Below are 114527 nucleotides of genomic sequence, written 5' to 3'. Positions count from 1 at the left end.
TAAAAGAAATTATTCAGCCGGTTCCGGTAACAGCCGTTCCGCATTCCCACCCCTATGTAACAGGCATCATTGAACTTCGCGGAGAGGTTCTGCCGGTCATTCATACCGCAAAAGCTCTCGGTCTTGCTGAACGGGCGCTAACCTCTGCCGACAAATTTATCGTAACGGAATTTAATAAGCAGAAGCTGATTTTCCACGTTCACGGGGTAACCCAGATCCACCGTGTTTCGTGGGAGCTGATCGAGAAGCCTTCATCCATGTATCAAGGGTTTGAATCTCATGTAACAGGTGTAATCCAGTTAAATGGCCATATGCTGATGATGCTCGATTTTGAAAAAATCGTTATGGATATCGATCCTTCTTCCGGTCTTACAATGGACAGAGTAAGAAGGCTCGGGAAACGGGAGCGCTCATCCAAAAGAATTGCTGTTGCTGAAGATTCACCACTCCTTCGTAAGCTTTTAAAAGAAACCCTTGAGGAGGCAGGGTTTGCAGAGGCCGAATTTTTTGAGAACGGCAAAGAAGCCCTTCAGTTTCTTGAAAACGAGGCCGAAAAGGGTCCCATCCGTGAAGCGTTCCAGCTGCTTATAACAGACATCGAGATGCCTCAGATGGACGGGCATCACCTGACAAAGCGAATAAAGGAGGACAGCCGTCTGCAAGAGCTTCCTGTCATTATCTTCTCTTCCCTCATTACGAACGATCTGCTGCATAAGGGAGAGAAGGTAGGAGCTGCTGGCCAGGTAAGCAAACCTGAAATCGGAGAATTGGTTGCATTGATTGACCGGTTTATTCTATAGTTAGAAAAAAAGCAGAAAGGATGCGGCGAATTGATTGCAGAAGCGAAACGGTTTGCTGAATCCGCCCACCGCGGACAGGTGCGGAAGCTCTCGGGAACCCCTTATTTTCAGCATGCAGAGAACACAGCAACCATCCTTTTGAAAGCGGGAGCATCCGAGGAGCTGATCGCAGCAGGTTATCTTCATGATACGGTTGAAGATACGGATACAAGCCTTGAGGATCTGGAAGAGAGATTTGGAGCCGGGGTAGCGAAGCTCGTAGCCTTCAACACAGAAGATAAATCCGGTTCCTGGGAGGAGCGGAAGCAGGCGACAATCTCCCATGCAGGAGCAGCCTCACTCGAAGAAAAAATGCTGCTGGCCGCTGACAAGCTGGACAACCTTCAGAGCATCGAGCAGGAATATGCAAAGCATGGCGAGGCTCTATGGACGCATTTCAAAAGAGGGAAAGAGGAGCAGTCCTGGTACTATGGAGAAGTCGTAAAAGAGCTGTTTAAAAACCTTGAGCCCTCAGAGGTCCCGACTTACTTTTTTACGCTGGAGCGCCTGTATCACAGAGTATTCAGCTGATTTTGAGAAATTCCGCCATTAAATAAGGAAAACCCCGGGGATCAGGCATTCCCGGGGTTTTCTGTTAATAATTTTCTCCTAGCTTCTTAAAGACCGGCTTCACATATGTACGGGAGTGTGCCACCGGCCTCTTTGACGGCTGCTCTTCTTTGATCCCGGTGTAAGCTTGCAGAAGTTCTTTTGCTTTACTTAATGATAGGTGGGATTTTGGATTGCGGTAGGACTGATTCAATGAACCAAGGTGAGGAAGCTGATGAAAATCCTCTTTTGCTGGAGGCATGTGAAAGTAATAGGAGCCTGCACAAACTAATACATCAGACTGCTGTTTACTGTATTTGGGGTTTTGGGAAAAGTGAAGGCCTTTTTTTTCTGCTTTGCCCTCGGTGATCAGCTTGAGAAGGGCTTTTTTCTTTAAATAATAGAGATATTTCGGGTTTGGTGCTGTTTTAGCATGTTTATTTACAGTGTATACCGCTTTTGCCAGATTCTCTGTATTCATGTGCAGCGGCTGCTCTTTCTGTCTGTCCATTTTACCTATTCTCCTTCATCCGCCAATCATGAATTGGCTGGTTTAATACAATTATACGGAACCGAAACAAAATTGCAATATGGTCTCAAGTCATGAACCTACTTCCTCACCCAGATAGCCCTGTGACTCCATGTGCTGCAGAAACACCTCGGCATAGACCGGATCCCACTGCGTTCCTTTTCCTTCACGGATAATAGAAAGTGCTTTGCCCACCGGCATTCCTTTCCGGTATGGACGGTCTGAAGTCATAGCATCGTATGCATCTGCAACGGCAAGTATTCTTCCGAATTTGGGGATTTCATGCCCTTTCAGCCCTTCAGGGTATCCAAATCCGTCATATCTTTCATGATGGTACTTTACCCCGGGAATAAGCGGTGCCATAGCTGATGCTGGTTCTACATTGCCCAGTATGTTTGCGCCGATGACAGGATGACGCTTGATTTCTTCAAATTCTTCAGCTGTCAGTTTCCCGTCTTTCAGTAAAATACTGTCTCTGATTCCAATTTTGCCGATATCGTGCAGGAGAGCCGTTTTCTTCAGCAAATCAAGTTCTTCTTTATTCATACCCGATCGCTCGCCAATAATAAACGCATATTCTGCCACTCGTACAGAATGCCCTGCTGTATAAAGGTCTTTTGCATCAAGTGTCATGGCAAGCGTCCTGAATAAACTTTCTGTTAGAAGACTGTTGATGCGGTCCTTCGCCTTCAATCCCTCAAGCATTTGGTTATAGCCTGCAATCAGGCGGGAAAATTCGTCTGAATACACTTCGTTCCTGTACTCATATTTTCCTTTCTTTACGAGTCTCATCCCTTTTTCAAGACTGGCGATCGGCTCCCCTATATCTTTGAGAAGCAAAAAACAGACATAGGATGAGAAAGCTACGGATATTAGAACAACCATGGCCGCCCAGCTCCAGTACTCTTTAGTCAGCTGGATGGAAGCTTCGTTCAAGTGGACCTGGGTAGCGAGACTGAAGAGCAGCAGCGGGAAGATGCCGATATAGATGACCGTAAACAGCACCTTGCTTCTTATGGAAGTATAAACTTTTGATTCCTGAGCAAGATCCGTGTAATAGCGCATCAGCGCTCTTTTTCTCAAATCCTGTAAAAGAGGTTTGATCGACTTTGTCACCATGAAATACTCAATAACACTGTGCATGCCGGCAATCAGAATAGAGCCGACAACAGCGAGGATAATGTAATAGCCGGGAAAGCTGAAAACTCCAAGGCTGTAAAGGTATGCTGCAAGCGAGAAGCCGGGCAGGGAGAAGCCAAGAAGGTGCGGAAAATTAATGCGGATAATTGTATTCATCGGAAATTTATGCACTTCATGAAAAGCAGATTTGAGCAGGTTCAAGTCCGCATCCGGATGCAGCCCTCTTTTTACTCTCTTAAGCTGGTGCTTAAGAAAAAGAATATCGGCTGAAACCATGCAGACGAATGATCCCAGCATGATCGCAAGAAGGATCAGTCCTTCTCCCGGCGTCACAGACAGGGTAGAAAAGATAAAAACGGATCCCACTCCGAATACGGCAATCAGGGAGCCTGCAATATAGTTTTTAATAATTGTTTTTATAAAAGAAGAATAGATCTCCATCGATACACAACCTTTGGAAGCAGTAGCATTTATTTCTAATTATACTAAATTCGACAAGATTTAGCATTAGGATTTCAATCCATGGGTCATTTATTCTATTATATTTGTCCCTGTGAATGCAGATTGCTGCTCGTGGAGGGGCTTTGAACCGGCATTGCACACACAGAAGGTCCTGCTGGCATCAGCCGTATGTTCACTATTCATGCAAAAAAAGAGAACGCCATTTAAGGCGTTCTCCTGAATATTTTTTTGTGAAGGGCCCGTTTAGACAGTCTTCATTCCTTTTTTTACTTGCTTTTCAGTAAGGTTGTTTCTCTTTTCTTCCATTAAAGCCTGCTGGCTGAGCTTAGGCAGTGTTAGCGCATAAAAGACGAACACCAGGAAGATCACGACCGCCATCGCATAATAAATGTAGTCAATGGTCTCGATGAACTTGGGGAAGATCAGAGCGATCAAACCGAGGGTTATAGACTGAGCAGTCATCATCAGCGGATCAATCCACCCGCTGACTCTTCCCATCAGCTTTGGATTTACAATTTTGGGCATCCAGCCTCCGATAGCGATGTTAATCGGTCCGAGACAGATGCCGATGAAAAAGACAGTTGTCAGATAGACCCACATGTGGTCGGTAAACCCGAGGAGAACGATCAGAGCGGACGCCGCTAAAATCGGAACGATCATCATTAAATGCGGTTTGATTTTCTTCTCCATAAAAGTGGCTGCCGCACTTCCGGCAAGAAGCCCGATCCCCAGGGAGACCGCGAAGAAAGAAGCGTACCATTCGTAATTTTCAGGTGAAAGCTTGTACTTCATTGTAAACATAGGAAGGATTGCAAACCCCCCATTAACAAAACCGAATACGAAAAATCCGAATATGATGACGGCAAGGAGCTTGTTTTGAATGATGTAAACGATGCCGTCTCTGAAATCGCGGTAAGAGGTCTTAAAATTGATATCCTTCCATTCGAGCTTGCCGTTAGGGAGCCGTGCGCCTTTTGGAATTTTACAGGAACGGATCAGGAATGCTGAAACTACAAAACTAATGAAGTCGATCACGACTGCTCCATGGATTCCTATGGTTTTATAAGCTATGGCGCCGAGTCCGACTCCAAATACCATAAAGAGACTGAAAAGGATTTGATTCAGTCCTGCTGCTTTAGCATACTGATCTTTTTTCAATATTCCCTGTACAAGACTGTTCTCAGCAGGGAAGAAGAACTTAGTCACTGCGCTTCTCAAAAACAGGATGAAAAAGATCAGCGGAATTGAATCGAGAAAGAGCGCTCCAAAAAGAACGACGCTTAATCCTGCCCGGATCCAGTCACAGTTTTCAGCTACTTTTTTTCTGTCAAATCGGTCTGCCACAACCCCTACGAGAAAAAAGACGAACAGGGTCGGCAGGGAATACATAAGCTCTGCAAGCGTCGCATAATAGGGCTGGCTGCTAAAGTGTTCAAGCATATAAAAAGCAAAAGCCATGTTCCCGATCGTAGTTCCCATTTGCGAAGAAAGGGCTGCAAAAAAGAGCTTTACGAAATTAGGATTTTTAAAAATCTCCATTATAACGCTCCTATTCACCTTTTAATCCGGTTGATTCATTAGTTATTATAAGTGAATCCTTTCGCTTTTAACATGGAATGTTTGTAAATTTTTTACTAACATTAGTCTTTACATTTCCTTCATTATGGAGTAATAGAGACGGCTGTTCCGTTTTGGATGATGGCGGATAGCTCGAGAACATCTTTGTTGAACATTCTGACACATCCTTTTGAAACCGCCTGGCCGATCGATGAAGGATTATTGGTTCCGTGGATTCCGTAACCTGTCTTAGAGAGAGACAGCCACATCTTCCCATAGGGTCCGCCTGGATTCGGCTGCCTGTTCACGATTACAAAATTCCCTGTTGGTGTGGCGTAAAGAATACGTCCGACTGCAATCGGGTATTGTTTGATAAGAACACCATTCCGGTAGAGACCAAGTTTCCTTTTGCTTCTTGAAACTGCCACTCTGTAGGGCAGGGAAGAAGGTTCAGGAAGGCCTGGAATCGTAATCGTCTTTCCGGGAGGAAGCGCCGCGGTTACACTTAGGCCGTTCGCCTGCGCCAATAATTCCGGAGCTATTCTGAAATCCTTTGCAATAGAACGGAGCGTCTCACCTGGTTTAACCTGGTACGTCATTCTATCCCTCCTCAACTCTAACATCAAATTATGCACATGCAAATAATTGTTTCCTTTTATCAGGAAGGAGAAAGCAGTCCGTTATGGTATAATAAGGTTCAAAAACCATACATAGTTAAGGGTGTATAGAATATGGATAAGGATAAATATGCAATTGTCGATATAGGTTCCAATACAATCAGGCTGGTCATCTATGAACGGGATGCAAGCGGCAGGATGAAGGAAGTTGAGAATGTAAAGGCTGCTGCCAGGCTCCGTAATTATTTAAATGAAGAAAACGTGCTTGAAGAACAGGGTATTGCTCTTATGATTCAAACGCTGAAGAGTTTTCAGGAAGTAGCAAGGCATCATAAGCTAAAGACTGTCAGTGCAGTGGCAACAGCAGCAGTCAGACAGGCAGTAAACAAAAATGAAATCCTGCTGCGCGCCGAAAGGGAAACGGATTTCCGCATCAGGCTTCTGTCAGAGTATGAAGAAGCATATTACGGATATCTCGCTGTCATTAATTCCACTTCTATTACGGATGGAATTACCATCGATATCGGAGGGGGAAGCACGGAGATTACCATGTTCAGAGACAGGGAATTGAAGGAATATCACAGCTTTCCGTTTGGAGCTCTCTCATTAAAAAAAGGATTTGTAAAAGGCGATCTTCCGGAAGAACATGAGCGTGCTGCTCTTTCAGCCCATATTGAAAGTGAGCTTGGATCGCTTGCCTGGCTGAAGGATGCGCAGCTGCCCGTTATCGGAATAGGCGGCAGTGCACGGAACCTTATCCAAGTAAATCAGGCTTTAAAGGAATATCCGTTTGCCGGAGTCCATCAATATGAAATGACACTCGGAGAGATTAGCAGCCTTCTGGGATATCTGGAGGGGCAGACATTTGAAGATCTGCAGAGAACAGACGGGCTTTCCAAAGACCGCGCCGATCTGATCATTCCGGCAGCACTCGTATTTGAAGCCCTGTGCAGTGAAGTGAAAACAAATGCTTTTGTTATGAGCAGAAAAGGTCTGAGGGACGGAATCTTTTATGAAGATCTGATCAGGGAATATGGAATCAGTGCTTATCCAAACGTAGTAGAAGAAAGCTTCTATGAAATGGCTTCGGATTTCCGGATCGATATGAATCACGCGATTTCTGTTACGAACCTTGCACTTGAGTTCGTCCGTCTGCTGGAAAAAAATCAGCTCGTTTCTTATACCGGCAAAGAACTCATTGATTTAAAAAGAGGAGCTTTCGTTTTTAATGTCGGGCAGTATATCGATCATGAGTCGAGCAGCCGGCATACGTTTTACCTGCTGGCAAACCGGACGATTGATGGCATGAACCATAAGGACCGGCTGAAGACGGCACTTGTTGCTTCTTATGTAGGGAAATCCGCTTTAAAGCAATACCTTGAACCTGTCCAGGAATGGTTTACAAAAGACGAGCAGCGGATGATCAGAACGACCGGGGCTGTTTTAAAATTTGTATACAGCCTTAATTCCACAAAGCGCGACATCGTCAAATCGCTGAACATGGAGGTCAAAGGCGGTACTCTTGTGATTTATGCTGATTGCCGTGCCGACTGGGGGCCTGAAGCGTATCAGACCGAAAAGAACAAAAAGCATGTGGAAAAATTATTCAGAATGCCGGTTGAAGTCATCTTCCACCATTCGGACTGAAGCAAGCTCCAGAAGAACATTGCGATTCTTTAACATTGCAATTCTTTACAATACATTTACTTCTTTTTCATAAAATTTTGCTAGGATAACAACTAGAAAGGTGGCGATCTTACATATGACAACCGTAAAAAGTCCTGCTGATTTAAGCAGTCCTGCTTATTATAATAATCGCGAGCTTAGCTGGCTCGCTTTCAATGAACGAGTTCTTGAAGAAGCTATCGATATAAGAAACCCGCTTCTTGAGCGTCTCAAATTCCTGGCCATCTTCAGCTCCAATCTGGATGAATTTTTCATGGTAAGGGTAGCCGGGCTTAAAGATCAGGTTAAGGCAGGCTTCAATAAACCCGAGAATAAAGCGGGGATGACACCAAAAAGACAGCTGTCTGAAATAGCAGAATACAATCACCGGCTTGTAGATTTGCAGAGCCGCACATTCACGAAGCATTTGCTTCCTGAGCTGATGGAGGAATCCATTAAATTTTTAAAATTGGAGGACCTGGATGCCATTCAGCTGAAGCATCTGGAAACCTATTTTGAAGAACAGGTATTTCCTGTTCTGACTCCTATGGCGGTTGATGCCTACCGGCCTTTTCCGATGCTGCTGAACAAAAGCCTCAATCTGGCTATCGTTCTGAAAGATCCGGATGCGCCGCCTGAGCTTAGACAGAAGACAGCAATCGTTCAGGTTCCCTCCGTGCTCGACCGGTTTATCAGGCTTGAGGGCAGCAGGGATCATTATGTCCTTCTCGAAGATATTATCGGCTATTTCATTTATAAGCTTTTTAAAGGGTATGCAGTTGAATCCGTTACCCAGTTCCGCATTACCAGAAATGCTGATATGACGATTCATGAAGAGGGGGCACGCGACCTTCTGAAGGAAATTGAAAAGGAACTGAAGAAGCGTAAATGGGGGGCGGCCGTCCGGCTTGAGATCATTAAAGACGGCTACGACCAGCAAGTGTTAAACTACCTTCTGCAGGAACTGGAAATTCACGAAAAGGATGTCTATGAAATCGAAGGTCCACTGGACCTGACGTTTTTATTCAGCTTTACGAAAGAGCTTTCGGTAAAGTATGATCATCTCGAATTCCAGACGCTGATTCCGCAGCCTCCCAAAGACTTGGCATCTGATGAGTACCTCTTTGATCAGGCCTCTGAAAGAGATTTATTCCTTCATCACCCGTATGAATCCTTTCAGCCGGTTGTGGACTTTGTGGCAGATGCAGCAGATGATCCTGATGTTCTTGCGATTAAACAGACGCTCTACCGGGTAAGCGGCGGTTCGCCTATTATCGAAGGATTGAAGAGGGCGGCTGAGAACGGGAAACAGGTTACCGTCCTGGTCGAATTGAAAGCAAGGTTTGATGAAGAGAATAATGTGCAATGGGCAAAAGAACTTGAAAAGGCCGGCTGCCACGTAATATACGGAATGACCTACCTTAAGACCCACAGCAAAATCACCCTTGTCGTCCGCAAGAAAAACAACCGGATCGAACGCTTCGTTCATCTTGGCACGGGCAACTACAACGAGAAAACGGCCAATATCTATACAGATATGGGAATCATTACGTCGAAACGCAAGTTTGGAATTGACGCTACCAATTTTTTCAATTATTTAAGCGGATACACAGAGAAACCGGAATTTCACCATCTGTCCGTGGCGCCGTTTGACATCCGCAACGACTTTATTAAGCTGATGGATCAGGAAATCGGGTTCCAGAAAAAGTTCGGAAACGGCCGGATTCTTGCAAAAATGAACTCATTAACAGATAAAGATATTATTATGAAGCTCTATGAAGCAAGCAATGCCGGTGTAAAAGTCGATTTGATCGTCCGCGGAATCTGCTGTCTTCGCCCGGGGATCAAAGGTGTCAGCGAGAACATTCGTGTCCGCAGTATCGTGGGGCGTTTTCTGGAGCACAGCCGCATTTATTACTTCCATCACAATGGTGAAGAAAAAATATACCTCTCCTCTGCAGATATGATGACGAGAAACATGGAGAAGAGGGTTGAAATCGCGTTCCCGATTTTTGACGGGTGCATTAAAAAGCGTCTGAACCGGATTCTGGCAGTTCAGCTTGAGGACAATATGAAAGCTAGGGAACAAAATGAAGATGGAATCTATAATTATGTTCAGAGAGATAAACAAGAACCTGAAGTAGACAGCCAGCTCGTATTGTTTGGCATGGCGTACAATGTACTGGAAGATGAAGAATAGGACAGACAGATAAACAGGAAAACCCGGATAGCAGCTGCGTTCCGGGTTTTTTTCGATTATCGCTTACTTCCCCTTCATTAAAGTAATCACGGTAATTTCCGGCACGGATAGAAACCGGAAGGGAAGCCTGGTTGTGCCAAGCCCCCTGTTCACGTAGAGATTTTTCTCACCAGAAGTATACATTCCCTCTGTATACACATCCGCATATGGAGGCGTGATCAGTGGTCCGTAAAAAGGAAGCTGTATTTGTCCCCCGTGGCTGTGGCCTGAGAGCTGCAGATCAAAATCATACTTTTTTGCCTCAAGCCAGGCATCCGGTTCATGTGCAAGAAGAATGGTAAATTCGGAACGGCTTCCCATTGCAGCTGTTTTTTTGTAATCAGGCCTGCCTAATATTAGATCGTCCAGACCGGCTACGTGAATAAAGGAGCCATCCACGAGGCTGACTCTGGCAGACTCATTTTTTAAGAGACGAAAACCGGATTGAGCCATAATCTCCTGATAAAGCCCTGTTCCATACCCGCCGTGATCATGATTGCCGTATACCGCATATTTTCCGAGAGCAGCTTTAATCCCGCTCAGGTGCAGGATGACCTGTCTGCCTTCTTTATAATGCAAAGGATCATCGATTAAATCACCAGTAAAGAAAACAAGGTCGGGAGAATGCCCGTTGATGGCTGTTATTATTTTTTTCAGCTGGTTTAAAGAGTAGTGTTTGCTCAAATGAGTATCACTGAACTGTACGATTTTCAACCCGTCAAACGCAGGCTGGATCTTTTTGGAGACTATGTTTAAAGGCTGGATATCAAGAAGACGGGGCTCAAGGAATCTCGCATATCCATATCCTCCCGCCGATAGGGTAAACCCGGCTGCGGCAAAAGAAAGGAAGCCTTTAAGAAAAGAGCGGCGCGGAATTTTTTTATTCATAGGAACCTACCATTCTTTTAAAGGAATGCCTCATTATAACATGTCCTTCTTGTGGAAAAGGCTCGAATGGATGCACCTTGAAAAATAGTTCGAAAACAAGAATGAACTATGCTAAAATATGAATGACTATTCATTCATTAAAGGGGGAGAAACAATGGGAGAAAAAGTGATGATCATCACTGGTGGTTCAAGCGGGATGGGAAAAGCAATGGCCAGCAGGTTTGCCAGGGATGGACATGCTGTCATTATCACAGGAAGAAACGCTGAAAAACTGGAAGAAACGAAAAGAGAAATTGAAAAGCGCGACGGACAGGTTATGACGTTCGCTATGGATGTCAGAGAACCGGAGAAGGCTGCAGAGCTGGTTCAGGAGGCTGACCGGAGATTCGGAAGGATCGATGGTCTCGTCAATAACGCTGCAGGGAACTTTATCTGCCCTGCCGAGAAGCTGACGGTTAACGGATGGAATTCTGTGATCAATATCGTCCTGAATGGAACCTTTTACATGAGCTCCAATGTAGGGAACTATTGGATCGATAAAAAAATAAACGGCAGCATCATCAACATGCTGGCTACTTATGCATGGGGAGCAGGTGCCGGGGTCATCCATTCTGCAGCGGCAAAAGCAGGCGTGCATGCGATGACCAGGACGCTTGCAGTGGAATGGGGCAGCAGGTACGGAATCCGGGTGAATGCCATTGCTCCAGGACCGATTGAACGGACAGGCGGAGCGGATAAATTATTCCAGTCCGAGGAGGCGGCTGCCAGAACTTTAAACAGTGTTCCTTTGAAACGCTTAGGCACCCCTGAGGAGATTGCAGGAGTCGCGGCATTCCTGATGTCGGATGAAGCTGCATACATAAATGGAGAGTGCATCACGATGGATGGAGGACAGTGGCTTAACCCGCATCCGTTTTAAGAAGAGCTGAGGCTGCAGTCCCGCAGAGAAACCCGGTTTTCCCGGGTTTCTTTTCTTTTTCTCTTTCTGGTTCTTCATGTAGGTTATGGTATAATCATGCATAATCGCAAAGAGTTGGGAGAGACGGGGAAATGGATGCACTGGACATACTTACAAACAAAGAAGCTGTGGTACCATATTTTCAACCCATTTTTAATGCCGACGAACAGGTCATTGCCGGATATGAAGTTCTGGGAAGATTCCATGATCACGGAGAAGTGATCAGCCTCGGTCCTTTTTTTGAAGACAGCAGTGTACCTGACGAATATAAAATTGAAATAGATGAGCGGATTACAGAAAGTGCCTTGGAATATGCCCTTAATGAACAGCAGCAGCCTATGCTGTTCATCAACCGGGACGCTGATTTATTGATGCTTGATCAGGGGGAAGGTTTACTCAGCCTGCTGCTTGACTATAAGGAAAGAGGCCTCGATCTGAAAAGAATAGCGGTAGAAATAACAGAACACCGCTTTACAGGCGATTTTGAGCGTCTGCAGCATATGATTTTGTATTACAGAACGTATGGGATTAAAATTGCAGCCGCAGGTATCGGCAGAGAAAGCAGCAACCTGGGAAGGATCGGAAGGATGTCGCCGGACATTCTGAAAATCAGCCTTCAGCCTTTAAAAATGAGTGCGGATACAGCCGCTTATAATGATGTGCTGTATTCGATTTCCCTGCTGGCGAGAAAGATCGGAGCTGCCATCCTTTTTGAGGACATAGAGGCGAATTTCCAGCTTCAATATGCCTGGAGAAACAGCGGGCGGTATTATCAAGGGTTTTATCTTGCAAAATCGGCCCCGGGCTTCATTGAAAAAAACCTTCAGAAAGAGAAGCTTTCAAGTGAATTTCATCAATTCATCGTGCATGAGAAAAGAAAGCTGGAGACATTTTATGAGCTTTCTGAGCAGTTTTACAAGCGGATTCATCACCTTGCAGAAAAGTGGATTAAGCTGTGCGGGACGCAGGATGAGCTGGTTGAACGTCTGGCTAAAGAGCTGACTGACTGCAGCTTCCGGATTTATATATGTGACGCTGACGGATTTCAGACAACCGGGAACGTATACAGGGAAAAGGACTCCTGGGTTATTCAGGAGCAATACAAACACAAAAACTGGAGCTGGCGTCCGTATTTTCTGGAAAACCTGATGAAAATGAGGATTGGCAGACGGGGCTTTTTCAGTGATTTATACAGTGATATCGAAACGGGAGAAACGATTCGGACTTATTCCTATCCTTTGTCCGATGGTCATTATCTTTTTATCGACTTGTCCTATCAGTATTTATATGAACAGAATGGGATGCTGTGAATAAATAGAGGGGAATTGCTGACAATAAGGAAAAAAATCAGGAGGTTTATATGATTGCCTTAGCCGCTGCCGCTCTCCTTATCCTGATCGCCGGGCTGGTTCTCACCTTGCGTACAGGGAGATTCAGCATGACCCTTAAGAAAGAACAAGATGAACCGCCCGCAAAAAGCGTTCAGGCACATCCTTATCTTTTGAATCCGGTCTTTCTTGTTTATACAGGAGCAGGGCTGCTTCTGGCTGTTCTGATCCTTTATTTCGCCTTCTCATACGGGTATTGAAAAACAGAGCTGCTGCAGTCTCTGTTTTTTTTACGTTTGGATTTTTTAAGCGGTGGAATAACAAGTGTTAAGAAGAAACATGCCGGATAAATCAATCTTTCCGGACGGGAAGAAATGGAGGATTTAAACATGAAAATACGGTCAGTAGTCGCAGCGTCAACCATCTTCTTTTTTTCATTTGGAGCGCCCGCCGTTGGAGAGACAGCCGCACCCACTATAAAGCCGGCGCAGGCAGCCGAGACGGTAAATAAGGCCGAAACAGTAGATAATACCGAGAAAGTAAATAAAACGGAAACAACGCTTGAACTTCTGCAGGATGCGTATCAGAAGCAGATATCCCTGGGCAATGAAGAACGTTCCAAACAGGAGATGAAAGAAGTTCTTGAACCTTATTTCACTGAGAAGATGGCAGACGTTTATCTAAAGCATAACGCGGTAAAAGGTGAGAAGGAATATATTGTTTATGGAACAGATTTCCCTATTTTGTCTATTCCGTTTTTCGCTTATGACTCGTCCACAAAAATAAAAGACCTCGGAAACAAAAAGATTGTCTATCAGTATTTTGAGAAGACTGATGAGGGTCCGGTGACTTATGAAGGACATTATGAATCGGTGACACTTGTGAAGGAAGATGGTCACTGGAAAGTTGCCTCTATATCCGAGAGCCTCACAGAACCAAAATAGATTGACACAGATAATGATAATCATTATCATTGGGTAATAGGTATAGAAAATGATTCCGTCTCCCCCAATAGTACGGAATTTCTTCCCCGGCTTTTAAGCCGGGGATTTTTTTGCTCCACACAGAACATGAGTACCGGGTTTTGTCCGGCTGGAAGGGACCTTCATGGTCCTTGTCAATGCTTAGCATGAGAGCGTAAAAAGCATATAAACAGGCCTCCCTTTCATAAGTAAATAACAGTGTGTAAAAAGGGAGGAATGGATATGTTTACCCGTATCGACAGATTACCGATTGATCTTCCCCGGCCAAAACATCCCGATGCGAATGCTGCAGCGGCAGTCCAGGAGCTGCTGGGCGGCAAATTTGGCGAGATGTCTACGCTGAATAACTATATGTACCAATCGTTTAATTTCAGAAACAAAAAAAAGCTGAAGCCCTTCTATGATCTGGTGGCAAGTATTACGGCCGAAGAACTGGGGCATGTAGAGCTCGTGTCCAATACCATCAACCTGATGATCATCGGCACCACTCATCCAGGTCCTCCTGACTCAACACCGATGAGAGAGGCGGTCGATAAGCGGAATACGCTCCACTTTATCTCCACTGCCCAGACGTCGTTCCCATTTGATTCCATGGGCAGAGCGTGGACCGGGGACAATGTATTTAACAGCGGAAACCTCGTCCTCGATCTTCTTCATAACTTCTTTTTGGAATGCGGTGCCAGAACACATAAAATGAGAGTGTACGAAATGACGGACAATCCCGCAGCGAGGGAAATGATCGGTTATTTGCTTGTAAGGGGAGGGGTTCACATACTCGCCTACGCAAAGGCTCTGGAAGTGGCAACCGGAGTCGACGTAATGAAGATGCTTCCGATCCCGGATATTGATAATGCCAGGTTTTCAAGCACAAGGAAGTATGAAGATCTCGGAGTAAACAGAAAGCTGTACACATTCAGTGATACGTACTACAGAGACATCGATAAAATCTGGAAAGGTACAGGGCCGAAGGGGGAGCCGCTTGAAGTGGTCATCGGCCATCCGCAGGGAGCTCCTGTTCCGGATCTGGAGGAGATACCGGAAGAGTTTGCTCCGGGTATTTCAGAAGAGGATTTTAAGGAAATCGCGAAAAGACTGCAGCGAAATGCAGGAATTTAAAAAGAAGCCGTGAGGCTTCTTTTTTATGCAGCATCATAGGACTAATTTTTCAAGCTCCTGAAGGTTGAATCCTTTCACAACCTTTTCGCCGACAGTAACGGTAGGTGTGGAATAAGACTGCAGACTCTGGGTCAGGTATGTTCTTGCCTCCTGATCTTCTGATACATCGATGACTTCGTAAGGAAGCTTATGATGGTCAAGAAACTGCCTCGTAATTTTACATGGAGGGCAATCCGGCTGCGTATAAAGCGTTATCTTTTTGGTCATATTCATATCACTGCTTTCTGGAATGTTAGAGATAATAATAAAGGACGAGCCCATGGCACTGAAAGACTAACCCATTCCCATGATATCATATACGGGGTGGACCGGTGAATTTCCGGCCCATCCAGCAGCATGTGCCCGATTTGTTAAGGTGAGCTTTGCATCAAGTTGTTCATGGAAATCGGACTGTTTGCTGAAAGCTGGCAAATCTTTGCGGAGCTCTTTTCAAGCCTGACCCGGTGCCTATGGGAACGTTAAAGCGGGATTGCAGGCAGCCGGAATTTCCGGCACAGCCTTCGTGACGGAGAGGGCGGAAGGCAGTCAAAACGGGCTCAATTCCATGCCGGAATATACAATCCCCTTGCCATCTCCGGTAAAAATTCCTTTACTTATCGGTTTAAATATGCTGAAATGATGTTTGGCATGTTCCGGAGAATCAACAGCCTCCAGAGTGCAAATTGCCAGTTTGTCTCGATCTTTTTTTATTGGAATTCCCTCTTCAAATGTTGGAACAGCAGGATCTGACTTTGCTGAACACCTTTATTACAGCAGGCCCCGCCAAAGTCGTAAAATTGTAAGCAAGCGAACATATTATCCTGAATCCAAATGTGGTAAACTTTCTAATAGAAATAGCTTGATTCACAATGGATAAAAATAACAAAGTACGAAGAAAATAAGCGATAAGGACCCAATGTCCTTTGGAAGGAGAAAAAAAGCATGTCCCAATTAACAGGTATTATCAGCCGTCTTCAAAGTCTACAGGAAACCGCAGCAGGCAACGAGCCTTCCCAGCGTTTCTTTGAGGTAGAAGGAGAAAAAAAGTGCAGTGTAAAATATTTCGAAAAAAATGAAATGTTTGAGCTGGAAGTGTTTGAAAAGGGTGCAAAACCGCAAACGTATCAATTTGACAACATTGATATCATCGCTATCGAAATCTTTGATCTGCTTCAGGCATAAGAGGCCCTTTACATAGATTTAACATGGATGGGGAAAAGGAATAACATATCGGTTTTAGAATGCGTATAAGGTTAAGTAAGAACCTTAAAAGGAGATGCATGATGAACGATACGTGTGCCTTTTACAATGTTACGGAAGACAACATGACCCTGCAGGATGTTATATCCCGGCTTAAGAAGTTCATTCAGATGGACCCGCGTTCCGAGTATGTGCTCTCAATCGGGACGGATTCCCATGTCCACCATCTGCATACCAAGTTTATCACAGCAGTTCACCTTCACCGAAAAGGCAAGGGGGCCTGGGGATGCCTGAAGAATTTCATACTGCCCAGGCCAATCATGAGCATCCACGAAAAAATTTCGACGGAAACCGCGCTCAGCCAGGAGCTGGCCTACTCCTTCATCACCCTTTATATGGGAGAATTGTCTGATATTCTCATCCCTTTTTCCGAAGAGGGAGCCGATTTATCTTTCGAAATTCACCTTGATATTGGGAGAAAAGGCGCTACAAAAGACCTCATTCAGGAAATGATCGGAAGAATCACGGCAATGGGAGTGGAAGCCATTATTAAACCAGATTCTTACACTGCCTTCAGTTATGCCAATAGGTATACAAAATAAGGAAACCTGTGTCGAAAATTGCGTTTGACGCAGAAAATCCCTTTTATTATGCTTGTAAGGAAATGAGGCAGCAGGGGGGGCAAAAGTGTGAGTTTAGTTAATAAAAGGCTATCAGCGGAAGAACAGGAGCTGTTGGTGAATTTGCTGATAAACCAGGAATACGCCATTGAACTTTTGAGCAGTGAACTGAATGATATCGAAAGCGGTGAAAAAGCGGTGGATATGGAGACTTACAAGCAGCTCGCCATTCTATACGACCGCATTCGATTTGAATGAAGGGATTACATAGAAAACGGTACTCCATCCAGGAGACCGTTTTTTTGGCGTCCCAAGCCATTTTTCCAGTTTAGCAGAACAGGCAGCCGGGTAGAAGAAATAGGCTGAAAGTATGAACAAGAGAGAGGGAAGTACAGCAATGATTACTCTTCGTGCTGGTGAATTGATGGATGCGTGTGTAATGGATTTAATGATTCCGGGAGATAAAGTGGCCCATGTGCAGCTTGGAAACAGCCTGGAACATGCTTTGCTCGTTTTGACCCGTACCGGCTATACGGCCATTCCGGTTCTGGATTCCGCTTACAGGCTGCATGGCCTTATCGGAACGAACATGATTATAGACGCCATTATGGGCCTGGAACGGATCGAGGCTGAGAGACTGGGTGATATCAAAGTGTCAGAAGTGATGAACCCTGAGATCCCAAGGCTGAAGGATCATGATCCTGCATCAAAAGGACTGGAGCTTGTTGTGGATCATCCCTTCGTTTGCGTGGAGAGCTCAGAAGGGTATTTTGAGGGGATTTTCACAAGAAGGGAAATCTTAAAACAGCTCGACCGCCATGTGAAAAAGCTGAATAGAGGCTGATTGTTCCGGACCCTTGCCGCCCTCCTCATGAGGTGACAAGGGTCCGTTGCTTTAGCTTTTTTTATACTCCAGAAATTCAATCTTATTTCCGAAAGGATCCGGGAAGCTGTACCTCTCCCTGCCCGGAATCGGCTTTTCCTCTTTAATCTTTACTCCTGCCTCCACAAGCAGCTTGCGTGCTTCATCGAGGTTGGTGATTTCGAAAGCGGGATGGCGTCTGCTTTCCGTTTCTTTTATGTCTTCGAGTCCGATGTGAACTTCAATTTCTCCTGCCGAACACCAAAACCCTCCGCTTCCTCTTAAACTTTCCGGTTTGCTGATTTCTTTAAAACCGAGGGTGTGCAGATAAAATTCACGGGCTTCGGATTCTGAGTGGGCCGGCACACAAATTTGCACATGATCAATTTTGCTGTATTGGATTTTGTTCATTGTCTCCTCCTGATACGGTTATAAGAACCGGAATAGAATCTGTACAATCAATAACAGGGTCGCTCCTCTTACAATCCATTTAGCAGCTGAAAAGGAAATATACCGTGCTGTCCGCACCGAGAGCTGGGCTCCGATCGCCGAGCCGATGGCCAGCGGAATCGCAACATCAAAATCCACCATTCCTGCAATCAAATACATCGTAAAGGCCCCTAAACAGCTGATAAAGGTTTGAAAACGGGTAAAAGCGATTGCCTGGAGGTAAGACAGACCGAGCTGGAAATAGAGGTACATGCTCAGCGTTGCCTGGCCTGGACCGAATATGCCGTCATATGCACCGATTCCATAAATAAGCGGAAAGGATTTTGGGGACAATCTGTGCCGCTCTTCTGTTTGTTTCTGTTCAGGGTTCTTCAGTAAACTTAACATAAATGCAAATCCAAGAAAAATCAGGGCCGCAGCCGTCATCCATTTTTCAGGGATCATTCCTGCCAGGGACGCTCCGGTCAGTCCTCCGGCAAGCGCGAACGGAACCACTTTCAGCATTTCTGAGAGCTTAACCTCCTTGCTGCGGAGCAAAAAGAAGAAGCTTGAAAAAGAGCTGATGGTGTTCGAAAATTTGGTGGCAGCGATAATCGTATGAATGGGAAGCCCGTATAAGATCATCGCAGGCATGCCAATCAGTCCGCCGCCCCCGGCAAGCGTTCCGAAAAAGGAAGTAACAGCACCGATCAAGATGAGTGGCCATTCCATTGCCATCCTCCTTTCTCTTTTATTTTATTCTTAAACCAGACATAATGAAATATTGAATAATTTAACATATAATATAAGGAAAACTTATTGAGGCGTGATGATGTGCAAATAACTGAACTTCGTATTCTGCTTGTCCTGGCAGAAGAAATGAATATGAGAAAAGCATCCGAGCGGCTTTTCGTCTCTCAGCCGGCCTTGTCACAGCGGCTGCAGTCCATTGAAAAGACATGGGGAGCTAAAATCTTTATCCGGTCGCAAAAAGGACTGACTCTCACACCTGCCGGTGAGAAAATCATCGACTACGCAAAAGAGATGGTGGTAAAGGAAGAAAAGGTAAGGGAAAATCTTTCCGCGCTGGAGGGAGAGGTGAGCGGGACACTCCGTCTGGCTGTTGCGTCCATCATTGGACAGCATTGGCTGCCAAAAGTCTTGAAGCGCTACGTGCAGCGCTATCCGCAGGCTAAAATCTCGCTCATCACAGGATGGAGCAGCGAAATTTTAAAAAGTCTTTATGAAGATAATGTCCATATTGGAATTGTAAGAGGAAGTCTGGAATGGAAGGGAGTCAAAAAGCACCTGCTGAAGGATGAGCTGTATCTCGTTGACACAGAAATTAAGAGTGCAGAGGAACTGATGGCAACTGAACGGCCTTTCATCCAGTTCAGAAGCGACTCCACCTATTATCAGGAAATACAGGATTGGTGGCACCGGAAGTTCCAGACATCCCCTAAACGAACCATCGTGGTGGACCAGATCGAGACATGCAAACAGATGGCATACAACGGTATAGGGTACGCTATTTTGCCATCAGTAGCCTTGGATGATGAAAGCAAACCAATCTATAAAATTCCGCTCTCCGACCCGGAGGGAAACCCGATTGCGAGGGATACGTGGATGCTCGGTTATGAAGCAGCCTTCCAGCTCAAGCAGGTTCAGGCTTTTTTAGAGGTAGTGGAAGAGTGGTCGAATGAGGAGGAGTCAGAAGACCGTTATGGATAATCTGCTTGTCAATCCTATGTTCCATTTGATAGAGTAAAAATTGATATCATTAATGACGGAGGGCGATACATATGAAAATGATGGATGCCAATGAGATTATTTCATTTATTCAAAATAGCACAAAGTCCACACCTGTTAAAGTTTATATTAAAGGGGACCTTGAAGGAATCGATTTCGGTTCTTCTGCAAAAACCTTTATTAACGGCGGCAGCGGCACGGTCTTTGGAGAGTGGACGGAGATCAGCGAGGCGATTGAAGCAAATCAAAGCAAGATTGAAGATTATGTAGTAGAGAATGACCGCCGTAATTCTGCGATCCCTCTTCTTGACATGAAAGGCATTAAAGCACGCATTGAACCGGGTGCAATCATCCGTGACCAAGTTGAAATTGGAGATAATGCCGTCATTATGATGGGAGCTTCCATCAATATCGGCGCTGTGATCGGCGAAGGAACCATGATCGATATGAATGTGGTAATGGGCGGAAGAGCTACTGTCGGAAAAAACTGCCATATTGGAGCAGGATCCGTTCTCGCAGGAGTTATTGAACCTCCAAGTGCCAAGCCGGTTGTGATCGAGGACGACGTTCTTGTCGGTGCCAATGCTGTAATTCTTGAGGGTGTTACAGTCGGAAAAGGCGCTGTTGTTGCAGCTGGAGCCATTGTTGTAGAAGACGTAGCTCCTTATACGGTTGTAGCAGGAACTCCGGCAAAGAAAATCAAAGATATCGATGAGAAAACAAAATCAAAAATTGAGATCAAGCAAGAGCTCCGCCAGCTGTAAGTGCGGAGCGGCAATGCGCGGATGGCTGCCATCCGCGCATTGCTGTATCAGGAGGGGGGAAAAAATGCTCTCATTCGATTCGTTAACCATGATCCGCAGGGAACTTCATCAAATCCCTGAAGCAGGCTTTAAAGAGTTTAAGACCCAGCAGTACATCCTCCGTTTTTTTGCACAGCTGCCTGCCGGCAGGTTTGAGCTGAAATCATGGCGTACGGGTGTCCTAGTTAAAATAAAAGGAACAGCCCCGTCCAAAACGCTAGCGTACCGCGCCGATATGGACGGTTTGCCGATCACAGAAGAAACAGGTTATCCTTTTCAGTCTGTTCATGAAGGGATGATGCATGCATGCGGTCATGACTTCCACATGACCATCGCCCTCGGCATCGCCGAACATTTTATCCGGGAGCCGATGAAAGATGATCTGCTCATCATCTTTCAGCCGGCCGAGGAAGGCCCGGGCGGTGCCAGGCCCATGCTTGAAAGCAAAGAGTTTCAGGAGTGGAAGCCGGACCTTATTACAGCGCTGCATATTGCTCCGGAGCTTCCTTCCGGCACGATTGGAACAAAGCCCGGGCTTCTGTTCGCCAACACGTCCGAGCTGTTTATTGATGTAACAGGCAAAGGCGGTCATGCCGCGTATCCGCATACTGCAAATGATATGGTTGTAGCAGCAAGCCAGCTTGTCGGGCAGCTTCAGACCATCATTTCACGGAATGTAGATCCTCTGGACAGTGCTGTTATCACAATAGGGAAAATCACCGGAGGAAACGTGCAGAATATTATTGCTGAAAAGGCGAGGCTCGAAGGTACCATCCGGACGCTGTCTCCTGAAGCGATGGAAAAGGTAAAGGCCCGGATTGAGGCTCTCGTTAAAGGACTTGAAACGGCATTCGATTGCAGTGCAGCAATCGACTACGGATCCATGTACCATCAAGTATTCAATGAAAAAGCCTTAACTGATGAATTTATGGCTTTTGCCGAAAGCCTGCCTTTCGCAGTGGTTGAAAGAAGCAGAGAGGCAATGACTGGAGAAGATTTCGGCTACTTCCTCGAAGAAATTCCCGGCTTTATGTTCTGGCTCGGTACGGGATCGCCATACGGATTGCATCACAGCAAGCTTCAGCCAGATGAATCAGCACTGGAGACCGCTTTGCGGACGATGATTCAATATTTTGCGTTTAAATCCTAATACTGGGAATAAACACCTCCTGCCTGGGCACCTTATCAGACAGGAGGTGTTTTTATGCCAAGAATAGGTGTAGAACATTCATTAACAAATGTAGAAGAAGCCTTAAAATCAATGGGGTATGAAGTGGTGCAGATCCGCAGTGAAGAGGATGCGAAAAATTGTGACTGCTGCATTCTGACCGGCCAGGACTCGAATGTAATGGGTATCAGCACCCCTGTAACGGAAGGCTCTGTAATTGAAGCAAGCGGGCTTTCAGCTGAGGAAATCTGCCAGCAGGTGCAGCACCGGTTCAACCAGTAAAACAAATAAAAAACAGGGAGACGCAGTATGCGTGTCCCTGTTTTTTGATCATTTATCTTTTCCCTCTGCCGGATCCTTCTTTTCCATATAGACCTGATGCGGGAAAGGAATTTCGATTCCATGAGCGTCAAACGCTTCTTTAATCGCTTTCCGAAGGTCCCGCTCGACCCCCCATTGCTCCCCGTTTTCCGTTTTGGCGATGATCCGGAGGACAACATCCGAGGCGCCGAGGGTCTGGACACCCAGCACATTTGGACCTTCTACGATTACTGGCTTTTCGGCTGCCATTTTATCGCATACATCCTGCATCACTTTGATGGCAAAGTCAATATCATCATCATAGGAGATTCCGATATCGACCAATGCTCTCATATTTCCTCTGGTGTGGTTGCTTAAATTCGTAATCTCCCTGTTGGGAACGTAGTGCAGCGTACCATCAAACCCCCGGATTTGCGTTGTACGGAGGCCGACCTGTTCGACTATGCCTGAGAAACCGGCAGTCGTGATAAAATCACCTACATCAAGCTGCCGTTCAAGGAGAAGGAAAAACCCTGTCACCACATCACTGACAAGCCCCTGAGCGCCAAAGCCGATGGCGAGTCCGACTACTCCGGCTCCGGCAAGCAGTGCCGTTGCATCATATTCAAATACCTGAAACACCATCACAACAAATATAAAGATTAGTATGTACCCGAAAACATTCAGGGAAAGGCTTTGAAGCGTCAGCGCTCTTCCAGGGGAGACCTGTTTTCTCGCCTGTACTTTGTCAAAGGAACGCTCAATGATTTTGCTGCCGACGGCCCGTACAATTAAAAACGCAATTAAAATGACAAGCAGCTTTAAAACGATGATGCCGGCCCCTGTCAGCAGACCTGCCCAATTAATGTTCTGAATAATATCCAATATGCATCTTCCTTTCCATATGACAAGCTAATATGCTAATCATTTTGATACCCCGCATGGGCCATGTTAAACTTATTGTGTACAGGTTACCGGAAATTCATTGACAAGTTTACCACAGCAGACTTTTTATTTGAAATAAAAGACCTAAAAAAAGGGTATACCAAATATCAGGATGCGGGCAATTAGTTAAATTAAATTGATTATCATTTAATATTGACTAAAAAAAGCTATCTGATATAATAAACATTGTGAAAAAATGAGCATCACTGAGAATAGCTCGATTGCTTTCTCAATTGCTATATTATAATTTGGAGGGATACATAATGGCAGAACGCATGGTAGGCAAACAAGCTCCCCGTTTTGAAATGGAAGCTGTCATGGCAAATAAAGAATTCAGCAAAGTAAGTCTTGAAGAAAATATGAAAAACGACAAATGGACAGTGCTTTTCTTCTATCCAATGGACTTCACTTTTGTATGTCCGACAGAAATCACAGCGATGTCCGACCGCTATGATGAATTCGAGGATCTGGATGCAGAAGTAATCGGCGTATCAACTGATACGATTCATACTCATCTTGCATGGATTAATACAGACCGCAAAGACAACGGCCTCGGAGACCTTCGCTACCCGCTGGCAGCAGACACAAACCACGTGGTATCACGCGACTACGGCGTATTGATCGAAGAAGAAGGAGTTGCTCTTCGTGGATTGTTCATCATTAATCCGGAAGGCGAGCTTCAATATCAAACGGTGTTCCATAATAACATCGGCCGTGATGTTGATGAGTCCCTTCGCGTACTTCAGGCATTGCAGACAGGCGGACTTTGCCCTGCAAACTGGAAGCCGGGACAATCTACTCTTTAATTTCTGAATAACAAGAGGTCTAACTGCCGGTTAGGCCTTTTTATTACTAACCAGCAAAACCGCTGAGGCTGATGATTCATAAGGAGGATACACATGAAACTTCGTGAACAAATGCCGGAGCTAAACGGCGCAGTTGAATGGCTGAACGGCCAGGTAACAAAAGAAGACCTTACAGGCGAAAAACCTACATTGATTCACTTCTGGTCCGTGAGCTGCCACCTGTGCAAAGAAGCAATGCCTCAGGTGAACCAGTTCCGTGACGAGTATAAGGACCGTTTAAACGTAGTGGCAGTCCATATGCCGCGCTCAGAAGACGATCTGGATATGGAAGCCATCAAAAAGACGGCAGAAGAGCACAGCATCAGCCAGCCTATTTTCGTAGACAGTGAGCATAAGCTGACGGATGCCTTTGAAAATCAATATGTGCCAGCTTATTACGTGTTTGACAAGGACGGGAATCTCCGTCACTTCCAGGCCGGTGGAAGCGGAATGAAAATGCTTGAAAAGCGTGTAAACCGTGTCCTTTCCGAAACGGAAGCGGCAGAATAAGCACAGCAGAAAAGAGACCGCTGATTTTTAGCGGTCTCTTTTTGGTACCCAGGAATCATGTATGAACGGTTTAACTGGATGGATTTTCTTTCGGCTTTTGCGCTCTTGATGTACTTGCAGCTGCCAGAGCACCTGCCAGAGGAACAAGACATAGGAATTCCCTGCCTGGGGATTCCCTCCTTATCCACCAGAAAGAATAAATAACGAGAACGATAAAGTCTGCCGTCATAACACTGACAAGCTTTGATTCATAAAATGCACTAACGTAAGCTTCCAGACTGCCAAACAGCAGTCCATACAAGTACAATGCAGCTGTCAGTGCAATAAGCGGATAAGCAATGAATCTGGCAGAAAGCAAACGGCCAGCTTTTTTTATAAAGGGTCTGTTTCTTTTTCCCTTTCCTTTAAAGAAGAGATAGGGGATAAGAGAGAACGCACCCGCTCCGAAGGACAGTAAAGCAAACGGCCACGCCGGAACTGCCGAATCATCCTGCCGGAGATAAAGCCCCGTCCACAGGATAGGGAAAATCCCCAAAAAGGAGAAAACCATCGTTACAAGCGGATCCTGACTATCCATCTTTCCGGAAAGATACGCATTGAGGACCGGATCTTCTAATCCTCCTTTACCCGGGGCGAAGAAAATGGTATAAATCAATAGTAGAAGCAGCAGCCATTTCAATAGAAATCCTCCTTTTACGAAAAAAATGCGAAGTATGGTTGTACTTTTTATTTAATTATAGTATCATGAAAGAAGTAAAGTTAAAGTGTTCCATTTCCTTTTGAAGTTCACATACAATAGGGATGTATCTCACGTGACACTTTAGGGATGCTGCTTATTGTATGTGAATTTTTTATTTACAGAGGTAAAGGAAATGCGCATAAATATTATTTTTTGGAGGTACCAACATGGAAACAGGTACAGTAAAATGGTTTAACTCAGAAAAAGGCTTCGGATTCATCCAGCTTGAAGACGGAAACGATGTATTCGTTCACTTCAGCGCGATCCAAGGCGAAGGCTTCAAAACTCTTGAAGAAGGCCAAAAAGTTGAATTCAACGTTGTTGAAGGCCAACGCGGACCTCAAGCAGAAAACGTTGTAAAACTTTAATTTTCTGACTTAGCTATTTAAAGCCATGATCCTTTCAGGATCATGGCTTTTTTGTGCTTTAAAAATATGGAAGGTGTCTTGCGGGAGAATCGGTGTGTAAAATGGGGAGTCCGGCACGAGACCCTGCCTTTCCGGCACGATAAGGAGTCAGAACGGCACGTAAATAGAGATGGGCACGTAATAGTGAGAGTCCGGCACGAGAACCTGTCCTTTTGGCACGTAAAGGAGTCAGAACGGCACGTAAATAGAGATAGGCACGTAACGCGAATAGATTGGCACGTAATAGTGAGAGTCCGGCACGAGAACCTGATCTTTCGGCACGTAAAGTGGTCAGAACGGCACGTAAATAGAGATGGGCACGTAATGCGGATAGATCGGCACGTAATAGTGAGAGTCCGGCACGAGAACCTGTCCTTTTGGCACGTATAAGGATCAGAACGGCACGTAATTAGAGTTAGGCACGTAACCCGGTTAGAACGGCGCGTAATAGTGAGAGTCCGGCACGAGAACCTGTCCTTCTGGCACGTATAAGGATCAGAACGACACCTAATTAGAGTTAGGCACGTAACCCGGTTAGATCGGCGCGTAATAGTGGGAGTCCGGCACGAGAACCTGTCCTTCTGGCACGTATAAGGGTCATAACGGCACGTAAATAGAGATGGGCACGTAACGCGGATATATAGGCACGTAACGCGGATAGATCGGCGCGTAATAGTGAAAGTTCGGCACGAGAACCTGTCCTTTTGGCACGAGACCGTTCTCTTCCGGCACGAAACAGGGACTGAGCGGCATGTCAAAAGAGATGGGCACGTAACGCGGCTAAAGATTTCGCGTGTAAAAACCGTGGCACAAGTCCAGATCATCGCTTTCCTGCAGCTCCCGGCGTTCCTTTGTCCTTTCACGGAATTCATGACATAATGTGATGGATAGGCTTACATACAGAATGGTAATTGAGACGGAGGGGATTGAAACGAATGGAAACGGCATATGAACGTTTGCTTTTATCGGCTCAAAAGGAAGCTTCAGATAAAGGGGAGACGATTAAGGATACCCCTTACCGGCTCGGATTTCATATTTCTGCACCTGCGAACTGGATTAACGATCCGAACGGATTGATTCAGTTTAAAGGGGAATATCATGTGTTCTACCAGTTCCATCCCTTTTCCGAAAAGTGGGGGCCGATGTATTGGGGCCATGTAAAAAGCAAGGATCTCGTCCATTGGGAGCAGCTTCCGATTGCGCTGGCTCCATTTGAAGACTATGACCGGGATGGCTGTTTTTCCGGGAGTGCTGTGGAACACGATGGGAAGATGGGGCTCATTTATACCGGCAATGTGTGGCTGGATGATCAGCAGCAGGAACTCAAGCAGGTTCAGTGCCTCGCCTGGAGCACTGATGGGGTTAACTTTACAAAGGATTGCAGTAATCCGGTGCTCAGCCGTATTCCAGAGGAAGGTTCAAGCCATTTTCGGGACCCGAAAGTCTGGAAGCATGAGTCATCCTGGTACATGGTTCTTGGCACGAAAAAGAATGAGCTGGGGAAGGTGCTTCTTTATCAGTCTGATGATCTGCAGAACTGGAAGTACGAAGGTGTGCTTGCTGAGAACAAAGAAGAGAACCTTGGATTTATGTGGGAATGCCCTGATTTTTTTGAGCTGGGGGGCAGGCATGTATTGCTGATTTCACCTGAAGGGATGGAACAGGAAGGAACCGAGTATGTCAACCTGAAGCAAACGGGATACTTCACAGGTGAATTCAGCTATGAAACGATGCAATATAAACATGGCCAATTCTTTGAACTGGACAAGGGGCATGATTTCTATGCGGCTCAAACTTTTTTAGACGATACAGGGCGGAGGATCCTAATTGCGTGGATGGATATGTGGGAGCAGGAGATGCCCTCGCAGGAAGACGGCTGGGCAGGAGCATTGACCATCCCGAGGGTTCTCTCTCTCGATAAAGAGGGTAGACTGCTTATGCATCCTGTGGCGGAGCTGGACTCGCTCCGGAAAGAAAAGACTGTATCGGTAAAGGAATATGCGATCGAGAATGAACTGGTAATCGGCTCTGCAGACATGGCCGAGATTGCTGCAGAATTCAGAGTAGATGATCCTGGTGTCCGGGCTTTCGGTGTGAAAGTAAGGTGTGGTGATGGGGAAGAAACCGTTCTGACCATCGTGCCTGATGAATGTAAGCTTGTTTTGGACCGTGAAAATTCAGGGAAGGGACCCGGAGGAGGTTTGCGTGAGGCAAAGCTGTCCCAGGTGAAATCGGTAAGCTTGAGAATTTTCCTGGACCGTTCTTCAATTGAAGTATTCGCTGATGGCGGGGCATGCGTGTTGACTTCCCGGATTTTTCCTTCTTCAGACAGCCTTGGGATTAAGCTGTTTGCTGAGGGGGGCACTGTGAATGTTCAGTCCGCAGAAGTATGGACGCTCGGGGATGCTTACATCAAACGGTAAAAACCGTTTTGCTGCGGCATCTCCGCATGAAAATGAGTGTCAACCGAATATAAAACGAAAATGCACAGCGGTGAGCTGTGCATTTTTTTGCGCTCCTTTTGCGGACTCGCGGTAAATGTGTGAATGAATACCTGATCCATTCGATGTGTTTTCAAAAATATCCAAAAAGAGGCTGGAAAATTTATTCGGTTACCGATATATTATCTTTTGCATTGCTACCCGCTTCAAAGACTGAACTGAGGATGAGATTATGAAACTATTTAAAAGGTTACTTCCTTTTTGCGGCCCTTGTAAGCGGTATTTATATAATCTCGTACTGCCGGCCCTTTTGATGGCCATCGCGGCTCTCGGTCTGGCGAGGCTGATCCAGCAAGCAAGCTTCAGCAGTTCCGCTGCAATATGGCTTGGAACAGCTTCAGCCGCTGCTGCTCTTATCTATTTGTATCATTATCTTATTACGAAACAAACGCAACACACCCGCGCCTTTGCTTCTGAAATGTCAGCCGGATTGAACAAGGAGATATCGGATAAGCTCAGACATCTGTCTGTTCACTGGTATAGCGAACAATCTCGTCAGCAACTAATGAACATATTCAGGAAAGAAACAGTACGGATCCATTGGTTTCTGGAAGATGGGCTCACTGTTTTTATCCGCATTGTAATTTTCGCGATGGCTGGCTTCATTTTTCTTTTTGCCTTTTCTATGCTGGCAGGTTTTGTCTCTCTTTTCTTATACGCACTTAGTGCTTTTGCAGCGGTTACGGCCGCGGCTGCATCCGGAGTGGAGGAGTCGCTGTTTCCGATATGGATGAAGAAACCCTTTAAACAGCGACGGAAACGGTACGCCGGTAAAATGTCCGGCTTGCCGTGGGTTTTGTTTAGTTCAGCTGCTCTGGGGGGCTGTTTGCTGCTTTATTGGACCGGCGAGCTGAATGCCGGCGGCACAGCAGCTTCTATTTTCCTCTTGGTTATTATGTTCCATCCTTTACGGCAGCTGGGACAGGCTGTCCAAACGTTTCTGACCGCGGCAGAGTCGTCAGAGACCATTTTCCGGTTACTGTGTTTCAAGCAGGAAGAAGAGGGGCTTAGAGGCATGGGGGAGCTTATTTTTAAAAATGTTGCTCTTTCATACCCGGCCGAAGAACAGGAAAAATTCGTATCATTCGCTGCCCGTCCAGGGGGTACAGTTGCTGTATTTACGGATAGAGATCAGGATAAAACGGCTATTGCCCATTTAATCAGCGGCTTTTTAAAACCGGAGAGCGGTGAAATAGCAATTGATGGAGAGACAGCGAACGGGCGGTTTTCACCGCAATCAGCTGCAGTAGTATTCGAGGAATCACCTATGATCTGCGGAACGATTAAGGCGAATATCGCTTTTGGGAAGCTGGAGCAGCCGATGAGCACAATCATCCAGGCGGCAAAAACCGCACAAATCCATGATGTGATCATGAACCTGCCGGAGCAGTATAATACAGTGATACATGAAGAACATCCCTTATCCAGAAGTGAGATTCAGCGGATAGCGATCGCGAGGGCGCTTTGTACTGCACCGGGCATCCTAATCCTTGAGAATGCTTTTAGTGAAATTGACAGCCAAACTGCGAAAAAGATTTTTCTAGGTATCGGCGAAATGAGGGCAATCAAAACGGTTATTCTTTTAGTAAACAAAATGGACTTTCTTCATTTCGCTGAAAGAATATACGTACTTGAAGCGGGAGGAAATCTGCTGGCAGTTGAAGAACTGAGAGGAAAAGGGTACACCTTCAGTCTCGTGTGATGCAAAAAAGCATGAATGCGGCATTCATGCTTTTTTGCCGTTTAGAGAGACTAAAAGGGGAGGCTTGCAAGCGGATTCGGTTTCTGAACCCGCTTTCTGGGATAAAAAGCTGGTTTACTTTGCCGCTTTAAATTGTTATAAAGGAAGATGTATTAAAAATTAGGAAATGAGGATCAAGATATGAAACAATCAGAGCAATGGTCTTCAAAGCTTGGGTTTATTCTGGCTTCTGCAGGATCAGCCATAGGCATCGGGGCCATATGGAAGCTTCCCTATGTTGCCGGGACGAGCGGCGGCGGAGCATTTTTTCTTCTGTTTATTTTATTTACAGCAGTGATCGGACTTCCGCTCCTGCTTGGAGAATTTGTTATTGGAAGATCAACTCAAAAAGAAGCGATCAGGGCTTACCAATCACTGGTGCCGGGGACGGCCTGGTCGTATATAGGGTATCTGGGGGTGGCTGCAAGCTTTATCCTGCTATCCTTTTACAGTGTTGTGGGAGGATGGATCCTTCAGTATCTCTACTATGGGATAACCGGTATGCTGTCGGGGTCTGGAGACTTTGGGGCTCTGTTTGAGAACTCTATCGCCAATCCGCTAGGGGCCGCTGGCTCGCAGTTCCTGTTTATGCTTCTCACGATTGTTGTTGTAGCAAAAGGAGTATCAAGCGGAATTGAAAAAGCAAACAAAATCATGATGCCGGCTCTTTTTATTCTCTTTATCCTGATCATCATCAGATCGCTGACACTGGAAAATGCGATGGAAGGTGTGGCGTTTTTCCTTCAGCCGGATTTCTCAAAGCTGAATTCAGAATCTGTTCTGGCCGCAATGGGGCAGGCTTTCTTCTCCCTAAGTGTAGGTGTTTCGGTGATGCTGACGTATGCTTCTTACCTGGATAAAACACAGAATCTTGGGAAGTCGGCCGTGTCTATTGTGATCATGAACATTACCATCTCTCTTTTGGCAGGATTGGCTATTTTTCCTGCTGTGTTCTCAGAGGGAATGAAGCCTGAAGCAGGACCAGGGCTGCTGTTTGTTATCCTGCCGGCTATCTTCGGCCAGATTCCATTCGGCGGAGTGTTCATGCTTCTGTTTTTAGCACTCTTTTTGTTTGCCACTCTCACTTCGGCTTTCTCAATGCTCGAGATTCTTGTGGCATCCATTGCTAAAGGAAAGGTTGAAAAGCGGAAGAAACTCTCTTGGATCGGCGGCTTGCTTATTTTTGCAGCAGGGGTTCCGGCTGCCTTAAGCTTTGGAGTGCTGAGCGATGTCCAGATCTTCGGCAAAAATATTTTTGATGCATCTGATTTTCTTGTCAGCAACATTCTCCTGCCGCTCGGGGCACTGCTTATCGCATTGTTCATTCCATGGAAAATGAACCGCTCGATGTTGAAGGAGGAGCTTGAAAAAGGAGCAGGAAACATATCGGCCTGGTTTGCCCTTTGGGTATTCTCACTGAAATACATCGTGCCTGCAGCGATCATTCTCGTGTTCCTTGATGCATTGAATGTTATTTAGGATATGTCTTAAAATTGATTGCTTTGCGCAGCGGGAGAGTCCTGCTGATTTTAAGCCTTTTCTGTCGGAATACGGATGTTTAAGAATGTTTTACCAATAAAAAAAGCAGGCCGGCGGTTATTGCCGCTGGCCTGCTTTTTTAAATTAAGAGTTTTTCTTCAGGAGCTCTACAGCCTGCTTTGGCACATAAAACTTGCCATTGCTGTCCACGATGACGCTGTTTAATTCATATGTTTTTCCTTTGATCACCATTTCGTCCTTGTCAGCTTTCAGGACGGCTTCGGTGCGGCCTCTTTTTACAATCAGCTTCGTTTCATTGGCATTGCTTCTGTCCATTTTAACCGTTGCTCCGATTTGTTTAAACGCTTTGGAAGCATCCATAAACAGCTCGTCTGTCAGCTTGTCCAGGCTGAATCCCATGCCCTTTGCCATAGCTTCAGCGACTTCTGTATTATCGATCATGCCGTACGGCTTTTTAGGTCCATAAGAGTAAAGGAATACATCTTCCCCTGTGTGCCCGCCGGTAGTAAAGCCGAGGTTAGCGCGGTTTGCAAGAAGCTTAGGTAAAAGTACACCGGCTTCTGCTTTTGTCTTCGCAGCGGCCATTTTTGCTTTCTCGTCGCTGCTTGGATCCGTAATTCCGTAAAGAGCGGCTGCTTCTTCCATATTGGACAGATCATCTTTAAGTACCCCAGTTACCCCTTCAAGCGTCATTTTTGCTTTTTTAAGAGGGTCTATGTAGGCGGAAACTGGTGTCGTGTCATAATTTTTATTCGTGTTCTGATTACCGATTGTCAGTCCGCTGTTCCCATGGTCTGTCAAAGCGATGACCATTGTGTTGCCGTCTTTTTTAGCGTAATTAAGCGCTTTTTGAACAGCATTGTCAAATGCGAGAACATCACTGATCATCCCGATTGGATCATTCGCATGTGCAGCCCAGTCCGGCTTGCTGCCTTCTACAAACAGGAAGAAACCGTCTTTATCTTTAGAAAGAGTCTGAAGGGATTTGCTTGTCATCTCTTCAAGGGTTGGCTGGTCTGGATTTGTGGTCTGGCGGTCCATATCATAAGCAAGTGCTTTGTTTGAAAAAGATCCCCAGATTTTTTCAGATCTGGACTTCATCAAATCTGCTTTCGTTTCTACAAAGTCATAATTTTCTTTTTCCAATTCGGAGATGAGGTTCTCCCCATCTTTTCTTGTGCCGCCATTTGATTCAGGAAGCAGGGCGCTCTTTCCTCCGCCGAGTACAACCTCCATATCCTGATACACTTGCTGTTCTGCGATTACACTAAAATTATTGCGGTTTCCGTGGTGGGAAGAGAAGGCAGCCGGCGTGGCGTGCTGAATTTCGGAGGTGGCTACGATTCCGGTAGCCCTCCCGCTGAGTTCTGCTCCTTCAAGCACGTTGGCGACAGGACGGAATGCATCCTTTTCTTTCACTTTTTGGGCACCGGGAGAGTTTACTAGAGAAGGCAGAACCCCTACATAGCCTGAATTGGATTTGTTGCCGGTTGCCAGAGCAGTTCCGGCAGGAGCGGAATCGGTGATCGCTGATTCGGAAGAGAAGGTCCGTACTCCGCCTGTAGCAATTTCATCCATTGCCAGTGGTTTTCCTTTATACCAGCGGGCAAGAGTCGTGGCAGATGAGCTCGCGCCGTCCATGACCAGCATGATGACATTCATTGGCTTCTCAGGTTTTTTTGCACGGACCTCCTGCTTAGTGAATCCATCCGCAGCAGCGAAAGCACTGAGTGCAAGTGAGCTGGCTAACGTGAGTCCTAACACTTTCTTTGTGCCTTTTTTCATCATTTCTCCTCCAAAAATTCAATTTTTCTACAAATTCATTCTATTATACTAGTGAGTAGCGAATATTAATAAAAAGTAAAAAAACTGTAAATGAAAGAAAATGGTTAATAATACCTATGTAAATTAGAAACGTTAAGCCGATAAAAGATTTTATTTTTAGCCTAAACAAAAAATGCCCGGAATGCGTTTCGCATTCCGGACATCTTAAGATTTAATGAAGCGGCATTTCATCCAGACTGGCCTCTGGAAGAAGCACTTCATTTTTATCAGGGTACACCCGCTCAATGTGCTGTTCTCCCCATGCACACAATGAATCAAGAATCTCTTTCAGGGACCAGCCGTACTCGGTGAGGGAGTACTCGACTTTGGGAGGAACCTGATTGTAAACTTTTCTCATAATGACCCCATCTTCCTCAAGTTCACGGAGCTGCTGGGTCAGCATTTTTTGAGTGATACCCGGCATGAGCCGTTTGAGCTCGCCTGTTCTTCTCGTAGACTTGATAAGGTGGCAGAGGATCACAACCTTCCACTTGCCTCCGATCACCTCAAGGGCCGCTTCTACAGGAATATTGTATTTTTTAATAGCCATACACCGCCTAAATAATCTCTTTTCGTATTATACGCTTAGTATAAGATTTTCATCCGGAAAAGACTATACCGTACTTTTTGGTGCCTATGCAAGAAATAGGGCTTTTAGGCATTTTTTCTACCATTCCAATCACAGAAAAAAACCCGGACAGCTTTTTCAGCGTTCCGGGTTCTGCATAGAGACTTAATCATTTGAAAACATGGAAGTCCGGTGATGGTAGCGGATCCCGAATATGAGTCCGATAGCCATCATGCTTCCCATAAGAGAGCTTCCCCCATAGCTGATGAACGGGAGCGGGATTCCTGTGATCGGTACGATTCCCACTGTCATTCCAGCATTCTGAAGAACGTGGAACACGAACATGCTGATTACACCAGCACAAATGTAGCTGTTGAATGGTTCGGTCGTTTCCATCGCTACCTTGATCAAATGATAAATCAAAAGAAAAAACAAACTGATGACAATGCTTGTGCCGATGAATCCAAACTGTTCACCAATCACAGAAAAGATGAAATCTGTATGGCTTTCCGGGATACGCACATCGCTGTTTCCAAGCCCTTTTCCAAAAATCTGGCCTGAGCCGATGGCTTTCATTGAATTTAACAGATGGAAGCCTTCTTTTGAACTGTATTGTTCCGGGCTGATCCAGGAATAGATTCTCCCGAATTGATATTCCCTGATCCCCGTCAGCTTTCGAATAAGCTCCTGCTGCTGAAGAACGAGGTACAAAAGAGTGATTCCGACCAGAGCGATGGAAGAATAAACAATGGTGATAATCTTCCATGAAATGCCTGACACTAAAATCATACCGGCTGTAATCGCGATAAGGACTAAAGAGGTTCCTAAATCCTGCCGCATGATCAATAAAAGAGGCAAAGCGAGACAGGCACCGATTTTAATAAGGAGTAAAAAGTCGCTCCCGGTGGTTTTTATCTGAGTATTTTGATGATGCTTTATAATGAGGCTGCTTATGGCGAGAATAAGAAAAGTTTTCATGAATTCTGACGGCTGAAGATTAAAAACTTTCAAGTCAAACCAGCTCTTGGCCCCATTTTTTACCGGTGCAATCGATTCCGGAGCTACCATTAGGAGCAGCAGCAGGAATATACCAAAACCGTATAAATACCAGGTTAATCTCTGCAACTGCTCTGAATCAAAGAACATAACGACCGCAACGATTACAATCCCGATTATATAGTTGATCAACTGCTTGAACACGAAAGAGGCGGGGTCTGTAGCATATTGGCTACTAGTCAGTCCTGCTCCATATATTGCGATCATACTCGTGCAAAACAGCAAAAACAGCAAAAAGGCCAGCTGGTAATCAAATTGCTGATTCAGCGAATTTTTATCTCTCTCCATATACTCACCAACTTACAATAGTTTCCGCTGGAAGCTAGCTCCCGCGCATTAAAACACTAATTATCATCCTACCATAATCCTTTTCATTTTTGTGAGGAAAATAATCTTCTGCTATATTAGACGGACTGAAAGGCAAGAATGTTACCGAGAGGGATGTAACAAAGGTTATACCTAAGCAGGGGAAAAATCGAAATGTTCCCTGCCGCGTTGAATCCAATAACAGCAATCATCTCTGAACACAGCAGTAAGCGGTACAGGTGTGCCATGGCCGTTTAGGATGAGCGCTTCATCTCTTACAAATCATTGACATGCTTTTTTCACGGGTCTACACTTGAGTTAATTTAGGGATAATGTGATAAAATAGATAAGCGCAAGCTTGCCGCAGCAAGCATTAGATTGAGGAGGAACACCTGTGCCTGACAAGTCAGCCAAAAAGAAAAATCACCCTGTGCTGGAATGGATCATAGCCATTGCAGTAGCCGTACTTTTAGCTTTTTCCATCCGCATGTTTATTTTCGAACCGTACGTAGTGGACGGGGATTCGATGGATCCGACGCTGCAGAACTCCGAAAAGCTTTTTGTCAACAAAATCATTCATTACATAGGAAAGTTTGACCGCGGAGATATCGTCATCATAAACGGGGAAGACAATAAAGAGCATTATGTGAAACGGATCATCGGCCTCCCCGGTGACACAGTTGAAGTAACGAATGATGTGCTGTATGTGAATGGAAAAGAAACGAAAGAGCCGTACCTCGATGAAAGAAAAAGAGAAGCGGAAGAGTCAGGATTTCAGCTGACCAATGACTTTGAAGAGGTAAAAGTTCCTGCAGGAAAATATTTTGTGATGGGGGACAACCGTCAGGTCAGCATGGACAGCCGGACCGGGCTCGGGTTGATCGAAACAGACCGGGTGATCGGGAAATCAGAATTTGTCATGCTTCCTTTAAATAAAATAAGAGCAACAAATTAAGCAAAAGCGGTTCTCAAAAATGAGAGCCTCTTTTTTTGCGTCTAACCAATTTGTAACTTTATGGAATGGAACTGCGTCTGTAAAAAAAAAAGAATAGGTGGGGATTGCATGAGACGATGGGGGATTGCCTTTATTGCTTGTCTGCTGCTGCTTACAGGCTGTTTGAACAAGGACGATGCAAAAGATTCTTCAGGAGAGGAAGAACAAAGCCCGGCAGGAGAAGAATTAGCCAGTCTTTCCAAGGCCGATCAGGAAATGAAGGAGCCGGCAGATCCGGCGGTCCCGGCAGCTTCATCACGCAAAATCATTTACAGAGCAGACTTGGACGTACGGGTCAGGGATTTTGAAGCAGCTCTGTCTCAAATTGAGCAGGAGACAAAACGTGCAGGTGGCTACATGGTCAACATCATCTCGTCAGATGCAGCAGAAAAAGGGGAAAGAGAAGGGACGATAACTGTCCGGGTCCCGCAGGCAAAGTTCAGTGCGTTTCTAAACACAATGGAAAAAGGCACATTTGAACTGCAAAGCAGGGAGGTAGCAGGGCAGGATGTAACAGAGGAGTATGTAGACCTGGAATCGAGATTGAAGGCAAAAGAAGCTGTTGAAACGCGCCTGCTTTCTTTTATGAAGGATTCACAAAAAACGTCTGACCTCCTTGCAATCTCAAAGGATCTTGCCGGAGTGCAGGAGGAAATTGAACAGTTAAAAGGGAGGCGGAATTACCTTCAAAATCAAACAGATTTCGCTGCAATCACCATAACGCTGTCTGAATCGGGAGTGATGGTACCGCATGCGGATGGCGGCACCTGGGAGAAAACCCAGCAGCAATTCATCACAAGTTTAAACAGCCTGCTTGCCGCGGGTTCAAGTATATTCATCTTTATTGCCGGCAATCTTCCGCTTTGGCTTGTCCTGGGCGCGATCGCCTGGGGAGTCTATGCTTTTTGGAAAAAAAGAAGAGCTGCAGCGGCTGAAGAGTAGGGTTTTCCTTCTGTCTATAACCCTCCAATTCATGATATAATGGAGAAGATGCTATTAATTGGAGGATTCAGTCTATGATTACAGTAAACAATGTCGGCTTGCGCTACGGCGACCGCAAGCTATTTGAAGATGTTAACATAAAGTTCACGCCGGGAAACTGTTATGGTTTGATTGGAGCGAACGGTGCAGGGAAATCCACTTTCCTGAAAATTCTTTCCGGTGAAATTGAAGCGCAGAACGGTGATGTGCACATGGGACCGGGGGAACGCCTCGCTGTCCTTAAGCAGAACCATTTCGAGTATGAAGAGCATGAAGTACTGAAGGTTGTCATTATGGGTCATGAGCGCCTGTATAAGGTTATGCAGGAAAAGGACGCGATCTATATGAAAGCGGACTTTACAGACGAAGACGGAATGAAGGCTGCAGAGCTTGAAGGGGAATTTGCTGAACTGAACGGCTGGGAAGCTGAGAGTGAAGCGGCTATCTTGCTGAAAGGACTTGGCATCTCCGAGGACCTTCATACGAAAACGATGGCTGAACTGACGGGCGGAGATAAGGTGAAGGTCCTCCTGGCCCAGGCGCTTTTCGGAAAACCGGATGTCCTTCTTCTGGATGAGCCGACAAACCACCTTGACCTGAAGGCGATCAACTGGCTGGAAGAATTCCTGATCAACTTTGAAAATACCGTCATTGTCGTGTCCCATGACCGTCACTTCCTCAATAAAGTATGTACGCATATTGCGGATCTTGACTTCGGGAAAATCCAGGTTTATGTAGGGAACTATGATTTCTGGTATGAATCAAGCCAGCTTGCACAGAGAATGGCTTCTGATGCCAATAAGAAAAAAGAAGAAAAAATCAAAGAGCTTCAGGCGTTCATTGCCCGTTTCAGCGCAAATGCTTCTAAATCGAAGCAGGCTACTTCCCGTAAGAAGCTTCTTGATAAAATTTCTCTAGACGATATTCGTCCTTCTTCAAGAAAATACCCATACGTTCATTTCACGCCTGAGCGCGAGATCGGAAACGACCTATTGCGCGTTGAAGGAATCACAAAATCGATCGACGGTGTAAAAGTGCTGGATAACGTCAGCTTCATCATGAACAAAGATGATAAGATTGCCTTCACCGGCGGTGATGAAGTAGCGAAAACGACACTTTTCAAAATTCTAATGGGCGAAATGGAAGCGGACAGCGGCACGTTCAAATGGGGTGTAACGACTTCCCAATCGTATTTCCCTAAGGATAACAATGAGTATTTTGATAACAAAGAGCTCAATCTCGTTGACTGGCTCAGACAGTATTCCCCGAATGACCAGAGCGAAAGCTTCCTGCGCGGATTCCTTGGAAGAATGCTGTTCTCCGGTGAAGAAGTGCTGAAAAAGTCAACCGTGCTTTCCGGAGGGGAAAAAGTGCGCTGCATGCTTTCCAAGATGATGCTAAGCGGATCGAACGTTCTCATCATGGATGAACCGACGAACCACTTGGACCTTGAATCCATCACCGCACTGAACAATGGAATGATCAACTTTAAGGGTTCAATGCTGTTTGCGTCCCACGATCATCAGTTCGTTCAGACGATTGCCAACCGGATCATCGAGCTGACGCCTAATGGAATGGTCGATAAACAAATGTCTTATGATGAGTTTCTTGAAAATAAAGAAGTACAGAAGCAGCTGCAGGAAATGTACGCTTCCTGATTATAGAAAAAGGAGAAAGGGACTACTGCCCTTTCTCCTTTTTGTGTTTTTCAAAAAGATCTCTGCCGGTTTTGCCAAAATAGGAGACAAGAATAGACAGGACTGTATAAACCGATACCCAAATAACGAACGAATCATTAAAAACGGTAATAGTCAGGATGAGAAGAGCAGCAAGACAGATGACCGGCATCACCCAGACTTTTCTCACCAGCCAGGAACCTGCAAGTGAAAGCAGCATTACGGCAAACGGGATGATAAAAAGAACAATTGCGTATTCCATGAACCTACTCCTTTCCGCTTATCTGATTATAGTAGAGAACTCAGAAAGCTGAAAGTTTTTTTTCGAGCTTAAGGGGGAAGGTAACAGGTGGAAAGGGTGAAGAACATGAATGAAAAAATGAAAGCAGCAGGACTGTACAAACATTTGCCGATTGATCAAAAAGAAAGCCTGATCGACCAGGAAACGGACATCCCGGCTCCGGGAGAACGTGATCTTCTTGTGAAAATGAAAGCAGTCTCTGTAAACCCCGTAGACACGAAGCTCAGAAGCAAGGGAGAAGAAGAAGAGAACTTGAAGATTCTGGGCTGGGATGCCGCGGGCATTGTTGAAAAAACAGGAGCTGCCGTTACCGGTTTTAAACCCGGGGATGAAGTATACTATTCCGGGTCTGTTTCGAGGCAGGGAACGAATAGTGAATATCATCTTGTAGATGAACGGATTGCAGCAGAAAAGCCGAAGAATCTTTCTTTTGAAGAGGCAGCTGCGATGCCGTTAACGTCTCTGACTGCATGGGAAGGTCTGTTTGAACGGCTTGGAATCAGCGAATGCCCTGAAGACAACGACGGAAAAGCAATCCTGCTAATCGGAGCAGCCGGAGGTGTCGGGTCAATCGCTTTGCAGCTTGCAAAACGGGCCGGATTGAAAGTGGTCGGCACAGCCTCCCGCGAGGAAACGGAACAATGGGCAAGGAAGAACGGGGCAGACGACATCATCACCCACTATGAACCGTTCAAAAAGCAGCTCGAAGAAATCGGAGTAAAAAACCTGGATTATATCTTTTGCCTGAACAGTACCGATCAGCATTGGGAAGCAATGATCGAAGCCATCGCACCTCAGGGAAAAATCTGCTCCATCGTGGAAACAAAGGAGCCGCAGGACATCAGTCTCCTTCAGCAGAAAAGCGTCACATTCGTGATGGAGTTTATGTTCACGAAAGCCCTGTTCGGGACGGAAGATATGGAGAGCCAGGGAGAGATCCTCAGGAAAATGGCACATCTCTTTGAAAAAGGGGAACTCCATTCCACCTTGACTGAGACCATTCGGCCATTTAACGCAGAATCTCTTAAAAAAGCACATCAAAAGCTTGAATCAGGAAAAACCATCGGTAAAATTGTCGTCTCCGGTTTTGGGGAGTAAAGGGAAGCGCGCTGTGGAAACAGCGCGCTTATTTTTTTCTGGGTGCTGGAGTCTGAAGACAGAAGACCGCTCTTGGCTGGAGACGAATAACCGTGTTCCGGCTGTAAAACGAGAAACAAATTTCCGGATGGAGACCGAAGAACCAAGTTCCGGTCTCAGGAGCCGTTATATTCGCAGAAACCGCTCTTTTTTCTTTGGATCGGTCCTGATAGCCGCTATTTGAGGAAAAACCGGTGGAAAACCTGCTTATGGACGTAAATAGCGTCCTTTGAGACCGAAAAAGCGGAAAAAGGTGCGTTATGCACAAAATAGCGTCTCTGGAGACCGAAGAACGTGGTTCCGGTCTCAGGAGCCGTTATATTCGCAGAAACCGCTCTTTTTTCTTTGGTTCGGTCCTGAGAGCCTCTATTTTAGGAAAAATCGGTGGAAACTCTGCTTATGGACGTAAATAGCGTCCTTTGAGACCGAAAAAGCGGAAAAAGGTGCGTTATGCACAAAATAGCGTCTCTGGAGACCGAAGAACCAAGTTCCGGTCTCAGGAGCCGTTATATTCGCAGAAACCGCTCTTTTTTCTTTGGTTCGATCCTGAGAGCCGCTATTTCAGGAAAAACCGGTGAAAAACAAGCGTGCGGGAGAAAATAGCGTCCTCTGAGACCGAAAACCGAAAAACAGGCCGTTTTGCACAAAATAGCGTCCCTGGGGACCGAAAAGCCGGGTTCCGGTCTCAGGAGCCGTTATAAATCCCCAGAAACCGCTCCTATCAACACCCGCCTGTCCTCAAGAGCCGCCAAATCCAATCATCCGCCCATAAAAAAAGCCGGCATCAACAAGTGCCGGCTTCCTGCTTATTCTTTCATCCATTGATCGGTCAGTTCGCGGTTATCTTCCACCCATTTCTTGGCACCGCGTTCCGGGTAGTAGCCATCTTCTGAATCGGCGGCTTCATTGACATATTTAATCAAATCAGACATTTGATCGTCTGTCAGTTCCCATTTGTCCATCCATTCAATCACCTCAGGGTGCTCTTTGGCGAATCCTTTACGGGTCATGTACTGGATGTTGTCCGGTTTTCCGTAGGAGCCTTTTGTATCCTCGAGATATTTGAGGTCAAGGTCGGAGAAGATCCAGTGGGGGCTCCAGAGGGTTACAGCGATCGGTTCTTTGTTCTCGTAGGCTTTTTTCAGTTCTACTAGCATAGCTGCCTCTGACGATTCGACAATCGTATAATCCAGCTTGTAGTCCTGTTTCATTTTGTCTGTCAGCTGCATCAGACTTGAACCGGGGTCAATACCAAAGATTTTGCCGGCAAACTGATCTTTTTGTGCAGAGAGGTCATCGATCGTATTCACATCTTTAACGTAAGACGGTACGGCAAGTCCGAGCTTTGTGCCTTTATACCACTTGTCGTGAAGGTCGACATCGTTTTTATACTTATCGTAAAAAGGCTTGTCTGTGATCGGCAGCCATACATTGCCCTGGATATCGATGTCTCCTCTGGCTACTCCGGTCCAGTTAGCAGCTTTGTCGAGCTCCATCATTTCTACATCGTATCCTTTTTCCTCAAGCAGCACTTTCCAGAGGTAGGCAGTGGATATGTTATCAATCCAGTTAATCATGCCGATTTTAATTTTCTTGTCCGTGTTTCCCAGCGGATTGCTGCAGGAAGTCAGTACAAGTGCAGTCAGTAATGTTAGGATGACAGCTGATTTCATTTTATTCAATATGTATGATCTCCCTTCTTTCTTATAGTAGCCGTAATTTTATTCCCTGCTTTTAACTTGATAAAACTTATTTTTATTAAAAATTTATGTGAATATGTTTACAAAGCAGGAGCAGGGGTATAGAAAAGATAGCTCCTCCTCCTACATAGACCCTTCATTACTTTTTCCCGAAAGTATGAATCTTAGCAGGACTTCTCACAAACAATAGCACTAGAAAGAGGTGGACTTATGGAGAATGTTAAAATTAAAGCTGAAAATGTCAGCAAAATCTTCGGTAAAAACCCCCAAAGAGGCATTGAACTCCTTAAAAAAGGAAAAACAAAATCAGAAATACTGAAGGAAGCCGGATTAACAGTAGGGGTAAAAGAGGCGTCCTTTGAAGTACATAGCGGAGAAATCTTCGTCATCATGGGACTGTCGGGAAGCGGGAAATCGACGCTTGTGCGGATGTTCAACAGGCTGATCGATCCAACAGCCGGCTCTCTTATGATCGATGGAAAAGATTTGGTGAAGATGAAGAGTGAGGAGCTTCGGGAAGTCAGAAGGAAAAAGATGAGCATGGTGTTCCAGAAATTCGCACTGTTTCCGCACCGCAACGTGCTGGAAAACGCTGCTTACGGGTTAGAAGTGCAGGGGATTTCCAAGCAGGAGAGAGAAGGGAAAGCGCAGCATGCTCTGGAGCTTGTAGGGTTGAAGGGCTATGAAAAGAGTTATCCTGGCGAGCTGAGCGGAGGAATGCAGCAGCGTGTCGGATTGGCAAGGGCACTGGCAAATGATCCGGATATTTTATTGATGGATGAGGCATTCAGTGCACTTGATCCGCTTATCCGGAAAGATATGCAGGACGAATTGATCGAGCTGCAGGAGAAAATGAAAAAAACGATCATCTTTATTACCCATGATCTGGATGAGGCATTGCGGATCGGGGATAGAATCGCATTGATGAAAGACGGAGAAATCGTTCAGATCGGCACCCCTGAGGACATTATGACGAACCCGGCCAATGATTATGTTGAGCGGTTTGTCGAGGATGTCAATCTGGCAAAAGTGCTGACAGCAGAATCAGTCTTGTCGCGTGCTGAAACCATTCAGATCGACCGCGGTCCGCGAGTAGCGCTGAAGCTGATGAGGGATGCGGGCATGTCGAGCATCTATGCGACGGACAAGCGGAAATCCTACATGGGTCTTGTTACAGCGGATGATGTATCGATGGCTGTAAGAACGGATCAGCCTATTTCGTCCATACTGAGAACGGATGTACCTACTGTAAAACTTGATACACTGATCGAAGAAATGTATGAGAAGATGGCGGATACCCGCTACCCTCTGCCGGTTCTGGATGAAGAGAACCGTTTACGCGGAGTGGTCAAAAGAGAGAGTGTCATTCAGGCGCTGGCTGGGAAAGAGGTGAAAACCGTTGAATATTCCTAAGCTGCCGATCGGAAAATATGTAGATCTGTTTGTTGAATTTTTGAACGACAGGCTGCTCGGATTTTTCAACTGGATCGGAAATGTCATCGAGACGTTCAATGATGTTCTCGTCAGTCTGATGTTGTTTATTCCTTCGTTATTATTTGCAGTAATTGTTGCTGGAATTGCTTATTGGACGAGCAGAAAATGGGGACTTACCATCTTCACGCTCATCGGCCTGCTGCTGATTATCAACCTCGGTTACTGGGAGCAGACGATCGATACACTTGCACTTGTTCTGACTGCCGTTATTATTTCCATTATTCTTGGAATACCGCTTGGAATCTGGTCTTCCCAGAGTGACCGGGCTTCCGGGATTATCTCACCGGTACTTGATTTTATGCAGACGATGCCAGCCTTCGTCTATCTGATTCCATCGATTCTGTTTTTCGGGATCGGAGTAGTGCCGGGAATCATTGCTTCTGTTATTTTTGCCATGCCTCCAACGATCAGGCTGACCAATCTTGGAATCCGCCAGGTGCCGGAGGATCTTGTTGAAGCATCCAATGCGTTTGGTTCCACTACCTCTCAAAAGCTGTTTAAGGTTCAGCTTCCGCTCGCAATGGGAACGATTATGGCGGGAATCAATCAAAGTATCATGCTCGCTCTTTCCATGGTCGTCATCGCTTCTCTTGTAGGGGCTCCCGGACTTGGTGTTGAAGTATACCGGGCTGTTCAGCGGATCGAAGTGGGTCTTGGTTTTGAATCCGGGCTGGCTATCGTAATTCTCGCAATCATTCTCGATCGCATCACCCAAAATTTAAAACCCGGCAAAAAGGGATAACCTGAAGTTAAAAATAGAAGAAACCGGCCTGCATATAGATGCGGCCGGTTTTTTTGTTATTGAGTGATCGCGTCCATCTGCGAGCGGATCCAGTCATGATCCAGATTTTCTCCGATAAACACGAGAATCGGCTTCCTCTTAACAGGCTCTTTCATATAAAGAGGCATTCCATAGGAATACTGCACAGAGAAAAATCCTTCTGACTGTGAGAAAACAAGGTATCCTTTAATCCGGTAGATGGTTTCAGGCATATCCTTTAAAAACTGTTCAAATCCCTCCAGGCTGACGATGCCGTCAAAATGGTGTACATATGTCTTCAGATGCAGCTGGCTGTTTACGTCTGCTTTTTGGATGGCGCCTTTTGGCGAAGCGGTCAGTTTGCGCAGATCCTCAAGCTTTACCTGGGAATGCTCAGTCATCAGCAATGTACCGCTTTGCTGGATGGCTTGAATTTGCTGAATTGCCGCTGCTTTTTCGCTTTCGGACATGAGGTCGGTTTTATTCAGAAGAATAAGATCAGCGTGCTTGATCTGTTCGATCAGCAGCCTTCTGACAGGAATGCTCAGCCGCTCCTGATGATGCCATGCAGGCCCGTCCACGAGGGAAATAATGCCCCTGATCCTCAAGCGTTCTGCAAACAGCGGGGAGAGACAGGAATCCAGTACCTCCACGGGGTGGGCAGCGCCTGTTGTTTCAATATAGATGACATCCAGTTCATTTTCCGTTAAAAGACCGTGAAGCTGTGCTTCAAACTGTCCCTGCATTGTACAGCAGACACAGCCGTTTAACAGCTCTCTGAGCGGGATATCTTCAGATACCGCATCACTGTCGATGGACTCTTTTCCAAGCTCATTCATAACAACGGCTATTTTCCGGCCTGCTGCTTTCTCTTCCAAAAGGAGGTTTTTTAACAGAGTTGTTTTCCCTGCTCCTAAAAAGCCTCCCAGTATCCATACTTCTGTTTTCTTCATGCCGTTCTCCATTTCTGTCTGTTTTCCTCATATTACTGAACCGGCAGCTGCAGCGTCAATAAAAAAAGGCGGAAATACCGCGAAAACAGCCGGTTCAATAACGGGTGTTTTCGATTATAGTATAAATAGAATGAACGGATAAGAGAGGAATCAGCTATGAAAATAGACTTCCATGTACATGCAAAACTCGGGAAAAAAGTGCCGTTCTCCCTTAAGGATTTTTTAAAGCTGATGGAGGAAGCGAAATGGAACGGACTGGATGCCATCGCTTTGACCGAGCACTTCAATGCCCGTGATTTTATTAAAATCTACCAGACTCTGGATCGTCATTATCCTTATCAAAGCACCTATTATGATGTTGCGGGAATAAAGGTGTTTCCTGGAATGGAGGTTGATATTGCCGAAGGGGGACATATTCTTCTGATTGGCTCGCGGTCGGATATCATCAGAATGACGAAAAGGCTCGAAACTCATAAAAACAAAGAAACCTATATTCCGTTTGACCAGCTCATGTCTTACCATGGGATGGAGGAGATGCTGAAAATTGGGGCGCATCCTTTCAGAGAGAAGAATCCTTTAACCCGACTGACAGAAGAGCAGCTTGCCAGACTTGATGCATTCGAATGGAATGCAAAGGATGTTCAGAAGTACGGCGCAGGACATTGGCCGAAGATCGAAAAAATGGCCTCTTCCTTTAAAAAGCCGATAACTGCAGGCAGCGACACCCATCATTACAGCCAGATTGGAGCGATTTACAATCGGTTTGAAGGGTCATTCACGACGGTTAAACAACTAAAAGGAAAACTGAACCGGCAGGAATTTGAGATTCGCCGTTCTCCGCTGCTGCCTCTGAAGGTACAGGCTGCCAGGGCACTCAAAAAGAAGTACAGGGACTACCGCTAAAGGGTAAAGAGCATGACCAGCTCTTTGCCGGGATACATAACTTGGTTTGTTTAGCGGCGGCCTGCCTAAAAACAAAACAAAAGGAGCGCATGTAATGCACTCCTCCCGTCCTGCATATTTTTAAATCAAAATGCCCAGTCTCCGTTCCTGAAGACCGGTTCCCGTGTTCCATCTTCCAGGATTCCGTCAATATCCATAGACTGGGATCCGATCATAAAGTCAACGTGGGTGATGGAGCTGTTCACTCCATGCTCAGCAAGCTGATCCCTGTTCATTTTCTTGCCGCCCTGTATATTAAACGCGTATCCGCTCCCGATTGCGAGATGATTGGATGCATTCTCATCAAAAAGGGTGTTGTAAAAAAGGACACCGGACTTTGAGATGGGGGAATCGTACGGGACAAGGGCCACCTCGCCCAAGTACTGTGCGCCTTCATCCGCTTCAATCAGAGTCTTAAGGATTTCTTCGCCTGTCTCTGCCTCTGCTTTGACAATCTTCCCGTTTTCAAAGGTAAGCTTGAACCTGTCAATGAGATTGCCGCCATAGCTTAGAGGCTTCGTGCTGGAGACGACTCCGTTAACGCCTGTTTTCACCGGAACCGTGAAAACTTCCTCTGTCGGCATGTTCGCCATGAATGGTGTGCCCTTTTCGTTTTCGCTTCCGGCGCCGACCCATTGATGCTTCTCATGAAGGTCAATGGTCAAATCGGTTCCTTCTGCCGTATAGTGAAGAGATTTATATTTTTTGCTGTTTAAGTAATCTACTTTCTGGTGCAGGGAAGCATTATGCTCTTTCCAGGCCTGTACAGGATCTTCCTCATAAACGCGGACTGCTTTAAAAATCGCATCCCATAGCTTCGCAACCGCTTCTTCTTCATCTGCCTCCGGGAATACCTTAAGCGCCCAGTCTTTCGAAGGGGCTGCGATCACGCACCAGCTCATCTTGTCGGACTGGACATACTGGCGGTACCGGTCAAGTGCCTTTCCGGCAGCCTTATTTGCCGCGGCAATCCTTTTTGAATCCACGCCTTTCAGCAAATCCGGATTTGAAGATACAATGCTCATAAAGGCGGCATTGTTTTCTGCCAGCTCTTCCCGCTCTTTTGCCCGGTGCATCGGATATTCAGTAAAGACCTCATCCGGAGCCTTCTCATATTTCAGCCTGGATATCGTATCATCCATCCAATCTACCGTTACGTTTCTTGCTCCCGCTTCATATGCCTTTTTGGCTACTTCGCGGGTGAAATCCGCTGTATCAATCGCTGCATATATAACCAGCTGCTGTCCCTTTTGGATGTTGACGCCGACCTTGACAGCCAGTTCTGCGTATTTTTCTAAATTATTCTGGAAGTTAGACATGGTAATGCCCCCTTATTTGGTTTTCTCCATTATTTTAGCAGACTTATCAAAATGTTCAAAAGAAATCCTTGAAAGCCCATCAGCCGAACGGATTGCTTTATGAATGGGAGGGGAAAGAGTTACAATAAAAGCAGACTAGTGCAAGAGGTGGATAGGACTTGAATTTTTTAGAGAGCCAGTTTATCCGGACAAAAGAAGAAGAAGATTTATACCGTAAAGCCATAAAGTTTTCAAAAAAGTTTGGCAGCCGCGCAGAAGAGCATGACCGCAACGCTTCATTTCCTTTTGAGAACTTTGCTGAATTAAAGGAAGAAGGTTTTCTGTCCCTGACCATTCCCGAATCCCTTGAAGGAAAGGGGATTTCGCTTTATACGTTCATCCTTCTGCAGGAAAAGCTTGCGCAGGGAGACCCTGCAACCGCGCTGTCTCTTGGCTGGCATCTTGGTTTTTTGCTCAGCCTGCGTGAAACGGGCAAGTGGAGTCCCGCTCTATATGAGAAAATCGCCAAAGAAGTCACAGCTGAAGGAAAACTCATCAACAGCGCGGCGAGCGAGGCGAAAACGGGAAGCCCGGCCCGCGGCGGAAAGCCGGAAACGGCAGCGGTAAGAGAGGGGACACAGTGGAGGATTACAGGGAGAAAAATTTTTGCTTCTCTCGCTCCCATCCTTGATTACTTCATCGTGACAGCCACTATAGAAAATACAGGAGAGGTGGGCGAATTTCTTGTTCCTAGAGAAGCGGAAGGCTTAAAGATAGAAGAGACATGGGATACACTCGGTATGCGCGGAACGAGAAGCGACGATCTGATTCTGGATCATGTTCTGCTTGATGATGCTGCTTTAGTGGGGAGCCGCAGCAAGCCAGGAAAGCCGATGTCCCAGGGCTGGCTTCTTCATATCCCGGCGTGTTACCTCGGAATAGCGATCGCTGCCCGGAACGAAGCGGTGAACTATGCAAGGAACTATCAGCCGAACAGCCTGCCCCACCCAATCATGGAAGTGCCTGAGGTCCGGCGCAAAACAGCTGAAATGGATCTGAAGCTATTAACAGCAAGACAGCTGATGTATTCGACCGCTGAAAGGTGGGACCGGTATCCGGACCTTCGTCCAGCGCTTCAGGCCGAGCTTGCCGCTGCCAAGTATACAGCCACAAACCATGCCATCGAAGTTGTTGATCTGGCAATGAGAATAGCCGGCGGACAAAGTTTGTTACGCAGCAAGCCGCTGGAACGGTTTTACCGGGATGTCAGAGCGGGTCTTCACAATCCGCCTTCCGATGATATTACGGTCAAACTGATGGCAGACCGTGCTTTTTCGGAAGAAGAGGTTCCAGAATAAGAGGTTTTCGTGTAACGTAGTACATGATGTTATTTGATGGAGGGTACACATATGACGGCATATATGATGGGTGTAGATATCGGAACGACAAGTACCAAGGCCGTTCTTTTCGACGAAAAGGGAACTGTCCTTTCTAAACACAATGCAGGCTATCCTTTGTACACGGATGCTCCGGGAGAAGCGGAACAGGATCCGGAAGAGATTTATCTGGCAGCTGTGGAAGCGATTCAGAAGACGATGGCTGCAGCCCGTGTTTCAGGTGAACAGATCCGGTTTGTCAGCTTCAGTTCAGCGATGCACAGCCTGATTGCGGTGGACAGCAGCGGCAGGCCGCTGACGAGAAGCATCACCTGGGCCGATCAGAGAAGTGAAGCCTGGACGAAAAAGCTGAAGCAGGATTGGAATGGACATGACATTTATTTAAGAACCGGAACTCCTGTTCATCCGATGTCCCCGCTCTCTAAAATTATCTGGCTGCGGGAAGAAAAACCGGAGATTTTTAATAAGACCGATAAGTTTATTTCGATAAAAGAATATCTTTTCTTTAAACTGTTCGGAGAATACATAATGGATCATTCGATTGCGTCTGCCACCGGGCTGTTCAATCTGAAAAATCTGGATTGGGACAGGGAAGCGCTGGAGGTGGCAGGGATCACAGCTGACCAGCTGCCGAAACTCGTTCCGACTACGCACCAGATAAGGGGCATCAGTGCTGAAACAGCCAAACAGACCGGGCTGTCTGAAGACACTCTGTTTATAGCAGGTGCAAGTGATGGGGTACTCTCTAATCTGGGCGTGAACGCAATTGAACCTGGAGTAGTCGCCCTGACCATCGGCACAAGCGGGGCGATACGGGCGGTTACTGACCGGCCTGTTACCGATCCGAAGGGCCGGATTTTCTGTTATGCCCTTACAGAAAATCATTGGGTGATCGGCGGGCCGGTAAACAATGGGGGAATGGTTTTTCAATGGCTGAAAGATGAAGTCTTCCATTCTGATGCGAAACAGGCAGAAGAGCTTGGGGAGGATGCCTTCAGCTATTTGACAGACATTGCAGCCGGCATCAGCCCGGGTGCAGAGGGACTTGTTTTCCACCCGTATCTGGCCGGGGAAAGAGCTCCACTTTGGAATGCACATGCCAGAGGGGCTTTTTTCGGCCTCGGGCTCCATCACAGCAAAGACCATATGATCCGCGCAGTGCTGGAAGGAATCAATTTCAACCTGTATACGGTTCTTCTGGCGCTGAAAGAGCTGATCGGCATACCGGAGAAAATCCATGCTACCGGCGGGTTCGCGCAGTCGGAATTCTGGCGCCAAATGCTGGCAGATGTGCTCGATCAGGAGATTCTTATTCCGGAAAGCTATGAAAGCTCATGTCTGGGGGCTGTGATTCTTGGAATGTATGCGATAGGAGATATCGAATCGCTTTCAGAAGCTGACCGGTTTGTCAGCTCCAACATCCGCCATCTCCCGGATAAAGCAGCTTCAGAAGTATATCAGGAAATGATTCCGATTTACATCCGTCTTTCCCGATTGTATGAAAAGGAATTTGAGGAAATTGCTGCCTTTCAGGCCAAACACGGCAAAAAGGAACTCCCGGAAAGCACAACATAAGCTTGAACCTGTTTAAAAAAATTTCTGCTTGAAGCATGGGAAAAACACAGACCCCCGGAATCTGCATTCCGGGGGTTTTTAATGAGCTTGCTTGGTTGTCCCGCTTCAGCCGGAAATTATCTGGTGGCTCTGGACAGCTCTGACCTCTTCCCACTCTTTTCTCAAAATGCCCATCTCATAGATGCTCCAGAAAGAATCCTTCATCTTCCGGCAGTCCCTGATATGGCCCTCCTGCTGAAAGCCTGCTTTTCTGTAGCAGGCAATGGCCTCTTCGTTAAAGACAAACACACCGAGAGAAACACGGTGCATATTCAGTTCCAGAAAGGCGAATTTAAGCACTTCGCTCACGAGCGCAGAGCCATATCCTTTCCCTCTGAGGGCCGGGTTGACCATCACTTTGCTGATCCGGCAGGATTCATTTTTTAAATCGATGCCGGAAAGGCAAATATGCCCTGCTGCTGTTCCATCCTTTTCTTCCACTGCCTTAAAAACCCGCTGGTCGGCAGCATGTACATACCCCTCGATCTGCTCAAACGTCAGAGGATAAATAAATCCCGGACCTCCCCATTGCATGAGAAATTCCCCGGAAGGGATCCAGTCCATGAGTTCTGCTGCGTCCCCCATAGTAAATGGTTCTAAACGAATCATATAGAATCCTCCAATCATTTTTATAGAGATATTCGGCATATAAAATGGAAATCCTTTAGAAATTGCTTTTATTTTTGAAGGAAAACCCCTATGATTAGAGAATCCATTAAGCTATTGAGGTGAAAGAAATGATAGATATCCAGGCTTATTATGACATTGATTTTTTTAAAAAAGCAGCATTGCCGTTTCTTGAAATGAGAGAAGCAGAGAATAATCTGGCGCTCGGGATTCTGCTCGACAAGCAGTCATCCAGCCTGCAGCCTGTACATATGAGCATCATCCGGAAGGATGGAAGCATCATCGCGGTCCTCCTGCAGACTCACCCAAAGCAGGTGATAGTTTCTGCGCTTCCCGATCTGGAAGAAGAGGATCTTTTCATTGCCGGAAAAAGAATCGCCCAGATTTACCGATCCGTTCCCGGACTGATCGGAGAAAAGAGAACAGCAGAGGCCCTCGCAGGACGGATCGCTTCCTTGACGGGGAGGAAGCCCCGTGTCGTCATGGAACAGAGGCTGCATCTTTTATCGCGGGTTGAACCTTCTTCCGCTCCTGTGAACGGGACACTCGTTCAGCTGACTGCAGAACACAGGGCGCTGGTCAGTCAATGGGTATATGATTTCTGCACGGAAGCGGAAGAAACGGCAACCATGTTTGAAGCAGATGAAAAAGCAGACGAAATGATCCGGAAAAAAAGTTTATTCGGCTGGAAGGCAGAAGGAGAAATTGTGTCAATGGCCAACCGTGCAAGACCGACTGCAACAAATGTCATGGTCAATTACGTATACACGCCTCCGGTGCACAGGAAGAAAGGCTATGCCACCCAATGTGTAACTGCGCTTACCGAAAGCCTGCTTGCAGAAGGGTATAAAACGACCAGTCTTTTTACGGATCTGTCAAATCCAACGTCCAACAAAATCTATAAAGAAATTGGCTATAAACCCATCGAGGATGGAGTTAAGGTTCAATTTTTAGAAATTCCGAAAAAACCGGCGAAATAATGCCGGTTTTTCTTTATCCGGATCCTTCACTTTCCTTTCCTTTACGCGGCCACAACGTGTAGCTGAAGCTGTATAAAAAGTCTGCAGCAAGAATGATGCTCCACAGCCGGATGGTATTGATAAGTTCCTCTGTCCGGGAAGCGTCACCTGTCAGAACAATCATTCCCAGCAGCAAAGCACAGCCGATCACATAGGCCGCAAAGTGGCGGTACCAGCCTCTTCTCTCCCTGCTCGCATGTTCTTTCCCGAGCTTGGCGGGTTTTTCCGGTGCAGGCCCGCCGGCATACCGATGAGCGAAGCGGACATCTGCCCACTGGATCATCTTGTGGCCAAAAGCAATAGTAGCACCAATGTAAATGGCTGCAATGCCATGAGTAACATCCGCTTCTTTTCCGGACTGCAAATCAAGAACAGCTGCAGTGAGTAAAATAAGATCAATAATCGGTGTACACAGGAGGAGTACAGCCCCTGTTTTCTTTAAACGGAAAACATACCTTGCAGAAAGTCCTGCCAGCACAAAAATCCAAAAGCCAATTTCACATGCAACAATCAGCCAGCCAATCATCGAGATCCCCCTTATTTAACACAGGTGTGTTAAAAACAAAATAACACAGCTGTATTAAAAAAGCAATATATGGTAAACTACTGCTATGCCTAAATTTGTAGATCACCATCAGCAAAAGGAGCTTATCGCTCATGCAGCTTTCACCATCGCTGCCAGGGAAGGGATGGAAAAAGTCTCGGTACGGAAAGTTGCAGAGGAAGCCGGCCTTTCTCCTGGTTCAATGAGACATTATTTTTCTTCCCAATCCGATTTATACCGGTTCACAATGGAATACACGGCAAAAAGAATCCAGAAAAGAGCGGAACAGGCAGCGTTGACTGGAGACTTGTCTGAAGATATCCAGGTCTACATCAGAGAGTGTCTGCCGCTCACGCAGGAAAAAAGGACCGAAACGGAGGTATGGCTAAGCTTCACGATTAAAGCATTGACAGATCCGGAGCTTGAAGAGCTAAGCCGGCAAATGTACAGCGAGCTTCAGCAAGGTTTAAGACGGATCATCCATGCGCTTGTCCAGTATGGTCCCGCAAAGCCCGGCTTGGATGAAGAACTGGAAACATTCAGGTTTCATGCTCTCATCGATGGCCTGGCCCTTCATGGAATGATCCATCCGGAGGATTGTACATTTGAGAGAATGGACAGATTGATCCGTGCTCATATAAAATCCTTATGCATATAAGGTTGACAGAAAAAGGATAAAGTGAATATACTAGAATCAACTTACAAACGGAAGGAATGAATTTGGGCCGATGAAGCATTGATCTTATTTTCTAGTGTTTCTTTCATAAAAGGAACCGAAAGAGAGTAGGATTCGTGCGCCCATTTTTCATTCAGAAGCTGCCGGACTTCTTTTATTTGGCATCGGCTTTTTTTGAATATGGCTTGCAATCCCTCTCGAGGTTCCCGGGAGGGTTTTTTGTTCTTTAGCTTTGTAAAGCATGGTGTTAATTTTTCACACTTATTGATTGGAGCGGAAGGCATGAGGCTCTGAGATTAGAGCAGCGGGACAGGTGAGACCCCGCAGTCGCGAAGCGGGCAAGAGGCTCACCGCCTGCTAGCCGCAATCAACAGTCAAGTTTAACAAAGCCTATTCTTAAAAACAGGGATGTGCGTTGTATGCAGCTGATGAAAATAAGAAACTTGAAAAAAAGCTTTGGAGAGCATGAATTGCTAAAAGGCATCGATTTGGACTTGTTCGCTGGAGACAGGATTGGCTTAACGGGCCATAACGGTACAGGTAAAACCACATTGGCCAAGATAGTAGCGGGGAAGATGAAAAGGGACGAAGGATCGGCGGATACGTTTGGCAGGAAAGTAAAGATCGGGTATCTTCAGCAATCTGCGGATTACACGGAAAAAACGCTGAAAAGACAGTATACATCTGGTGAATGGCTGAAACTGGCCAAACTGCTGGGCATCAGCCATCTGGATGAAAATAGAAACCTTGCCGAAATGAGCGGCGGGGAAAGATTGAAACTGGCTCTGGCAAACGTGCTGCTGGAGAAGCCGGACTTACTGATCCTGGATGAGCCGACAAACCATATGGATCTTCATGGGGTCGAATGGCTTACCGAGAAGCTTAAGGAATTCGACGGAACGGCCATCATCATCTCACATGACCGCTACTTCCTGGACGTAACCGCAACACGAATGGAAGAACTGGCCGATGGGAAGCTGATTTCTTATTCCGGCAATTACACAGCCTACAGAGAAGAAAAAAAGAGAAGGTTTGAGCAGCAGGAGAAGGAATTTGAAAAGCAGCAGCGGTATAAAAAGCGTATTGAAGGACAGATGGAAAAACTGAAAAACTGGTCAGAGAAAGCACACCGGGAGTCAACGAAAAATAAAGATTCAGCCGGCAAACTGCCGATGGGGTATAAAGAACATCATCGGGTTAAGGCGAAGAAGATGGATATTCAGGTCCGTTCCAAAATGAACAGGCTGAATGCAGAGCTTGAGAAAAATAAAGTGGAAAAGCCGAAAGAAGAAGCTCATGTTTACTTTCAATTTGATGCAGCTTCGAAGAGAGGAAAACGGATCCTGGAGGGAGCCGATGCCTGTAAAGCCTTCGGATCAAGAGTTCTGTTTGAGAAGAGCAGCTTTTATTTAAAGTATGGAGAAAAAGCAGCGCTAATGGGGCCGAACGGCAGCGGCAAGACCACGTTCTTAAGGATCCTTCTCGGCAGCGACACGTTAACCTCTGGAACAGTATGGATCAGTGAGACACTCAAAATCGGCTATTTGAGCCAGGAGGCTGAAGACCTGGATGAGAGCCTGACTCCCATTGAAGCGCTGGGTCTGAGCGACAACAGAATGAGAGGGAGAGCGATGGAGATCAGTGCCCAGCTTGGCATGGCTTCGTCGATGGAGAAAAAAATCGGTTTCTTGAGCCTCGGACAAAGAACAAGGGTAAAGCTGATTGGACTTCTTTTGCAAGAACTGGACATCCTCATCCTTGATGAGCCGACCAATCATCTGGATCTTCCTGCGCGTGAGCAGCTTGAAGAGACGCTCAGCCAATTTGCCGGTACGCTGCTGATCGTCTCGCATGACCGCTACTTTCTTCATCAGCTGGCGGATTGCCTCCTCGTGATCGGGGAGGATCAAGTCATCCGGCGATATGGAATGACTCTGAAAGAATATGAGAGCCCCGGAACAGGAACGGATAACAGGAAGGAAGAGCTGCTGATTGTAGAAACAAAGCTTTCAGAAGTACTGGGAAAGCTCAGCCTTCATACTCCTTTAGATCGTGAATACACGGAGCTCGACTTGCTTTTCAAGCAGCTGTTGAGAAGGAAGAAGGAGCTTTCAGGCAAGCTTTAAAATCCGCATTAATGAGTATGTACGGGCAGTTGGAGAGATTCCGGCTGCTCTTTTATTTTTCTGTCAATCAAATACCGTGAACGTCCCCACAACGATTCTTCCATGAATCAAGGCCTTACGATCAAACGCTGTTCATCCTCTTTGCCGGCAGATGGAAGGTGGTCGAATGTTACTGCCATTCCGCCGAGAATGATGCCTGCTAGTGCCAGGCTGATAAAAAACCTTCTTCCTAAATCCCTCATTTGCATCCTCCATGTTCATTAACTTGTGCAGCACGGCAGCTGCTGTTCATCAAAAATCCTCATCAAATATAAAGCGGGGACAAGCTGTTTGAAAAGAGGAAACTCCCCTTTTTTCTAAAAATAGGAAAAACGGCCTGCGCGCTGCTGCCGGCCGGGGGAGGGAATCGATTAATTGCGCGGTGTCTGTTCAGAACGGATCGGGATACGATACAATAAGAACGAGTATGGAAAGGGGAGAATAGGATGGAGCCGAAGTGGCTGACGTGGGCGAAGGAAATCCAATCTCTTGCACAGGCAGGACTTGCCTATTCGAAGGATCAGTTTGATATTGAGCGGTTTGAACGGCTCAGAAATTTAAGCGGGGAAATCGTATCTGAGTATACCGGCGAGCCGCAGGAAAAATTGAAAGAGCTGTTCGCCAATGAAACGGGGTACCAGACACCGAAAACAGATGCAAGGGCCGTTATTTTCAAGGATAATAAAATTTTGCTCGTACGGGAGATGCTCGATGGAAAATGGTCGATCCCTGGAGGATGGGCAGATATTGGACTGACGGCGTCAGAAAATGCGGTAAAGGAAGCATATGAAGAATCAGGGCTCGTTGTCCGGGCAAAACGGCTGATTGCCGTCATGGATAAAAAGTGCCATCCCCATCCGCCCGGACCGTACCATATCTATAAGCTATTCTTCTTATGCGAACAGACTGGCGGGGAGCTCAAAACCGGTCCGGAAACACTGGATTGCGGCTATTTTGCTCTGGATGAACTGCCAGAGCTTTCTTCCGGCAGGATTACAGAAAGCCAGATTAAGATTTTGTTTGAGTACTGCTGGGATGAGGATAAAGAGGTTTATTTTGATTAATAGAGACTGACAATCGTCTTTCCGTTGTGTATAATATGTCGTGTACTCTAAAATTCCATATTGATAAGGTGTAGGTGCTGATAGTTTATCAGCTTAAAAGGGAAGCCGGTTAAATTCCGGCGCGGTCCCGCCACTGTAAATGGGAGCAGCTGCTTGAATCCACTGTGCAGATTTTTTGCATGGGAAGGAAGCGGTATGTGCTGATCATGAGCCAGGAGACCTGCCGTACACCTCGTCACCGTATACCTACGAGGATAGGATGGTGTTACCGTTGACACGAAAGTCTGTTCATGGCTTGTGCAGTCTACATAACTTATACCGTCATCTCCCTCTTCCGGGGAGGTGTTTTTTGTTTCTCTGAAAGCTTTTATTTATTCGTATTAAAAAAATCAATCTATTAGACAGGGGATCAGGAAAATGAAAAAGTACGGCTCGATTATCACCTCACTCTTGCTTTCAGCAGGTTTGCTTGCCGGATGCGGCTCCAATCAGGCAGCGCCTGAACAGAAAAAGGAAGGGCAGAAGCAAACAGAAGAAAATGCTGAGTTCCCGGTTAAAGTGAAGGATGCAGCGGACACAGAAGTAACGATTGAAAAAGAACCTCAAAAGATCATCTCGCTTATCCCGAGCAACACCGAAATCCTCTTTGCGATGGACCTGGCTGACCGGGTGGCAGGTGTGACAGATAACGATAATTACCCGGAAGAAGCGATGAAAAAAGAAAAAGTCGGCGGGATGGACTTTAATGTTGAGAAAATCATTGGTCTCCAGCCTGATCTTGTTCTCGCTCACGAATCAGGTGCCCATAACTCTGCAGAGGGACTGAAACAGCTGCGCGATGCAGGGATTGATGTTGTAGTGGTAAATGAGGCTCAAAGCTTCGACGAGGTCTATGAATCCATGGAAATGATCGGAGAATCCACCGGTGAAACGGATAAAGCGGAAGAACTGATCAGCGATATGAAAAACGGTCTGGCGGAAGTGGAAAAAAAAGCTTCTGAAATAACGGAGGATGAAAGAAAAACTGTATTTGTCGAAGTTTCTCCTTCTCCTGAAATTTATACAGCCGGAAAAGATACTTTCATGAATGAAATCCTCGAGAAGGTCGGAGCTGAGAACGCCGCGGCCGCTCAAGCGGGCTGGCTCAAAATGTCTGAGGAGGAAATCGTAAAGCTGAATCCCGATGCGATCGTAACGACATACGGCTATTACAGCCCTGAGCCCGTTAAACAGGTGACAGGCCGGGAAGGCTGGGAGAGCGTAACAGCTGTAAAAGAAAAAGCAGTTTATGACGTGCACTCGGATAAGCTGACAAGACCGGGACCGCGTCTGATCGAAGGAGTAGAGGAGCTTGCAAACGCAATTTATCCGGACGTCTTTGCAAAATAATCGTGTCTTTCAGTATACATTGGCGGTCGTGTTTTTCGCGGTCGCTTTTTTAGCTGCTGTATCTATAGGCTCAGTGGCTCTTACCCCGGGAGAAATCGTGAGTGTCCTGTTCGGAGGCAGTGCTTCCTCAGCGGCAAATGAAAGCATCCTGACTGCCATCCGCTTCCCGAGGGTGATACTAGCTGCCTTGGTCGGTGCCTCTCTGGGCCTTGCCGGAGCTGCCTTTCAGGGTCTGCTTCGAAACCCGCTCGCCGATCCGTATACACTGGGCGTTTCTTCCGGCGCCTCTCTGGGGGCGGTAACGGTCATTTATTTCGGCATCCAGATTTTTGGGGTCTACACATTGCCGGTTATCAGTATCGCAGCTGGTTTTGCAACGATGCTCGGAGTGCTTGGTTTTGCTTATCTCGCTCAGAGGAAGACATCGATGGAAACGATGATCTTAGCAGGTATTATTTTTAACTCGTTCCTCGGTTCTTTTATTTCCCTTGTGATTGCTTTGAGCGGGGAGGAGCTGCGCCAGGTCATGAACTGGCTGCTCGGCAGCGTTTCGATGAGAGGCTGGCCATACGTGAAAATGATTCTTCCCTTTACTTGTGCCGGCGCCGTTCTTCTATTGATTCACAGCCGCGAGCTGAATGCTTTTGCTTTTGGTGAGGATAGGGCCCGCCATATTGGCGTCCATGTAAAACAAAAGCAGATCTTGATTGTGGTGGCCGCTTCCATGCTGACAGGTTCAGCGGTTGCTGTTTCCGGAGCTGTCGGCTTCGTCGGGCTCGTCATCCCGCACATGGTCAGGCTGCTGTGCGGAAGCGATCACCGTCACCTGCTGCCGCTTTCCATGATTACGGGTGCAGCGTTTCTGATACTTGCCGATTTGCTTGCCAGGATGATTATTTCACCGGCAGAGCTGCCCATCGGCATCATTACAGCCATTGCAGGCGCACCGGTGTTTGCCTTTATTTTGGCATCCCGTAAAAGAAGAGTGTAAAGGAGGAGATCCGGTGATCCGCATTCATGGTCTTTCCGGAGGCTACAACGGAAAAGAAATCGTAAAGGATGTACAATTTTCGGTCAGAGAAGGGGAGTTTTTCGGGATCCTCGGGCCGAATGGGAGCGGGAAAACGACGCTGATGAAAATGCTGTCCGGTGTCCTGCCGTCAACAGGCGGTGAGATCCTCATAAAGGGCAAGCCGGTCACTGCCTACAGCAGGAAAGAGCTTGCCAAACGAATGGCTGTACTCCCCCAGCTTTCAGCATCGGCTTTTGATATGACGGTAAGGGAGGCCGTCAGCATAGGGAGGTATTCCCATCAGACGGCATGGTTTCCTTCCTGGTCAGAGGAAGATGAACAGGCTGTCACGCTTGCGATGCAGGATACGGGAGTCGAACCGTATGCAGAGCGTCAGGTTCAGAGCTTGAGCGGGGGCGAGCAGCAGCGGGTTTTCCTGGCCCAGGCGCTGGCGCAGAATCCCGATATTCTTTTATTGGACGAACCGACCAACCACCTGGATATTGCCTTTCAGCAAAGCCTCTTGTCCAGATTGAAATCGTGGACGAAGGACCGGGGCCTGACGATCGTATCCATCTTCCACGATTTAAATATGGCGAGCCTTTACTGTGACCGGGTACTGCTCATGAACAACGGCAGGATCTCTGAGAGCGGCACGCCGTATGAAGCTCTTCAGGAGCCTGTGCTGAAACAGGTGTACAGTGCGGATATTAAGCGCCATTACCATCCTTCTCATCAAAGCCCGCAGGTGATCCTCAATTCTCCGCCGGGACTTGAAAATACCATACTCATTTCAGAGAACATGCTCTCCTGTGAAAGCACACATATTTTACTGCAGTCGCCGGTTCCTCTCAAAACGCTTTCGTCCGCCGTTGTTCATGCAGGGTTTGGCTGGTACACGACCTTTGTAAACCGGCATGTCGATTTGAATTATCACAGTGAGGATGTACAGATGGATCTTGTCCGCTACATTCAGGCACAGGGGCTGGATCCGAATGAAACGGTCGGGATGATGACAGCGGTAAAACTTGCAGATGTTGCGGTTAAAACGTCTTATCATGAGGGCTTTTCCATCCTGACCGTTGTCACTGCGGGTACTGGAAATGCCGCGGATGCCTCTGCAGGGGCGGACCGGCTTTCCGGATCTCCCGGAACGATCAACACATGGATCTTTGTGAACGGCCGCCTATCAGATGAAGCCTTCATCCAGGCGGTCATCACTGCTTCGGAATCAAAAACACGAGCTCTTGCTGACCGGGGGATCACAGACCCTTACACCCATACTCCTGCGACAGGTACAACGACAGACAGCATTTTGATCGCTGCGGCCCAGCAGGGGAAATCCCTCCAATATGCTGGACCGGCTGCCGAGCTCGGACAGGCGATTGGAAAAAGTGTGTATGACTGCACACTGCAGTCTTTAGACCGCTACTTGGAGAGAAAACGGAATGATTAATCATTTGCTTGCACTTTCGATTGCATTGCTTATAGACCGTGTGGCAGGTGATCCGCCTTCCATGCCTCATCCTGTCCGCTGGTTCGGCAGAGCGGTATCCTATTTCGAAAACAACTGGAATAAAGGACAAGCCCGCAAGGCGAAAGGGATGGCAATGGTTCTTATTTTGTCCGCTTCAGTCCTGGCCGGAACCTGCCTGCTTACCTTTTTCTTTTACGGTCTTCATCCGGCAGCGGGTGTTTTGTTTGAAGCAATCGTCATTTTTACAGCGATTGCCCAGCGCAGCCTTAAAGAGGCAGCCCAGGAGGTGGAAGCACCGCTCGCTGCGGGTGACCTGGAACAAGCAAGGCTGAAGCTTTCTTACATAGTAGGCAGAGATACGGAACATCTTCAGGAAGCTGAACTTGTAAGAGGAACGGTTGAGACGGTTGCTGAAAATACGAGCGATGGAGTCACCGCCCCGCTCTTTTGGGCGGCAGCGGGAGGAGCGCCTCTAGCCCTCCTGTATCGTCTGGTCAATACGCTCGATTCCATGGTAGGATACCGGAATGAGCGTTTTAAGGATTTTGGCTGGGCTTCGGCAAAGCTGGATGATCTCGTAAACTGGATTCCCGCCAGGATCACGGCATTTGCTATGCTGCTGTCGCATAACCGGCTGGACTTATGGAGAAAAACCGCCGCAGATGCTGCAAAGCATCCGAGTCCAAACAGCGGCTGGGGAGAAGCAGCGTCTGCCTATCTGCTTGGAATCCAGCTGGGCGGAATCAATACGTACAAGGGCGCTGTATCAGACCGGGCCCGGATGGGTGTGCCTTCGCATTCTTTAAAAAGAAAACATATTTCAGAAGTGATTTCAGTAATGGACCGTACCGTCCTTGCTTTTCTTGCTTTGCTATGGCTGGGAGGGATCTTGATTGAAGCTGCCATCACATGGCTCTAATCCATCACATGTTTACCGGAACCTGAATCTGCAGGTGCCGGCTGCGCTGACAGACTTCAGCGTCAATATCAACCCGCTCGGTCCGCCGGCATTTATCCGTGAAAACTGGGAGAACTATTTTCAATATATCGAGGATTATCCGGATCCCCATGCCAGGGAGCTGATCCATTCGATTTCCCTAAAGGAGCAGCTGCCTGAAGAGATGATCCTTGCAGGGAACGGGGCGGCACAACTGATCTTTTTGCTTGGCGAGATGCTTCGCGGAGAAGAGGTGCTGATTGTAGAGCCTGCTTTTTCGGAATACAAAGAGGCACTTCGGGCGTTTGGTGCTGCAATCTCTTCCTTAGTGCTTGATGAAAGGACCGGCTGGGATCTCGATGACCGCATCTTTCCTGCTATGCGCGGGAAAAAAGCCGTTTTTCTCTGTTCACCAAACAATCCCACAGGGAAAATGTACAGCCGGGATATGATGCTGCAGGTTATAAACGCAGCAGCTGAAGCGGGCACGTTCATCATTTGTGATGAAGCTTTTCTTGATTTCGCGGAACATGCCCCATCTTTTGCCCCATACATAACCCGCTATCCGAATATAATCGTCCTTAAATCGGTGACGAAAATGTATTCCCTTGCCGGGCTCAGGCTCGGGTATGTTTTGGCTGCTCCTCCTATAGCAGCAAAGCTCTTGGCCAAGCAGCCTCATTGGAGTGTCAACGCACTGGCTCAGGTGATCGGTGCTTCTTGTATGGAGGACAGCACGCATGCAAGTAAGACGAGGAACTATGTATCTGAAGAGAGAATAAGGGTGACTTCAGAACTGCGGAAGACAGGCTTTACCGTTTATCCAAGCAGTGTGAACTTCTATTTGATCGATGCACCTCAAAAAGAAGGGCTTTACCGTTTTCTGCTTAAAAAAGGAATCGTGGCAAGACACACGGAAAATTTTAATGGTCTGGACGGAGATTACTTGCGATTTTCAGTAAAGACCGAGGAAGAGAATGACCTTCTTGTCCATGCATTAAAGGAGTGGAAAACATGCTGATCTTTGTCACTGGCGGTGTCAGAAGCGGAAAAACCGCTTTCGCTGAAAAGCTCGCTGCGGAATGGGCAGGTGAGGTTGGCTGCCTGCATTATGTTGCGGCAGGCCGTCCCTCTGATGAAGAAATGAAGCACCGGATCGAAAGACACCGTGAGGCCCGCAGCCATTCTGCTCTTGAATGGACAACCCATGAACAGCCGCGGGACCTTCAGGAGATTGCAGACCGTTTTACGAAAGAAGACGTCGTTGTCCTGGACTGTGTAACGACATGGCTGAACAATGAGATGTTTTCGAGCAGGCCAAAGCCGGATCTTACCGTCCATATGATGCATGGAATGAAAGCATTGGAACGAAGATGCAAAGTACTTATAGCCGTATCAAATGAACTGTTTTTTGATGCGTTTTCCTATTCGGGTCCAGTATATGAATATATGAAAATCCTTGGAAGACTGCATGTAGAGACCGTATCTTTGGCGGACAGTGCCTATTTGGTGGAGAGCGGGATTCCAGTTTTGAAAAAGGGGGGGCTGCTATGAAGGGTGTCATGATCCAGGGAACTTCATCTGATGCGGGGAAAAGCTTCCTTGTCACAGCACTTTGCAGGATTTTAGCTCAAAGAGGCCTGAATGCCGCCCCCTTTAAATCCCAGAACATGTCCAATAACTCATATGTTACGAAGGATGGTTTAGAGATAGGGCGTGCCCAGGGAGTCCAGGCTGAGGCTGCGGGACAGGAAGCCACCGTCTACATGAACCCGATCCTTTTAAAGCCATCAAGTGAAATGCATTCAGAGGTTGTGCTTTTTGGAAAAAGGGATCGGGTGCTTTCCGGAATAAATTATCGGAAGGAATATTATGAAACAGCGCTGACATCGATCCGTATCTCTCTGGAGGAGCTTCAGAAGCGGCACGATTACCTAATAGCAGAAGGAGCAGGTTCACCTGCTGAAATAAATTTGAATGACCGTGAAGTTGTCAATATGAAAGTGGCTGAGATGGCGGACCTTCCTGTCATCTTAACTGCTGATATCGAACGCGGCGGGATTTTTGCCAGCATTATTGGCACACTTGCCCTCCTTGAACCTGCACATAGAAGCAGGGTTAAAGGGCTGATCGTAAATAAATTCAGGGGAGATCCTGCTTTATTTGAGAGCGGGAAGGACTGGCTTGAAAAGAATACCGGTTTGCCTGTGCTGGGGATCATCCCGTATTTGCCAGGCCATATGATTGAGGGCGAGGACTCGCTCTCGATTGAATCCCTGTTTCCCGTGCGAAATGAATACGAAATCGAAGTGGCGGTCATCAGGCTCCCTTTTATATCCAATTATACGGATTTTGAGCCTTTTTTGTTTGAAGAGGATGTCCGTCTCCGTTTTGTATCTGAAACAGCTTCATTCGGAAACCCGGATGCTGTCATTATTCCCGGTACGAAGAGCACTTTAGCTGACTTGACGTTTTTGACAGAGAGCGGGCTTTCTGGCGAAATCCAAAAGTATGCTTCCGGCGGCAATCGCCTATTGGGGATTTGCGGAGGTTATCAGATGCTTGGTGAAACGATGACCGATCCGTTTGGAACAGATTCCGGTCAGCCTGGAGCAGCAGCAAAAGGACTTGGACTTCTGCCTGGAAGGACCACCTTTGGGGAGAACAAACAAACTGTACGCCGGAAAGGCTTTGTTGCGGAAGATGGAATTCCAGTGGAGGGATATGAGATCCGCATGGGGGAAACGGGCTGCCAGGGTGCGGCTCCTTTTCTGCAATATGCAGAACCCGGCGGTGATCCCGGAGCCGTTTCAGGCTCTGTGACGGGTACGTACCTGCATCATTTGTTTTACAATGATGGCTTCAGGACTTCCTGGCTCAACGAGCTCCGCGAACGCAAAGGACTGCGGCCTAAGCCTTGTGTCAATTTAAAGCAACTTAAGGATACCCGGTACAGCCGGGTCGCGGATCATGCAGAGCAGCATCTGGATATGAAAAAGATCATGGACATAATCGAAGGAGGCGGCTCATGATGATGGCAAGACTGGAGGGTTTTCTGATCGCCATGCAGTTTTTTACGGCGATTCCGGTCAGGAGGCCGATGGAACTGGATCAGAAGCGTATAGCTTATGCTGTTCAAAGTCTCCCTGCAGCAGGGCTGATCATCGGGGGTCTGCTGTCTGTTGTGCTGTGGCTCATCCAGTCGTTTACTCCTCTCTCTGTCCTCGCAGCCGCTTTTGCCATTTGGCTTGGGAGCATCCTTCTGACCGGAGGGCTCCATCTTGATGGCTGGATGGATGCGAGCGACGCCTGCTTTTCCTACCGGGACAAAGAAAAAAGGCTTGAGATCATGAGTGATCCGCGCACAGGGGCATTCGGCGTGCTGTCCGTCCTCGTCCTGCTGTCTGCACGGTTTTTATTCATATACGAAGTGGTGTCCGGACTTCGCTTTACGGACTACTTTTTAATCGCCATGATCCCTTTCGTTTCCAGAATAGGGATGGGGCTCCTGCTTGTCCGGGTACCGGCAGTTAAAAAAGAAGGACTCGCTTATTTTTTCCAGAAAGATCTGACCGGCAAAACCGTGGCAGGCACCTATATTCTGTTTTTCTTGATCGTCTCGGGAGTGATGGCAGCTTCAGAACCGGCTCTGGCCGTGTATTTCTGGACGTTCACTGGTGTCCAGCTCCTGTTTTCAGCTGCCGCAGAACGAAAAATCCGGAAAGAGTTCGGCGGGATCACCGGTGACCTGCTCGGTGCTTCTGCTGAAGGAGGAGAGACCGTATTATGGATGACATTGTGGCTGTTGCATTACTTCGTCATGGCCTGACTGAAAAAAACAGCCGCAGAGCCTATATCGGCTGGACTGACGACCCACTGTCAGAAGAAGGGAGAAAGGCTCTCAGCGGAATTGAACACTTCTCTCCTGAGCTTGTGATTACATCGGGGATGAAAAGAACAGATCAGACCGCAGACCTGCTCTTCCCCGGGGCAGCAAGACATTCCATCAGCTCCTTTAAAGAAATTCATTTCGGCGAATGGGAAGGAAGAACCTTTGATGAATTGAAGGCGGAGCCGGCATATAGAGAATGGGTAGACAACATGGATCAGCACGCACCTCCCGGCGGAGAAAGCCTGTCTGTTTTTAAAGAACGGGTGATGGCGGGATGGGCCGAAGCCAGAAAAGAAATCGGTGCGCGGAAAACATCCGCAGTCATCGCACATGGCGGGACGATCCGGCACCTCATGACGCAGCTGACGGAGGACCGGCGGGGATTCTGGGATTGGCCGTGTCTACCGGGTGAAGGGTATATCCTTTACTGGACAAAAGAAGCTTTTAGGAGGGGAGAACGATGCATTTCGTATCAGGCGGAGCCTGCAATGGAAAATCGGCGTGGGTAAAACAGCAAAGCTTTTGGAGAGAAGATGCACTTTGGGTTAGTGCGTACCGGAAAGACCAGCTGCCTCAGGACTTTAAACCGCTGACGGTGATCGAGGGCCTTGAGGAGTATATCCGGCTTGATTCGTTAGAGCACGGGGAAGACGCGGTGCGGATCTGGAGCCGGAGAATGGAAGAATGGATCAGCCGGGAACAGGAACGCAGATGCAGGCTTGTCCTGATTGGCACGGACATTACGAAAGGAATCGTGCCGGTCCAAGCGGAAGACAGGCTGTGGAGGGATACGGCCGGCTGGGTTTATCAGGAAATCGTCAGGAAGGCGGCAGAGGCTGATCTGATCTGGTATGGATTAGCCACTCCGTTAAAAAGGGGTGCAGGAAATTGAGAGATTACCAGAAAATCGAATTATCACCTGAGGAATGGCTCATAGCTGCCGCTGATAATGCCGGCGGAATAGGGGAAAAGCCGCATGACCTTATAAAGGTTCCGATAAGCATAACTGCTTCGTACACACTCAGAACAGCTTTGATGGAATGTATGTCTTCCGGTGCACGGCCCTTTTCGGTCATCCTTCATAATTTAACAGATGAACTTTCATGGGACCCGATTGTTTCAGCCTGCACGAGTCTTTTAAAAGAAGCCGGACTTGAAGAAGTTACCATCACAGGCAGTACAGAGAGCAACATGCAGCTTCTTCAAAGTGCAATCGGCATCGCAGTACTTGGAAGAGTGCAGAAAAGAAGCATACGGGAGGACCGGACACCGGCAGATGCGTCATATGCCGTGATCGGGGACCCGCTTGTAGGAGCCGAAGTGCTGGGAAGGCCCGAAAGAATGGTCTCTTTATCTCTGTTTCTGCAACTGCTGGAGCTAAAAGGGATCTATGAAATTGTGCCCGCGGGTTCACGGGGAATTGCACATGAATTACATACAATGAACCGGAATGCCGGAATTGCAGATTGCACAGTGGATATCACAAAATCAGCCGGCCCGGCATCATGCCTGCTGATTTCATACGACAAGGCAGCAGAAACAGAGCTGCGGAAGATTTCAGAAAGCCTGTTTCATCCTGTGACGTTCACAGAATGATCAGGCTTTCTTTAGATTTTTAAGCATTTTCAAAAGCTTTTGGTTTTCTTCTGATACTTTATAGCCCAAGTCGGCAGTCGTGAACTTTTTTAGTTTTTTTGAAGGGGTTTTCTTCTTTTTCGGTTCCATAAACCAATCGCTCCCTTACAATCCATCCTGATATATTTATATGTTGAGAGGGGAGAAAAATATCTGGATTCATGCCTATTTCCCTTCAGCTTGCTGATACTGAATCTATACGTTTATGCAAACGTTCTCTTAATCTTGAAAATTTGAAAAATAATGATTGTTTTTTAAAAAATTATCGTTTAGTATGTAAGGGGAGTTAACCGGTTAACCAGGAGGTAATATGAAGAGAAAAGTGACCATAAAAGATGTTGCCAGGCATGCCGGTGTTTCCAGCGCTTCTGTTTCCTATGTGCTGAATGGAAAAAATAAAGTTTCCGCCAGTACGAAAGAAAAGATTAAGAGAGCCATTGATGAGCTGCAGTACATGCCTGATCTTACGGCTATCAGTCTATCGAAGAAACAGTCAAAGCTGATCGGCCTGCTTAAAATCCTGAGCCACGACTCCACCTTGCCTGTTTTCCAGAATAATTTGTATTACAATGAGTTTATCAGCGGAGTGGAAAGTGTAGCAAGGGGCCATGGCTACGACATCCTGCTCGCAGGCATCAGCAGTGCTGATGAGTGCAGCCAGTGGGTGCAGCGCAGGAACCTTGACGGATTAATCGTCATGAATGCTTCAGGGCCTGTAGCGGAAGAACTCGCCAAGGATATCGCCATTCCTATGGTACTGGTTGACGGATACGATATCCAGGCAGAAAGCTGCCACAAACTGAACATCGATGATGAAAGAGGCGGCTATCTGGCCACGAATCATCTTTTGTCATTAGGTCATACCGTCATCGCCATGGCCGTGGGAGCTGCAGCAGACAGCCCTGTAGATGAGCAGAGGATAAAGGGGTACAAAAAGGCGCTGAGCGAGTATGGGGTCCCTTTTAAAGCCGGGCTTATTTTTGAAAGCGGTGACAGCACCCTTGAATCGTCGCTGCACACGGGCAGAATGATTTTGGAAAGCGGCGAGCCGGTTACGGCTATCTTCGCCACATCCGATGCCCTGTGCCTCGGGATCATGAGGGTCTTCGCATCTGCTGGAAGGAGAGTCCCTGAAGATTTATCCATCACCGGATTTGATGACCTGAATGTCAGCCAGTACCTGACTCCGAGCTTAACAACGATCAGCCAGGATATTTTAAAAAAAGGAACCAAAACAGCGGAAATGATTTTCTCGGCACTGTTCGGGTGCGGGAAGGAAATTCAAGCAGAAGTCCTGCCGGTTGAACTCGCTGTGAGAGAGTCAACTGCAGAATACGTAAACGGTTAACATAAAATGAATTTACATAAGGATGGTGCAGAAATGAACGTAACTGTATGGAATGAAAACCGGCACGAACAGAAAAATCCTGTTGTGAGAGACATTTATCCAAAGGGAATACACGGAGCGATAGCGGGCTTTATTGAGGAAGCAGGACACCGTGTTCAGACAGCGACTCTGGACCAGCCTGAACATGGTCTCACAGACGATGTTTTGAATGATACAGATGTCATGATCTGGTGGGGGCACCTGGCTCATGAAGAAGTAGACGATGCAATCGTTGAAAAGGTGAAAAACAGGGTATTAGACGGAATGGGTCTTCTTGTTCTGCACTCCGGACATTTTTCCAAAATCTTTAAATCCCTGATGGGCACCGGCTGTGATTTAAAATGGCGCGAAGCAGATGAGAAGGAACGGCTGTGGGTGATTGAACCAAGCCACCCGATCACGGAAGGAATCGGAGAGTACATCGAACTTGAAAAAGAAGAAATGTACGGGGAACATTTTGATATCCCGGCACCGGATGAACTTATTTTCATGAGCTGGTTCGAAGGCGGGGAAGTTTTCCGCAGCGGCTGTACCTACAAAAGAGGCAGCGGAAAAGTGTTCTATTTCCGTCCGGGGCACGAAACGTACCCGACTTACCATAATGAAGATATTCAGACAGTCATCAAAAATGCAGTCAAATGGGCAGCGCCGGCTAAACGGGAAAAGCCTGTTTACGGCAATGCACAGCCGCTTGAAACCATTTCACCAAAATAATGAGGAACCGCTTATAAGGAGGAACGATTATGACAACAAAAATCAGAATGGGTGTCGTGGGCTGCGGAAGCATTGCCAGACACCGCCATCTTCTTGAATACGCATCAGATGAGGCAGTGGAAATTACAGCGGTATGCGATATTGTCGAGGAACGGGTAAACGAGACGGCTTCTCTATACGGAGCAGCTGCCTATACGAACTATGAAGATCTGATCGCAAGCGGAAAGGTATACGCGGTCAGCGTCTGTACACCAAATTATCTGCATGCACCGGTTTCCATCGCTGCACTGAAGGCTGGTCTGCATGTGCTGTGCGAAAAGCCGATGGCCACATCCAGAGAAGATGCAGAAGCGATGATCGCAGCAGCAAAAGAGTCCGGGAAAAAACTGATGATCGCGCACAATCAGCGCTTTACTTCTGCACACCAAAAAGCCCGAAAGATTATCGCTTCAGGAGAGATGGGCAAAATCTACAGCTTCCGTACGGCATTCGGCCATCCTGGTCCTGAGGCATGGAGCATCGATGGAAAAGACAGCTGGTTTTTCCGTAAAGAAGAAGCATTCATCGGAGCCATGGGCGACTTGGGTGTCCATAAGACCGATTTAATGCGTTTCCTTTTAGGAGAAGAGTTCACCGAAGTCGGAGCTTTTGTAGAGACGAGTGCTAAGACTTTTGGAGATGTGGATGACAACGCCGTCTGTATCCTTAAAACAGCTTCCGGAATCCTTGGAACGCTGACTGCAAGCTGGTCTTATACAGGCAAAGAGGATAACTCCACCATCATTTACTGTGAGAACGGGATTATCCGCCTTGAGGATGATCCCCAATACAGCCTGATCATCCAATACTCCAATAAGGAGACTGCTAAATTTGAGCTGGGCCAGATCCAATCAAACGAGGAAGGCGGACAGGTTTCCTCAGGAGTGATGAAGTATTTCATCAACTGCATCCAAGAAGATCAAGAGCCGCTTGTAACAGGTGAAGAGGGGATGAAGTCGCTGGAAGTCATTCTTGCTGCACTTGAATCCGGCAAGACTAAAAAAATTGTTGCCATTAACCAAGGCGTTACAGCATGAAAAAGCTGAAAATCGGCATCATCGGTGCAGGAGGGATCGCAACCGGGAGACACATCCCCTCTTTCCGCCACTTTTCAGATCAGGCAGAAATAACGGCTGTCAGCGACATTAACGTTCACCGGGCCGAAGACGTAGCAAAAGAATTTGGGATTCCGCAGTTTTTCGGGGATTATACCGAAATGCTTCCCGAAGTCGATGCTGTAGTCGTTTGCACACCGAACAAATACCATGCCGAAATCTCGACTAACGCGCTTGAAGCAGGCGTCCATGTACTTTGTGAGAAGCCCATGGCGCTGTCTGCTGAAGAATGCAGGGGCATGATTGAAACGGCACGTGCTAATGAACGAAAGCTTGCCATTGCGTATCATTACCGATATATGAAAGAATCCCAGGCTGCCAAAAAGGTCATGATCACGGAAGAAATCGGCACTCCCCTCGTCGTCCGGATCAAGGCGCTCCGCCGCCGGAAAGTCCCGGGCTGGGGCGTCTTTACAAATAAAGAGCTGCAGGGAGGCGGGAGCCTTATTGACTACGGCTGCCACCTTCTCGACCTTGCGCTCTGGCTGATCGGCAACCCGGAAATCAAGGATGTGACCGGGAGCACGTATAACGCGCTGAGCAAAATCCCGAATCAGGTCAATCTCTGGGGCCATTACGATCACCAGAAATTCAACGTGGACGACCATGTAACAGCTTATATCCGTTTTAAAAACGGGACGTCTCTCCTGTTTGAAACGTCGTGGGCGACGAATATCCGTGATGATGAAGAGCATCTCAGCATATCCGGTGTAAACGGGGGAATCAGTGTATTTCCGATGGAGCTGTATACGACAAAGTACAACATGCTTTTCAACAGCCAGCCGGCCTGGATTCCGGGTGAAGAAGATCCCGGCATTCTTCAGGCGAAAAATTTCATCGCTGCCTGTTTTAATGAAGAAGAACTGATCGTCAAGCCTGAAGAAGCGATGCAGGTGTCCGAAGTCATCGATGCCATATACGAAAGCAGCAGGATCACCGTTCAAGAATAATGAACTAAAGGAGATGGAGACATGAAACTGGGAGTGTTCACTGTTTTGTTTTCCGATTTGGAATTTGAGCAAATGCTTGATACCGTAAAAGCAGCAGGACTTCATGCAGTTGAGATCGGGACAGGATGCTATCCGGGCAACGCCCACTGTAACCTTGACGAGCTGCTGGAGAACGAAGAGGCAAGGGCTCAATACAAAGAAAAGGTGGAAAGCCGCGGCCTGATCATCAGTGCTTTCAGCTGCCACGGAAATCCGATCTCACCTGACCGTGCATTTGCGGCAGAATCCGATGAAACCCTTAGAAAAACCATCAAGCTTGCTTCCTTAATGGATGTTCCGGTCGTGAACACGTTCTCCGGGACAGCCGGTGATTCAGAAGATGCAAAATATCCTAACTGGCCTGTTACTCCTTGGCCGAACGAATATGGAGACGTCCTTACCTGGCAATGGGAGAACAAGCTAGTTCCTTATTGGAAGGAAGTCGGCAAGCTTGCTGAAGAGCACAACGTGAAAATCGGCCTTGAGCTTCATGGAGGTTTTCTCGTCCACACACCATACACGCTGTTAAAACTGCGTGAAAAAACATGCCCGGCGATCGGTGCAAACCTTGACCCGAGTCACCTGTGGTGGCAGGGAATCGATCCGGTTGCCGCCATTAAGATCCTGGCAAAGGAAAACGCCATTCACCATTTTCATGCAAAAGACACCCACATTGATCCAGAGAACGTCAACATGTACGGTCTGACAGATATGCAGCCGTACGGCGAGGTGAAATCCCGTGCATGGTCCTTCCGCTCCGTTGGATGCGGCCACAGCAACGACGAATGGGGCCGGATGATCAGCACCCTAATCACATACGGCTATGACTATGTCGTGAGCATTGAACACGAAGACCCGATCATGAGCATCCAGGAAGGTTTCAAACGCGCTGTCACCAACCTGCAATCTGTACTAATCGAAGAAAAGCCTGCTGAAATGTGGTGGGTATAAAGCGGAAGCCGGTCCTGATAGGGCCGGTTTTTCTTATGGGGGATGGCAGGGAGGTGCTGCTGCGCCAGGGTGAGCATCAATAGGAGAATAGGGAAGGGGGTCAGTCCCGCACTGCTTTAACGCATCGGGGGACAGAGGCTTGGCGCTCTCAGCCGTTGGGGGATAAAGGATTAGAGCGATGGTGCCGGAGCTTTAGTACTGCAGTGAACTGCGGGACAGACCCGGTGCCAGTCCCCTGCTGCTTTAACGCACCAGGGGACAGAGGCTACCCTTTGCAATCCCTTGTGCTGCAAGGGAATGCAGAAAGAGTGCCGGAGCTTTAGTACTTTATCTGAGTGAGGGACACTGACCCCGCGGAATCCCGCAAGCCTGCTGTAATGTGGCGGCAAATTAAAAACTGTATCATCCCGCTGTTTTTGTTCCGGCATTTGCTTTTTTGCTTTCGAGCCAGCTAACTGAAACAGCTGCTAAAAGCTTGTTTTAGAACTGAATATGACTGTAACCACTTATAAGAGCAACGATTGAAATTAATACCATGCCAATCAATGAAACCCATAAAAAAATATAAAGAGGATGATCTACCCGGAAAAATTCTGACCATGATAATCGGGATTTATTTTGGCGGCGATATCGGTTCGATTCAAAAACCAAATAGAAATTCACTAAAACTGAACACACCAAGATTATGAAATAAACAGCAGTGAAATTCATGTTTATCCCCCTAAGTCCCCTGTGAAATCAATATAACTAAACCCTTCAGCCTTTCAATCCCTTGTGCTGAAAGGGATTGAAGAGCTTTATCAGAGTGAGCGGCTGACCCCGCCGGCTCATACTATCCCCCCATCAGCCCCGGGTTGCTCATCTCCCGCCGCCGCCCCTTTTTCCATCTGCATCCGCCATTCTAAAATGCTGACGAGGTTAATGATATGATGCGTGTCAATTTCTAGGACTGGGTTTTCCTTGGCGGAAACGACAAGCAGGCAGGAGTAGATGCCATAGATTGGAATGGCAGCGACGGCGTGCTCCTCAAAGGTTTGAACCCGTGCCTGCTTTAGTTGTTCAACGGTCTCCTGCTTATCCGGAATGTTTAAATTAAAGATGGTTTCAAGCTTATTCATGGCATGTAAAATGCTGCTGCTGAACCGGTAATCATCCTCTCCTTCGAGCGGATAGAGCCGGACGTGAAAATCAAACTGGTCGGTATAGGCACCCGTGTATTGCAGGATGCACCGTTTGTACGCTTCAAAATCCTGATAGGAACAATCTTTTGGTGCGAGGTCTTCCTCCTCCTGTATAATTAGCGAAAAAGCGGTTGATTTCTTTCTCATATATTCGATGGTCCGTTCATTCTGCTGGATGGTTTGTTCGATCCATTCACTGTGCTTGAATTCGGCGGTGCCGATTTTAAGGAGATTCGGTGTCTGGAAAATGGTCAGGTCTGTAAAGACAGCTGCTGCTGTAAGCTGGAGGATGACAGGCCAGTCTTTACTCGACAGGAGGTCCAGGGAAAAGCAGACGGCAAGGAAGAGCAGGAACCCTAAGTACAGGCTTTTTCTCAGGGCCGGAAGGATGGAGGCGTAGGCTGTCCTGTTAAGGATAAACAGCAGGATTGCAGCGCTTGAGTAAATCACAATTATGAGAAGCAGCCATTGAATATACATGGTATTCCCCCTTCCATACTATTTGTATTGGACAGGACAGAAAAAAATGTTAAAGACAGGGTGGATTGGAGTATGCATTTTATTGAGCGCCATGAACAGATTCTTCTGCTTTTGCAGAAGGAAAAGATGATCAAGGTAACAGAATTGAGCCAAAGCTTTGCTGTGACGGAAAAAACAATCAGGCAGGATTTGATTATGCTTGAGAAACAGGGGCTGCTGAAGCGTATATACGGCGGGGCGGTCCTGCCGAAGCAAACGGAGATGCTTCCGGTAGACAAAAGGCAGGCAAGCTTTATTTTTGAAAAAAAAGAAGCGGCTCAGGCTGCGGCTGCGCGGATAGAAGAGAATGATACGGTGTTTCTGGACGGGGGGAGCACGATGCTCGAGCTTGCCAAACTGCTGCATGGCAAAAAGCTCACAGTGGTTACCAATGATCTTAATATCGCACATTCTTTGCTGGGAGCTGAACAGATTCAGCTGATTGTGCCGGGCGGAGCGGTTATTCCTGCTTCTGCAGCACTGTATGGCCCGATCGCGCAAGAAGCGCTCAAGGGAATCCGTGTCAAAAAACTGTTCCTGGGAACGACAGCGGCAGATCCTGTGAACGGGTTAACAGTGTTTAGCCATTTACAGGCAGCTTATAAAAAATCAATTATGAAACTGGCAGAGCAGGTCATCTTGGTAACAGACCACACTAAATTCGGACAGACTGCTCTTTTTCGGTATGCAAGCCTTGAGGATGCAGATGAGATCATTACGGATTCCGGACTCTCTGATTCATGGCGGAACAAGCTTGAAGACCACCGTCTGCCTATGATTTATGGAAGTATGGGAGAATGAGTCTTATATCTCAAAAACTTCCAAAAAATGCTGTCTCTTAGACTGCAAATGTGCTAAACTAAACCAAACGAACATAAAAATACACATGCGAACCTGAATGGGAAGTGGAGGGCTGCTTTTGTCACGATTTTCTTTAAAGGGTAAAACAGCATTGGTAACGGGTGCGAGCAGAGGTCTGGGGAGGGCGATGGCGATCGGGCTCGCCGAAGCAGGTGCAGACATCATCGGAGCCGGGATCAGCGACATGACGGAAGTTAAAGCGGAAGCAGAAAAAGCGGGCAGCACGTTTTACGGCATCCGGGCCGATCTGTCCGACCGGGTTCAGCGGTCCGGTGTCATCCAGCGGGCGTTGGAGGAAAAGGGGAAAATCGATATTCTCGTCAACAACTCCGGCATCATCCGCCGGGCTCCTGCCGCCGAATACTCGATGGAGGATTGGCGGGCTGTCCTGGAATTAAATACAGACGCCGTCTTTCAGCTTTCTACAGAAGCGGGAAGGCATATGCTGGAGCGCGGGTCGGGAAAAATCATCAATATTGCATCCATGCTCTCTTTTCAGGGAGGACTGCGGGTGCCGGCCTATACAGCGAGCAAGCACGCCATCGCAGGTTTGACGAAAGCGCTCTCTAATGAATGGGCCGGTAAAGGAATATGTGTGAATGCGATCGCACCCGGTTATATGGAAACGGATAATACGGAGGCGCTGAGGATGGATGAAGAGCGGAATGCATTCATCCAGTCAAGGATCCCTGCAGGCAGATGGGGCCTTCCTGAGGATTTGAAAGGGCCGGTTGTTTTTCTGTCATCTGACGCTTCCAATTATGTAAGCGGTCACATTTTGGCGGTCGACGGCGGCTGGCTGAATTTTTAAACGAAGGGATTGGAGCTAAATGGAGACGAGGCATTGTGCAAGCCGTAATGAGACAAAACGGTTTACAACAGAGGAATTAAGAAGTGCTTATCTGATCGAGTCACTTTTTGAAGCAGACCGTTTGACCCTTACGTATACCCATGAGGACCGGATGCTGATTGGAGGGGCGGTACCTGTGAAAGAGCCTGTCATCCTTGCAGAGCCGGACATAAAGACCGGCTATTTTCTGGAAAGACGCGAGGCGGGAATCATCAATATAGGCGGTCCTGGAACGATCGAAGCAGATGGAGAAGCCTTTCATCTTCAATCGAAGGACTGCCTCTATCTTGGCATGGGGAAAAAAGAAGTGGTTTTGAAAAGCGAGAATCCTCAGCACCCTGCCCGGTATTATATTTTATCAACGCTCGCCCATAAAGAGTTCCCGGCTGTGAAAATTGGGATCGATGAAGCCGCACCCGTTCATCTGGGGGAAGAGAAAAACTCGAACAAGCGGACCATTTATAAATACATCCATGCAGGAGGGGCTCAAAGCTCACAGCTGATGATGGGGATGACTCTTCTTGCACCCAACTGCATGTGGAACACGATGCCGGCCCATATTCATGACCGGCGGTCCGAGGTGTATCTGTATTTTGATATGGATGTAGATACGAGAGTCTTTCATTTTATGGGAGAACCATCTGAAACAAGGCATCTGATTGTTAGCAATGAACAGGCAGTGATTTCCCCAAGCTGGTCGATTCATTCGGGAATCGGCACTAGCAATTACACTTTTATCTGGGCGATGGCGGGGGAGAATTACACGTTTGACGATATGGAGCATGTCGGGATGAAGGATTTACGTTAAGGAGGGACAATGGTGGGTGTACTCAATGAAGGAGTCCGGAATGACCGGTACAGAAAAGCTGCAGCCGATCTTGGTTTTGTTGATGAAGCGATCGCGCATGCATTGCAGAAAATAAGCGGGAGCCTCGAGGAATTTACTTCTGTTTTTCCAGATGATACTACGAGAGAAAACAGGTACTATCCAAGAATCCCAGAGAAGCCAGGCCGGGAGCGGGGAGGCAACTTCGGATGGACGACAAGCTTCTGGACCGGTATGATCTGGCTTGCCTATGAACTGACAGGAGAGGATAAGTACCGGGAGGCAGGAGAAGTCCACATTGACAGCTTTTACAGACGGATTCAGGAAAAAATAGACTGCGAGCATCATGATCTTGGATTTCTTTATACTCTTTCCTGTGTCAGCGGGTACCGTCTGACCGGCAATGAAACAGCCAGAAAAGCGGCCCTGATGGCGGCGGACCATTTGATGACCCGCTACTTTGAGAAAGCAGGCATCATCCAGGCATGGGGTGATTTGAACGATCCGAATCAAAGAGGACGCATCATCATCGATTGCCTGATGAATCTTCCGCTTTTGTATTGGGCTTCTGAAGTTACGGGTGAGGATAAGTATCAGCAGGCTGCTGAGCAGCACGCGAAAAATGCGTTCAAGTGGATTGTCCGTGAAGATGCCTCTACCTTTCATACGTATTACTTTGATACGGAAACAGGAGAAGCAAAGTTCGGAAAAACACATCAGGGGTACCGGGATGACTCCTGTTGGGCGAGAGGGCAGGCATGGGGGATCTACGGTTTCCCGCTCAGTTATAAATACACGGGAAACACCGAGTTTACAGAGCTTGCAGAGAAACTTGCCCATTATTTCCTGAACAGGACCCCTGAGGATGGAGTCGTATACTGGGATCTCGCCTTTACAGACGGAAGCGGGGAAGAAAAAGACAGTTCGTCCAGTGCGATCACGGCCTGCGGCCTGCATGAACTGGCAAAGTATACAGAGGATCCGGAATGGAAGGAGTACTATAGCAGAGCTGCCATTGCAATGCTTAAGGATCTGTACACAGGCTACTCTACTAAAGATTGCCCGGATTCCAACGCTCTCCTCCTTCATGGTGTTTATGCAAAGCCCGAAAAACTTGGCGTAGATGAAGCAAATTTATGGGGAGATTATTATTACCTGGAAGGACTTGTGCGCCTGAAGAAAAACTGGAATCTGTACTGGTAAAAAGGGCTGTCTGCTGAAGCAGGCAGCTGCTGGTCCGGGCTTCGCTTTTAGCAGTGACTGCCTTGAAAGCGAAGCCTCAGAAGATAAAAAAATAGGTTCGGCTCATTCTTTTCAGAGTTGACTGTTCTCTTTTCCTGCCAAGATTTAAGCTTGTGAGCGGGCTTTAACCGGGGGAAATGAATGAGGATAAAAAAGGGAATGCTGATTCTGCTGTCTTTCGTGCTGCTTCTGCCGGGGTTTCCGGTAAGGGGCTTAGCAGATGAACTGCCGCAGAAAGAGCTGACAGAGGAAGATCAGCTCATCGTCCATGATTTTGAAAGCGTTTCCGATTGGCGGGGGCTCGTTCCGGAACAGGAAACTGTCCATGAAGGAAGCTCAGCAGGGCGGTGGAACATTACAGACCGTTCGAATGGAAAAATGATTAAAGCGATTGAAACGTCTGCTATTCCGCACAACTGGTCCTCTTTTGATACACTCAATCTATGGATTTACTCCGAAAAAGCAACGAATGACCGCATTTATGCTGTGCTCTATTCTGATGAGCCATCAACTTCGCAAACTGACTACTACATTACATCCATCAGCATGACATGGGAAGGGTGGAAAAAGGTTTCGATCCCTTTCTATTCCTTTCGTTCCGGGTATTCACCGGCAGGCTTTCAAAAAATTGACCAGCTCCGCTTCCATACGTCGTGGTACGGGGAAACTCCAAACCCAGAAACACAGCTGGTATTGGACCATATGACACTGGACTATTCGAAGGAATCTGATATTCTGCCAATAGACGGTTTTGAGGATGCGAGAAAGTGGAGCTCTGTTACCGAGAGCAGCGAGCATGTAAAGGAAGGGCTGTACAGCGGAAGGTGGGCGAATATGCCGGTCAAAAAGGCTGTGCAGACGACTGCCATCCCCGCTGATTGGTCGAGGTATGACAAGCTCGAATTCTGGCTTTACTCCAAAAAAGCAACCGGGACGATGATCTACCCGATACTTGATTCTGATGATCCAGAGACAGAGGGATTTGACTATTACATGAGCGGGATAAAAATAGACTGGACCGGCTGGAAGCTTGTTTCCCTTCCTCTGAAGGATTTTACTCCTTCCAGGCAGCCCCTCGGCCTTCATTCTGTAAAAAAACTGACCTTTCATTCGTACTGGTACAGCGACAAGCCTCCAAGCGCTGATACAGAAGTGTATTTTGATGACTTGAGGCTTATAAGAGAGTCTTTTCAGGTTTCTCCAAAAACCATTGAAAAATCGGGTCCGCCTGGATCAGAACAGGTTTATTATGTCACGGTGCTGAATAAAGCGGCAGCAGCTGACCATTACGAAGCCGTTGTACCGGAAGAACACGCACAGGAAATTTCAATCGATGCCCCATCAGGCGATCTTCTGCCCGGAGAATCGAGAAGGATCGCTGTCAGATGGAAATGGCCGGATGGGCAGCCGGAAGGAGGGGAAGAATCTGTGACAATCTCGATTATCTCGAGGCTGAAACTCGGAGCAAGCTTCCAGGTTAAACTGAAAAGTAAGTCTGTAAAGTGGGAGCCGGCTTTACATGAAAGGCCCAAATCCTTCATCAGCAAAGCGGAGCTGACAGCTGCCAGGACCAGAGTGGCAGAAGAGCAATGGGCGGGCCTTTATGATAAAAAGCTGAAGGAGCAGGCAGATGGGCTTGTGATGAGCCAGCTGCAGGTGCCGGATACGGCAGGGGGCCATGGGATGTGGTTCCTTTGCGATGACAGCTCGAGGCTTGATTACGATGCATCCAGTCCGCATAAACATTACTGTCCTTCTGAAGACCGCTATTATGAAGGAGAATCCTATGATGCCGGCTGGAGGTATTACCGGCATAATGAAATCATCAAGGCAGCAAGAACGCTTGCAGCCGCTTATGCCCTAAGCGGGGAAGAGAGATACGGAAAAAAGGCCGCCGGAATTCTGCTTGACTATGCCGCGATCTATCCAAATTACCAGAAACAGGCGCGCGGCGGCAGGCTGTACTGGCAAACGCTTGATGAAGCGGTAAGTATGGTCGATCTCGCATATACGTACGACCTCCTTTACGGCAGCGGGTTTCTGGAAGATGAAGATAAGGCAAATATTGAGCTCAATCTTCTGCGGCCATCAGCGGTCGCCATCAGTGAATATGATATGGGCCGTTCCAACTGGCAGGCATGGCACAATGCTGCTGTAGGAATGATTGGATTTGTTCTCGGAGACAGGGAATATATGGAGTTTGCAGTCAATGGTGAGCATGGATTCCATTATTTAATGAATGAAAGTGTTCTTTCCGACGGATTCTGGTGGGAAGGATCCATCGCTTATCACTTATATGCACTAAGGGCTCTTCAGCATCTTGCCGACGGAGCAAAGAGCTGGGGCTACGACCTTTTCGGCAATCCGAATTTTAAGAAAATGTATGATCTTCCGCTGGATTATGCCTATCCGAACCTTGCTCTTCCATTTAATAATGATGGAGGCATTTATGGAAGCTCGCTGATTGATTCCGTAAGTGCAAAAGGAAACTTCGACTATGAGCCTGCATTTACAGCCTATCGGACAAAGAGCTATGCCTGGCTGCTTGATGTAAAGTATCAAAAGCTTCCGAGAGAAGGGGAATATGCTCTATTTAAGGGTGCTCCTGAAATCCCTAAGGACGGCAGCTACACTTGGAAAAGCCGGAATTTTGAAGGAGCCGGACAAAGTGTTCTCAGAAATTCTTCCATGTACGTTCTTATGGATTACGGACCTTATGGCGGTTCACACGGCCATCCTGATAAGCTTCATATCGATCTTTTTGCAGACGGGGAGGCGTTCGCGCCTGATTTTGGAACACCTAGCTACGGTCATGTCCTCTATACTGGCTGGTATAAGCAAAGCATCAGCCATAATACGCTGATCGTAGACGGGGTCTCCCAAAAAGCTGTTGAGGGAAGGCTCGAGCAGTTCGCTGCCGGGAAAAAACTGCAGCTGATGAGAGGAGATGCCGGTGAGGTATACCCAGGTACAAAAATCAAGCGGACGATCCTGCTGCACGGCCGTTACGCTGTGGATTGGATGGAAGCGGAAAGTCCCGGTACAATCAGGCAATATGACTGGGTTTTTCACGGGCTCGGTGCGTTTTCGAACAGCCTTAAACTGTCAGACCGGCATTCACCACTCGGCAGTCAAAACGGATATCAATTTCTGACAGGTCCGAAAAGTGCTTTTGTCCAAGATGATTTTAAGGCGGATTGGAAATGGAACAATAAAGAGCTCCAAATGGTTTCTCTCGGAACAGGACTTCGAGAGGCAGCAGTCGCAATGGGTCCCGGCCCGTCATCAGAGCCTGAGACATCCTATCCGGTTTTGATTGAAAGACAAAATGGAGAGGCTGCAAGTTTTGTGCACGTCTTTGGTGCCGGAGGAAAAGAGTTTCGGGCGGAATGGTTTGATGATAAAGGAATTAAGATCTCGGATGAGGAAGGAATCACGTGTCTGACAGGAGACTTTACCGCAAAGGAAGGGGAACTGCTCGCAGGAAGTGTAGCCCTTCATCCTGAACAGGCCGACAGCTGCCGTGAGGTGCCTGTTAAAATCCTTTCAGCCAATCAGAATCTGACCATTATTCTGCCGGAGGAGCAAAAGGTGAAGAGTGCCTCTCTGTTCATACAGGGAACAGGATTTACAAACATTACAGTCAATGGAAAAAGAGTTTCAGGAGTGGAAATGGACGGAGTTACAGTGATCGAACGCTGAATTTCCCTTCCCCGGCAGCTGCTGCCGGGGTTTTTCTTTCCTCACGTGAGTGCTTTGATAGCCTGTTTTACATTCATGAATGTCCGGATGGAAGACAAATCGCTGATCAAATGCGAGCTTGTCTGAAGGATCAGCATGGGAGAGACGCCTGTCAGGACAAGCTCTGTACCCATCATTTCCAGGATGCTGTGAAGTTGTATCAGGCTTGCAGCCTCATTGTTTTCCATCTTAATCAGCCCTGATAAATCAACGATAATCACTGCGTCTTCGCTATCCGCTGCGTAAGAGGATACTGCACTCATGACATCCGCAGACCGTTTAGGTGTCAGGTCCCCAATCAGGGGCAGGACAGATATGCGGTCATCGATCGGTACAATCGGAGTAGAAAGCTCTGTAATTCGGTCTATGTATGCGCGTTGTTCTGTAATATCTTTTTGGATGCCGATAAAATAGGTTTTGTTCTCGCTTTCGATGTATACAGGTTCTACATGAAGTTCGTTCCAGAAAGGAGTTCCGTTCTTTTTATAATTGTAAAGCTCTACGGTAACAGACTCTTTTAGTCTGATCGCTTCCTTGACCGCAATAATGGCTTCTCTGTTCGTCCCTGGTCCCTGCAGAAATCGGCAGTTTTTGCCGACCGCGTCTTCAAAAGAGTATCCGGTAAGCGTGTAAAAGCCATCATTCACATACACAAGCGGATTGTCCGGAAGTGACGGATCTGTAATGCTCATTCCCACTTGAGCGGAATTCATCGTTTTTCTAAATAACTCATTGCTTATTGTACTATTCAAAAAAAATCGTCCTCCCGAGAAATCTTCTAAATCCTTATACCCTTTCTATTAAACTATAAACGGTAAGGTAACGAAACCCCGTATTCACCAGCATTATAGATGGTGCCGCGGAAATAGAAGGATAAATGAAACCCCCGGGATGCTTCCCGGGGGTTCTTTTAAGCTGGCTTCTCATGAAGCCTGTCTGCTGTGGTGTGCCAGTTTGTTATTTTGCTGCTTTTTGCAGTTTATGAATGACACTCAGTGACCGCCCTGTTCCGATAGCAACAGATTCAAGCGGATTTGGAGCAAGGTGAACCGGAACGACGATCTCCTTGCTCAGCCAGTCTTGCATGCCATTCAGAAGGGCTCCTCCTCCTGTCAGAATGACCCCGCGGTCGACGATGTCTCCGCTCAATTCTGGAGGGCAGTCCTCAAGAGTAGCACGGATTGCTTCCAGGATGTGGGATAGAGATTCTTTCATAGCCTGCTGAATTTCACTGGAATGAAGTTCAATGGTTTTTGGCAGGCCTGTAACAAGGTCACGGCCGCGCACTTCCATTGTCAGTTCTTCATGGTCTGTTAATGCATAGCCGATTTCCATTTTAATTTGTTCTGCTGTACGTTCCCCGATGAGAAGATTGTACTTCTTGCGGACATATGTAACGATGTCTTCATCCATTTGATCGCCGCCGATGCGGATCGAATGGCAGGAAACAACACCGCCGAAGGAAATGATGGCTACTTCTGTTGTTCCTCCTCCGATATCAACGACAACATTGGCAACGGGTTCAGCTACAGGCAGATCCGCTCCAATAGCTGCTGCTACCGGCTCTTCAATCAGATGAACGTGCTTAGCGCCGCAATTTTTGACTGCATCATGAATGGCGCGTCTTTCTACAGATGTAGAACCGGAAGGAGTACAAACAACCACACTCGGTTTACGGATCGAGAATCCAAGCTGCTTGCCCGCTTTTTTCATAATCTGCTTGAGCATTTCAGTCGTTACATCATAATCAGCAATAACGCCGTCTTTCAGGGGGCGGATCGCTACGATTTTCCCCGGAGTTTTTCCGATCATGTTTTTTGCCTCAACTCCAACAGCGAGAACGTTTTTTGTTTCCGTATCAATGGCCACGACAGATGGCTCGTTTATGATAATTCCCTTGTTTTTCGTGTAGACCAATATATTGGCCGTTCCTAAGTCAATTCCAATTTCAGTGTTTGATAACATAATTTCACCCATTCTTTAGAGAATTCGAAACTTATATAAGGCTTCTAATAATCTTGTCGATTTATGGGGGTACGTTTCAATGGAAATTTTTAAAATGCTGTTTAGCCGTGCCGGACCGGTGGAAAGTCTGTATAGTCAGCCTATCATTCAAAAGAAGAATCTGATAAAGTTAGGCTGATAATGATAACTGGCGGTTAAAAAATCCGCATGTTTAACGAAAGATGGAATGCACATGGTTAAGAGACAGGTTAAAACGCTCGCTGCAGGCGCATTGATTCTCTATGCAGCGTTCCTTTTGAAGCTGATTCTTTTTAAACAAATTCCGTTAATGGAAACCCCCTCACATTTTGCGGGGCTGAGCAGGGACATGATTCAGCAGAATCTTGCCTACAGCAACTGGACGCCATTTGCGACGGTCAAGAGATACTTGATGGTGGCAGAAACCAGACCGGGACTGATGATTCCGAATCTAATAGGGAATTTTGCCGGCTTCATTCCTTTTGGCATACTTGTCCCGATGCTCTTCAAAAAGTGCCGGAGCGGATGGAGGATGCTGCTCCTTTCCTTTACATTCAGCATGCTGCTTGAATGCATCCAGCTGTCACTCGTTCTCGGGGTGTTTGATGTGGATGATATTCTGCTTAATACAGCAGGGGGCGCTGTTGGATATGTTTTATACTGGCTGGGCAAAAAAACGGTAAAAAAATAACCGGTACGTTCATTGATTCCTGTATTGACATGTGCTTCTTTTAAATCGCTGACTGAGCTCAGCGTATGCTCCCTTCCCTTGCATCGGAAAACCCGGAATGCCGATTGCATTCCGGGTTTTTCGTTTATCCAGGGGTTCTAAGGCATCCCTCTTATGGTTTTAATACTACTTTCACACATTCGTCATCATGGTTGTTGAAGATGTTGTAAGCATGGGCTGCATCATCCAGGCCGATTTTATGGGAAACAATTTCTGAAGGCGTAATCTGATTGGACTGAATCATGTCAAACAAACGCGGCATAAAGTGGATAACCGGTGCCTGACCTGTTTTAACCGTTATATTTCTTGAAAAGATGTCACCGAGCGGGAAGTTGTTATAGGATTCCCCATAAACTCCCGTGAGCTGGATGGTGCCGAATTTTCTCACAGCCTGCTGGGCAATTTGAATGGGCCCGAGGCTTCCTCCGTGAAGATTGAGCTTCTGGCCGATTCTCTCCATCGCAGACATTTTCCCGTCCATTCCTACACAGTCAATCACTACATCAGCACCGCCGCTCGTTATTTCATGCAAGTATGAACCCGGATCATCCTGTGAGGTGAAATCAAAAGTTTCAACAGAATTCATCATTTTTGCCTTATTCATGCGGTAATCCAGCTGATCGACAGCGATCACTCTTTCTGCACCGGCCATCGCAGAGAATTTCTGGGCCATCAGGCCAACAGGACCGCAGCCTAATACGATGACTGTATCTCCTGCTTTAACCCCCGCATTTTCCACGCTCCAATAAGCGGTTGGAAGCACGTCAGACATAAACAGCAGATCTTCATCCTCTCGTTCACACGATTCAGGAACCACAAAAGAGGTGAAATCTGCGAAAGGGACTCTTAAGTATTCAGCCTGTCCGCCTGGATGTCCGCCGAACATCTCTGTGAAGCCGAAAAGCCCGCCCTGGTCTCCGTGCGCATTGGAGTTGTCACATTGGCTCTCCATATGGTTGCTGCAGTAGAAACATGTGCCGCAGCCAATATTGAACGGGATGACGACCCGGTCCCCTTTTTTGACGTTTTTCACATCAGAGCCGATCTCTTCGACGATTCCCATCGGCTCATGACCGATAATATAGTCCTTATTAATCGGCATGTTACCCTGATAAAGATGCAAATCAGAACCGCAAATAGCTGTGGAAGTGATTTTGACGATCATGTCGCTGTTTTCCTGGATTTTCGGATACTCTACCTTTTTCACTTCAATTTTCTCTGAACCTTGATACGTCACTGCTCTCATCCCACACACTCCTTTTTATTCTCTTCGACACAGTTCTATTCCCGTTATTTAGCATGCTAATCATTTCGATGAAGAAAATAGGGCCGGCAAAACGGTTCATTCCTCCGCTTTACAATGCAGAAAAATAGGATTATGCTTCAATTAATTCTATTTATTCGTCTGAAAGGGGAACACCATGATAGCTGCTAAAACGGAATTTGGAACGATAGACGGCCGTACTGTCTATGCATACACACTTAAGAACAGCAAAGGGATGGAAGTAACCGCAGTGGAGTACGGATGTGCCATTACAAAGATTCTGGCTCCTGACAGAAACGGAAAACTTGAAAACGTTGTCCTGGGCTGTGACAGCCTGGAAGACTACCGGAATAAAGTACCTTATTTTGGTGCGGTAGTGGGAAGAGTCGCAGGGCGGATCCGGAGCGGAGACCTTCCGGTAGGAGCGGAAGCCTTCAAGGTGACTGCCAATCAGGAAGGGCATCATCTGCATGGAGGAGAATCAGGATTCACGCACAAAATTTGGGGATCCCGTCCTTTAGAAGATCAAAACGGTGTCGAGTTTACGTATCACAGCCCCGATGGAGAAGAGGGTTTTCCCGGAAACCTTGAAGTAAAAGTTACATACATCCTCTCAGAGGAAAACGAGCTCACCTTGTCTTATTCAGGAGAGAGTGATCAGGATACGGTCCTGAACATGACGAACCATACATACTTCAATTTAAGCGGAAATGTAAAGGAAGATATAGGAGAGCATGAACTGACAGTTCCGAGCGCTCATTACCTGGAGCTTGATTCCGACTCGCTTCCGACCGGCAATAAACGGAGGACGGAAGGTACCGTTTTTGACTTCCGCAAAGGCAGAAAGCTCGGTGAAGGATTCCGCTCCGAAGATGAGCAGATCGCGATTGCCGGGGGAGGATATGACCATCCATTCCTGCTGGATGAGGGGAGAGAAATGGTTCTTTACCATGAAAAGAGCGGAAGGCTGCTGCACGCAGAAACCGACCAGCCTTCTGTCATCCTTTATTCAAGCAATGCCATGGGAGAGGATATCGTCCTGCAGGAGGGCATCAAGGCGAGGAAGCATTGTGCAGTCTGCCTGGAGACACAGCATCCTCCTGATGCCGTTCATCATGAAGGATTTCCATCGGTCCTCCTGAAAAAAGGCGAGACGTATCATGCTTACGCGAAATGGAAATTTACATCGAAATAGAGCTTAAGCTTACAGCATCTGAGACCGGATCAGCTTTGAGGACAAGCGCTGGGATTTGTTCAGCTTTCTGATGAAAGACGTGAAGCTGATCACAATTGAGGATGAGCGGACAAAGTATACGAATATGGCAGGATTTTAGCGGTAAAGAGACAGATTGTCTGCCTCTTTACCCGCTTAATGGTGGCAAAAAGGGCGTGGCTGGATTTGGCTTTTTTGTCGAAAGCGGTCGAAAAATCGATATACTGGTGTTTTCGGAGATATATCTTTGTTTTCGAAGATAAGTTATGGGTTTCGAAGATATATCCTGATTTTTGGAGATAAGTCCTGATTTTCGAAGATAACTCCATATTTTCGAAGATATCCTAGTTCGCAATGCCGCCTGCCGTTCATTTCAGTCCGTTTTTGTTTCTGTCAGAGTCCGTTCCGGCTATTTTCATGGAGAAGAGAAAGCATAATCAGGTAAAAAAAGATCCGCCTGTATATGGATAGCCGTGCAGTAGTCCTTCCTGCCATATCAGGCCATTATACCGCAACTTTTTTCAGCCGGATAAGCGGTGGCAGTTCAGCGGCTTCCGTTTAGCGGAAGATTCAAGTCAACTTTGAGTATGTAATGGCAAAAAAAAGCTCAAGCCGAATCCCGGCTTGAGCTTTTAGGCGTTTTGAACTTCCTCTGACTGCATACCGTGTTCGCTCAGTGCCTGCATAATCAGCTCAGGAGCGATCACCATCTCATTGTAGGCTACACGGATGTTCCCTGTCTCTACATCAACGAGAGCCCGCTCGATTCCTTCGGTTTGTACAAGGCGGGATTCAATCATCTGGATCTTTTCATCATTTAGGGGCTCTTTTACTGCAATGGTGGTCTCTCTCATTGTTCAGCTCTCCTCGCTTGGTATTCGTACTGTGAATCTTTACCCATAAACGGGAAAAAGTATGTTTAAGATGCTGATTTAAGGAATGTATTGCAGTTTTTAAGTGAATTACTTATAATAACTTATATATTACTTATCAATGCTTACGAAGGCGGATGTCCATGTACCAAGAAGAACGGCTTGATGCCATCCTAGACGTGATGAAAACAAAAAAACGGATAACTGTGGATCAAATCTGCTCTCTTTATCAAGTATCCCGTGATACTGCGAGAAGAGATCTTGTAAAACTGGAGGAAATGAAGGCGGTCATCCGGACGCGGGGCGGAGCCATTCTGCCTTCAGCCCACCAGGAGATCAAAGATTACAGCAACAGGCTGAAGCATGTATCTGAAGAAAAAAAACGCATTGGACAAAAAGCAGCATCTCTGATCCGTCCGGGGGACCGTATTATCCTTGATGCTTCCACTACCGTGCAGTCCTGCGCGGAATCTCTGCAGGAAGAGAACTGCACCGTCATTACAAATTCCATCCATCAGGCGGGAATTCTTTCTGCAAAAAGAGGTGTCCGCATTCATCTGCTTGGAGGAGAGCTTCAGAAGGAGCACGGCTTTCTTTACGGGGCACAGGTGCTTGATAAGCTGACACAATATCATGCAGATAAAGCGTTCATCGGGCTTGTCGGTCTTTCAGAAAAAGGCCTGACCATCGCACATGAAGAGGATGGAATGGTAAAGAAAAGCATGATTGAACAAGCTAATCAAGTGATTGTACTGGCTGATCATTCGAAGCTGCACGTAACGGATTTCTTTACGTTTGCTCATCTGGAGGAAATTGATATGGTCATCACAGACAGGGAGCCGGATGCCGCGATCCTGAACATGCTTGACAGCCATCAAGTAGAACTGCTCATAGCTGATACGGAGGAAACGAAATGACGAAAATAGCCGCTATCGATTTGGATGGAACGCTGCTGAACAGCAAAAATGAAATCAGCCCGGAAAACCTTCATGCTATGAAAGCTGCAGCGAAGAGAGGCATTGAAGTCATCATAGCAACCGGAAGGGCACATTTTGACGTCCAGGCAATTTTTAAAAACACGGGGATAAATCCATGGATCATTGCTGCAAACGGAGCAACGATCCATGATCCTGACGGACTGCTCTTCCATTCGGTGCCGATCCGCAGGGACGAAGCGATCGAAGTTATGAAATGGCTGGAGACCCGCGAATTTTATTACGAGGTTTTCAGCAGCGAAGCGATTTACACACCGCAGAAAGGGAGGGAGCTGCTGCAGATCGAAATGGACCGGCTGGCAAGCTCCAACCCCGAAATTTCTCAGGACGGGCTTAAGCTTGCTGCCTACAAGCAGTTCAGCCAGACTGGTTTTCAATTTATTGATTCCTGTTCTTCTATCCCGGCTGATGCAGAGCTGTATAACATTCTCGCCTTCTCCTTTAATGAGGAAAAGCGCTTAACAGGCTGGGAGCAGTTTAAGGATCATCCCGGACTGACGATCGTCACTTCGGCAAATCATAACTTTGAGCTGGAGCATGAAGATGACTCAAAGGGGATCGCCCTGAAAAAACTTGCAGAAAAGTTTGGCGTTTCCCTTGAGGAAACAGCTGCGATCGGGGATAGCATGAATGACGAATCCATGATCCAGGCTGCCGGAAAGAAATTTGCGATGGGCAATGCAAGAGAAGAAATCAAAATCCAAAGTGACGCCATCATGGGCTCGAATGATGAGCACGGTGTCGCCCAAATGCTGAACAGGCTTTAACGAAAACCTGCTGCCGGCGTAACCTGATTGCAATCGGGGCGTGACGGAGCAGGTTTTTGTTAGGCTGGCATTGTTTTTCCGGCATTCACACATTTAACAAAAAGCATCTTTATAATACGTGGGAGCAGGCAGTAAAAAATACATAGATGTTTATTCCTCTATATGGTAAAATCACTTTCTATTTACATTAAATCTCAACAAGGAGGTAACTGATTCATGGCTAACAGCAATCAAAGTGCCTTTCAGTTCGAGCTGCAGCAGCTCAAAAAATTTGCTGCCGAGATTCAGAAGCAGAAAGAGGGACTGGAGGCAGTCCCGCCATACCGGGGAGAAGATTTAGCAGAGCAGGCGCTTGAGGCATCGAGAGAAAGATCACGCAGAAATCTTGACGTTTCCGAAAAGGAGCCCTATTTTGGCCGCCTGGATTTCAGGGAAAGCGGGGATGAAGAACCTGTTCCCCTCTACATTGGCAAAGCAGGTGTATCAGAGAGCGAAAGCGGACATGCGATGATTATGGATTGGCGTGCCCCTGCAGCGAGTCTCTTCTATTCTTATTCCGGCGGAGAAGAGGAAGCATGGTACATGGCTCCGGAAGGAATGGTGGAAGGAGAAATTTACTTAAAGCGAAATGTAGCGGTAAGGAATGGAACCCTTCAGAGAGTAGTCGATACGTACAGTAAAGGAAGCAGTCAATCAGGAGCAGCAGATGAATTTCTCTTGTATCGCCTTGGCGAAAAAAAAGATAACCGCCTTAAAGATATCGTTTCGACCATTCAGGCCGAGCAAAATGAAATGATCAGGGCACCGAGGGACACAGCATTGATTATACAGGGGGCTGCGGGGAGCGGGAAAACAACAGTCGCCCTTCACCGCCTGGCGTACCTGATCTATGAATACAGGGAAAACATGCTGGCAGAGCATATGATCATTTTCGCTCCGAATACAATGTTTCTTGATTACATATCGAATGTGCTTCCGGAGCTCGGGGTCGGTCATATTAAGCAGACGACTTTTGCGGAATGGGCAGCAGCCAGATTGGGCGGAGTACTAACCTTTAAGCCGAGGAACTGGGAGAAGTGGTTTGTACCGGGACCTTTCCGCTCTGCACAGGAAACGGATGCACCCTGGAAGCTCAAAGGATCGATTTCATTCATGCAAGCCATCGAAGAGGCCCTCATCCATTACACAGAAGACCTGCTTCCTTCCGCTGACTTCTCTCCATGGCAAGGGAAAGTTCTGAAGAATGAAACAATCCGTAATTGGTTTAATGATGAATTCACCGGGTATGCTCCGGTAAAGAAAAAGGAATTGACTGCAGAAAAAATAAAACGATGGATTAAGACTGAGCTTGACAAAGAATGGGATAAAAAAGCCCGGCAGGATAATAAAAAGTCGGCTGCACAGAAACTAAGGGCCTACTTGAAAACCTGGCGGTCACTGGAGGAGGCAGACGTTTACGCAGAGATGCTGAAGGTTTCTGAAGTACGGGCAGTACTGACTGACGAAGTGGCTGATGCTGCACTCGCCATGCTGAAGAAAAGAGAAGCTGACCATGAAGATTTGGCCCCACTCGTGCATATCCGGATCGTTTTGAACGGTCTGCAGCGGGGCGAACGCTTTCATCATATTGTCATAGATGAGGCACAGGATTTTTCGCCCTATGAAATGGCAGTATTGCAAAAGCTGGCTCTGAAAAATTCGTTTACGATACTCGGAGATCTGGCGCAGGGAATCTATGCCGGGATAAGGAGCTGGGAAGAGATCTTTCCCATTTTCAAAGAGGGAAGATACGAATACAAAATCCTATCGAAAAGCTACCGGTCAACGATGGAGATCATCGAATTCGCCAATAGCATCCTCCTCTCGGCCTTTGTGCCGCCTGCTCCTGCAGTGCCGGTATTCAGAAGCGGAGAGCCGGCTGAAGCTGTACATGTACCCGCCTCTGAAAAAGAACCATACATCCTTAAATGGGTGGAAAAGGAAAGATCAAAAAAAACCGAAAGTTTGGCAATCATCTGCAGAACAGAGTCTGACGCCGAAAAGCTGTGGACCGGTCTCAAGAGTCAAATCGGCAGCCTGTCCCTTGTCCGGGATGGACAGAGGGGGTACAGCGGCGGAGTCACCATCATTCCGGTATACCTGGCAAAAGGCCTTGAATTTGATGCTGTCCTGATTGTTGATGCAGATGCGGAAAACTATCAGCTGAATCAGGCCGATGCGAAGCTTTTGTATGTCGGATGCACAAGGGCTCTGCATACACTTGCCGCGGTCTATTCCGGCACCCCGTCCCCCTTGCTGAAGAAGGAAGAAGGAAAAGGGAAATAGTACAGGATTAAAAACTCGGTGTCTCATAGAGCAGGTGACCGGCACACAGCCATCCATTTTTTCCGTAAACGGGTACCGGGTTCCCATCCGAGCGTATATTACCTGCGGCGGGAGGTCCCGGTTTACAGTCATCTTCTTTTTTCTTACAGTAAATATAGGAAAGATTGCAAAGGGGGAACATAAAATGTTTTTGCCGTCATTCAGCCTTGAAGGAAAAACGGCTGCTGTAACAGGTGCCGGAAAAGGAATCGGGCGTGCGATTGCCATTGGGTTTGCAGAAGCAGGAGCGGATGTAGCTTTAATCGCGAGAACAGTGCAGGATTTGGAAGAAGTTAAAAAAATCATTGAAAAGGATATCGGAAGGACAGCCTATGTCCTCCAGGCAGACGTGACAAACCGGATGGAACTGGCTGCAGCTCTTCATCAGATTAAAGAGCAAACCGGCCGTATTGATACACTTGTCAACAATGCGGGGATGAATATCAGAACACGTGCACTGGAAGTCAGGGAAGAAGAATGGGACCAGATCATGAACACGAATCTTAAGTCTGCCTTTTTCGCTTCTCAGGAAGCCGGTAAGATCATGAAGGAGACTGGGGGAACCATCATCAATATCGCTTCAGTAGCGGGTCATACAGCTCTTCCTACCGGAGCGGTCTATGGATCGTCGAAAGCTGCCCTGATGCATATTACGAGAATTCTGGCATATGAATGGGGTGCTTATGACATCAGGGTCAATGCACTTGGCCCGTGGTATTTTGAAACCCCTTTAACCGAAAAGCTGCTTGAGGACAAAGAGTATGTGGATAAACTTCTGGCGGTCACTCCTTTAAACCGGATCGGGCGTTTGCCGGAACTTGTCGGTCCGGCGGTTTTCCTCGCTTCAGAGGCAAGCCGGTACGTGACAGGGCAGACGCTGATGGTAGACGGCGGCATGACCATCCATGGTTTTTAAGGCGGCGTTTTAAACCGGATCAATCAGGGAATAACGTCCTATAACTTACCAGAGCAGGAGGGTTTAGGATGGCTGAATCATTGAATGAGATCCGGATTACCATTGATGAAGATAATTTTGTGCCGCAGCAGCTGCACCCTTATCAGCTTCAGGCACTCAAGCATGACTACCGGGCAATTATAGAAGAAAACCGTCATGATAAGGAAAAACAGGAAGCTGCGCTCAAAACGTTTAAAAGAGTTTTGAACAGCCTTGGCTATCGTATAGAAGCAAGAATCACTCCCTCTGCTTAACAGCAGAGGTTTTTTGTATGCCATGGCGGAAATAAATACAGGTTTTTGGAATAAATGGAAAGGGAATGAAACTTATGGCACGATCAAATTTAGAGTCTATCGTCTGTCAACAGAAGGAGGAGGAAGAAAATGTTCTGTACAAAATGCGGAATGAGATTGGGAACATCAGATAAGTTTTGTGCAAAATGCGGAAGCAGGGTCGACCGGGAGACGGTGCCGGCCGGTCAATCCTCCGTACAGACCGCAGCAGCTCTGGAAGCTGAAAAGTCTGCCAAAATCAAACCATTTCCAGATGGGGGGATTTCACCTGCTGAAAAAGACTCCAGCGGTTCTGCTGTCCCGGCGGATGAAAAGAGAGTACATAATGCTCCCGATCGCAGCACAAACCGCCAGGGACAAGCTCCGGTGCAGCTTGTTAAAGGAGATGCGCCCGGCAAAAAAACGTCTCCTGAGCTTGCCTATGCAGACTTATTTACAGGGATATCCGGAGATGCATCTGAAACAAAGGAAGGAAAGACTGGAGAAACCGGACCGGCGGCTCATATTCAGCATGATGATGTAACTCATCGTGAGTCTGCAGTTCAAACTAAACAGGAGGCGAATCATGTCATTGGCTCAAATGCGATGGCTGAGCCGCAGCAAATGGAGGAGAAACGGACTGTTCCAGTGCCTGCAGAGCTGAAGCAGAGTACGAAGGCAAGTCAAAAAACGGCTCCTGCTCCCGGCAGCTTTAACCCTCAGGAAATGGAGTTACTGGCCGTTTTTGCTGGAGAAAACAGCAAGTACTATGTGAATAACTGGAGCAAGCCATACAGCATGAACTGGGCTGCATTTCTCTTGACGATTTTCTGGATGGGCTACAGAAAGCTGATGGCTCCGATGTTTATTACAGCAGGAACCTTCATATTGGCCGGACTTATTATTGCAGCTACAGGGCTGTATTGGCTCGTTATCCCGGCTGTTCCCCTTTTCATGGCAGCTTCCGGGTTTATCGGGAACCGTCTGTATTTTCACCAGGCTAAAGAAAAGATTGATAAGATACAAGCCGTTCACGGTACCTGGGAAGAAAAAAGAAGACTCTTGGCAGCTGCAGGAGGAACCAGCCCGGGCGGCGTATTTATCGTGTTCGGAGTGATGTTCGGCTATCTGTTCATTTCCGCCATTCTCTTCTCTGTTTTATAAGAGGGACCCCGGCATCCTGCCGGAAGTCCCTTTTTTGTTTTCCAGGCTTTTGTGAAAATAGTATACGCCTATCAAAATCTGTATTAATATGGAAGAAAAAGCTTGGGAGTATGTTCATATGATGAATAAAAACCGAATTCTGATTTTTGCAGCGCTGATTCTCATGGCAGGAGGACTGATTTATCTCATTTATCTGCATTCAAAGATTCTTTCCTATGCTCAGGCCAAGCCTGCTGCAGCGGCTGATTATTTAATCGTCCTTGGGGCGAAAGTGAATGGAGATGTGCCTTCATTGGCCCTGCAATACAGGGTGGATGCAGCAGCGGAATATTTAAAGAGAAATAAAGAAACCATTGTCATAGTTTCGGGGGGAAAGGGTCCTGGTGAAGCCATTTCAGAAGCAGAAGCGATGAAGCGGAGTCTTATTGTTCAAGGAATAAGCTCCGGGAGAATCATAAAAGAAGATCAATCTGCAAGCACCTATGAAAATATTGTGTTTTCTAAACGGCTCCTGCCTGTAAAAGCAAATTCCGGCATCATCGTTTCCAGTGATTTTCATCTGTACCGGTCCATCATGATGGCAGAAAGCCAAAATCTTTCTGTAACAGGCTTGGCCGCTAAAACCCCGGAGGTCATTTTGGTTAAATCGTACATAAGAGAATACTTGGCCGTTACTAAATTTTATATTGAGCGATAAGATGGAGCGCATTGATGCGCTTTTTTTTCTTCTAAAAAAGGGGAATTTCGCCCGGGGCTCAGGCGAATAGATTCCAGTTGCGCTTTGACTGAGCAGAACGCGATGGAACGCTTTTCAAAGCGTTCATTTTAAGCCTCTTGTGACCCTCTATGAAAGCACGTCTTCGCAAAAACTGTCATTTCTGGAAAGTGAAAGTGTTTGACATTGTAGGAAATTGGATAAAGATTACTGTTAATCATTTCAAATCATTTCTTTATTTTGAGAGAATAATAGGGAGGTAGTCTGATTGTTTTGCAGGGAATGCGGCTATCAATTAAAAGGAAAAGAAGATTTTTGTCCAATGTGCGGTACAAAGGTTGTAATGGACCCGGAATTTTTACAAATCAGTTCTGATAATGAAAAAGGGAAGTTTGGCGATAGTGAACCGGGGGCTTATGTACCGGAAAACGAGAGTACAGAAGAAATGGAGAGCCGTCACAGTGATGACAGCTTGTCTTCGCCAGAAGAAGCTGCTCATCAGCAGAAACCTGTTGAAGAAGAACCGAAAAGAGAGCTTGAAGGGGACAGCTCAGAGGATTTTTATGCAAAATATGATGATACACTGGAGGATCACCTTCGAGCTCCTGAGGAGAGCAGGGGAACTCCGGTCTCTCATAGTGAAAAGTCATCGTCTGCTGAATTGGAATCTGCCGGATCGTCAAAGGCTGACAGCGAAGACCGGATAGCCGGCGATGAAAAAACGGTACAGACCGACCAAGTTCCCCTTAATGATGGTGAACAAAAGAAAGATCCTTCTGAAGACCCGCGAGCATCCGGCAGGGAAGAGATCCCTCATTCAGCACAGTCCAGCCACGTGAAACAGCCAGCGGCTGCCCCGGCGGTGCAAAAGAATAAAAGACCGGCTAGAAAAGCATCCAGAAAGGAAATCCTGCTTGCTGTCGGAATTCCGGCTGCCAGTCTTCTTCTGTTTACAGGGACAGCGTTTGGTATGGCCGCCAGCGAAAACAGCACGAATCAAAAAGCGGAATCTCTCCATTATGAAGGAGAAGAATACGCACTTAATGGAGAATACAGCAAAGCGGTCGATAAGCTTTCCAAAGCGTCTGATTTAAGGCCGCAGAACACGACGATTAAAAAAGTAAAAGTAGAAGTGGAATCTGCCAAAAAAGCTGAAGATAAACTGGCCGCTATTGATAAAAATATCAAAGACAAGCAATTTGGAGAGGCAAAGGATAATTTAAACTCTGTCCGGAATGACCTTCAGTCCAGAGACGGCGAGATTTTTTCTCCGCTTGAAGCGAGAATCGCAGATCAGGAGACTGATTTAGTGATTGAAATGGTTAAAACAGAAACGGCTGAAATGGATACCGTAGATGAAATCGGCGAGCAGCTTAAAAAAGTATACAAGCTCGAAAATGCCGAAGCAGAAGAAGTGAAAGGGCAGCTCATTAAAAAAATTGTTTCCATTTGCATGGCGGATTCAGAAAAATACATGAAAGACAAGAATTTTGATGCAGCCATATCTTCCCTCAAAACCGGGATGCGCTATACAAACTATGAAAATGTGGAACTGACTGGAAGACTCAGTCAGCTTGAGGATGAGAAATTAAAGTACAAGGATTCCCTGCCGGTCTTTCTGGAAAAGCACTGGGTGAAAATCGATGCAAAAGCTCTGAAATCGAAAAACCCTCCAATCAAATTGGGGAAAGTGGTTTTTGAAGAGGATCAGTTCAGCTATGTCGTAAAAGGAAAGTTTGAAAACAAGATGAAAACGGCATTAAATAACCCAACCCTCTACTTGAAAATATACGATAAAAAAGGAAAGTTTATTATGAACGAAGAGGTTCCCTCCAATGAGGTATCGATAAAAGGGGGAAAGGCAGCTGAATTCTTTTTTATTCTTGATAAGGGATACGGGAAGGATTTAAAAATTGTGATCGACCAGGTGAAATACAGAAAATAAAGGAGCAGGTGAACAAATTGAAAAAGTGGATAATCAGCGGAATTGTAACGGTATTAATCTGGACGGGAGGGATTGCTTCCATCTTTTTCGTAACAGATTCCATCCCGAGGGAACTGCGTCTTTCTTCACAGATTGTAGAGCTGGATTCGGCCAAAGCGGCTGATGCCTCAGGAACAGCAGATGTGAAGGAAGTGATCGATGATTCCCAAAAACGGGTGTTCACAATTGAATTGGGAGACGGGTCACTCGGCTCCGGTTTCCTTTACAATAACAAAGGTGATGTGATCACAAATGCACATGTTGTGGCGGATGCGAAGGAAGTAACTGTACTGACCCCTGATTCAAGGGAAATGGATGGGACCGTTATCGGGGTTAATCCTACCAGGGACATTGCGCTCGTCCGCGTAAACGATCTTAAGGAAGATGACCCGCTTCCGATCGAGCGGGAGAGAAAGGCCGCAATAGGCGATGAGGTGCTCGCACTCGGAAGCCCGCTTGGTCTGCAGAATACGGTAACGGACGGAATCATCAGCGGAGTAGACAGGGAAGTGAACATCGACCAGACTTATTACAAGAATGCTTACCAAATATCCGCGCCCATTGCACCCGGGAACAGCGGAGGGCCTCTTGTAGATAAAAAAACCGGAAAGGTGATCGGCATCAATTCCGCAGCGGCAGACATGGGAACCATCGGATTCAGCATTCCAATTATTGCAGTATTGGATGAAATCGATACGTGGGCTAACGAAGCAGACTGACACCTCCCCCTCACAGGTTGTAGGCACGATTCTTTAAAGGTATAATTGCTGATATAAAGCAGCTGAAGGAGTTTTAAAATGGGATCGGGCAACACATTATTCTACACATTGACTGTTCTTTTGGCAGTGGTTCTGGCAGGTATCTTCCTGATGATGGCAGCAGTAGTCATTAAAGGGATCAAAAACTCAAAGAAAAACAAAGACGGGCATCACCATTCAGATGAGCAGGATGATCCCTTAAAATGATTGCTGCATGCTGCTTTCCAGACAGAAAGCAGCAGACCTTAAAAGGTGATTTCTGAAAGAATGCAAACTGCGGGCTGTTTTCGAATACAATAGGAGAATAGGCAGCTGCGCCCATGTCCCTGCTGTCAGAACGGCAGCATGGCGGCCTGAGAACAGATGAAAACACACAGCCTGATACAATTTCTTTTCCAGGCTCCGGCCTTTAGGGAAATCAGGCAGCTATTATTAGTGCAGAGCAGGCTCTGCACTTTTTCAGTCTGATGACAGATGCGCACAAATGACGATCGGTGAGGGGATAAACGTGAAAACGGTTCTGCGAATAGAAAACAATACATCCAAAAAAGTTTGGAAAGTAGAAGCTTCCGGTACGATATGCACGATGACCTCAGGAGTAAAAAAGAACAGCGGGGCTGTGCGGTCCAAACAATTTGAAACGGCTGCTGATTGCAGGAAATATGCGGAGCAACTGATCCGTCACCGCCTTGGAAGAGGATACAAACCGGTTTCTTCATCTTTTTATATGATCAGAAAGAGCTGCTTTACAGAAGCAGATTTTTGGAATGTGCTTAAAAAAGCAAAAACCAAAGGGGAAACGCAGGAGCAGCAGCTCGAATGGCTTGTTGCCCATCTGGCAGAACAGCCGTTGGAGGATCTGATCACGTTCGATGAAATTCTGGCGCGTATTTTTATCAAATCGTATCAATCACAACTGTGGGCCGCTTCCTATATTATTACAGGAGACAGCTCCGATGACCGTTTTGATTTTTTCAGGGCCTGGCTTCTTTTTCAGGGCGAAGCTGTATATGAGTCAGCTATCCAAAATCCCGAATCTATTATACCAGTCCTCCAGGCACTGGAAGAAAAAGAGGAAGTTCCGCAATTTGAGGACTTGACTTATATTGGAGCTCTTGCCTTTGAAGAGAAGACAGGCCAGAATGAGAACTTATATTATACGCTTTACGATGAAGTCGTCTTAAACTCGTACATCGAACCATACATTGAACTGGACTGGTCAGAAGCGGATACAGAGAATCTGAGCATCCGATTCCCATCGCTCTGGGAGAGGTATGGGGAAAATCCACTGGAGTGCTGAGCCTTTGCAGCGCATTTAAAATTGCCCTGACTGGAAGCGATTGATATATTGGGGAAAACAATGGCCAGTGAGAAAGGGGAAAGCAGTATGTTTCTTCAAAAAGGATTGGACCATCCCCAGCTGAAACTTTTATTAAAAGCACTGGATTCTTCTCAAACCGGTATCATCATAACCGATCCTTCCTTAAAGGAAAACCCCATCATCTATCTATCAAAAGGATTCACAGAGGTAACAGGCTACAGTGAAGAAGAAGTGATCGGGAAAAACTGCCGTTTTCTTCAAGGGGAAAAAACAAGCCAGACGGATATTGACCGGATAAGGAAAGCGGTAAAGCAGAAAGAGTCTGTAGCTGTGACCGTCCTGAACTACCGCAAAGATGGCAGCCCGTTCTACAATCAGTTAAATATCGATCCCATCTATATAGAAGAGGAACAGCGCTTCTATTTTATCGGGGTGCAGAAGGATGTCACGATGGAGAAGCATTATCAGTCACTGATGGAACAAGCGAAGCTTGAATCAGACAATCGGTCCACTCCGATCATCTCCATCGGGAATGGCGTTTCCGTTTTGCCGCTGATCGGTTCATTCCCAAGTGAGCGCCTGACCATTCTGATGAGGAACATTATGCAGCATAAAGACCGGACGCGGGACCGCTATTTAATTATCGATCTATCGGGACTGGCATCACTCGATCAGGCACTGGCCAATTACCTGGTGAACCTGAACGGGTGGCTGAAGCTCCTTGGCACAGAATTAATGATCACCGGCGGCTACCCGAGACTCGCAGTTTCCCTCGAAAGTGAAGAATTAAATGCGATCAAGGCATTTTCAGGAGTGGAGCATGCACTTGACTATTTGAAGAAAACCAATCAGTCTCATGAAACCTTCCGTCAGCCCACCGGTTTTTTCTAATGGTTCGTTCAATAAAAATAACCCGGAGCGCCTGTTGCGCACCGGATTATTTTGCATAAATTCCGTCATGTAATCACATTTTATGCGGTATGTTTCTTTTGATCCTGCACCTCTTGATTCCTTTGCTTCGTGAAAAAACTGACGCCAAACATGAAAATCAGATTTATTCCCAAGGCAATAATTCCGATATTCACATCCTTGGCCGCTTGGGGAAGGGATGGAAACAATGTGCCGATTGATGTGCCGGCTATGGAGGTGTAAGCCACTACAGACACCCCTGCGATAATTCCTGCAAATGCCCCCTGCTTAGTGACGATGCGCTGCGGGAATAAACTGAAGAGCAGGGAGGGGAACAGCTGTGTCACCAGGCTGTAGCCCATGAGTAGAAGGGTAACAATGGTACTGCCTCCATTAAAGGTGAAAAATGCGGCGATCAGCGCAATCACCGGGACGAGATATTTTGCCAGCCTTGCAACTTCCCGGTCTGTGACAGCAGGGAAGGCAGCCTGATACACATTCCTGGCAAAAAGAGTAGCGGCGGCCATGAGCATCATCGATCCCGGAACGAGAGCAGTCAGCAATCCGGCCGCGCCAATCAGGCCGATGACCCAAGGATCGAACGTTTGAAGGGCGAGCCGGAATAAAGACAGATCCGCATCGGCTCCTTCCAGTCCCGGTACTTTCAGAATGGCGGCAAATCCAACAAACAGCACAAATAGAAGGACTACCGAATACAGCGGCATAAAAATGGCGTTCTTCTTAAATACCTTCGCGTTTTGCGCAGTATAGGCAGATGCAAATGTGTGAGGCCACATATAGTATCCCAGAACGGTAAGGACAATTGTGGAGATGAACCAGCTTATGCTCATCCCGGAATCGGGAAGAACCAAAAATCCGGGTTTAGCTGCCTCAATGGATTCAAACATCGGCTGAAACCCTCCATAAAGATGGATTGGCAGATAAATTCCCAGAAACACCACGACCGCAAGAATCAGGATGTCTTTCACAACTGCTGTCCAGGCAGAACCATGAATACCTGAGAGCATTACATACACAGTCACAGTGATCAGGCCGATCCAAACAGAGACAGCAGGGGAAATGGCTCCGTAAGAAGCTTCCGAAACAATGATCCCGAGCCCTTTCAGCTGAAGGACCAGATAGGGAATAAGGGCGATAATCCCGACTATGGACACAAGAATGCCGAGCGCAGGGCTTTTATATTTGCTTACGAAAAAGTCAGACTGTGACATCAATCTCTTCTTTTTTGCGTAAGCCCAGACAGGCGGCAGAAAAAAATAAGAGAGCACATAGGCGAGCGTTCCGTATACGAGGATATAAAGTGCAGGACCCCCTTTGCCGTATGCCCAGCCGCTTCCGCCGAGGAACGTAAATGTCGTATATATTTCACCGGCCATAAGAAGAAAGACAAATAAAGTTCCGAAGCCTCTCCCCCCAACAGTCCATTGCTCCAGATCCATATCCTTTCCTCTTTTGGCACGGATGCCAAGAAAAAGGGAGAACAGTAAAAACGAACCTATGATCAGTAATGAGACAATCATTTCAATTCCTCCTTATTGGAAGGGTCCAGCCAGTAGATGACAGACATGATCACCGAGGTCAGGACCACCCATAGAATCATCCAGAAGAAGAAAAAAGGCAGACCCATCACATAAGGCTCCACCCGGTTGGCAAAGGCAAGCCCGCCAAAGAATCCAAGCACAGGCAGCAGGGCCAATAAGTATACGGGTTTCATAATGATTCCCCCCTGAGGAATGTCGTTGTGTGCAATTTTTTCATTATTTTCCACCCGCCTTTTATTGAATATACGTGCCATTATATAAAAATTTAGTCAATTAAGAAAGTATTATCTATTCAGAATTTTATTTAATGCCCAGTTAATGTCTGGTAGTTAAAGGAAAAAATATTTGTTGGTAATTGGATATGTTATATTCCTAAAACGCTTGATCACAAGCTTTATGGAGTGCAAAGGAGAGACAGCCGAGTCATTTTTTCCTGTTCTGCAGCATAAGCAGAGAAGCGGTCTCCCTGTCATGCAGCCATATGGGTTGGCTGCAGGCGAAATGTACGTTAAAATAGGATAAGATTTTTTTCGTATCTACGTTCAAGGAGGAGAACTGGAATGATTTCGGCAAATATTGACTTGCAGAGCTTTAAGAAAATGGTGATGCAGGGATCGTATAAAACCCAAGATTCTGCTTCGTTTAGAGGCGGTCCATCTGACCTGACGGTATGGCGTGAAAAATTGATAGAAATTTATGCAAACTCATTGACGCTCTCTCCTGAAAAATCAGAGGCAGAAGTGAAGGATTGGGGAAAAGAGTTTGCCAATAAACTCGTTGAACTGGGCCTTCCTCTTGATACAGCTCTTAAGGAGATGCGGACCGCTAAAAATGAAATCAGCCATATAATTAAAGAAGAAGCTAATCGGCAGAATCTATCAGCCAATGATTTTTTTAAAGTGTACTCTACTTTTGATTACGTAGTAGACCGGGCTGCAGAACTTGTATCCGCATGCTATATGAAAGCCCATGATGAAAAAATATCGTCTGCTCAGCATGCAGTGGATGAACTATCCATCCCAGTTGTCAAAATCGAAGAAGGCATCGGCATTCTGCCGGTGATCGGCGATATCGACACAAGAAGGGCTCAGCTTCTGATGGTGACGGCTCTTGAAAAAAGTGCTGAATTTAAGCTTGAATATTTGATTCTTGATCTTTCCGGCGTTCCGGTCATCGATACGATGGTGGCTCAGCAAATATTCGAAGTGCTCGAAGCTCTCAGAATCTCAGGTGTAACAAGCAAGATCAGCGGCATACGTCCTGAGCTTGCGATTACGATGACCCAGCTTGGCGTAAATTTTGAGGTTCAATCTTTCTCAAGTCTTCACCAGGCAATCGCAAGCATCAAAATATAAGAAAGCCTGCAAAGGCAAAAAGACTCCTGTTCTGCAGGAGTCTTTTTGCATTCATTTGTGTGGGGAGATTGGGAGGAACGGTCTTTTTTCCTCTCCTGGAAAGGTGAAGGAAGTGCAATGCACAACTTTGTACCTTATGAAAATCAGCCCTTTAGCTGTGTAGAGATTTATTTATTTTAAACCGATATTTAAAATACATGAATTATTCCAGCGGAGGCAAAAGGAATGCAAATACAGGACACAGAGACCATAGCTTACAACTATCAGGACATGCTGACGATTTGGGTCAAAGTAACAAAACGGCATAAATGCTATTCGGCTGCTGCCCAGCACCCTATTAAAAGGAATACATTTGCCCGTGCTTCACACAAATGCAAAGCAGCAGCGATTGAAGCGGCTGTAAAAAAAATCATCTGCAGGCCGGAAGCTCTTTAAGAAGAGAGACAGGCAAAACCACTCTGGACTAAATGAAACTTCCGCAGAAATGGAATTTTCCGTTTTTGCGGAAGAACTTTCGATTATTTTCCGGTTTTCCGGAATTCCACTGCACCATGTGCTTCCTATTTTCAAGCTTGAAGAAGGTCTGTGCCTTATAAAATAAAGATAATGTATGAACGTTTAGCGGATTGAACGGTGTTGGCACGATACTTGCTTTGTAATAAGCGACAAGATGAAAGCGCTTCCTTCATCTTGGCTGTAAAACAGAAAAATTGAGGGGGATGTATGTGGAGATCGTCATTATTCTTTTGTCATTGAGTTTGCTCATGTTTGTGGCTTACAGGGGTTTCTCAGTCATTTTGTTTGCTCCGATTTGCGCGTTGTTCGCAGTACTTCTGACTGATCCGGCTTATGTGCTGCCTTTCTTCTCCAACGTGTTTATGGAGAAAATGGTTGGGTTCATCAAGCTTTACTTCCCAGTCTTCCTTCTTGGGGCAATTTTCGGAAAAGTAGTTGAATTGTCCGGATTGGCAGAAAGTATCGCAAAGACCATTGTCAAGCTGGTCGGAGCGAAGCGTGCCATCCTGGCAATCGTGCTGATGGGAGCCATCCTGACTTACAGCGGTGTCAGTCTTTTCGTAGTTGTGTTCGCGGTTTATCCTTTTGCGAAGAACCTGTTCATTGAAGCGGATATCCCGAAGCGTCTTATACCCGGGACCATTGCCTTGGGAGCATTTACTTTCACAATGGACGCTCTTCCGGGAACACCTCAAATCCAGAACGTCATCCCGACCACCTTTTTCAAAACCGATATTTATGCGGCCCCGGTACTGGGGATTGTTGGAGCCATCTTTGTATTGGTTCTTGGAATGGTGTACCTTGAATCCCGCAGGAAAAAGGCATTAAGAGAAGGGGAGGGGTATGCCGGGTTTAATCCTGAGCTTGCGGCCGGCAATGAATCGGGCCTTGCTGCTGAAAAAGAAGCGGTCCTGTCTTCCGGTACAGAGCCTTCTATAGCCCGTCAGATCTTAGCTTTCGTTCCGCTTGTGCTCGTTGGGGTGATGAATAAGTTTTTTACCGTTTCCTTTCCTCAATGGTATCCAAACGGGTTTGATTTCTCTGCGATTGGACTGGAAGCCTTCGGAAAGATTGAATTGTCATCGGTGGTAGCGATCTGGTCGGTTGAGCTTGCTCTCCTGATCGGCATCATCACAACTTTTGCCTTCAATTGGAAAGCAGTCACCTCGAATATAAAAGAAGGTTTGAATGCCGGCATCGGCGGAGCGCTGCTTGCTGCAATGAATACTGGAGCGGAATACGGGTTCGGAGGAGTTATCGCAGCCCTGCCAGGCTTTAAAACGGTCAGCTCCGGCATTTCCAGCACCTTTACGGATCCGCTTGTGAACGGAGCTGTCACGACAACTACTCTAGCCGGTATTACAGGGTCTGCTTCAGGCGGGATGGGAATCGCATTGAGTGCCATGTCAGAAACTTATTTGCAGGCGATCGAGAAATATAACATACCACCTGAAGTCATGCACAGAGTCATATCCATGGCTTCAGGCGGTATGGACACTCTGCCTCACAACGGTGCAGTCATTACCCTGCTGGCCGTCACAGGCTTAACACACCGCCAATCCTACCGTGATATCTTTGCGATTACGATTATTAAGACACTGGCTGTCTTTGTGATTATCGGTCTTTACAGTCTCACCGGACTCGTTTAACCACAACCGGACTGCAGAGCCCGGCTTGATAAATAAGAAGGCCGGTCCTGCAGTTCAAATGAGGATGAATGATGGTTGAAAAAAAGCTGTATGAAGGGAGAACGTGATGAACAAACTGCTGCACTCGTTCGATGAAGCCATCGAGCCTATTCAAAACGGATCGACATTGATAGTTGGAGGATTCGGCTTATGCGGAATTCCCGAGAAAAGCATCCTGGCGCTGAGAGATAAGGGAGTAAGTAATCTGACTGTAGTCAGCAACAATTGCGGTGTGGATGACTGGGGGCTTGGGATCTTGCTTGCCAATAGCCAAATTAGGAAAATGATGAGCTCCTATGTTGGCGAAAACAAAATTTTTGAAAAGCAATATCTTAGCGGGGAACTGGAGGTCGAGCTGATTCCCCAAGGTACGCTCGCTGAGAGAATGAGAGCGGGGGGAGCGGGAATTCCCGGCTTTTATACTGCAACGGGTGTGGGGACAAAAGTGGCGGAAGGGAAAGAACATAAGGATTTCGATGGCAAGACGTACATTCTTGAAAGAGGGATTGTCGGAGACTATGCACTTGTGAAAGCGTGGAAGGCTGATACGATGGGGAATCTCGTCTTCAGAAAAACCGCCCGGAATTTTAATCCTGCAGCAGCGATGGCAGGGAAGATCACCATTGCAGAGGCAGAAGAAATTGTCGAAGCCGGCGAGCTCCATCCGGACGACATTCATACGCCCGGCATCTATGTTCAGCATGTGCTTTTAGGATCAAATTATGAGAAGCGGATCGAGCGGCGCACAGTGCTGCAGACAAACTGAAAAGGGGGCCTGCTCTATGAATAACCGCAAAAAGCTTGTTAAAAGGGCCGTTCTGGAAATAGCAGACGGCATGTATGTGAATCTCGGGATCGGAATGCCTACTTTAGTAGCGAATGAGATCCCTGAAAATTTTCATGTCCTGCTGCAGTCCGAGAACGGTCTGCTTGGGATTGGCCCGTATCCAGCTGAAGGATCAGAGGATCCGGATTTGATCAATGCCGGTAAAGAGACGGTCACAAGTGTTCCGGGAGCTGCTTACTTTGACAGCGCAGAATCATTTGCGATGATTCGGGGAGGCCATATTGATCTTGCCATCCTTGGAGGGATGGAAGTGTCAGAGGAAGGAGATCTGGCAAACTGGATGATTCCGGGGAAGATGGTAAAAGGAATGGGCGGAGCAATGGATCTTGTTAACGGAGCGAAGCGGACGGTTGTCATCATGGAGCATGTGAACAAACACGGAGAGTCAAAAGTAAAAGCCTCCTGCAGCCTGCCGCTGACAGGCAAAAGAGTGGTCCACCGATTAATTACTGATCTGGCAGTTTTTGATTTTGAGGACGGGCATATGACCCTTATCGAACTGCAGGAAGGGGTCAGTCTGGAAGAGGTGAAAGAGAAAACAGAAGCTGCATTTACAGTGAGCAGCGGACTGCTTGCTGCGCATTAAAAACTACTCAGTAAAGGAGCCTGTTATGAAACGATTGCTTGAGAAAAAAACTGTGCTGATCACAGGTGCAGGGAGCGGAATTGGCTTTGAAACCGCAAAGGAATTCGCCGCCCAGGGAGCCATTGTTGTGGTAACTGATTTAATGGAAGAAGCCGCAGAAAAAGCCGCACAGCAGATCCGGGAAGCGGGCGGGGAAGCAATCGCAGCAGTATGCGATGTGACAAAGGAAGAGCAGATCGCAGCTGCAATCGGCAAAACGGTCAGCAGCTTCGGGAGGCTGGATATTCTGATCAATAATGCGGGACTGCAGCATGTATCCCCGATCGAAGAATTTCCTACAGAGAAGTTCGAGTTCCTGATCAAGGTCATGCTCACGGCACCGTTTATTGCAACAAAGCATGCATTTCCGATTATGAAGCAGCAGCAGTACGGACGGATTCTCAATATGGCCTCCATAAACGGTTTGATCGGATTCGCCGGCAAATCTGCATATAACAGTGCGAAGCACGGGGTGATCGGACTAACAAAGGTTGCGGCTCTGGAAGGGGCAGAGCATGGAATCACAGTGAATGCAATATGTCCCGGATATGTAGATACTCCGCTCGTAAGAAATCAGCTTTCAGATCTTGCAAAAACGAGAAACGTAGAATTGGAGAAGGTACTTGAACAGGTCATCTACCCGCTCGTTCCGCAGAAAAGACTGCTGGCTGTCCAGGAAATCGCCGATTATGCGATTTTTCTCGCGAGCAGCAAAGCGAAAGGAATCACCGGGCAGGCTGTGGTGCTGGATGGAGGATATACAGTTCAATAGAGCCACTTGAAAAGAAAGCCAGAGGGCTTTCTTTTTTCAATAGAGTCATAAGGTGCAAGGCTTCTTGTGGAAAGCCCTCAGAATGCAGGTGCAGCTTCTCTTTGATCGACACATATGATAGATTAGAATTTATGATAGCGCTGTCACAGAGGAGAGGTTGGACATGAAAGGTTTACTGGAGCTTATCCCGCAGGATTGGCTGGAGGAGGTAATCAATCTTGCAGCGGAATGTACGGTAGTGGTTGACCGCAACGGGATCATCTTATATTTGAACCATGCGTACTGCAAATTTTTGGATGTGGAGGCTGAAGAGGCGATAGGGAAGCCGGTTCAGGACGTGATTGAAAATTCAAGGATGCAAATTGTTGCAAAGAGCGGGAAAGCAGAAGTTGCGTCCATTCATCCGATAAACGGCAGCGAAATGATCGCAAACCGCTATCCGCTCTATGTGAAGGGGGAACTGGTCGGTGCAGTCGGAACGGTCATGTTCCGGAATCCCCGTGAATGGCTGGATTATTCCCGTAAGCTCCAGCCTCTTATGGATGAGCTGAACTACTATAAGAAAAAATACGAGAAAGAATTTCTGAGCAAATATGATTTTGGAGACCTTGCCGGTGAGAGCGAAAAATTCAAGGAAGCCAAAGAGCTGGCGAAGCGGGTGTCTGACAGCCATTCAGCTGTCCTGCTGCTGGGCGAATCCGGTACAGGAAAAGAATTGTTCGCTCATGCGATCCACCAGCTCAGCAGCAGAAGGAATTTTCCTTTTATCAGGCTCAATTGCGCATCCATCCCTGAAACGCTTTTCGAATCTGAAGTCTTCGGGTATGAGGAGGGGTCTTTCACCGGGGCAAGAAAGGGAGGAAAGATGGGAAAGTTTGAAGCAGCAAATGGCGGAACCATTTTCCTGGATGAAATCGGGGACCTGCCGCTCCAGCTTCAAAGCAAACTGCTGAGAGTCCTTCAGGAAAGGGAGATTGAGCGTGTCGGAGGCAAAGGTCCGGTGCAGATTGATGTCAGGGTGCTGTCCGCCACCCATCAAAATCTTGAAAAGATGGTTGCAGAGGGGACTTTCAGACAAGATTTGTATTACCGGCTGAATGTTATCAAGATTGAAATTCCCTCTTTAAGACAAAGAGCGGATGATATCGGCCCGCTTTCCCGTATTCTGCTGAAAAAGATGGAAGGAAAACTGAACCGGTATGGCCTGCGGATATCTGAAGAAGTACTCGGCATCCTTCAAACCTACCATTGGCCCGGAAACATCCGGGAGCTTGAAAACGTAGTCGAAAGAGCGGTTAATGTAACAGACGGCTCTACTATTTACCCTGAACATCTGCCTCTTTATTTATGGAGCGGAAAGTCCCCCGTCACGTTCCGGGAAGTTCAATATAATGAACTTCCTGTGGAAGGTAAAATTCTTCCTCTTAAAGAGGCTGTGAGGAACGCTGAAGTCCAGGCGATTAAAAACGCGCTGAAAGCAGCAGGAGGAAATAAAATGAAAGCAGCAAAGCTGCTGGGAATGGGGAAAAGCAGTTTTTATGATAAATGCAGTCAATATTCGATCAATTCTTTGTAAATTTTTATCCGGCACGAATCGTTCTTAAGGCTCATGTCTTACGATGCGGGAGTTTTTATCATCCAGTTTGCAGAGTCTTGTATACGTGCCGTTAATCAAATGCATCAAATTATGTATAGTATTTTATTACCGGTCACATAGATTTATCTGTCTGTTATAACGAATAGGAAAATTTAGATGATTGTTACAATATTTACATAGTGATTTTTAAGCTTTACAAAAGGTACATGGATATCCCGGGATTTTTCGTTTATATTTTAAGAGAATTTTACCAAGGGAGGATCAAAAATGGCTAAGAAAAGCGGCAAATGGTTTATCCAATTTTCGATTATTTTTGCGCTCGTATTCAGTCTCGCTGTTCCGGCTGATATGAACATTTCCAAGGCGGCAGATGCCTTAACAGTTGCTGAAGCAATTGCCGGCAATAATGGACAGACAGCTGATGTTGAAGGATTTATTGTAGCTCATACGACAGGTGCCAGATCGGTAAAGTTTGAACAGCCTTTTGGCAACGATTTCAATGTCGCGCTGGCAGACAGCAGCACAGAGAAAGATGTAAGCAAAATGATTTCTGTCCAGCTTCCATCAAACCTCCGTGCCGAATTCGGTCTTCAGAGCAATCCGGGCAACATTGGCAAGAAAGTAAAACTGACCGGGCAGCTGCTTGCATACAACGGGATGCCGGGTGTCAAAAATACGAGCAGCATGGTGTTTTCTGAAGGCAGCTCTGAGCCGCCTTCAGCTGACATCAGAACGATTGCAGAAGCACGAGTGCTTCCTAAAGGAACAAGTACAGCTGTATCCGGAATCGTAACCGCCGTTTTTTCAGCGGGAGGGAAAAATAATGTCTTCCTTCAAGATTCAACCGGCGGGATCGTCGTTAGAGGAACAGGTTTGGATGCAAAAGTTAAAACAGGCGATAAAGTAAAAGCAGCAGGAACAATGAACGACTATTTTGGAATGGCTCAGCTTGATACGTTAGCTTCTGATGTGGAAGCAGTTCAGGAGAATGCAGGAGTTCCGGCTGCACAGACGGTTACATCGAAAGGCCTGAATGAAGAGACAGAGGGAGAACTGGTTACAGTAAGGAATGTTACGGTAGGCTCGAAGGACAATAACGGCAATTTCACTGCACAAGACTCTGAAGGGCCGTTAACAGTAAAGCCTCAGGACAGTGCATGGCTTGAGAGCGGGAAACAGTATGACTCCATTACTGGAGTTATTGATTACAATTTTAACGAATACAAGCTCGTACCGCGTAATGTTTCCGATATCACCGAAGATTCACAGGCGGTCAAAACGGTAACAGCCGATCCAGATTCCGGCTTGGTTAAGGCAGGGACAGAAGTGAAGCTGTCTTCAGACACTGCAGGAGCTGAGATCTATTACACAACCGATGGAAGCGACCCATCAAAAAACAGCAATAAATACACTGAGCCGGTAAAGATTGAAAAGGATACGGTTATAAAAGCGGCAGCCGTAAAAGATGGAATGAAAGACAGTGCCATCTCAGTATTTGAATATACCATCCAGAAAGAAGCAGTAAGAATTCATGACATACAGGGAGAAACCCATACTTCTCCTTATGAAGGCAAGAATGTTGGAGACGTCGAAGGAATTGTAACCTATGCTCCGGACAGCAGTAATTTTTACATGCAGGATCCGAAGCCTGATCAAAATGAAAAGACGGCAGAAGGAATTCTTGTTTATAAGAAAGGCCATGGTTTGAAGCCGGGAGATAAAGTAAAGGTCAGCGGCCAGGTTAAAGAATGGGTGCTCGAAGGGTACAGTGATAAGCTGAGCACCGATTTGCCTGTAACAGAGATCAATGCCTCCTCTATCGCGAAAGAAGCAGGACAGAGCCCGCTTCCGGATGCAATCGTTATTGGAAAAGACCGGATTCCTCCGAATACCATCATTGATAATGATCAATTCTCTTTATTTGATCCAATGGAAGACGGAATCGATTTTTATGAAAGTCTTGAAGGAATGAGAGTAGCAGTGGAAAATCCGAAAATTGTTGCTCCTCAAAACTACGGTGAGCTGGTCGTCATTCCTGGTTCCTTCGATACGAATACAGTGAGCGGCGGAGTAAGAGCGATGGAAAACGATTTTAATCCTGAGCGGCTGCACATCGACATAAACGATGAATCCTTCATTGCAAAAGCAGGAGACTCTTTTAAAGGCACCATTAACGGTGTGATGAGCTATGGGTTCGGCAATTACAAAATGCTGAGCAGCAAAAACGAGCTTCCTGAATTTGTGCCTGGTGCGACAGAGAGGGAAGTTACATCAATTAAAGCCAAAAAAGATGAACTGACCATTGCATCTTACAATGTAGAAAACTTTTCAGCAAAAGACAGTGAAGAAAAAACCGGAAACCTCGCGAAGGCAATCGTTCAGAACCTTAAACAGCCTGATATTATCGGTCTGACGGAGATGCAGGATAATGACGGTCCGGCAGATACCGGAACAACGGCAGCGGACGAGAGCTATAAAAAACTCATAGCCGAAATTAAAGCTCAGGGCGGTCCCGAATATTCCTATACCGATATTGCGCCTGAAGATAAAAAAGACGGCGGCCAGCCAGGCGGAAATATCCGGGTAGGCTTTCTGTACAATAAAGACAGAGTAAAACTTGCTCCTGGAACAAAAGGAACTGCAACCGAAGCTGTGGGCTATGAAAAAGGAAAGCTGACTGCTAACCCGGGCAGGATTGATCCTGAAAACCCTGCGTTCGAGTCCAGCAGAAAACCGCTTGCTGCCCAATTCAAATTTCAGGGCGAAAATGTTATTGTCGTTGCCAATCACTTTAATTCAAAGGGCGGAGACCAGCCTTTATTCGGGAAAAATCAGCCGCCTGTCCTCAAAAGTGAAGAGCAGCGCCACAAGATCGCAGAAATCGTGAACAGTTTTGTAAAAGACATTCATAAAAAAGACAAGAATGCCAGCGTATTTGTTCTCGGAGACTTCAATGACTTCGAGTTCTCTAAAACCTTTGATATCCTTAAAGGAAACGAGCTGAAAAACATGGTCGACAAGATTCCTTCAAAGGAAAGGTACTCCTACATTTATCAAGGAAACTCTCAGGTGCTGGATCATATTCTCGTATCGAAACACCTTGCAGCCACAACAAAAGCGGATATCGTCCATATCAACTCAGCCTTTATGGAGGAGCATGGAAGAGCAAGTGATCATGATCCCCTTCTCATTCAAACTGATTTCAGCTCGAAAAACAGGATCTGCAGGATCCTGGATGAAATCGGGTTGCCGTCAGATCTTTGTGCAAAAAACTAAACAGCATGGAAAGGCCCGCCATTTGTGCGGGTCTTTTTTCTGCTCCTGCTGCTTTGAACAGCACCTCGGAAATTCCAATTGCGAACTGGCATCAAGGCAGTTTTCTGAAAAATGATTTTAGGGAAACTAACAAGCTGGCACTGCCTCATCGAACCGAAACATCTGCCTGCTATTGTCCAATTATTTTTCTGGGGTTCAAAAAAGTCCGTTTGGCCTATTGTAAATAGAGGTATTAGTAAGTAATCAGTTAAGGCACAGAGTGAGAATATCCGTGCATCAGAGGAGGAGTAGAACAATGCTGAGCAAATTAAAAAACCCGATTGACCCGCCGGCTTCGGAAGCTGCTGTGCTGTTATACAAATCTACTAAAATAGAAGAATTTATTGGATTGTTTCCTCGTACTTCTTCTACATTAAAAACCTGTCATCAATCATTACCTTATATGAAAGAGGCAGTCACGGACCTGGCGCAGACTGAAAAAGAGCTAATGCAGCTCAGTATGGAGCTGAAAGACGAACTAAAGGATACCTTGAGGTCGCTGGAGCGGCTTCAATGAATGAAAAAAAAGAGATCAGAAGGCTCCTGCAGGAGATTGAGCAGGCTGAACAATCAGCAACAGAAGCGATCCGGGCAGTTAATGCCATGTTCGATTCAGATTATCCGGACAGCCACGCCACCTCCAGTGAATCAATTGAAAAATTGAAAGAACAAATGGATGAAAAAATGATTTTGTACAGAAAGAAATTAATCCTGGTTAAACAATTGCTGAATAAAGCAGAGGGTGACGGTAAATAGCTCTCTGTATGTAAAAGCTGCCATGGCCGGCAGCTTTTATTATTGTTATGAAACCAAAATTAAAAGTGGATGGAGCCGTTTTTTGGAACACGCAGCCGCTCCTGTTCCCAGCAGTCCATTCTCCATTGCAGCTGGATCGGGCAGCCCGAGGGGGGTTTATCGACTGTTCTGTTTAATTACAGCTTTTACAGAACGTTTCAATGAGATAACAATTCCCCGGATAAGGTTTCTTTTTAATGGCTCTTCCGATACAATGCCAACTGTAGCTTGTTAATAAATTCTTAGCAGCAGGAGGAGAAAAGATGAAAAAAATAATGTATCCTCTCACCATAGGATTAATGAGTCTTGTGCTCGCAGCGTGCGGTGCACAGGAAGAAAAGGCAAAGGAAGAACCTAAACAGGCAGAAGAAAACGCTCAGGCACAGCAGCAGCCTGATCAAAAAGAACAGCAGAAGCAAATGGAAGAGATGCAGAAAAAAATGGAAGCACAGAAAATTGATGATGAAAAAACGGTCGCCACTGTAAATGGCCAAAAGATAACCGGAAGCGAATACAACAGTATTTTGTCTTCTACTCAGATGCAGATGCAGCAGATGGGACAGGATCCAACAGCGAAAGAAGCACAAAAACAGGTTAAAGACCAGACAGTGGAAACGCTTGTAGGACAGAACCTTCTGCTTCAGGAAGCAGAAAAAAGCGGCTATAAAGCATCTGATGAAGAAGTAAACAAACAAATAGCAGAAATCAAAAAGCAATACAACAACGACGATAAGAAATTCCAGGAAGCGCTGAAGATGCAGGGCATGAATGAAAACCAGCTCAATGAGCAAATCGCAGAAAGCGTGAAGCTGAATCAGTACGTGGAAAAAGAGATTCCTGCACCGGAAGTAACCGATAAAGAAATCGAAGAGTATTACACTCAATTTGCACAGCAGGGAGGCCAAGGAGGGCAAAAACCTCCAAAGCTTGAAGAAGTTAAGCCTCAAATCAAGCAGCAGCTTACCCAGCAGAAACAAAATGAGCAGCTTGGCAAAAAGGTTGAAGAACTGAAAAAATCAGCTAAAGTTGAAGTTACCATATAATAAAAAGCTCCCAGTGCTAATCTGGGAGCTTTTTTTGCACCGTTAGGGCACATCTTCGCGGATATAATCCTTTGTAAGCGCGCCTGAGATCAGTGCCACTCCTGTGAATTGAAGATAACTTCCGAATGCATTGATGGAATTGCCTGCCTGTTCCTTTCCCTGAAGAAGGTACCATGAACCGATCGCTTCCACACCTGCTCCGAAAGAAACTAAATACTCCCCGGTAATGATTTCATCAGCATAGAAAAGGGAGGGGTCGACAGCGGCTGCTTCGATAGCGGCGCCCACGGCCTGGATGGAATCACCGAGTATATCCAGCCGCAGCCCAGCTTCTCTGGACCCTTTTAATAGCACAAAACTTGCGAATGCGTTCGTTGAATTTCCGGCAGCCTGTAGCCAGGAACCAAGTGCAGAAAAAACTCTCGTCCCGTTTTCAGAAAGTGCAATGGCCTGTAAAGCATTTCCGGCCGCTTCCGTCCCATTGCCCGCCCCGATCAGTCCCTGACCAGCTGTACCCTCAGACTCGCCGGCGGCAGTAATGGTTTCACCTGCAGCCGCAATGGCCGTTCCACCCAGCTGAATGAATGCTCCAGCCAGTTCAAGATTCCTTTCATAGCTTCTCATCCTGGATCCCTCATTTGAATGAATAATGCATTGTATTCAAAAACTGAAAATAGGATGATAATTCCCATCTATTACAAAATGATGTATAATTTGGATGAAAATAACTTTCGGGGAGGCAGACCTATGCTCATGTTTATTGCGATTTTACTTTCAGGGATTTTGCTGGCTGCAGAAATCTATTTCTATTTAAAAGCGCTCGACAGAGGGAGAGCCCTTGCATATGGGCTGGCTGATGAATCCAGATTTATCATTAAAGGCGAGAAGACCCCCACCTCAAGGAATGAGAAGGGCGTAGCCCAATGAGTAGGTGGGGGATGAATCGCCTTCGGACAAAGGATCGCTTTAGCTATCTCGGTTGTCCGACTGTTCAAGTGCTACTTGCAATAGATGAAAAATAGCTTGTGTACGAGTGCCAAAGCCCTTTTCCTCTTTGAATCTGTC

General features: G+C 46.8%; 112 protein-coding genes and 1 riboswitch (1 of these 113 running past the window's edge). Of the genes, 83 read left to right on the top strand and 29 right to left on the bottom strand.

Annotated elements, in window-relative coordinates; all coding sequences use genetic code 11:
- Together GKZ89_RS06785 and GKZ89_RS06780 are read left to right on the top strand one after the other, a co-directional pair.
- Positions 1 to 800, top strand: the 3' portion of a protein-coding gene (locus GKZ89_RS06785) for a chemotaxis protein (protein ID WP_155111642.1). The gene continues 103 nt to the left of window position 1, outside the view; 800 of the gene's 903 nt are visible here — the last part of the coding sequence; its start codon lies off the left edge, out of view; the stop codon is at positions 798 to 800.
- Positions 801 to 830: 30 nt separating this feature from the next.
- Complete coding sequence (locus tag GKZ89_RS06780; RefSeq protein WP_155111641.1) at positions 831 to 1370, top strand: HD domain-containing protein; 540 nt, start codon at positions 831 to 833, stop codon at positions 1368 to 1370.
- A gap of 64 nt (positions 1371 to 1434) precedes the next feature.
- On the opposite strand, the gene GKZ89_RS06775 is transcribed toward GKZ89_RS06780, so the two are convergent.
- From GKZ89_RS06775 to GKZ89_RS06760, 4 genes are all read right to left on the bottom strand, one after another.
- Positions 1435 to 1899 carry a YkyB family protein gene (locus tag GKZ89_RS06775; protein WP_155111640.1) on the bottom strand — a complete coding sequence of 155 codons (465 nt, stop codon included), beginning with the start codon at positions 1897 to 1899 and terminating at the stop codon, positions 1435 to 1437.
- 90 nt (positions 1900 to 1989) lie between these two features.
- Positions 1990 to 3498: an HD-GYP domain-containing protein gene (locus tag GKZ89_RS06770; protein ID WP_155111639.1), complete on the bottom strand. Its 1509-nt coding sequence runs from the start codon at positions 3496 to 3498 to the stop codon at positions 1990 to 1992.
- A gap of 264 nt (positions 3499 to 3762) precedes the next feature.
- Complete coding sequence (locus GKZ89_RS06765; protein WP_155111638.1) at positions 3763 to 5058, bottom strand: MFS transporter; 1296 nt, start codon at positions 5056 to 5058, stop codon at positions 3763 to 3765.
- A gap of 122 nt (positions 5059 to 5180) precedes the next feature.
- The gene (locus GKZ89_RS06760; protein WP_155111637.1) at positions 5181 to 5675 is read right to left on the bottom strand and encodes a L,D-transpeptidase family protein; all 495 of its coding nucleotides are present in this window, start codon (positions 5673 to 5675) and stop codon (positions 5181 to 5183) included.
- Positions 5676 to 5807: 132 nt separating this feature from the next.
- On the opposite strand from GKZ89_RS06760, the gene GKZ89_RS06755 reads away from it, so the two are divergent.
- Both GKZ89_RS06755 and GKZ89_RS06750 read left to right on the top strand, forming a co-directional pair.
- Positions 5808 to 7340: a Ppx/GppA family phosphatase gene (locus GKZ89_RS06755; RefSeq protein WP_155111636.1), complete on the top strand. Its 1533-nt coding sequence runs from the start codon at positions 5808 to 5810 to the stop codon at positions 7338 to 7340.
- A gap of 115 nt (positions 7341 to 7455) precedes the next feature.
- On the top strand, positions 7456 to 9558 hold the full coding sequence (locus GKZ89_RS06750; RefSeq protein ID WP_155111635.1) for an RNA degradosome polyphosphate kinase: 2103 nt from the start codon (positions 7456 to 7458) through the stop codon (positions 9556 to 9558).
- Between the two features lie 63 nt (positions 9559 to 9621).
- On the opposite strand, the gene GKZ89_RS06745 is transcribed toward GKZ89_RS06750, so the two are convergent.
- Positions 9622 to 10485 carry a metallophosphoesterase gene (locus tag GKZ89_RS06745; RefSeq protein WP_155111634.1) on the bottom strand — a complete coding sequence of 288 codons (864 nt, stop codon included), beginning with the start codon at positions 10483 to 10485 and terminating at the stop codon, positions 9622 to 9624.
- 154 nt (positions 10486 to 10639) lie between these two features.
- Here GKZ89_RS06745 and fadH point away from each other — a divergent pair, with 154 nt between their 5' ends.
- The 5 genes from fadH (at position 10640) to GKZ89_RS06720 (ending at position 14870) form a co-directional block, all read left to right on the top strand.
- Positions 10640 to 11404: a 2,4-dienoyl-CoA reductase gene (gene fadH, locus GKZ89_RS06740; RefSeq protein WP_155111633.1), complete on the top strand. Its 765-nt coding sequence runs from the start codon at positions 10640 to 10642 to the stop codon at positions 11402 to 11404.
- Positions 11405 to 11535: 131 nt separating this feature from the next.
- Positions 11536 to 12753: an EAL-associated domain-containing protein gene (locus GKZ89_RS06735; RefSeq protein ID WP_155111632.1), complete on the top strand. Its 1218-nt coding sequence runs from the start codon at positions 11536 to 11538 to the stop codon at positions 12751 to 12753.
- Between the two features lie 50 nt (positions 12754 to 12803).
- On the top strand, positions 12804 to 13031 hold the full coding sequence (locus tag GKZ89_RS06730; protein WP_155111631.1) for a hypothetical protein: 228 nt from the start codon (positions 12804 to 12806) through the stop codon (positions 13029 to 13031).
- A 129-nt stretch (positions 13032 to 13160) separates the two neighbouring features.
- Positions 13161 to 13715: a DUF3993 domain-containing protein gene (locus tag GKZ89_RS06725; RefSeq protein ID WP_162356552.1), complete on the top strand. Its 555-nt coding sequence runs from the start codon at positions 13161 to 13163 to the stop codon at positions 13713 to 13715.
- 261 nt (positions 13716 to 13976) lie between these two features.
- A complete protein-coding gene (locus GKZ89_RS06720) occupies positions 13977 to 14870 on the top strand; it encodes a manganese catalase family protein (protein WP_155111629.1) in 894 nt (297 codons plus the stop codon).
- Positions 14871 to 14903: 33 nt separating this feature from the next.
- On the opposite strand, the gene GKZ89_RS06715 is transcribed toward GKZ89_RS06720, so the two are convergent.
- Positions 14904 to 15137 (bottom strand): glutaredoxin family protein, encoded by a 234-nt coding sequence (locus GKZ89_RS06715; protein ID WP_155111727.1) that lies wholly within the window; start codon positions 15135 to 15137, stop codon positions 14904 to 14906.
- 714 nt (positions 15138 to 15851) lie between these two features.
- On the opposite strand from GKZ89_RS06715, the gene GKZ89_RS06710 reads away from it, so the two are divergent.
- The 4 genes from GKZ89_RS06710 to cbpB all read left to right on the top strand — a co-directional run bounded on the left by GKZ89_RS06710 (position 15852) and on the right by cbpB (position 17573).
- On the top strand, positions 15852 to 16091 hold the full coding sequence (locus GKZ89_RS06710; protein ID WP_155111628.1) for a YkuJ family protein: 240 nt from the start codon (positions 15852 to 15854) through the stop codon (positions 16089 to 16091).
- Positions 16092 to 16192: 101 nt separating this feature from the next.
- Positions 16193 to 16711: a ribonuclease H-like YkuK family protein gene (locus GKZ89_RS06705; protein ID WP_155111627.1), complete on the top strand. Its 519-nt coding sequence runs from the start codon at positions 16193 to 16195 to the stop codon at positions 16709 to 16711.
- A gap of 87 nt (positions 16712 to 16798) precedes the next feature.
- A complete protein-coding gene (gene abbA / locus GKZ89_RS06700; protein WP_162356551.1) occupies positions 16799 to 16987 on the top strand; it encodes an antirepressor AbbA in 189 nt (62 codons plus the stop codon).
- A gap of 139 nt (positions 16988 to 17126) precedes the next feature.
- Entirely contained in the window at positions 17127 to 17573 is a 447-nt protein-coding gene (gene cbpB / locus GKZ89_RS06695; RefSeq protein WP_155111626.1) for a cyclic-di-AMP-binding protein CbpB, read from the top strand.
- Between the two features lie 51 nt (positions 17574 to 17624).
- Here cbpB and GKZ89_RS06690 read toward each other — a convergent pair whose 3' ends face one another.
- Together GKZ89_RS06690 and GKZ89_RS06685 are read right to left on the bottom strand one after the other, a co-directional pair.
- Complete coding sequence (locus tag GKZ89_RS06690; protein ID WP_155111625.1) at positions 17625 to 18002, bottom strand: VOC family protein; 378 nt, start codon at positions 18000 to 18002, stop codon at positions 17625 to 17627.
- A gap of 18 nt (positions 18003 to 18020) precedes the next feature.
- Complete coding sequence (locus GKZ89_RS06685; RefSeq protein WP_155111624.1) at positions 18021 to 18752, bottom strand: sulfite exporter TauE/SafE family protein; 732 nt, start codon at positions 18750 to 18752, stop codon at positions 18021 to 18023.
- 102 nt (positions 18753 to 18854) lie between these two features.
- Between GKZ89_RS06685 and ccpC the strand changes: the two genes are divergently transcribed.
- The 4 genes from ccpC (at position 18855) to GKZ89_RS06665 (ending at position 22022) form a co-directional block, all read left to right on the top strand.
- A complete protein-coding gene (gene ccpC, locus GKZ89_RS06680; protein ID WP_162356550.1) occupies positions 18855 to 19751 on the top strand; it encodes a transcriptional regulator CcpC in 897 nt (298 codons plus the stop codon).
- A gap of 71 nt (positions 19752 to 19822) precedes the next feature.
- On the top strand, positions 19823 to 20533 hold the full coding sequence (gene dapD / locus GKZ89_RS06675; protein WP_155111623.1) for a 2,3,4,5-tetrahydropyridine-2,6-dicarboxylate N-acetyltransferase: 711 nt from the start codon (positions 19823 to 19825) through the stop codon (positions 20531 to 20533).
- Between the two features lie 64 nt (positions 20534 to 20597).
- Positions 20598 to 21722, top strand: coding sequence for an N-acetyldiaminopimelate deacetylase (locus GKZ89_RS06670; RefSeq protein ID WP_241680153.1), 1125 nt, complete (start codon positions 20598 to 20600; stop codon positions 21720 to 21722).
- Between the two features lie 54 nt (positions 21723 to 21776).
- The gene (locus GKZ89_RS06665; protein ID WP_155111621.1) at positions 21777 to 22022 is read left to right on the top strand and encodes a YkuS family protein; all 246 of its coding nucleotides are present in this window, start codon (positions 21777 to 21779) and stop codon (positions 22020 to 22022) included.
- A gap of 48 nt (positions 22023 to 22070) precedes the next feature.
- On the opposite strand, the gene GKZ89_RS06660 is transcribed toward GKZ89_RS06665, so the two are convergent.
- Positions 22071 to 22928, bottom strand: coding sequence for a mechanosensitive ion channel family protein (locus tag GKZ89_RS06660; RefSeq protein ID WP_430696898.1), 858 nt, complete (start codon positions 22926 to 22928; stop codon positions 22071 to 22073).
- 320 nt (positions 22929 to 23248) lie between these two features.
- Here GKZ89_RS06660 and ahpA point away from each other — a divergent pair, with 320 nt between their 5' ends.
- The gene (ahpA, locus tag GKZ89_RS06655) at positions 23249 to 23791 is read left to right on the top strand and encodes a biofilm-specific peroxidase AhpA (protein ID WP_155111619.1); all 543 of its coding nucleotides are present in this window, start codon (positions 23249 to 23251) and stop codon (positions 23789 to 23791) included.
- A 93-nt stretch (positions 23792 to 23884) separates the two neighbouring features.
- Positions 23885 to 24340, top strand: coding sequence for a TlpA family protein disulfide reductase (locus GKZ89_RS06650; protein ID WP_155111618.1), 456 nt, complete (start codon positions 23885 to 23887; stop codon positions 24338 to 24340).
- Between the two features lie 70 nt (positions 24341 to 24410).
- Here GKZ89_RS06650 and GKZ89_RS06645 read toward each other — a convergent pair whose 3' ends face one another.
- Positions 24411 to 25019, bottom strand: coding sequence for a hypothetical protein (locus GKZ89_RS06645; protein ID WP_155111617.1), 609 nt, complete (start codon positions 25017 to 25019; stop codon positions 24411 to 24413).
- Positions 25020 to 25246: 227 nt separating this feature from the next.
- Here GKZ89_RS06645 and GKZ89_RS06640 point away from each other — a divergent pair, with 227 nt between their 5' ends.
- The 4 genes from GKZ89_RS06640 (at position 25247) to GKZ89_RS06625 (ending at position 31207) form a co-directional block, all read left to right on the top strand.
- Complete coding sequence (locus GKZ89_RS06640) at positions 25247 to 25447, top strand: cold-shock protein (RefSeq protein ID WP_123915956.1); 201 nt, start codon at positions 25247 to 25249, stop codon at positions 25445 to 25447.
- Positions 25448 to 26412: 965 nt separating this feature from the next.
- The gene (locus GKZ89_RS06635) at positions 26413 to 27909 is read left to right on the top strand and encodes a glycoside hydrolase family 32 protein (RefSeq protein ID WP_430696861.1); all 1497 of its coding nucleotides are present in this window, start codon (positions 26413 to 26415) and stop codon (positions 27907 to 27909) included.
- 250 nt (positions 27910 to 28159) lie between these two features.
- Entirely contained in the window at positions 28160 to 29689 is a 1530-nt protein-coding gene (locus GKZ89_RS06630) for an ATP-binding cassette domain-containing protein (RefSeq protein WP_155111615.1), read from the top strand.
- A gap of 180 nt (positions 29690 to 29869) precedes the next feature.
- Complete coding sequence (locus GKZ89_RS06625) at positions 29870 to 31207, top strand: sodium-dependent transporter (protein ID WP_155111614.1); 1338 nt, start codon at positions 29870 to 29872, stop codon at positions 31205 to 31207.
- Between the two features lie 144 nt (positions 31208 to 31351).
- On the opposite strand, the gene GKZ89_RS06620 is transcribed toward GKZ89_RS06625, so the two are convergent.
- The 3 genes from GKZ89_RS06620 to GKZ89_RS06605 all read right to left on the bottom strand — a co-directional run bounded on the left by GKZ89_RS06620 (position 31352) and on the right by GKZ89_RS06605 (position 34964).
- Entirely contained in the window at positions 31352 to 33013 is a 1662-nt protein-coding gene (locus tag GKZ89_RS06620) for an alkaline phosphatase (protein WP_155111613.1), read from the bottom strand.
- A gap of 211 nt (positions 33014 to 33224) precedes the next feature.
- Positions 33225 to 33596 (bottom strand): winged helix-turn-helix transcriptional regulator, encoded by a 372-nt coding sequence (locus GKZ89_RS06615; protein WP_338324902.1) that lies wholly within the window; start codon positions 33594 to 33596, stop codon positions 33225 to 33227.
- Between the two features lie 189 nt (positions 33597 to 33785).
- Complete coding sequence (locus GKZ89_RS06605; RefSeq protein ID WP_155111611.1) at positions 33786 to 34964, bottom strand: FtsW/RodA/SpoVE family cell cycle protein; 1179 nt, start codon at positions 34962 to 34964, stop codon at positions 33786 to 33788.
- A 412-nt stretch (positions 34965 to 35376) separates the two neighbouring features.
- Here GKZ89_RS06605 and lepB point away from each other — a divergent pair, with 412 nt between their 5' ends.
- From lepB to GKZ89_RS06590, 3 genes are all read left to right on the top strand, one after another.
- The gene (gene lepB / locus GKZ89_RS06600) at positions 35377 to 35937 is read left to right on the top strand and encodes a signal peptidase I (RefSeq protein ID WP_162356549.1); all 561 of its coding nucleotides are present in this window, start codon (positions 35377 to 35379) and stop codon (positions 35935 to 35937) included.
- Between the two features lie 108 nt (positions 35938 to 36045).
- Entirely contained in the window at positions 36046 to 36918 is an 873-nt protein-coding gene (locus GKZ89_RS06595) for a DUF4349 domain-containing protein (protein WP_162356547.1), read from the top strand.
- Between the two features lie 74 nt (positions 36919 to 36992).
- Entirely contained in the window at positions 36993 to 38615 is a 1623-nt protein-coding gene (locus GKZ89_RS06590; RefSeq protein ID WP_155111609.1) for an ABC-F family ATP-binding cassette domain-containing protein, read from the top strand.
- A gap of 22 nt (positions 38616 to 38637) precedes the next feature.
- Here GKZ89_RS06590 and GKZ89_RS06585 read toward each other — a convergent pair whose 3' ends face one another.
- Positions 38638 to 38895, bottom strand: coding sequence for a DUF2651 family protein (locus tag GKZ89_RS06585; RefSeq protein WP_155111608.1), 258 nt, complete (start codon positions 38893 to 38895; stop codon positions 38638 to 38640).
- Positions 38896 to 39012: 117 nt separating this feature from the next.
- On the opposite strand from GKZ89_RS06585, the gene GKZ89_RS06580 reads away from it, so the two are divergent.
- A complete protein-coding gene (locus tag GKZ89_RS06580; RefSeq protein WP_155111722.1) occupies positions 39013 to 40032 on the top strand; it encodes a zinc-binding alcohol dehydrogenase family protein in 1020 nt (339 codons plus the stop codon).
- An 845-nt stretch (positions 40033 to 40877) separates the two neighbouring features.
- Here GKZ89_RS06580 and GKZ89_RS06575 read toward each other — a convergent pair.
- Positions 40878 to 41753, bottom strand: a complete 876-nt coding sequence (locus GKZ89_RS06575; protein ID WP_430696855.1) for a glycine betaine ABC transporter substrate-binding protein — start codon at positions 41751 to 41753, stop codon at positions 40878 to 40880.
- Between the two features lie 228 nt (positions 41754 to 41981).
- Between GKZ89_RS06575 and GKZ89_RS06570 the strand changes: the two genes are divergently transcribed.
- Both GKZ89_RS06570 and GKZ89_RS06565 read left to right on the top strand, forming a co-directional pair.
- Entirely contained in the window at positions 41982 to 43184 is a 1203-nt protein-coding gene (locus tag GKZ89_RS06570) for a quaternary amine ABC transporter ATP-binding protein (protein ID WP_155111607.1), read from the top strand.
- Entirely contained in the window at positions 43171 to 44007 is an 837-nt protein-coding gene (locus GKZ89_RS06565; RefSeq protein ID WP_155111606.1) for an ABC transporter permease, read from the top strand. Before GKZ89_RS06570 ends, GKZ89_RS06565 begins: the two co-directional genes overlap by 14 nt.
- A gap of 56 nt (positions 44008 to 44063) precedes the next feature.
- Here the strand turns inward: GKZ89_RS06565 and GKZ89_RS06560 are convergent, their stop codons facing one another.
- A complete protein-coding gene (locus GKZ89_RS06560; protein WP_155111605.1) occupies positions 44064 to 44978 on the bottom strand; it encodes a CobW family GTP-binding protein in 915 nt (304 codons plus the stop codon).
- Between the two features lie 156 nt (positions 44979 to 45134).
- Here GKZ89_RS06560 and GKZ89_RS06555 point away from each other — a divergent pair, with 156 nt between their 5' ends.
- Positions 45135 to 45881: a PHP domain-containing protein gene (locus GKZ89_RS06555; protein WP_155111604.1), complete on the top strand. Its 747-nt coding sequence runs from the start codon at positions 45135 to 45137 to the stop codon at positions 45879 to 45881.
- A 125-nt stretch (positions 45882 to 46006) separates the two neighbouring features.
- Here the strand turns inward: GKZ89_RS06555 and GKZ89_RS06550 are convergent, their stop codons facing one another.
- The gene (locus GKZ89_RS06550) at positions 46007 to 47239 is read right to left on the bottom strand and encodes an aminopeptidase (RefSeq protein WP_155111603.1); all 1233 of its coding nucleotides are present in this window, start codon (positions 47237 to 47239) and stop codon (positions 46007 to 46009) included.
- Positions 47240 to 47397: 158 nt separating this feature from the next.
- Between GKZ89_RS06550 and GKZ89_RS06545 the strand changes: the two genes are divergently transcribed.
- Positions 47398 to 48576, top strand: a complete 1179-nt coding sequence (locus GKZ89_RS06545; RefSeq protein ID WP_155111602.1) for an acyl-CoA dehydrogenase family protein — start codon at positions 47398 to 47400, stop codon at positions 48574 to 48576.
- Positions 48577 to 48627: 51 nt separating this feature from the next.
- Positions 48628 to 50190, top strand: coding sequence for a gluconokinase (gene gntK / locus GKZ89_RS06540; RefSeq protein ID WP_155111601.1), 1563 nt, complete (start codon positions 48628 to 48630; stop codon positions 50188 to 50190).
- 105 nt (positions 50191 to 50295) lie between these two features.
- Here the strand turns inward: gntK and GKZ89_RS06535 are convergent, their stop codons facing one another.
- The gene (locus GKZ89_RS06535) at positions 50296 to 50838 is read right to left on the bottom strand and encodes a GNAT family N-acetyltransferase (protein WP_155111600.1); all 543 of its coding nucleotides are present in this window, start codon (positions 50836 to 50838) and stop codon (positions 50296 to 50298) included.
- Between the two features lie 128 nt (positions 50839 to 50966).
- Between GKZ89_RS06535 and GKZ89_RS06530 the strand changes: the two genes are divergently transcribed.
- Positions 50967 to 51836 carry a GNAT family N-acetyltransferase gene (locus GKZ89_RS06530; RefSeq protein WP_155111599.1) on the top strand — a complete coding sequence of 290 codons (870 nt, stop codon included), beginning with the start codon at positions 50967 to 50969 and terminating at the stop codon, positions 51834 to 51836.
- A gap of 13 nt (positions 51837 to 51849) precedes the next feature.
- On the opposite strand, the gene GKZ89_RS06525 is transcribed toward GKZ89_RS06530, so the two are convergent.
- Complete coding sequence (locus tag GKZ89_RS06525; RefSeq protein WP_155111598.1) at positions 51850 to 52401, bottom strand: 2TM domain-containing protein; 552 nt, start codon at positions 52399 to 52401, stop codon at positions 51850 to 51852.
- 85 nt (positions 52402 to 52486) lie between these two features.
- On the opposite strand from GKZ89_RS06525, the gene GKZ89_RS06520 reads away from it, so the two are divergent.
- Together GKZ89_RS06520 and abc-f are read left to right on the top strand one after the other, a co-directional pair.
- Positions 52487 to 53077: a TetR/AcrR family transcriptional regulator gene (locus GKZ89_RS06520; protein ID WP_155111597.1), complete on the top strand. Its 591-nt coding sequence runs from the start codon at positions 52487 to 52489 to the stop codon at positions 53075 to 53077.
- 437 nt (positions 53078 to 53514) lie between these two features.
- The gene (gene abc-f, locus GKZ89_RS06515; protein WP_155111596.1) at positions 53515 to 55221 is read left to right on the top strand and encodes a ribosomal protection-like ABC-F family protein; all 1707 of its coding nucleotides are present in this window, start codon (positions 53515 to 53517) and stop codon (positions 55219 to 55221) included.
- A gap of 107 nt (positions 55222 to 55328) precedes the next feature.
- On the opposite strand, the gene GKZ89_RS21170 is transcribed toward abc-f, so the two are convergent.
- The gene (locus GKZ89_RS21170) at positions 55329 to 55463 is read right to left on the bottom strand and encodes a protein YkpC (RefSeq protein WP_241680152.1); all 135 of its coding nucleotides are present in this window, start codon (positions 55461 to 55463) and stop codon (positions 55329 to 55331) included.
- Positions 55464 to 55706: 243 nt separating this feature from the next.
- On the opposite strand from GKZ89_RS21170, the gene GKZ89_RS06510 reads away from it, so the two are divergent.
- The 12 genes from GKZ89_RS06510 to GKZ89_RS06455 all read left to right on the top strand — a co-directional run bounded on the left by GKZ89_RS06510 (position 55707) and on the right by GKZ89_RS06455 (position 66627).
- A complete protein-coding gene (locus GKZ89_RS06510) occupies positions 55707 to 56324 on the top strand; it encodes an NUDIX hydrolase (protein WP_155111595.1) in 618 nt (205 codons plus the stop codon).
- A 55-nt stretch (positions 56325 to 56379) separates the two neighbouring features.
- Positions 56380 to 56567: riboswitch (cobalamin riboswitch) on the top strand.
- Positions 56568 to 56741: 174 nt separating this feature from the next.
- Positions 56742 to 57713, top strand: a complete 972-nt coding sequence (locus GKZ89_RS06505; RefSeq protein ID WP_155111594.1) for an ABC transporter substrate-binding protein — start codon at positions 56742 to 56744, stop codon at positions 57711 to 57713.
- Positions 57676 to 58704: a FecCD family ABC transporter permease gene (locus GKZ89_RS06500; RefSeq protein WP_155111593.1), complete on the top strand. Its 1029-nt coding sequence runs from the start codon at positions 57676 to 57678 to the stop codon at positions 58702 to 58704. The genes GKZ89_RS06505 and GKZ89_RS06500 overlap by 38 nt, the downstream gene beginning before the upstream one ends.
- Positions 58705 to 58717: 13 nt before the next feature.
- Complete coding sequence (locus tag GKZ89_RS06495) at positions 58718 to 60181, top strand: adenosylcobinamide amidohydrolase (RefSeq protein WP_162356546.1); 1464 nt, start codon at positions 58718 to 58720, stop codon at positions 60179 to 60181.
- Positions 60174 to 61121 carry an adenosylcobinamide-phosphate synthase CbiB gene (gene cbiB, locus GKZ89_RS06490; protein ID WP_155111591.1) on the top strand — a complete coding sequence of 316 codons (948 nt, stop codon included), beginning with the start codon at positions 60174 to 60176 and terminating at the stop codon, positions 61119 to 61121. Before GKZ89_RS06495 ends, cbiB begins: the two co-directional genes overlap by 8 nt.
- The gene (gene cobD / locus GKZ89_RS06485) at positions 61096 to 62160 is read left to right on the top strand and encodes a threonine-phosphate decarboxylase CobD (protein WP_155111590.1); all 1065 of its coding nucleotides are present in this window, start codon (positions 61096 to 61098) and stop codon (positions 62158 to 62160) included. The genes cbiB and cobD overlap by 26 nt, the downstream gene beginning before the upstream one ends.
- Positions 62154 to 62693: a bifunctional adenosylcobinamide kinase/adenosylcobinamide-phosphate guanylyltransferase gene (locus GKZ89_RS06480; RefSeq protein ID WP_155111589.1), complete on the top strand. Its 540-nt coding sequence runs from the start codon at positions 62154 to 62156 to the stop codon at positions 62691 to 62693. The genes cobD and GKZ89_RS06480 overlap by 7 nt, the downstream gene beginning before the upstream one ends.
- Positions 62690 to 64171: a cobyric acid synthase gene (locus tag GKZ89_RS06475; RefSeq protein ID WP_155111588.1), complete on the top strand. Its 1482-nt coding sequence runs from the start codon at positions 62690 to 62692 to the stop codon at positions 64169 to 64171. The genes GKZ89_RS06480 and GKZ89_RS06475 overlap by 4 nt, the downstream gene beginning before the upstream one ends.
- A complete protein-coding gene (gene cobS / locus GKZ89_RS06470) occupies positions 64168 to 64968 on the top strand; it encodes an adenosylcobinamide-GDP ribazoletransferase (RefSeq protein WP_241680151.1) in 801 nt (266 codons plus the stop codon). Before GKZ89_RS06475 ends, cobS begins: the two co-directional genes overlap by 4 nt.
- Positions 64926 to 65540 (top strand): histidine phosphatase family protein, encoded by a 615-nt coding sequence (locus GKZ89_RS06465; protein WP_155111587.1) that lies wholly within the window; start codon positions 64926 to 64928, stop codon positions 65538 to 65540. The genes cobS and GKZ89_RS06465 overlap by 43 nt, the downstream gene beginning before the upstream one ends.
- The gene (locus GKZ89_RS06460) at positions 65492 to 65923 is read left to right on the top strand and encodes a bifunctional adenosylcobinamide kinase/adenosylcobinamide-phosphate guanylyltransferase (protein WP_155111586.1); all 432 of its coding nucleotides are present in this window, start codon (positions 65492 to 65494) and stop codon (positions 65921 to 65923) included. The genes GKZ89_RS06465 and GKZ89_RS06460 overlap by 49 nt, the downstream gene beginning before the upstream one ends.
- Positions 65920 to 66627 (top strand): hypothetical protein, encoded by a 708-nt coding sequence (locus tag GKZ89_RS06455; RefSeq protein ID WP_155111585.1) that lies wholly within the window; start codon positions 65920 to 65922, stop codon positions 66625 to 66627. The genes GKZ89_RS06460 and GKZ89_RS06455 overlap by 4 nt, the downstream gene beginning before the upstream one ends.
- Here the strand turns inward: GKZ89_RS06455 and GKZ89_RS21380 are convergent, their stop codons facing one another.
- A complete protein-coding gene (locus tag GKZ89_RS21380; RefSeq protein ID WP_277753202.1) occupies positions 66628 to 66756 on the bottom strand; it encodes a hypothetical protein in 129 nt (42 codons plus the stop codon).
- A 220-nt stretch (positions 66757 to 66976) separates the two neighbouring features.
- Between GKZ89_RS21380 and GKZ89_RS06450 the strand changes: the two genes are divergently transcribed.
- Genes GKZ89_RS06450 through GKZ89_RS06430 form a run of 5 tightly spaced genes read left to right on the top strand, consistent with a single transcriptional unit; the run spans position 66977 to position 71861 of the window.
- A complete protein-coding gene (locus tag GKZ89_RS06450; RefSeq protein WP_155111584.1) occupies positions 66977 to 68014 on the top strand; it encodes a LacI family DNA-binding transcriptional regulator in 1038 nt (345 codons plus the stop codon).
- 33 nt (positions 68015 to 68047) lie between these two features.
- Entirely contained in the window at positions 68048 to 68767 is a 720-nt protein-coding gene (locus GKZ89_RS06445; RefSeq protein ID WP_155111583.1) for a ThuA domain-containing protein, read from the top strand.
- Between the two features lie 29 nt (positions 68768 to 68796).
- Entirely contained in the window at positions 68797 to 69843 is a 1047-nt protein-coding gene (locus GKZ89_RS06440) for a Gfo/Idh/MocA family protein (RefSeq protein ID WP_155111582.1), read from the top strand.
- Positions 69840 to 70871, top strand: coding sequence for a Gfo/Idh/MocA family protein (locus tag GKZ89_RS06435; protein WP_155111581.1), 1032 nt, complete (start codon positions 69840 to 69842; stop codon positions 70869 to 70871). The genes GKZ89_RS06440 and GKZ89_RS06435 overlap by 4 nt, the downstream gene beginning before the upstream one ends.
- Positions 70872 to 70892: 21 nt before the next feature.
- On the top strand, positions 70893 to 71861 hold the full coding sequence (locus tag GKZ89_RS06430) for a sugar phosphate isomerase/epimerase family protein (RefSeq protein WP_155111580.1): 969 nt from the start codon (positions 70893 to 70895) through the stop codon (positions 71859 to 71861).
- Between the two features lie 827 nt (positions 71862 to 72688).
- Here the strand turns inward: GKZ89_RS06430 and GKZ89_RS06425 are convergent.
- A complete protein-coding gene (locus tag GKZ89_RS06425; protein WP_155111579.1) occupies positions 72689 to 73522 on the bottom strand; it encodes a type II toxin-antitoxin system SpoIISA family toxin in 834 nt (277 codons plus the stop codon).
- A gap of 72 nt (positions 73523 to 73594) precedes the next feature.
- On the opposite strand from GKZ89_RS06425, the gene GKZ89_RS06420 reads away from it, so the two are divergent.
- The 5 genes from GKZ89_RS06420 to GKZ89_RS06400 all read left to right on the top strand — a co-directional run bounded on the left by GKZ89_RS06420 (position 73595) and on the right by GKZ89_RS06400 (position 81042).
- Positions 73595 to 74362, top strand: coding sequence for a DeoR/GlpR family DNA-binding transcription regulator (locus GKZ89_RS06420; RefSeq protein WP_155111578.1), 768 nt, complete (start codon positions 73595 to 73597; stop codon positions 74360 to 74362).
- Between the two features lie 118 nt (positions 74363 to 74480).
- On the top strand, positions 74481 to 75233 hold the full coding sequence (kduD, locus tag GKZ89_RS06415) for a 2-dehydro-3-deoxy-D-gluconate 5-dehydrogenase KduD (RefSeq protein ID WP_277753201.1): 753 nt from the start codon (positions 74481 to 74483) through the stop codon (positions 75231 to 75233).
- A 19-nt stretch (positions 75234 to 75252) separates the two neighbouring features.
- On the top strand, positions 75253 to 76080 hold the full coding sequence (gene kduI / locus GKZ89_RS06410; RefSeq protein WP_155111576.1) for a 5-dehydro-4-deoxy-D-glucuronate isomerase: 828 nt from the start codon (positions 75253 to 75255) through the stop codon (positions 76078 to 76080).
- 9 nt (positions 76081 to 76089) lie between these two features.
- Positions 76090 to 77301 carry a glycoside hydrolase family 88 protein gene (locus GKZ89_RS06405; RefSeq protein ID WP_155111575.1) on the top strand — a complete coding sequence of 404 codons (1212 nt, stop codon included), beginning with the start codon at positions 76090 to 76092 and terminating at the stop codon, positions 77299 to 77301.
- A 180-nt stretch (positions 77302 to 77481) separates the two neighbouring features.
- On the top strand, positions 77482 to 81042 hold the full coding sequence (locus GKZ89_RS06400) for a heparinase II/III domain-containing protein (protein WP_155111574.1): 3561 nt from the start codon (positions 77482 to 77484) through the stop codon (positions 81040 to 81042).
- A 41-nt stretch (positions 81043 to 81083) separates the two neighbouring features.
- Here GKZ89_RS06400 and ytvA (GKZ89_RS06395) read toward each other — a convergent pair whose 3' ends face one another.
- Together ytvA (GKZ89_RS06395) and mreBH are read right to left on the bottom strand one after the other, a co-directional pair.
- Complete coding sequence (gene ytvA / locus GKZ89_RS06395; RefSeq protein WP_241680150.1) at positions 81084 to 81833, bottom strand: YtvA family blue-light photoreceptor; 750 nt, start codon at positions 81831 to 81833, stop codon at positions 81084 to 81086.
- A 205-nt stretch (positions 81834 to 82038) separates the two neighbouring features.
- Positions 82039 to 83046, bottom strand: a complete 1008-nt coding sequence (gene mreBH / locus GKZ89_RS06390) for a rod-share determining protein MreBH (protein ID WP_155111573.1) — start codon at positions 83044 to 83046, stop codon at positions 82039 to 82041.
- A gap of 232 nt (positions 83047 to 83278) precedes the next feature.
- Here mreBH and GKZ89_RS06385 point away from each other — a divergent pair, with 232 nt between their 5' ends.
- Entirely contained in the window at positions 83279 to 83755 is a 477-nt protein-coding gene (locus tag GKZ89_RS06385; RefSeq protein ID WP_162356545.1) for a VanZ family protein, read from the top strand.
- Positions 83756 to 83906: 151 nt separating this feature from the next.
- On the opposite strand, the gene GKZ89_RS06380 is transcribed toward GKZ89_RS06385, so the two are convergent.
- A complete protein-coding gene (locus GKZ89_RS06380; RefSeq protein ID WP_155111571.1) occupies positions 83907 to 85040 on the bottom strand; it encodes a zinc-dependent alcohol dehydrogenase in 1134 nt (377 codons plus the stop codon).
- Between the two features lie 175 nt (positions 85041 to 85215).
- Between GKZ89_RS06380 and GKZ89_RS06375 the strand changes: the two genes are divergently transcribed.
- Entirely contained in the window at positions 85216 to 86253 is a 1038-nt protein-coding gene (locus tag GKZ89_RS06375; RefSeq protein WP_155111570.1) for an aldose epimerase family protein, read from the top strand.
- Between the two features lie 650 nt (positions 86254 to 86903).
- Here GKZ89_RS06375 and GKZ89_RS06370 read toward each other — a convergent pair.
- Entirely contained in the window at positions 86904 to 87125 is a 222-nt protein-coding gene (locus GKZ89_RS06370) for a hypothetical protein (RefSeq protein WP_155111569.1), read from the bottom strand.
- A 161-nt stretch (positions 87126 to 87286) separates the two neighbouring features.
- Between GKZ89_RS06370 and GKZ89_RS06365 the strand changes: the two genes are divergently transcribed.
- The 12 genes from GKZ89_RS06365 (at position 87287) to ytvA (GKZ89_RS06310) (ending at position 99329) form a co-directional block, all read left to right on the top strand.
- Positions 87287 to 88060, top strand: coding sequence for a DeoR/GlpR family DNA-binding transcription regulator (locus GKZ89_RS06365; RefSeq protein ID WP_155111568.1), 774 nt, complete (start codon positions 87287 to 87289; stop codon positions 88058 to 88060).
- Positions 88057 to 88905: a Cof-type HAD-IIB family hydrolase gene (locus GKZ89_RS06360; RefSeq protein ID WP_155111567.1), complete on the top strand. Its 849-nt coding sequence runs from the start codon at positions 88057 to 88059 to the stop codon at positions 88903 to 88905. Before GKZ89_RS06365 ends, GKZ89_RS06360 begins: the two co-directional genes overlap by 4 nt.
- A gap of 216 nt (positions 88906 to 89121) precedes the next feature.
- Positions 89122 to 91230, top strand: a complete 2109-nt coding sequence (locus GKZ89_RS06355) for a HelD family protein (protein ID WP_155111566.1) — start codon at positions 89122 to 89124, stop codon at positions 91228 to 91230.
- A gap of 184 nt (positions 91231 to 91414) precedes the next feature.
- Complete coding sequence (locus GKZ89_RS06350; RefSeq protein WP_155111565.1) at positions 91415 to 92185, top strand: SDR family NAD(P)-dependent oxidoreductase; 771 nt, start codon at positions 91415 to 91417, stop codon at positions 92183 to 92185.
- A gap of 68 nt (positions 92186 to 92253) precedes the next feature.
- Positions 92254 to 92478, top strand: coding sequence for a hypothetical protein (locus tag GKZ89_RS06345; protein WP_155111564.1), 225 nt, complete (start codon positions 92254 to 92256; stop codon positions 92476 to 92478).
- 129 nt (positions 92479 to 92607) lie between these two features.
- Complete coding sequence (locus GKZ89_RS06340; RefSeq protein WP_155111563.1) at positions 92608 to 93660, top strand: zinc-ribbon domain-containing protein; 1053 nt, start codon at positions 92608 to 92610, stop codon at positions 93658 to 93660.
- A 118-nt stretch (positions 93661 to 93778) separates the two neighbouring features.
- On the top strand, positions 93779 to 94357 hold the full coding sequence (locus GKZ89_RS06335) for a YdcF family protein (RefSeq protein WP_241680149.1): 579 nt from the start codon (positions 93779 to 93781) through the stop codon (positions 94355 to 94357).
- 286 nt (positions 94358 to 94643) lie between these two features.
- Positions 94644 to 96320 (top strand): zinc ribbon domain-containing protein, encoded by a 1677-nt coding sequence (locus GKZ89_RS06330; RefSeq protein WP_155111562.1) that lies wholly within the window; start codon positions 94644 to 94646, stop codon positions 96318 to 96320.
- 17 nt (positions 96321 to 96337) lie between these two features.
- Positions 96338 to 97078 (top strand): S1C family serine protease, encoded by a 741-nt coding sequence (locus GKZ89_RS06325; RefSeq protein ID WP_155111561.1) that lies wholly within the window; start codon positions 96338 to 96340, stop codon positions 97076 to 97078.
- 78 nt (positions 97079 to 97156) lie between these two features.
- A complete protein-coding gene (locus GKZ89_RS06320) occupies positions 97157 to 97324 on the top strand; it encodes a hypothetical protein (protein WP_155111560.1) in 168 nt (55 codons plus the stop codon).
- Between the two features lie 301 nt (positions 97325 to 97625).
- The gene (locus GKZ89_RS06315) at positions 97626 to 98417 is read left to right on the top strand and encodes a DUF4240 domain-containing protein (protein WP_162356544.1); all 792 of its coding nucleotides are present in this window, start codon (positions 97626 to 97628) and stop codon (positions 98415 to 98417) included.
- Between the two features lie 87 nt (positions 98418 to 98504).
- Entirely contained in the window at positions 98505 to 99329 is an 825-nt protein-coding gene (ytvA, locus tag GKZ89_RS06310; RefSeq protein ID WP_155111558.1) for a YtvA family blue-light photoreceptor, read from the top strand.
- Between the two features lie 80 nt (positions 99330 to 99409).
- Here ytvA (GKZ89_RS06310) and GKZ89_RS06305 read toward each other — a convergent pair whose 3' ends face one another.
- Both GKZ89_RS06305 and GKZ89_RS06300 read right to left on the bottom strand, forming a co-directional pair.
- Positions 99410 to 100888 (bottom strand): sodium:solute symporter family protein, encoded by a 1479-nt coding sequence (locus GKZ89_RS06305; RefSeq protein ID WP_155111557.1) that lies wholly within the window; start codon positions 100886 to 100888, stop codon positions 99410 to 99412.
- Positions 100885 to 101082, bottom strand: a complete 198-nt coding sequence (locus GKZ89_RS06300; RefSeq protein ID WP_155111556.1) for a DUF3311 domain-containing protein — start codon at positions 101080 to 101082, stop codon at positions 100885 to 100887. The genes GKZ89_RS06305 and GKZ89_RS06300 overlap by 4 nt, the downstream gene beginning before the upstream one ends.
- A gap of 387 nt (positions 101083 to 101469) precedes the next feature.
- On the opposite strand from GKZ89_RS06300, the gene GKZ89_RS06295 reads away from it, so the two are divergent.
- The 11 genes from GKZ89_RS06295 (at position 101470) to GKZ89_RS06245 (ending at position 113462) form a co-directional block, all read left to right on the top strand.
- On the top strand, positions 101470 to 102264 hold the full coding sequence (locus tag GKZ89_RS06295) for an STAS domain-containing protein (RefSeq protein WP_155111555.1): 795 nt from the start codon (positions 101470 to 101472) through the stop codon (positions 102262 to 102264).
- A 225-nt stretch (positions 102265 to 102489) separates the two neighbouring features.
- Positions 102490 to 102699 carry a hypothetical protein gene (locus GKZ89_RS06290; RefSeq protein ID WP_155111554.1) on the top strand — a complete coding sequence of 70 codons (210 nt, stop codon included), beginning with the start codon at positions 102490 to 102492 and terminating at the stop codon, positions 102697 to 102699.
- A gap of 290 nt (positions 102700 to 102989) precedes the next feature.
- Positions 102990 to 104429, top strand: coding sequence for a GntP family permease (locus tag GKZ89_RS06285; protein ID WP_162356543.1), 1440 nt, complete (start codon positions 102990 to 102992; stop codon positions 104427 to 104429).
- 106 nt (positions 104430 to 104535) lie between these two features.
- The gene (locus GKZ89_RS06280) at positions 104536 to 105234 is read left to right on the top strand and encodes a CoA transferase subunit A (RefSeq protein ID WP_155111552.1); all 699 of its coding nucleotides are present in this window, start codon (positions 104536 to 104538) and stop codon (positions 105232 to 105234) included.
- Between the two features lie 16 nt (positions 105235 to 105250).
- Entirely contained in the window at positions 105251 to 105901 is a 651-nt protein-coding gene (locus tag GKZ89_RS06275; RefSeq protein ID WP_155111551.1) for a CoA transferase subunit B, read from the top strand.
- 25 nt (positions 105902 to 105926) lie between these two features.
- A complete protein-coding gene (locus GKZ89_RS06270) occupies positions 105927 to 106712 on the top strand; it encodes a 3-hydroxybutyrate dehydrogenase (protein WP_430696835.1) in 786 nt (261 codons plus the stop codon).
- Positions 106713 to 106875: 163 nt separating this feature from the next.
- Positions 106876 to 108288, top strand: a complete 1413-nt coding sequence (locus tag GKZ89_RS06265) for a sigma-54 interaction domain-containing protein (RefSeq protein ID WP_155111550.1) — start codon at positions 106876 to 106878, stop codon at positions 108286 to 108288.
- Positions 108289 to 108576: 288 nt separating this feature from the next.
- Entirely contained in the window at positions 108577 to 111585 is a 3009-nt protein-coding gene (locus tag GKZ89_RS06260; protein WP_241680148.1) for a DUF6359 domain-containing protein, read from the top strand.
- A 295-nt stretch (positions 111586 to 111880) separates the two neighbouring features.
- The gene (locus GKZ89_RS06255) at positions 111881 to 112141 is read left to right on the top strand and encodes a hypothetical protein (RefSeq protein WP_155111549.1); all 261 of its coding nucleotides are present in this window, start codon (positions 111881 to 111883) and stop codon (positions 112139 to 112141) included.
- Positions 112138 to 112380: a hypothetical protein gene (locus tag GKZ89_RS06250; RefSeq protein WP_155111548.1), complete on the top strand. Its 243-nt coding sequence runs from the start codon at positions 112138 to 112140 to the stop codon at positions 112378 to 112380. Before GKZ89_RS06255 ends, GKZ89_RS06250 begins: the two co-directional genes overlap by 4 nt.
- 302 nt (positions 112381 to 112682) lie before the next feature.
- Positions 112683 to 113462, top strand: a complete 780-nt coding sequence (locus tag GKZ89_RS06245; RefSeq protein ID WP_155111547.1) for a SurA N-terminal domain-containing protein — start codon at positions 112683 to 112685, stop codon at positions 113460 to 113462.
- 42 nt (positions 113463 to 113504) lie between these two features.
- Here the strand turns inward: GKZ89_RS06245 and GKZ89_RS06240 are convergent, their stop codons facing one another.
- Positions 113505 to 114086 carry a DUF6944 family repetitive protein gene (locus GKZ89_RS06240; protein ID WP_155111546.1) on the bottom strand — a complete coding sequence of 194 codons (582 nt, stop codon included), beginning with the start codon at positions 114084 to 114086 and terminating at the stop codon, positions 113505 to 113507.
- A gap of 123 nt (positions 114087 to 114209) precedes the next feature.
- On the opposite strand from GKZ89_RS06240, the gene GKZ89_RS06235 reads away from it, so the two are divergent.
- A complete protein-coding gene (locus GKZ89_RS06235) occupies positions 114210 to 114389 on the top strand; it encodes a hypothetical protein (RefSeq protein ID WP_155111545.1) in 180 nt (59 codons plus the stop codon).
- The last annotated feature ends 138 nt before the right edge of the window (positions 114390 to 114527 follow it).

Source organism: Metabacillus mangrovi, from assembly GCF_009711125.1.
Classification (GTDB): domain Bacteria; phylum Bacillota; class Bacilli; order Bacillales; family Bacillaceae; genus Metabacillus_B; species Metabacillus_B mangrovi.
Note: the sequence above shows the minus strand (reverse complement) of the source record. Positions and strands in the feature narration are given on the sequence as shown.

What these genes read in the sequence shown, in the direction of transcription:
- GKZ89_RS06715 (WP_155111727.1), bottom strand. Translation starts at nt 15,137, where the DNA reads ATGACCAAAAAGATAACGCTTTATACGCAGCCGGATTGCCCTCCATGT.
- GKZ89_RS06670 (WP_241680153.1), top strand. Translation starts at nt 20,598, where the DNA reads ATGCTCTCATTCGATTCGTTAACCATGATCCGCAGGGAACTTCATCAA.
- GKZ89_RS06380 (WP_155111571.1), bottom strand. Translation starts at nt 85,040, where the DNA reads ATGAGAGCAGTGACGTATCAAGGTTCAGAGAAAATTGAAGTGAAAAAG.
- GKZ89_RS06535 (WP_155111600.1), bottom strand. Translation starts at nt 50,838, where the DNA reads ATGATTCGTTTAGAACCATTTACTATGGGGGACGCAGCAGAACTCATG.
- GKZ89_RS06365 (WP_155111568.1), top strand. Translation starts at nt 87,287, where the DNA reads ATGTACCAAGAAGAACGGCTTGATGCCATCCTAGACGTGATGAAAACA.
- GKZ89_RS06255 (WP_155111549.1), top strand. Translation starts at nt 111,881, where the DNA reads ATGCTGAGCAAATTAAAAAACCCGATTGACCCGCCGGCTTCGGAAGCT.
- GKZ89_RS06580 (WP_155111722.1), top strand. Translation starts at nt 39,013, where the DNA reads ATGAAAGCAGCAGGACTGTACAAACATTTGCCGATTGATCAAAAAGAA.
- GKZ89_RS06775 (WP_155111640.1), bottom strand. Translation starts at nt 1,899, where the DNA reads ATGGACAGACAGAAAGAGCAGCCGCTGCACATGAATACAGAGAATCTG.
- GKZ89_RS06585 (WP_155111608.1), bottom strand. Translation starts at nt 38,895, where the DNA reads ATGGAATACGCAATTGTTCTTTTTATCATCCCGTTTGCCGTAATGCTG.
- GKZ89_RS06595 (WP_162356547.1), top strand. Translation starts at nt 36,046, where the DNA reads ATGAGACGATGGGGGATTGCCTTTATTGCTTGTCTGCTGCTGCTTACA.
- GKZ89_RS06295 (WP_155111555.1), top strand. Translation starts at nt 101,470, where the DNA reads ATGATTTCGGCAAATATTGACTTGCAGAGCTTTAAGAAAATGGTGATG.
- cbpB (WP_155111626.1), top strand. Translation starts at nt 17,127, where the DNA reads ATGATTACTCTTCGTGCTGGTGAATTGATGGATGCGTGTGTAATGGAT.
- GKZ89_RS06525 (WP_155111598.1), bottom strand. Translation starts at nt 52,401, where the DNA reads ATGATTGGCTGGCTGATTGTTGCATGTGAAATTGGCTTTTGGATTTTT.
- mreBH (WP_155111573.1), bottom strand. Translation starts at nt 83,046, where the DNA reads ATGTTATCAAACACTGAAATTGGAATTGACTTAGGAACGGCCAATATA.
- GKZ89_RS06590 (WP_155111609.1), top strand. Translation starts at nt 36,993, where the DNA reads ATGATTACAGTAAACAATGTCGGCTTGCGCTACGGCGACCGCAAGCTA.
- GKZ89_RS06560 (WP_155111605.1), bottom strand. Translation starts at nt 44,978, where the DNA reads ATGAAGAAAACAGAAGTATGGATACTGGGAGGCTTTTTAGGAGCAGGG.
- cobS (WP_241680151.1), top strand. Translation starts at nt 64,168, where the DNA reads ATGATGATGGCAAGACTGGAGGGTTTTCTGATCGCCATGCAGTTTTTT.
- GKZ89_RS06400 (WP_155111574.1), top strand. Translation starts at nt 77,482, where the DNA reads ATGAGGATAAAAAAGGGAATGCTGATTCTGCTGTCTTTCGTGCTGCTT.
- GKZ89_RS06665 (WP_155111621.1), top strand. Translation starts at nt 21,777, where the DNA reads ATGCCAAGAATAGGTGTAGAACATTCATTAACAAATGTAGAAGAAGCC.
- abc-f (WP_155111596.1), top strand. Translation starts at nt 53,515, where the DNA reads ATGCAGCTGATGAAAATAAGAAACTTGAAAAAAAGCTTTGGAGAGCAT.
- GKZ89_RS06750 (WP_155111635.1), top strand. Translation starts at nt 7,456, where the DNA reads ATGACAACCGTAAAAAGTCCTGCTGATTTAAGCAGTCCTGCTTATTAT.
- GKZ89_RS06445 (WP_155111583.1), top strand. Translation starts at nt 68,048, where the DNA reads ATGAACGTAACTGTATGGAATGAAAACCGGCACGAACAGAAAAATCCT.
- GKZ89_RS06625 (WP_155111614.1), top strand. Translation starts at nt 29,870, where the DNA reads ATGAAACAATCAGAGCAATGGTCTTCAAAGCTTGGGTTTATTCTGGCT.
- GKZ89_RS06730 (WP_155111631.1), top strand. Translation starts at nt 12,804, where the DNA reads ATGATTGCCTTAGCCGCTGCCGCTCTCCTTATCCTGATCGCCGGGCTG.
- GKZ89_RS06385 (WP_162356545.1), top strand. Translation starts at nt 83,279, where the DNA reads ATGGTTAAGAGACAGGTTAAAACGCTCGCTGCAGGCGCATTGATTCTC.
- GKZ89_RS06735 (WP_155111632.1), top strand. Translation starts at nt 11,536, where the DNA reads ATGGATGCACTGGACATACTTACAAACAAAGAAGCTGTGGTACCATAT.
- GKZ89_RS06605 (WP_155111611.1), bottom strand. Translation starts at nt 34,964, where the DNA reads ATGGAGAGAGATAAAAATTCGCTGAATCAGCAATTTGATTACCAGCTG.
- GKZ89_RS06505 (WP_155111594.1), top strand. Translation starts at nt 56,742, where the DNA reads ATGAAAAAGTACGGCTCGATTATCACCTCACTCTTGCTTTCAGCAGGT.
- GKZ89_RS06340 (WP_155111563.1), top strand. Translation starts at nt 92,608, where the DNA reads ATGTTCTGTACAAAATGCGGAATGAGATTGGGAACATCAGATAAGTTT.
- GKZ89_RS06300 (WP_155111556.1), bottom strand. Translation starts at nt 101,082, where the DNA reads ATGAAACCCGTATACTTATTGGCCCTGCTGCCTGTGCTTGGATTCTTT.
- GKZ89_RS06250 (WP_155111548.1), top strand. Translation starts at nt 112,138, where the DNA reads ATGAATGAAAAAAAAGAGATCAGAAGGCTCCTGCAGGAGATTGAGCAG.
- GKZ89_RS06745 (WP_155111634.1), bottom strand. Translation starts at nt 10,485, where the DNA reads ATGAATAAAAAAATTCCGCGCCGCTCTTTTCTTAAAGGCTTCCTTTCT.
- GKZ89_RS06705 (WP_155111627.1), top strand. Translation starts at nt 16,193, where the DNA reads ATGAACGATACGTGTGCCTTTTACAATGTTACGGAAGACAACATGACC.
- GKZ89_RS06520 (WP_155111597.1), top strand. Translation starts at nt 52,487, where the DNA reads ATGCCTAAATTTGTAGATCACCATCAGCAAAAGGAGCTTATCGCTCAT.
- GKZ89_RS06510 (WP_155111595.1), top strand. Translation starts at nt 55,707, where the DNA reads ATGGAGCCGAAGTGGCTGACGTGGGCGAAGGAAATCCAATCTCTTGCA.
- GKZ89_RS06465 (WP_155111587.1), top strand. Translation starts at nt 64,926, where the DNA reads ATGGATGACATTGTGGCTGTTGCATTACTTCGTCATGGCCTGACTGAA.
- GKZ89_RS06770 (WP_155111639.1), bottom strand. Translation starts at nt 3,498, where the DNA reads ATGGAGATCTATTCTTCTTTTATAAAAACAATTATTAAAAACTATATT.
- GKZ89_RS06405 (WP_155111575.1), top strand. Translation starts at nt 76,090, where the DNA reads ATGGTGGGTGTACTCAATGAAGGAGTCCGGAATGACCGGTACAGAAAA.
- GKZ89_RS06755 (WP_155111636.1), top strand. Translation starts at nt 5,808, where the DNA reads ATGGATAAGGATAAATATGCAATTGTCGATATAGGTTCCAATACAATC.
- GKZ89_RS06245 (WP_155111547.1), top strand. Translation starts at nt 112,683, where the DNA reads ATGAAAAAAATAATGTATCCTCTCACCATAGGATTAATGAGTCTTGTG.
- GKZ89_RS06720 (WP_155111629.1), top strand. Translation starts at nt 13,977, where the DNA reads ATGTTTACCCGTATCGACAGATTACCGATTGATCTTCCCCGGCCAAAA.
- GKZ89_RS06550 (WP_155111603.1), bottom strand. Translation starts at nt 47,239, where the DNA reads ATGTCTAACTTCCAGAATAATTTAGAAAAATACGCAGAACTGGCTGTC.
- dapD (WP_155111623.1), top strand. Translation starts at nt 19,823, where the DNA reads ATGAAAATGATGGATGCCAATGAGATTATTTCATTTATTCAAAATAGC.
- fadH (WP_155111633.1), top strand. Translation starts at nt 10,640, where the DNA reads ATGGGAGAAAAAGTGATGATCATCACTGGTGGTTCAAGCGGGATGGGA.
- GKZ89_RS06460 (WP_155111586.1), top strand. Translation starts at nt 65,492, where the DNA reads ATGCATTTCGTATCAGGCGGAGCCTGCAATGGAAAATCGGCGTGGGTA.
- GKZ89_RS06275 (WP_155111551.1), top strand. Translation starts at nt 105,251, where the DNA reads ATGAATAACCGCAAAAAGCTTGTTAAAAGGGCCGTTCTGGAAATAGCA.
- GKZ89_RS06685 (WP_155111624.1), bottom strand. Translation starts at nt 18,752, where the DNA reads ATGGAATGGCCACTCATCTTGATCGGTGCTGTTACTTCCTTTTTCGGA.
- GKZ89_RS21170 (WP_241680152.1), bottom strand. Translation starts at nt 55,463, where the DNA reads ATGAGGGATTTAGGAAGAAGGTTTTTTATCAGCCTGGCACTAGCAGGC.
- GKZ89_RS06710 (WP_155111628.1), top strand. Translation starts at nt 15,852, where the DNA reads ATGTCCCAATTAACAGGTATTATCAGCCGTCTTCAAAGTCTACAGGAA.
- ytvA (WP_155111558.1), top strand. Translation starts at nt 98,505, where the DNA reads ATGTTTCTTCAAAAAGGATTGGACCATCCCCAGCTGAAACTTTTATTA.
- GKZ89_RS06345 (WP_155111564.1), top strand. Translation starts at nt 92,254, where the DNA reads ATGGCTGAATCATTGAATGAGATCCGGATTACCATTGATGAAGATAAT.
- GKZ89_RS06235 (WP_155111545.1), top strand. Translation starts at nt 114,210, where the DNA reads ATGCTCATGTTTATTGCGATTTTACTTTCAGGGATTTTGCTGGCTGCA.
- GKZ89_RS06435 (WP_155111581.1), top strand. Translation starts at nt 69,840, where the DNA reads ATGAAAAAGCTGAAAATCGGCATCATCGGTGCAGGAGGGATCGCAACC.
- GKZ89_RS06305 (WP_155111557.1), bottom strand. Translation starts at nt 100,888, where the DNA reads ATGATTGTCTCATTACTGATCATAGGTTCGTTTTTACTGTTCTCCCTT.
- GKZ89_RS06360 (WP_155111567.1), top strand. Translation starts at nt 88,057, where the DNA reads ATGACGAAAATAGCCGCTATCGATTTGGATGGAACGCTGCTGAACAGC.
- GKZ89_RS06765 (WP_155111638.1), bottom strand. Translation starts at nt 5,058, where the DNA reads ATGGAGATTTTTAAAAATCCTAATTTCGTAAAGCTCTTTTTTGCAGCC.
- GKZ89_RS06630 (WP_155111615.1), top strand. Translation starts at nt 28,160, where the DNA reads ATGAAACTATTTAAAAGGTTACTTCCTTTTTGCGGCCCTTGTAAGCGG.
- GKZ89_RS06420 (WP_155111578.1), top strand. Translation starts at nt 73,595, where the DNA reads ATGCATTTTATTGAGCGCCATGAACAGATTCTTCTGCTTTTGCAGAAG.
- GKZ89_RS06440 (WP_155111582.1), top strand. Translation starts at nt 68,797, where the DNA reads ATGACAACAAAAATCAGAATGGGTGTCGTGGGCTGCGGAAGCATTGCC.
- GKZ89_RS06265 (WP_155111550.1), top strand. Translation starts at nt 106,876, where the DNA reads ATGAAAGGTTTACTGGAGCTTATCCCGCAGGATTGGCTGGAGGAGGTA.
- GKZ89_RS06690 (WP_155111625.1), bottom strand. Translation starts at nt 18,002, where the DNA reads ATGAACAAAATCCAATACAGCAAAATTGATCATGTGCAAATTTGTGTG.
- GKZ89_RS06370 (WP_155111569.1), bottom strand. Translation starts at nt 87,125, where the DNA reads ATGAGAGAGACCACCATTGCAGTAAAAGAGCCCCTAAATGATGAAAAG.
- GKZ89_RS06530 (WP_155111599.1), top strand. Translation starts at nt 50,967, where the DNA reads ATGATAGATATCCAGGCTTATTATGACATTGATTTTTTTAAAAAAGCA.
- GKZ89_RS06375 (WP_155111570.1), top strand. Translation starts at nt 85,216, where the DNA reads ATGATAGCTGCTAAAACGGAATTTGGAACGATAGACGGCCGTACTGTC.
- GKZ89_RS06335 (WP_241680149.1), top strand. Translation starts at nt 93,779, where the DNA reads ATGATGAATAAAAACCGAATTCTGATTTTTGCAGCGCTGATTCTCATG.
- GKZ89_RS06760 (WP_155111637.1), bottom strand. Translation starts at nt 5,675, where the DNA reads ATGACGTACCAGGTTAAACCAGGTGAGACGCTCCGTTCTATTGCAAAG.
- GKZ89_RS06480 (WP_155111589.1), top strand. Translation starts at nt 62,154, where the DNA reads ATGCTGATCTTTGTCACTGGCGGTGTCAGAAGCGGAAAAACCGCTTTC.
- GKZ89_RS06475 (WP_155111588.1), top strand. Translation starts at nt 62,690, where the DNA reads ATGAAGGGTGTCATGATCCAGGGAACTTCATCTGATGCGGGGAAAAGC.
- GKZ89_RS06350 (WP_155111565.1), top strand. Translation starts at nt 91,415, where the DNA reads ATGTTTTTGCCGTCATTCAGCCTTGAAGGAAAAACGGCTGCTGTAACA.
- GKZ89_RS06450 (WP_155111584.1), top strand. Translation starts at nt 66,977, where the DNA reads ATGAAGAGAAAAGTGACCATAAAAGATGTTGCCAGGCATGCCGGTGTT.
- GKZ89_RS06555 (WP_155111604.1), top strand. Translation starts at nt 45,135, where the DNA reads ATGAAAATAGACTTCCATGTACATGCAAAACTCGGGAAAAAAGTGCCG.
- GKZ89_RS06240 (WP_155111546.1), bottom strand. Translation starts at nt 114,086, where the DNA reads ATGAGAAGCTATGAAAGGAATCTTGAACTGGCTGGAGCATTCATTCAG.
- GKZ89_RS06280 (WP_155111552.1), top strand. Translation starts at nt 104,536, where the DNA reads ATGAACAAACTGCTGCACTCGTTCGATGAAGCCATCGAGCCTATTCAA.
- GKZ89_RS06430 (WP_155111580.1), top strand. Translation starts at nt 70,893, where the DNA reads ATGAAACTGGGAGTGTTCACTGTTTTGTTTTCCGATTTGGAATTTGAG.
- cbiB (WP_155111591.1), top strand. Translation starts at nt 60,174, where the DNA reads ATGATTAATCATTTGCTTGCACTTTCGATTGCATTGCTTATAGACCGT.
- ahpA (WP_155111619.1), top strand. Translation starts at nt 23,249, where the DNA reads ATGGCAGAACGCATGGTAGGCAAACAAGCTCCCCGTTTTGAAATGGAA.
- GKZ89_RS06650 (WP_155111618.1), top strand. Translation starts at nt 23,885, where the DNA reads ATGAAACTTCGTGAACAAATGCCGGAGCTAAACGGCGCAGTTGAATGG.
- GKZ89_RS06260 (WP_241680148.1), top strand. Translation starts at nt 108,577, where the DNA reads ATGGCTAAGAAAAGCGGCAAATGGTTTATCCAATTTTCGATTATTTTT.
- GKZ89_RS21380 (WP_277753202.1), bottom strand. Translation starts at nt 66,756, where the DNA reads ATGGAACCGAAAAAGAAGAAAACCCCTTCAAAAAAACTAAAAAAGTTC.
- GKZ89_RS06425 (WP_155111579.1), bottom strand. Translation starts at nt 73,522, where the DNA reads ATGTATATTCAATGGCTGCTTCTCATAATTGTGATTTACTCAAGCGCT.
- kduI (WP_155111576.1), top strand. Translation starts at nt 75,253, where the DNA reads ATGGAGACGAGGCATTGTGCAAGCCGTAATGAGACAAAACGGTTTACA.
- gntK (WP_155111601.1), top strand. Translation starts at nt 48,628, where the DNA reads ATGACGGCATATATGATGGGTGTAGATATCGGAACGACAAGTACCAAG.
- GKZ89_RS06290 (WP_155111554.1), top strand. Translation starts at nt 102,490, where the DNA reads ATGCAAATACAGGACACAGAGACCATAGCTTACAACTATCAGGACATG.
- GKZ89_RS06570 (WP_155111607.1), top strand. Translation starts at nt 41,982, where the DNA reads ATGGAGAATGTTAAAATTAAAGCTGAAAATGTCAGCAAAATCTTCGGT.
- GKZ89_RS06620 (WP_155111613.1), bottom strand. Translation starts at nt 33,013, where the DNA reads ATGAAAAAAGGCACAAAGAAAGTGTTAGGACTCACGTTAGCCAGCTCA.
- GKZ89_RS06320 (WP_155111560.1), top strand. Translation starts at nt 97,157, where the DNA reads ATGGGATCGGGCAACACATTATTCTACACATTGACTGTTCTTTTGGCA.
- GKZ89_RS06355 (WP_155111566.1), top strand. Translation starts at nt 89,122, where the DNA reads ATGGCTAACAGCAATCAAAGTGCCTTTCAGTTCGAGCTGCAGCAGCTC.
- GKZ89_RS06640 (WP_123915956.1), top strand. Translation starts at nt 25,247, where the DNA reads ATGGAAACAGGTACAGTAAAATGGTTTAACTCAGAAAAAGGCTTCGGA.
- GKZ89_RS06725 (WP_162356552.1), top strand. Translation starts at nt 13,161, where the DNA reads ATGAAAATACGGTCAGTAGTCGCAGCGTCAACCATCTTCTTTTTTTCA.
- GKZ89_RS06270 (WP_430696835.1), top strand. Translation starts at nt 105,927, where the DNA reads ATGAAACGATTGCTTGAGAAAAAAACTGTGCTGATCACAGGTGCAGGG.